The organism is Janthinobacterium sp. BJB304 (assembly GCF_002735765.1).
Classification (GTDB): domain Bacteria; phylum Pseudomonadota; class Gammaproteobacteria; order Burkholderiales; family Burkholderiaceae_D; genus Janthinobacterium.
Window position 1 is genome coordinate 115343 of the sequence record NZ_PDZN01000013.1, and the last position, 93272, is coordinate 208614.

Sequence of the window (93272 nt, forward strand, 5' to 3'; positions counted from 1 at the left end):
ACGATGATGGGCGGCCCGATCGACCCGCGCCGCTCGCCCACGCAAGTGAACAACCTGGCGACGGAAAAGAAGTTCTCGTGGTTTGAAAACACCGTGATCTACGCGGTGCCGCCGAACTACCCAGGCTTTGGCCGCAAGGTGTATCCGGGCTTCCTGCAGCACGCCGGCTTCATCGCCATGAACCCGGGCCGCCACGCGCAAAGCCACCGCGAGTTCTACATGCACCTGGTGACGGGCGATGACGAGCCGGCGGAAGGCCACCGCCAGTTCTACAACGAGTACAACGCCGTACTGGACATGCCGGCCGAGTACTACCTGGAAACCATTAAAACGGTTTTCCAGGAATTCAGCCTGCCGAAGGGTACGTGGAAAGTGGGTGGCCAGCTGGTGCGTCCGCAAGACATCACGAACGTGGCGCTGTTTACCGTGGAAGGCGAGCTGGACGACATTTCCGGTGCCGGCCAGACGCAAGCGGCGCATGATCTGTGTTCGGGCATCCCTGCCGACATGCAGCAAGACTTCGTGGCGCCGAAATGCGGCCACTACGGTATCTTCTCGGGCCGCCGCTGGCGCGAGATCATTTGCCCGAAAATCGGCGAATTCATCCAGAAACACGGCTGATACACGGCATACCCATCGAAACGCCACGCCAGTTCATACTGGCGTGGCGTTTTCTTTTATGCCTCGCTCATGCCCGTTCGATTTTCACCGTCGGGCGCGTATTGACAAAGATTTGCTCGACCCTTGGCTCGCCCGGTCCCGGCTTCTTCATCGCATAGCCGTTCACGGGCTGCGAACGGTTCACCCACAGCGCGTAATACAGGTGGTCGGCGCGCGGATCTTCCGTATTCGGGTGGATCAATATCGTCAGGCCCAGGCTGTTGAGCTGCAGCCACGGCACGATCACCGGTAACAGGTCATTCGTAAAGCCAAAGTAAAACGACGGCGTCACGTGGGGGCCGCGCGGCTCCAGATTCCAGTCGCCCAGCTCGATCTGGAAGCGCTCGGCCGCCCACTTGCGTATCAGCGCCGCCTTCTGGTAACTGTCTTCGTCAAAATAGATATGCGCGTGATAACTCTCGATATCCGTGTAGGCGCGCGGCTTGCTCGGCAAGGTTTCCTCGCCGGGGCGCACGCTGACGGGGCGCGGCGTGGGCGCCGTATCCGTATGCTCGCCCCATGGGCTTTTAGCGGGTGGCGGCTTGACTCGTTTTACCGCGCCATCCTGCGCCAGCGCCGTTCCCGCCAGCCCCGAGGCGGCCAGCGCCGCCACCAGGCCGCCGCCGCGCAAGACCGTGCGGCGCTGCGGCGAAAGGAGATTCGCCCATTCCAGATCGATGGTGGCGTGTTGATTGTGTTCAGACATAGGATTTCCTGTTCTTGATGATCGGTAGAGGGATGGGAAAATCAGAACGAGACAGTGGCGCGGGCGTAGTAATAGCCGCCCAGCACGCCCAGCGGTCCCGAGTTGTCATACGCGCCCGTGTACTGCGCCAGGCTGGCGGCGCTGCGCGCTTCGCGCGGCACCTGACCCGGCTTCTGGTCGAAGACATTGTTGGCGCCCACCGTCACGTTGATGCGCTTGCTGATGTCGTAGCCGATGCTGACATCCGTCACGAAGGCCGCTTTCAGCTGGTAGTCGCCGCCCGTGATGGCGTTCAGGCGCTTGAGCTTGCCGTAGCGCGTCTCGCGTACATTGAATGTCCAGCCGGCTTTTTCATACGCCAGCGTGATGATTTCCTTGTCGCGCGGCGCGCGGTACAGCAAGTCGTACTCGGCCGATTTGCTCAGGGTGCCGATGTTCGGCAAGCCTTGCAGCACGGCGGGAAGGTCCGCCTTGCCCACCAGGCTCGTATGGTTGATGTTCGCGGCCGCCGTCCAGCGCAGCTTGCCGTCGGCCACGCGCAGCACATCCTCGGCCGTGAAGTCGACGCCGCGCGTGCGCGTGTCGCCCACGTTGGCAAAGTAATGCGCGACGAGGCCATTGCCCACCGCCAAGCCAGCCGAGCGCAGCAGGTTTTCAATGACGCCCGCTTGCGCCGCCGTCAGTTGCCGGCCGCTGCCATCGAGCGCCGCGCCCGAGCTGCGGTCGATGCCGATGTTCGACGACACGCCCAGGCGGTCGCTGACCTTGATTTGATACGCGTCAACGGCCAGGCGCAGGGTCGGCGTGGGGTTAAAGGTCAGCCCGGCCGACAGATTCGTCGATTTTTCCGGTTTTAACGCTTGCGCGCCCAAGGCCCGCGCGGCAACGGAATTGGGCTGTGCCAGGGTGTAGGGCACGCCCGCATGGTCGGACGTGTTCGAATATGACTGCGTCACCAGGCTAGGTGCATGGAAACCGTTGCTGACAGTGCCGCGCAAGGCCACGGCGGGCGTGATGTCATAACGGGCGGACAAACGGCCCGTCGTCTTGCTGCCGAAATCGGAATATTTTTCGGCGCGCAAGGCCGTGTCGAGCAGCCATTGCGGCGTCAGCTTCGCGCCCAGGCCAACATACGCCGCATAGCTGTGGCGCGCCGTGTCGGACGCATCGACGGGCAGGTAGCCGGCCAGCGCCGACGAACCGCTGCCCTGCCAGGAAGCGGGTTCGCCCGGGCTGCGCTGCTGGGTTTCATGCGAGTACTCGAGACCGATGCTGAGATCGGCCGGCTCGCTCAAGCCCAGCTGCACGGGACGGCGTGCGTCCGCATTCGTCGTCGAGCGGCTGTAGCGCTGATTGCCGATGTCAAAATCCGTCTTACCTCCCGGATAGGTCAGCGAGTAGTTGGCCGAGTTTTCCACGCCCACGTCGATATCGTCGCGGCCATAGGTGCTGCTGATATCCCAGCTCCAACCGGCCGTCTCGCCCTTGATGCCGCCCGTCAAGGAAAAGTCGTTTTCGCTCGTCGTTTCATACGGCGTGAAGCCGTCGGGATACACGGCCAGCAAGCCCTTGTTGTTATTGAAAATGGTATTGGGCAGGCGGAAATTCTGCGCCGAGCGGGCATTGCGGTGCGCGTAGGTACCGAAACCGTACAGTTGTACCTCGTTCGACACGTCATAGCCAAGATTGGCGCTGAGCGAGGCGGTCGTGCTTTGCGGCACACCCGTATTGCGCCACGGATTGCTGTTGCGCGTCGCTTCAGCCGGGTTCGGCGAGGCGCCGGCCGGCAAGCTGTTGTTCGGCCCCAATTTGACCAGCTGGCCATCGCTGTTGCGCACGGCCGGATACGACAGGTAGGCGGGATTCAGTCCGAAATTGCGCACGGCAATGCCCTGGCGCTGGACTTCGGCGCCGAAGTGGGCAAAGCCGTGCTCGCCCAGGCGCGTGCCGCCATCGATGCGCGCGGAACCGTTGGTGCCGTCGCCGTCGTAGGTGGAACCGAGCTGCGTGCTGAAGCTGCCCTTGTCATCCGCTTTCAGGATGATGTTGATGACGCCGGCGATGGCGTCGGAACCGTAGATGGCGGAGGCGCCGTCGCGCAGGATTTCCACGCGGGCAATGGCACCCGTGGGGATCAGGGCCAGGTCGGTGGCGACGGAACCGGGAAAACCATCCTCATTGACGATGGCCGTCGTATGCCGGCGCTTGCCGTTGACCAGCACCAAGGTATGCGAGGGGTCGAGGTTGCGCAGCTGGCCCGCGCGCACGATGCTGCCCAGGTCGGGCTGCACGCGGGCCGGCAAGTTAAACGATGGCAAGGCCGTATCGAGCGCGTCGAGCAGGTTCAACTTGCCCGTGGCCTGCAATTGCTGCGCGCTGATCACGTCGATCGGCGCGGCGCTGTTGGCTACTGTGCGGCCCGTGCCGCGCGCACCCGTGACGATGACGGTGTCCAGCGGCGCTTGCGCATGGGCCGCGCCATGCGCTCCCAGCACGAGCACGGCCAACGAGACGGCGTGCGCCAATTGCCGCCGGCGCGGGGCGATATCTTGCTTGTGCATCAATTCCGGCATACGAAAACATCCTTTCAAAGTCGTCAACACAGTGGCTGCAGACTAAAGGATGGACAAACAAACAAGAACGAATGGTTTCGTATTTAGATATTTCGTTTTGGCAACGAACAACAGCGGCGCGCAGTCCTAGGGGGAGAATGGGGCCGTCGCCAGGCTCTGATCGAGCCGCTTCCAGTAATCGCGTTCCAGGCGGGCCGTGTCGATATCGCGCGCCGCCTCATTGAAGCGCTTTTGCCGGGCCGCCCCCTCGGCATCGCGCTGGAAGCACACGTGCACGGGGCGCTCCTTGAAGACGGTATCGATGATGGCGATGCGCTCGCGCTCGGCCTTGCTGAAGTTGCGTCCCATCAGCAAGTGCTGCAGCACATGGCGCTCGATGACGATCACGCGATAACGCTTGATTAACAGCTTCTTCAGATTCGTCGCATCGTTCAAGCCCTCTTCCGTCTTCAGCTCGCCGCGCGCCACCATGCCATCGAACTGCTCCCCATTCGAATAACCGGCCACGGTGCCGATGCGCAGCTTGCCCAGATCAGTCAGGGCGGCGCCGGGCACGCCATCCTCCTTCAGGTAGGCCAGCACACCTTGCGTGTTACCAACCGGAACAGAAAAATGACAGAGTTTTTCCCGTTCGGGCGTGCGCCAGACGGCCAGGAAACCTGCGTAGCGGGGACTGGCCAGGCCAAACTGCATGGCGCGCTTCCAGGGAAAATACTCATATTTGACGACATAGCCCATGCGTTCGAAGACGGCGCTGACCATGGCGCCCGACATGCCGTCGGCAGGCAGGCTGCGGGAAATAAAGGGAGGCCAGTCTTCCGCCGCGAAGCGGACGATGCGCGAGCTGGCAGCGCCCGGCGCCGCCATGGGAGAGCCAGCCTGCCCGTATGCAAGGGCAAGTGTGGAGTGCATGAATAAACAGAAGGGCAAACCAACTGTCCGGAGGAAACGCATGTTTTGCTCCTATGACCTGGTACGCCTCACAGGGGGCGACAACAGGACTGGCGGTCGGCTTTTTGATTACTAGCTTGATGAAAATCATGCTCCCACAAAAAAAAGGAATTGCAAAGTTGTTTATTTGCACTTTGACATTCCCAAGGGAAATAAAATACGATTGCGGCGCGCCTGCAACAGCCGGCCCTGGCACCCGCTATCCCCTCCTACAAAACAGGTTTTTACTTGTGCGCGGCCCAGATGGCCGATAATGACGTTTTACCGTGGAAGATGACCGTGCCGCACCCTGCCCCTGCCTCACTTGCCGACCAGATCGAAGACTTGCTGCCGCAAACGCAATGCACCAAATGCGGCTACAACGGCTGCCGCCCGTATGCGGAAGCGATAGCCGCAGGCAGCGCCGACATCAATCAGTGCCCACCGGGCGGCGCGCAGGGCATCGTGCGCCTGGCCGGCTTGCTGGGCAAAAAAGTCATTCCGCTCAATCCCGTCAACGGCCTCGAACGTCCGCGATCTGTCGCCTACATCGACGAATCGCTGTGTATCGGCTGTACCCTGTGCATCCAGGCCTGTCCCGTGGACGCCATCGTCGGCGCCGCCAAGCAGATGCATACGGTCGTGACCAGCCTGTGCACGGGCTGCGACCTGTGCGTGGCACCCTGCCCCGTCGACTGCATCGTCATGTACCCCGTCAGCGGCGACGCCACGGGCTGGGATGCCTGGAGCCAGATGGATGCGGACGATGCGCGCGCGCGCCACGATTTCCGCACGCAGCGGCTGCGCCGCGAAGCCGAGGCCAACGATGCGCGCCTGGCCGCCAAGGCCGTCGCCAAGATGCAGGAAGTGACGCAGGAAGTGCCCGTCACGCCAGATGAACTGGCGGAAAAGGAGCGCAAGCGCGCCATCATCGCCGCCGCCATGGAGCGCGCGCGCGCCAAGGCCGCCGCCGCCAGCACGGATACCGCCCCGCCCGCCCCCACGACACCGAAAAAAGACGCATGAACGCTGCCAAACGCCTGGAAATCTTTACGCGCTTCCGCGCCGCCAATCCTTCCCCGAAAACGGAACTCGAATACACGACGCCGTTCGAGCTGCTGATCGCCGTGCTGCTGTCGGCGCAGGCAACGGACGTGTCCGTCAACAAGGCCACGCGCCTGCTGTATCCGGTCGCCAATACGCCGGCCAAGATACTGGCCCTGGGCGTCGACGAGCTGGCCAGCTACATCCGCACCATCGGCCTGTTCCGCACCAAGGCGAAGAACGTCATCGCCACCTGCCAGATCCTGCTCGATCAGCACGGCGGCGAAGTGCCGCGCGACCGCGCTTCGCTGGAAGCCTTGCCCGGCGTGGGCCGCAAGACGGCCAATGTGGTCATGAACACGGCATTTGGCGAACCGACGATGGCCGTCGACACGCATATCTTCCGCGTCTCGAACCGCACCGGCATTGCGCCAGGCAAGAATGTCGATATCGTCGAGCAAAAGCTGCTCAAATTCGTGCCCAAGGAATTCCTGCACGACGCCCACCACTGGCTGATCTTGCACGGCCGCTACACCTGCACGGCGCGCAAGCCGCAATGCTGGAACTGCATGATCGCCGACCTGTGCGATTACAAGGACAAATCACCGATGCCGGCCGTGGTGTAAGCAACGGCCCGAATAGGGCCGATGTCGTTGCTGCGTAGGTCGGATTAGGCGCAAGGCGCCGTAATCCGACGACCTTGTTGGCCGGTGGTGGCGTCGGATTACGCGGCGTTCGCCGCTAATCCAACCTACAACAACACCATATTGTCGCGATGGATCAGCTCATGGCCTTCCATGTAGCCGAGTATCGCTTCGATCTCGGTGGACGGCTTGCGCATGATGCGGCGCGCTTCGCCGCTCGTGTAGTTCGACAGGCCGCGCGCCACGGGCACGCCGTGCGCGTCGACGCAGGTGATGACGGCGCCGCGGCCAAATTCGCCGTTCACGCCCGTCACGCCGATCGGCAGCAAGGATTTGCCTTCCTGGCGCAGCTTTTGTACGGCGCCCGCATCGAGCACGACGGCGCCGGCCGTATGCAGATGATCGGCCATCCACTGCTTGCGCGCCGTCAATTGGCCCGTTTGCGCCAGCAACTGCGTGCCGATCGCTTCGCCCTGTGCCAGGCGGCTGAGCACGTCGCTGTCGCGCCCCCAGGCGATGATGGTATGGGCGCCGGACTTGGCGGCGCGCTTGGCGGCGAGGATTTTCGTCAGCATGCCGCCACGCCCCAGGCTGCTGCCGGCGCCGCCCGCCATCGCTTCCAGGGCCGGATCGCCGGCGATGCCTTGCGTGATCAGGTAGGCGTTCGGGTCCTTGCGCGGGTCGGCCGAAAACAGGCCGTGCTGGTCCGTCAGAATGACCAGCGCATCGGCCTCGATCAGGTTGGCGACCAGGGCGCCCAGGGTATCGTTGTCGCCGAACTTGATTTCATCGGTGACGACGGTATCGTTTTCATTGATGATCGGCACCACGCCCAGGCGCAGCAGGGTCGTCAGGGTGGAGCGGGCGTTCAGGTAGCGTTCGCGGTCGGCCAGGTCGGCGTGCGTGAGCAGCACTTGCGCCGTGCCGAGGCTGTGGGCGCGGAAGCTGCTTTCATAGATTTGCGCCAGGCCCATCTGGCCGACGGCGGCGCACGCCTGCAATTCGTGGATATCGGTGGGGCGCTGCTCGAAACCGAGGCGCAGCATGCCTTCGGCGATGGCGCCGGAACTCACCAGCACGACTTCCTTGCCGAGGGCGCGCAAGCCGGAAATCTGCGCGGCCCAGCGCGCGATGGCAGCATGGTCGAGTCCGCGGCCATCGTTGGTGACCAGCGAGGAGCCGACTTTGATGATGATGCGGGTAGCTTTTTGAATCACGGAATCCATGGGGCGGCGCTCTTCACTTAATAGACGTCAGCGCGCAGGACGCAGCAGCAGCAAGGCCAGCCCCGCCGTCAACTCCATTGCGCACATGAACAACACAAAACCCTGGGGCAAGCCGAAGCTGATGGCCGCGAACAGACGGCCGGCGGGCTGCGCCAGGACCAACATTGCAGTGATATCGCCGAGGACGGGCAGTTCGCCCTGCCGTGCCGCGAACAGCGCCAGGAGCGCGGTAGCGCCCCAGACACCGACATGGGAAGCGTAGAACTGGCTGTAGCCATCGACGCCGTTGAGGAAGATGCCCATGCCGGCCGCCATTTCATCGGCGAACAGCAGACAGGCGACCGCGCTCAGCCCGTAAGCATACGCGATCAGATGCAATACACGGCGCTGCCACGCTTGCTTGCGTGCGAACGCGGCAGCGACCGTCTGTACCGACATCAGGGTAAGGTGCTTAGTCGAGGATCTTGAAACGCGGATCATCCGGGTCGATCGACGAGATACCGCGTGCTTCTTCGGTCATCTGCGTTTCTTCGGCACGGCTTTCGCTGTGTTTCTTCTCTTCCAGGTGCTGGTAGATGGCATTGACCAGTTCCGGGCAACCCTGGTGGTTCAGCGCGGAAATCTCGAAGACGGGACCTTTCCAGGCGAAACGCTTGAGGAAGTCCTTGACGATCTTCTTGCGCTCTTCTTCCGGCACCATGTCGAGCTTGTTCAACACCAGCCAGCGCGGCTTGTCGACCAGCGACTCGTCGTACTTCTTCAATTCCTTGACCAGCGCCTTGGCTTCCTTGACAGGATCGACGTTGGTTTCAAACGGCGCCAGGTCGACGATGTGCAACAGCAGACCCGTGCGCTGCAAGTGGCGCAGGAATTGATGGCCCAGGCCCGCGCCCTCGGAAGCGCCTTCGATCAAGCCAGGAATATCGGCGATCACAAAGCTCTTCTCGTGCGACACGCGCACCACACCCAGGTTCGGGTGCAGGGTGGTAAATGGATAATCGGCAATTTTCGGACGCGCGTTCGAGACGGCCGAAATGAACGTCGATTTGCCGGCGTTCGGCATGCCCAGCAGGCCTACGTCCGCCAGGACTTTCAGTTCCAGGCGCAATTCGCGGCGTTCGCCTTCCTTGCCCTCGCCTTTTTGGCGCGGTGCGCGGTTGGTCGAGGACTTGAAGTGGATATTGCCCCAGCCGCCTTCGCCGCCCTTGGCCAGCATTTCGGTCTGGCCGTGTTCGGTCAGATCGGCCAGGATTTCGCCGCTCGCGTTGTCGATGATCAAGGTGCCAACCGGCATGCGCAGGTGGATGTCATCGGCGCCCTTGCCATAGCAATCTGCGCCACGGCCAGGCTCGCCATTGCGAGCCTTGTGCATTTTGGAGAAGCGGAAATCGACGAGCGTGTTGATATTGCGGTCGGCGACTGCCCAAATGGTGCCGCCCTTGCCGCCATCGCCGCCATCGGGACCGCCGAAAGGCCGGAATTTTTCACGGCAGAAAGAGGCGCAGCCGTTGCCGCCATCGCCCGCGATGACTTCGATTTTTGCTTCGTCGATAAACTTCATAATTTTGCCGCCATAAAACTAAAAAGGCTCTACCTTGGGCAGAGCCTTTCGATTGAAGGCTTGCGCCTTACATCATGCGATCATTGCGGAGCGAACTGGCGCTCCGCCAATGAATTACGCTGGTACTGCTTCGTTTGGTACAACGGTCACGAATTGCTTCGAGCCGGCACCTTTGACAACGAACTTCACTTTGCCCGCGATCAGCGCGAACAACGTGTGGTCCTTGCCCATGCCTACGCCTTCGCCGGCGCGCACTGGGGTGCCGCGTTGACGAATGATGATGCCGCCAGCATTGATAGCTTGGCCGCCGTAGACTTTAACGCCCAGACGCTTTGATTCTGAATCACGGCCGTTTCGCGTTGTGCCGCCGCCTTTTTTATGTGCCATTTAAGACTCCTTGATAGCTGATTAATTCAAACAGCGGCGATTAGCCGTTGATCGAAACGATTTGGATTTCGGTAAAATTCTGGCGATGGCCTTGATGCTTTTGGTAGTGCTTACGACGACGCATCTTGAAAATTTTGACCTTATCATGGCGACCATGCGCCACAACCGTAACCAGTACCGTTGCACCTTCGACCAATGGAGCACCAAACTTGATGCTGTCGCCCGCGCCTACTGCGAGAACTTGATCGATGGTGATTTCGGAACCAATGTCTGCCGGTATCTGTTCTACTTTAAGTTTTTCGCCAGCGACAACTTTGTATTGTTTGCCACCGGTTTTTATGACCGCGTACATGATTTGAAACCTCATCAAATGTTGAAAGAATTTGTCCCACTGTCACGCAAAGCAAGCCGTACACAACAGGGGGAACCAGCGATTATACACGGACTGAGAAATTGCGTCAAAAAGTATTCACAAAGCTTGACGATCGTGGTATGTCGACAACCTGACCATCATGTCAGGCTCGCGCCAGGCAGACAGGAAAACGCGCGGCAGTGCCAACAAGATCAAACAATTGCCTTGCAGCCATAGGCAAACATCACGCGTGCGCAAGCCTTGTCGTATAATCGCGGCACCCACAATCTAATGCAGGTTCGCCTTGTCTGACGCTAACAAACACGTTAACCAAAACACCATCGTGCAAACGATTGCCGCCGATATGGATGCAGTCAATACGGTGATCCGCCAAAAGTTGCACTCCGATGTCATTCTGATCAACCAGATCGCTGAATACATCATCAGCGCAGGGGGCAAACGCATCCGCCCCGTGCTGATTTTGCTGGTGGCCAATGCCCACGCCTATCGCGGCACGGCGCACCATGAACTGGCCGCCGTGGTCGAATTCATCCACACGGCCACCCTGCTGCACGACGACGTCGTCGACGAATCGTCGATGCGCCGCGGACGCCAGACGGCCAATGCCCTGTTCGGCAATGCCGCTTCGGTGCTGGTGGGCGACTTCCTGCACTCGCGCTCGTTCCAGCTGATGGTGTCGCTCAATAATATGCGCGTCATGCAAATCCTCTCTGACGCCACCAACGTGATCGCCGAAGGCGAAGTGCTGCAATTGCTGAACATGCACGATCCGGACGTGACGCAAGAGAGCTATTTGAACGTCATCCGCTCGAAGACGGCCAAGCTGTTTGAAGCGTCGGCGCAACTGGGCGCCCTGATCGCCGGCGCCAGCGAAGACGATATCGAAGCGGCTGCCGAATACGGCCGCTCGCTGGGCACGGCTTTCCAGCTGATCGACGACGTGCTCGACTATGCAGGCGACGCCGCCGAAATCGGCAAGAACGTGGGCGACGACTTGCGCGAAGGCAAACCCACCATGCCGCTGATCTGGCTGATGGAAAACGGTACGCCGGAACAACGCGAACTGGTGCGCAGCTGCATCGAGCAAGGCGACGAACAGCATTTCGATACCGTCCTGACGGCCATCACCAGCAGCGGCGCCCTCGACTACACGCGCAAGCAGGCGGAAATCGCCGGCCAACGCGCCGCCGATGCCATCGCCGGCTGGCCCGACAGCGTCTACAAGCAATCGATGCTGCAACTGTGCTCGTTTGCCGTGGACCGCAATCACTGATCGCGTTGTACTTATATGCAATACAAAACGGCGCCACTGGCGCCGTTTTTTTATACCCCGCTCATTTCACCGGCTTGCCGTCGGCGCCGACCACGGCCTGGCCATCTTCCTTGGCAAATGCCCCTTGCTGCGGCAGCGGCAGGATCTCCAGCACTTTTTCCGACGGCCGGCACAGGCGCACGCCCAGTGCCGTGACGACGATGGGGCGGTTGATCAAAATAGGATGGGCTTGCATGGCGTCCAGCAGGGCCGCATCGCTCAGCTCAGGATTGGCCAGGCCCAGCTCGTCGTACAGGGCGCCCTTGTCGCGCATGACGGCGCGCACGGACAGCCCCGCACGCTCGATCAGGTCGACCAGTTCCTCGCGCGAAGGCGGATGCTTGACGTAATCGATGATGACGGGCTCGACGCCCGTATTGCGGATCAGGGCCAGGGTGTTGCGCGACGTGCCGCATGCCGTGTTGTGATAAATCGTGATCGTCATGGTGTGATGTCCTTTACATTGGGTTCGCTGACGCAGCAAGGTGCGCCGGCGCAGCAATTCTCGGTCAGGAAGGCGAGCAAGCCGTTCATGCCCGCATAATTGGCGGCATAGATGATGGAGCGCCCTGCCTTGTTCGCCGTCACCAGATTGGCGTGCGCCAGTTCTTTCAGGTGAAATGACAGCGACGATGGCGCAATCGCCAGTGCTTCGGCGATTTTCGTCGCGGCCATGCCTTCCGGCCCCGCTTGCACCAGCAGGCGGAATACGGCCAGCCGCGATTCCTGCGCCAGCGCAGCCAGGGCCACGATGGCGGAAGCGCTCGTCAGCGGCGTCGCCTGGTTCGCTATTGACTTTTCATTTTCCATATTTCAATAATAGTCGAATTATTGAATCATTTCAAGCACGGTGTCTTACGTAACCCAGCGCACCGACTGTCCAGGACTATCGGTCTACCTTGATGAAAAATCACTGCGATCGGCATTCCCATGACACGCTCGACACCCCTGAAAATGCTTGGCTGGAGCCTGGCCGCCTTGCTTACCCTCATCGCCATCGTGGCCATCTTCGTGCTGACCTTCGACTGGAACCGCGCCCGTCCCTACATCAACGAGAAGGTGTCGGAAAGCACGGGCCGCAGTTTCGTCATCGGCGGCGACCTGCAGGTGACATGGAAGCAAGGCCTCAAAACGGAACCGGGCTGGCGCCGCTACGTGCCGCGGCCTGTCATCAGCGCCCACGATGTGCGCATGAGCAACCCGGACTGGGCGACAGCCGGCCCGCAACTGGCCAGCGCGAAACGCATCGACCTGGCCATCCATCCCTTGCCCCTGTTGCAGCACCGCGTGGTGCTGACGGACCTGGCGCTCGACGCACCCAATATCGCCTTGCAGCGGCGCGCCGACGGCAGCAACAGCTGGACCTTGAAGGATAACGGTCCTTCGGCATGGGACGTGGAAATCCAGCGCATGGCCTTCGGCGACGGCGCCATCCGCTACCTGGACGAAGGCATCGCGCTCGACGTGCAAGCCAAGGTCAGCTCGACGGCGCCCGCCGCCACGCCGGGCGATGCGTCAGGCAACGCTCCCGTGCAGAAATACGGCATCGCCTTCACCCTGGGCGGCAGCTACCGCAAGGCGCCCGTGACGGGCGGCGGCAAGGCGGGCGCCGTGCTGTCATTGACCGACAATAACACCGTGTATCCCGTGCAAGCGCATGCCGTGCTGGGCAAGAACAAGGCCAGCATCGATGGCACCCTGACCGACCCGCGCTCGCTGTCCGGCATCGATTTGCAGCTGAGCCTGGCCGGCGCCAGCATGGCTGACCTGTACCCGCTGACGGGCCTGCTGCTGCCGGAAACGCCGGACTACGCCACCAAAGGCCGCCTGCTGGGCAAGAAGGACGGCGCCAGCTGGAACTGGACTTATCAGAATTTTAAGGGCACGGTGGGCCAGAGCGACCTGGCCGGCACCCTGCAGTATTTGTCGCGCCAGCCCCGCCCCTTGCTGCGCGGCGAGGTGACGTCGCAGCAATTGCGCCTGGAAGACCTGGGCCCCACCATCGGCGCCGACAGCAATGCGCGGAAACAGGCGCGCGGCAAGGCGCCCGTGCAGCCCGACAATAAAGCCTTGCCGGTGGAACAGTTCAATACGACGAAATGGGATGCGCTCGACGCCGACGTGAAATTTACGGGCAAGAAACTGGTGCGCACGCACGATATCCCGCTCAACGACATCGTCGCCAACATCCACATGAAAGACAAGGTGCTGAGTTTGACGCCGCTCAATTTCGGCATGGCCGGCGGCGACATCACCTCGAACATCACGCTCGACGGCCGTCAAAAAACCATCGCCGCGCAAGCCAAGGTGGCGGCGCGCCACCTCAAGATTCGCGAACTGTTTCCCAAGCTGCAATCGATGCAGGCGAGCTTCGGTGAAGTATATGGCGATGCGGCGCTGACGGGCCACGGCAATTCCATTTCCGCCATGCTGGCCAGCGCGAATGGCGAACTGGCGGCCACCGTCAGCGAAGGCTCCGTCAGCCAGTTCATGCTGGAACTGGCCGGCCTGAACCTGGCCAACGCCGTCTTCGTGAAAATCTTCGGCGACAAGCAGGTGCACCTGAACTGCCTGGCCAGCGATTTCGCCGTCACGAATGGCCAGGCCGACGTGCGCCGCTTCGTGCTCGATACGGACACGGCCGTGGTGAATATCACGGGCAACGTCAACCTGGCAACAGAAACTCTGGACCTCGACGTGCGCCCCCGTACCAAGGGCGCCCGCATCATCACCCTGCGCACGCCGCTGTATGCGAAAGGCACGTTCAAGAACCCGGACGTGGGTCCGCAAAAAGGCCCGCTGGCGTTGAAAGCCGGCGCCGCCGTGGCCCTGGCCACCGTCGTCACCCCGCTGGCCGCCCTGCTGCCGCTGGTCAACGTCGACAAAGCCCCCGACACGGATTGCGCCGCCGTCATGGCCCAAGCCAACGCCACGCGCAAGGCGCCAAGCTCGCCGGCGACGAATGCGCCGGTGAAAAAGGTCAGCGAAGCGGACATCAACAAGGCACAGCAGGAAAAGAAATAGCCCTTGACGCAGCCGCTTGAAACCCGCCCCGCCATCTGCTGTAATAACAGTAAGCGGGGTGTGGCTCAGCCTGGTAGAGCGCTGCGTTCGGGACGCAGAGGCCGGAGGTTCGAATCCTCTCACCCCGACCAGCCGTTTCCCCTTGCTGTGCCGGCTTAAGCTGCCAGTACCTTGACCTGCGCGTTGGTGTGTTGCCGAGAAATATGATATTAATTACATCATTAATGTCCTGATCACTTCTCGCGCAAGGGCCTGACCGATGTCTTTCCTGATAGTTCTGGCCGCACTGGCCTTCCTGATGCTGGCCGCCTACCGCGGCTACAGCGTGATCCTGTTTGCGCCTGTCGCCGCGCTCGGTGCCGTATTGCTCACCGATCCGTCCGCCGTGCCGGCCGTCTTCAGCGGCATCTTCATGGAAAAGATGGTGGGCTTCATCAAGCTGTATTTCCCCGTCTTTTTGCTCGGTGCCGTGTTCGGTAAACTAATCGAGCTGTCCGGTTTTTCCCAGTCCATCGTCATGGCGGCCATCCGCTACATCGGCAGCGCACGCGCGAATGCCGTGATCGTTGCCGTGTGCGCCGCCTTGACTTATGGCGGCGTGTCGCTGTTCGTGGTGGTGTTTGCCGTCTATCCATTTGCGGCGGAACTGTACCGCCAGAGCAATATCCCCAAGCGGCTGATGCCGGGCGCCATCGCCCTGGGCGCGTTTTCGTTCACCATGGATACTTTACCGGGCACGCCGCAAATCCAGAACATCATCCCCACCACTTTTTTCAACACGACCGGCTGGGCCGCGCCATGGCTGGGCACCATCGGCGCCGTGCTGACGGTGATCATGGGGCTGGCCTTCCTGGAATGGCGCCGCCGTTCCGTCATGGCGACGGGCGAAGGGTATGGGGCCGAGGCCGAAAAGGCCACGGCCGACGCGGGCGACTTGCCCCATCCGCTGCTGTCGGTGGCGCCTCTGGTACTGGTGGGCGTGGCCAACTTTGCGCTGACCAAGCTGATTCCCCACTGGTATGGCGCCAGCTACGTACTCACCGCCGAGGCCCTGCCGGGCCTGCATGCGCCCGTATCCACGGCGATCGCTTCCGTGACCGGTATCTGGGCCGTGGAAGGCGCCTTGTTGCTGGGGATTTTGCTCGTGTGCGTGACGGCCTTCGGGCGTATCCGCGCCGCTTTTGCCGAAGGCACCAAGGCGGCCGTGGGCGGCGCCCTGCTGGCGGCCATGAATACGGCGTCCGAATACGGTTTTGGCGGCGTCATCGCCGCCCTGCCCGGCTTTCTTGCCGTCAGCAACACCTTGCGCAGCGTGCCCGATCCCCTCGTCAACGCGGCCGTCTCCGTCACGACCCTTGCCGGCATCACGGGCTCGGCCTCGGGCGGCATGAGCATTGCGCTGGCGGCCATGTCGGACAGTTTTATCCAGGCCGCGCAACAGGCGCATATCCCGCTCGAAGTCATGCACCGCGTGGTGGCCATGGCCAGCGGCGGCATGGATACCTTGCCGCACAATGGTGCCGTGATCACCCTGCTGGCCGTCACGGGCCTCACCCACCGCCAGTCCTACCGCGATATTTTCGGCATCACCGTCATCAAGACGGTGGCCGTGTTCCTCGTCATTGCCCTCTATTACATGACGGGACTGGTCTGACCTAGAGGCGCGACGACGATGCCGGCTTCGCCACAGCGTGCGCCGGCTTGAACAGGTGGCTGATGCCCATGGTCAGCAGCGGGCCGGCCAGCGCCAGGTAGGAACTGTCGACGCCATACGGATTGCCCGCCAGGAACCAGCCGATGGTGGCGATCACGGAAACGATCACGCCGACGAAGGCGCCGCGCGGCGTGCCGAATTTCGGCGCATAGAAGGCCATCAGCACCAGCACGGCCAGGGTGGCGCGCAGGGCCTTGCCGAGGAAGGCGATCATCAGCAGTTTTTCCGCATACAGCGCCAGCACCAGCGGCAGCAGGCCGGCCACGACGATGGCGATGCGCAGGAACATCAGCGATTTCGCGTCATTCTTTGCCTTGTTGTACCAGGGATCATAAAAATCCTTCATGGCCAGGGTGGCCGATGCGAGGGTGGTGGCGGAAATGCCGCCGAACAGGGCGCCGGCCAGGCCGACGATCATGATGCTGGCGGAAAACGCGGGCATGTGCGCGATCAATGTCGGAAAGGCGTCGATCGACTTCATGCCAGGATACAGCACGGCGCTGCACATGCCGATCAGGGCCGCCATCAGGCCGAACGGGATCATCAGCGAGGACACGTAATAGCAGGCGCGCTTGGCCACGGCCGGGTTGTCCGTGCTGACCAGGGCCTGGATCACGTATTGCGTGGCGAAGATGGAACCGATGCCGCCGATCATCCAGGCGATGATCTGGCCCCAGCCGATCTCGACCCAGTTGAACATCTTGGCGGGCAGCTGCGCCTGCAGCGCGCCGATGCCGCCGGAGGCTTCCAGCGCATACGCGAGCGCCAGGATCACACCCAGATACTTGACGATGGAGTGGGCAAAATTCGTGTACACGACCGAGCGCATGCCGCCCAGGCTGACATAGATCACGGTGATGGCGCCCACCAGCAAGATGGCCACCGTCTTGTTGATGTGCAGCACGGCCGCCAGCACGGCGCCGCCGCTTGCGTACAGGGCCACGGCGACGATGCTCAGCGCGACGATGGTAAGGATGGACGCTGCATAGCGCACGGGCTCGCCATACGTTTGCGCCAGGATGCCGGAAATCGTCGACTGCCCGCTTTCCTTGTATTTCTTGACCAGCACGATGGCCAGCAGCAAGAAGCCCAGCGACAGCGCCACCAGATTCCAGGCGGCGGAAATGCCCAGTTCATAGCCCTTCTGGGCCGTGCCGATGCTGACCGAACTGCCGATGAATTCCGACAATAACAGCGCGCCGATCAGGTAAGCGGGATAATTGCGCCCGCCCGCCGTCATGCCCTCGGCGCTGTTGGCATGCTTGCGCACGCTGTAGGTAATGTACGACATGAGGGCGAAATAGCCCACCGTGATCGCAGCGATGATGATCAATCTGTTTTCCATCCGTCTACTCCAAGTCTGCTTTTCTTATTATTATTTTTCAAGAAAGCTTCCCCTGCCGCATGCCGGACGAGCCGGTGGCGGTGCTCAGGGGAAAGTCAAATTCCTGCCATACCTATACGGTACAGCAAGCCTCACAACAAAAAGGTCCGCAACTGCGCCGTGAACAAGTCCGCCGCTTCGACGTTCGAGATATGCGAGGCGGGCACGCTTGCCAGGCGGGCACCCGCGATCTGCCGCTGCAGCCAGCGCCCGTCGTCGAGTGTGGTCACGGGATCGTGCTCGCCCGCGATGATCAGGGTGGGCACGCTGATCGTGCCGACGCCGGCGTGCAAGTCCGTCTGGGCCAGCACGTCGCAGCAGGCCGCGTAGCCGCCGGCATCCTGGCTGCGCAAAATGCCGACCAGGCGCGCCACCGTGTCCGCTTCACGCGCGATAAACTGGGGCGTGAACCAGCGCGCGGCGGCGCCATCGGCCACCGCGGCCATGCCGTCGCGGCGCACCTGTTCCGCCCGCAGCTGCCACGGCGCGGCGCCGCCGATGCGCGCCGCCGTATTTGCCAGCACCAGCCGCGTCAAGCGCCGCGGCTCGTGTATGCCCAGCCACTGGCCAATCAAGCCGCCCATGGAAATGCCGCAGAAGGCGGCGCGCGCGATATCGAGGTGATCGAGCAGCGCCACCACGTCCAGGCCCAGGCGCCCGATGTCGAACGGCGCGCCGCCGCTGGCGGACTGGCCATGGCCGCGCGTATCGTAACGCACGAAAAAAAAGTCGCCCGCCAGCGCGGCCGCCTGCGCATCCCACATGGACAGGTCCGTGCCGAGGGAATTCGACAGGACGAGGCAGGGCTTGCCGCGCTCGCCATCCGTGCGGTAATGCAGGCCGATACCGTCCGCTTCGCACGTTTTCCCGGCAGTGTCGTTGCCTATCTGCGTCATTGCATGTCTCCTCAGGAATCGTCGCCGCGCACCGACGAAGGATGGCGGCACAACGGCATCACGTCGATCTGCATGTAGGGGAACAGCGGCAGCGAGGTGAGCAAATTATGCAGCTCGTCCACGCTGTCCACGTCGAAGACGCTGACGTTGGCGTACTGGCCGGCGATGCGCCACAGGTGGCGCCATTTGCCCTCGTGCTGCAGGCGCTGCGCCAGTTCCTTTTCCGTTTGCTTGAGCTGCGCCGCCTGCTCGGCGGGCATGCTCAACGGCATGTTCACGTTCATGCGTACATGGAATAACATGGTTTCTCCTTATTGGCGTTGCATGGAACGCAGCTTGTCCAGGTCGATCTCGACGCCCAAACCCGGGCCCGTCGGCACCTGCAGCATGAAGTCGCGGTACACGAGCGGTTCGCGCAAGACTTCCTGCGTCAGCAGCAAAGGCCCGAACAATTCCGTGCCCCAGGCCAGTTCGGCAAACGTCGAGCAGACATGGGCCGTGGCGGCCGTGCCGACGCCGCCTTCGAGCATGGTGCCGCCGTACAAGCCGACGCCGGCCAGGCGCGCCACGGTCGCCACTTCCAGCGCGGGCAGCAAGCCGCCCGACTGGGTGATTTTTACGGCAAACACGTCGGCCGCGTCGGCCTGGGCCAGCGCCAGCGCATCGGCGGGGCCGTGCAAGGCTTCGTCGGCCATGATGGCCACGTCGAAGCGCTGCTTCAGGCGCGCCAGCGCGGCGCGGTTGCCCGCCTTCACCGGTTGTTCGATCAGGTCGATGCCGCCCGCTTCCAGCGCAGCGATGCCGCGCACGGCGTCCGTCTCGCTCCAGGCCTGGTTGACGTCGACCCGCACGCTGGCCCGTTCGCCCAGCGCCCGCTTGATCTCCAGCACGTGGGCCACATCGTCCATCACGTCGCGCAGGCCGATCTTCAGCTTGAAGATGCGGTGGCGGCGCAGGTCCAGCATCTTTTCCCCTTCGGCGATATCACGCGCCGTGTCGCCGCTGGCCAGCACCCAGGCCACGGGCAGCGCATCGCGCACGCGGCCGCCCAGCAATTCCGACAGCGGTACGTTCAGGCGGCGCGCCTGCGCATCGAGCAGCGCCGTCTCGATCGCGCATTTGGCGAAGCGGTTGCCCTGGATGACCTTGCGCACACGGGCCATGGCCTTGGCCACTTCGCTCGCTTCCATGCCGACCAGCAGCGGTGCGATATAGGTATCGATATTCGTCTTGATGCTTTCCGGGCTTTCGCCGCCGTAGCTCAAGCCGCCGATGGTGGTCGCCTCGCCCCAGCCCGTGATGCCGTCGGCGCAGCGCAGCCGCACCAGCACCAGGGTTTGCGTATTCATGGTGGCGACGGACATCCGGTGCGGGCGAATGGTTGGCACATCGACCAGGTAGGTCTCGATATTTTGAATCATATTTATTCCGTATAATTCTGTGGAGTGGTGACACGATATTCCCCGAATGCCCCCCGCGTCCAACACCGAGTTGGTATCAAACCTATACCTGAAAGGTATGAAGATGGAATTACGGCATTTGCGCTACTTCGTTGCGGTCGCAGAGGAAAGGAACTTCACGCGGGCCGCCGCGCGCCTGCATATCGCGCAGCCGCCGCTGAGCCGGCAGATGCAGCAGCTGGAAGAAACGCTGGGTGTGGCGCTGATCGAAAAAGGTTCGCGGCCCTTGCGGCTGACGGAAGCGGGCGAGTTTTTCCTCGCCCATGCACGGCCCCTGCTCGACCAGGTGCGCGACCTGCAGGCGATGACGCAGCGCGTGGGCAAGCTGGAACGCACCCTGTCGATCGGCTTCGTCGCCTCGACGCTGTATGGGGAATTGCCCGACATCGTGCACCGCTTTTGCGAACGCCATCCCGAGGTCGACGTGACCCTGCATGAAATGACGACGGTGCAGCAGTTGAAGGCCCTGAAGGAAGGCCGCATCGACGTGGGTTTCGGACGCTTGAAAAGCGAAGACCCCAGCATCCGCCGCATCCTGCTGCGCGAAGAGAGGCTCGTAGTGGCCCTGCCGCCCGGCCACCGGCTGGCCAAGGGGGAAGGCGGCTTGCGCCTGACAGACCTGATCCACGAGACCCTGCTCGTGTATCCGAAAGCGCCGCGCCCCAGCTTTGCCGACCAGGTGCTGGCCATGTTCAGCGAAGGCAATGTCACACCCGGTCCCGTCACGGAAGTGCGCGAGCTGCAGATTTCCATGGGACTGGTGGCGGCCGGCCAGGGCATTTCCATCGTGCCGGAAAGCGTGCAGGCCATGCATCACCGGAACGTCGTGTACCGCAAGCTGGACGACAAGCATGCGTTCTCGCCCATTTTATTCAGCATGCGGCATATGGACCGCTCGCCGGAACTGGAAAACCTTCTCGCTGCCGTGTACTCGATCTACGATGAACACGGCATCGCGCACGTCAAGGAAAGCCTGTAGCCCTCACTTTGACAGCGGTGCGTCGGCCAGCAATTCTGGGCGCAGCGCGCGGATGCGCAGCTCCGTGAAATAGCCGCCCGCCTCGTTGTAGCGCAGGTAGTGGCGGCCGCAGTTCAGGCAGCGGGCCACCTGGCTCAAGTTCGCGGGATAAAAGCGCGGCGCGATGGGCGCGTCGACGCTGTCGTAGCGCGTGCCGTGCGGGTGGTACTCGTCAAACGTCGGTTCCTCGTACGGATCTGCGCGCAGGGTGCCGACCTCCTCGAAACGGTCAAGTTCCAGCGACGTGGGCAGCCGCTGCCAGGCATCGAGCGGAACGGTGCAGCAGCTGCATTTTTGCGTGACACCGGCCGACGCGGCGGCCAGTGCGGACAAGGCGGAAAAATCGATGAATACCATGGTTCAGCCATTACAAAGGCGCGGCCCTTGGCAACGAGCCTGGCCGCGTCCTTTCATTCTAGCGCAACGATCGCCGGGCCGTGTGCCATGTCAACGTGCAGCCATGCGTCGGCGTCTGGCACGCTCCAACCCCAGCTCCAGCAGCATCAGCATGCAGCCGGAAACGAGCAGCAGCGGCATCAGCGCGCACATGCCGGCCGCCACCAGCCAGGCCAGCGGCGAAGGCGACGTCCAGGCGCCCGGCAGCAGCTTGGGCAAGCCCAGCGAGCCCGGCAGGCGCCGCTTGAAGAACATCACCCAGCCCGACACCAGCGAAAACAGCACGCTGGCGCAGAACAGCAGCAGCAAGGCCTGGTTCCACCAGCCGAATTCGCCGCGGTGAAACGGGATGCCGATGGCGGTGGCCTTGCCGAACGCCGTCTGCGCGTCCCACCCCGCGTAATACAGGGGCTTGCCGCTGTAGGCGTCGAATTGCAGGTCGAAGCGCAAGGTGGGCTGGCTGCGGTCGGCCATGGTGGCGCGCCACACATCGTCCTGACTGGCCGGCGCCGTCAGTTGCACGGCGATGGCGGGCGCGTGACTGCGCGCCACTTGCCACGCATCCTGCCAGTCGAGCGGAGCGCCCTCTTCGCTTGAGTGCAGGCCGCGCGGCACGGGCGGCGGCGCCTGGCCGCTGACGTCGCGCAGCGTGCGGATGCGCCCGCCCGCCTGCTGGCTCCACGTCAATCCTGTCGTCAGGATCACGACACTGACGATGCCGAGCGCCACGCCGAGAAAAGCATGCCACTGGCGCCAGCCGTTGCGGCCCTGCGCGCCCCGCTTCGGCAAGCCCGATTGCGCGCCGCGCGGCCACCACAGCACCACGCCCGTCACCAGCATCACCATCAGCCAGCTGGCGGCCAGCTCGATCATCCAGCGCCAGCCATCGTTTTGCAGCAGGCGCGAATGCAGCTTTTTCGCCCAGTTGCCGAAACGTTCGCTGCTGGCCAGGCTGCCCAGCACGCGCGCGTCATACGGATTCACGTAGACGATCACGGCTTGCGCGGGCAGGCCGAACTTCGGCTTGACCGGTGCGGCATGTCCGCCATGGCCCGCATGTTCATCGGGCGCGCCGCCGGGCGGCGCGAACGCCACCTGCACCGCATCGTCCTGCTGAAACGGCGGTACCACGTGCTGCACCGTCCAGCCATGCGGGGCCGCCCGTTCCGCTGCCGCCACGGCGGCGTCCAGCGGCAGCATGGACGATTGCGGCGCCACATGGTCGAGGTGCTGGTACAGCCTTGCCTCGATCTGCGGCGTGAATACATACAAAATCCCCGTCAGGGTGGCCACCAGCGCGAATGGCGAGGCGATCAGCGCGGCCCAGAAATGGATGCGCCAGTACAGGCTTTTGCGCCGTGCGACAAGAAAAGTTGCGTCGTCCATGGCCATCCTCACAGTCCGCCATAGGTATAGGCCAGGCCCAGCATCACGCTGCGCGGCGCACCGGGCGTGTACTGGTTCTGGCTGTTCGGCGCATAGCTGCCCGTGCCCGCATAGCTGCTGCTGGCCGAATCGGCATAGCGTTTATCGGCCACATTGCGCACCTGTGCCCACGCTTCCAGGCCCCGCGCGAGCCGATAGCTGGCACGCAGGTTCAGCAAGGCGTGGCCGCCATACTCCACCGTGTTGGCGTTGTTCATCCAGTAGCGGCCCTGATGCACGGCTTCGAGTGCGATACGCGCGCCCGTCACGGGCTTGTAGCCGATCTCGAACGAGGTGATGTCGCGCGGCGCCTGCGGCATGGTGCGGCCGCTGTAATCGAGGGTACTGGAGACCTGGTAGCGCAGGTAGCGGTGGCGCGCGATGGCCGTGGCGAAGCGCGCGTCGAATGGGCCGCTGTCGTAGTTCAGGCCCAGCTCCAGGCCTTCGCTGCGCGTGCGTCCCGCATTGCGGTTTTCGCTGTTGCCCGGCGAAAGCGTGTAGCTGACGATGGTATCGCGCCCGTCGAGCCGGTACAGGGCCGTGTCGAGTTTCAAGCGGCCTTGCAAAAAGGCCCAGCGCAAGCCCAGTTCATAGTTGTTGTAGACGGACGGCTGCAAGTCGGCGATGCCCGTCTTGCCATACAGCTGGCTGACCTCGGGCGGGGTAAAGCCCTGGCTGACGTTCGCATATACGCTGCCCGCATGGCCGATGGCGTAGGTGGCGCCCAGCTTCGGGCTCATGTGCGAAAAGCTGCGCGACTCGTCGGGCGCGCCGTAATTGACGCTGCCGCCGGGCGCCAGATTGTTATGATAGTCGTAGCGGATGGCGTCCGAGCGTCCGCCCAGCACCACGCGCGTGCCCGCCAGCGGAGAAAATTCCCACTGCGCGAAGACGGCCGTGTTCAAGATGTCCGTCTGGTAGTCGCGTACGCCCTGCGGGTTGCTGGCATTGGCCAGGGAGTAGCGCAAGTAGCGGCCCGTGGCCGCATCGCGCACGATGGACAGGTTATCGCTGACAAAGGGATTGTCGCTCTTGTCCACGTAAACGCCGGCGACCAGGCGCGAACGCAGCCACGCGAATTCCTGCTGGTGTTTCACGTCCAGCCCCAGCGAATCGACATGGTTGTTGTTGATGACGCCCTTGCACAGCATGCCCGCGCAGCTGCCGATGGAATACGCGGGAAGCTGCCCGTGGTCGTTCTTGCGTGTAAACACGGTGACGGTGCTCGTGCCATTGGCTGTCGTCGCGCCCTCCCATGCCAGGTTCATGCGCGTCGTCTTGTCCTTGCGGTAGGTAAACGTATTCAGGCTCTTGCCGGGATTGCTGCGGTAATCGTTCTCGAACAGGCTGCCCGTCATGGCCGCATCGAGATCCGTGTGCACGAGGGTGGCGCGCAGCTGCGACGCGGGGCCGAGCACATAGTCGGCGCGCAGCGAGAACGAATCCTTGTCGCCATAGCTGTACTCTTGCCAGTTGTCGCGCGAACGGCGCGAACTGTAATGGGAAAAGCGCAGTCCCAGCGGCCCCCAGGTATCGCTGGCGGCCGTGTCGTAGCGGGTGAAGCCGCCTACGTTGTCGCGCCGCACGCCCGCGCTTGCCGTCGGCGTCGCGCTGGCGCCGGCCGTGAGGAAATTCACGGCGCCGCCCACGGCATTGCTGCCGTACAGCGACGAGGCGGCGCCCTTCACCACTTCCACGCCGCTGGCGCCCGCCATGTTCATCTCGTTGAGCGAGTTGTGGTTGAAGACGCCCAGCGGGCGGATGGGTATGCCGTCTTCCAGGTACTGGTAGACGGCATTCGTGCCGATGGGCTGGCGGATGCTCATGCTGTGCTGCTCGTTGCCCAGGTCATTCCAGTACACGCCGGCGATGCGGTTGAGGATATCGCCCATGGTCCTGGGCTTGTCGCGCTCCAGGGTTTTGGCGTTGACGACGCCGATCGCCTGCGGCGTCTCGGACAGCCACGATTGCGCGCGCGAGCCGGAAACGACGACCGTGTCGATGGCGTGGTCAAGTTGCTGCGCCTGCGCGCAGGGATAGGCCAGGGCGATGGCTGCCGCCAGCATCAATAATTTCTTGTTCATGTGATTCTCGTTTAAGTGTGCGGATGCGGGGCGTCACACCGCAAGGTGGACAGCGCCAGCATTGAAAATGCAAAAACTTAAATGAGACCGGGCGGCGCGCGCGACTGCGCGGTGGACCAGATGAACAGCGGAGACGGGGACTGGTAGTACAGGGCCGGGAAGATGGCCGCGCCGCTGGCCACAAGCAGCGGCAGCACGGGACTGGCCGGCGGCAAGCCGACGGAACCCGCATGCGTGGAACAGAAGGCACAATGCTCCATCTGCATGGCCTTGCCGCCGGACTTGCCATCGGCGGCGCCGTCATCGGCCTGATCAAGCTGCACAAAACGGATGCCGGCCACCGAGCAGATTTCCGCCCAGCCGGAGCCGGATTCCTGCTTGGCGTTGGCGACGGCCTGGGAAATCGATGGCGCGAGCGCCGCCAGCAGGATCGCGAAACAGGCGATCCAGGCGGCAAAGCGGCGCGTGAACAAGGTCATTCCCATGGCCGCATTTTACCAGCGGCCGCCGGGACTGGGTAGCGGAAAGCGGCTCAGGCGGCCGGGCAGGCGGCGCTGCCGTTGTCAAAAGCACGCACGACGCTGGCCGCATCGGCGGCGATGCGGTTCACGGCGCGGCGGTGACCGAGCACCAGTTCATCATAGCCCGCGCCCACCTTTTCATTGGCGATTGTGCGGCAAGTGACCACCTTGCTGCTGGCCAGCTGGCGCACGCTCCACACGGCATCGATCAGCGCATACTGGCCCATCACGGACTCGAAACGCTGCACATTGGTGCTGATGCGGTACACGGGCAGCTTGTCCGGGTATGGCGTGCGGAACACATCGATGGCGCCCAGGTCGTTCGTCACGGCCGTGGACAGGGCCTGGCCGATCTCGCCGGCCAGCGGCCCCGCCCAGCGCTGCTGCTCCAGCAATTCGATGCGGCCCGACGGCGCCGTCACGACAAACTGGTTGCGGCTCACCTGCTGCGGCACGCTGACGGCCAGCACCTCGACATAGTATTTGACGGGCTTGGCCGGCTGCGCGTCGGCGCCGCCGCTCAGCGTATAGAAATGCTCGGGCTGGGGCGTGGAGCAGGCACCCAGCAGGCTGGCCGCCAGCAGCGCGGAAAACATCGGCTTCATCATTTTTTTTCATCTCCTTTTTTACCGCGGATCAGGGACTCGGGGTGGCGTTCCAGGTAATCGGACAGCGCGTTCAGCGATTGCAGGGTTTGCGTCAGCTGCTGCAAGGCCTGGCGCACGTCCGACTGCAGCGGCGAATCCTTTTGCAGCACCTGTTCGGCCGTGCCGAACGTCTGCTTCGCCGCCGTCAGGGTATCGCGCATTTCCGGCACCACCTGGCCATCGAGCTGCTTGAACAGCACATTGGCCTGCCTGATCGTGGCGTTCAGGTTATTGCCGATCTCCGCATACGGTACCTGGTCGAGCTTGCGGGCGATGCTGGCGATCTGCGTCTGCAATTCATCGAGGGTATTCGGCACGGTCGGCACCTCCAGCGGATACCTGTTCGGATCGAGCGCCACCTTCGGCGCTTTCGGGAAGAAGTCCAGCGCGATATACAACTGGCTGGTCAGCAGGTTGCCCGTGCGTAGCTGCGCGCGCAAGCCGCGGCTGACCATGCGTTCGAGCAGCTGGTGGCCGGCCGAGCCTTCCTCATCGTCGACGGCGGCCTTGAAGCGCATGCCCAGGCGGGCCGGGTACAGGTTGACGGTGACGGGCATGCGGAAGTTCTTCTTCACGGGGTCGAACTCGATGCCGACCGAACGCACCTCGCCCAGCACGATGCCGCGGAAATCGACCGTGGCGCCGGGCTGCAAGCCGCGCAGCGATTGGTCGAAATAGAACACGGTAGTGATCGCCTCGCCATCGGGCTCGCGCATGGCGCTCGCCTCGTCGGCCGCCAGGCGGTAATTGGTGCCGGCCGGCGCCGGTTCGACGGGCTTGCGGCCGTTTTCCGCCTCGAAGGCGATGCCGCCCACCAGCATGGCCGCCAGCGATTGCGTATTCAATTTGAAGCCGTTGGAATCGAGGCGCACGTCAACGCCGCTGGCATGCCACCAGCGCGCATCCTTGCCGACGAACTGGTCGTACGGCGCATTCACGAAGACCGACATGGTGATGCCGTTGCCATCCTTGTCCAGCGCGAAGCTGACCACCTTGCCCACCCTCAGGCGGTGGAAGAACAGGGGCGAGCCCACGTCGACGGAGCCGAGGCTGTCCGCATGCAGGGTGTACAGCTTGCCCTTCTGGTCCCCTGCCACGGCGGGCGGACTCTCCATGCCGATGAAGCTCTCCTTCTTCTGCTCCGACTTGCCCGTGTCGACGCCGATGTAGGCGCCCGACAGCAAGGTGCCCAGGCCCGTCACGCCGCTGGCGCCGATCTGCGGGCGCACCACCCAGAAGCGCGAATCGGCGGTGGCGAAGCGGCGCGCCTCCTTGCTCATGTCGATCGTCACGAGTACCTTGCTCAAGTCGTCGCCCAGAGTGATGGCGCGCACCTGGCCGATGTCGACATCCTTGTACTTGACCTTGGTCTTGCCCGGCTCCAGGCCTTCGGCGCTCTTGAAGCTGACCGTCACCGTGGGTCCCTGGTCGAGGATGGACTTGGCGGCCAGGCCGGCGCCGATCAGCGCTGCCAGCAGCGGAATGAGCCATACCAGCGACGGCAGCCAGCGGCTGCCCTGTTCCACATCGGGTTCCGGCAATGGATGGCCACCCGTTTCGGCAAGGCCGCCCGCTTCTTTGTCAGACATGCTGTTCTCCAATCACTGTATTGTTTCCGGTATTTGCCACCACCACGGGTTCTTCCTCGCCAGGCACCTGCCCGTCGACGGGGTCCCAGATCAGGCGCGGGTCGAACTGCATCGCCGCCAGCATGGTCAGCACCACCACGGCGCCAAAGGCCAGCGCGCCCGGTCCCGCCGTGATCACGGCCAGCGACTTGAAGCGCACCAGCGCCACCGTCAGGGTGACGACAAAGATGTCGAGCATGGACCAGCGGCCGATGAATTCGACCATGCGGTACAAGATGGTGCGCTGGCGCGGCCGCCAGCGCGAACGCCGCTGCGCCGTGAACGCCAGCAGCGCCAGCACGCCCAGCTTGAGCATGGGCACGACTACGCTGGCGATAAAGATGATGATGGCCAGGCCCTTTGAGCCGCTGGTCCAGAACAGCACGACGCCGCTCATGATGGTGTCGTCCTGCGCGCCGAACAGCGATTGCGTCACCATCACGGGCAGCAGGTTGGCGGGAATGTAGAGGATCATGGCGGCGATCAGCAAGGCCCAGGTGCGGTTGATGCTGTCCGGCTTGCGCACGTGCAGGGCCGTGCCGCAGCGCACGCACGCCAGGTGCCTGCCCTTGCCCGCAGGCGGCGCCACCAGGCCGCAGGCATGGCAGGGCACCACCTTTTCACCGGGCGCGAAAGCCTTGTAGCGGATGCCGGGCAGCGCTTGCCGGGTCAGGTCGTCGCCCAGATTCCACAGGGCCTTGGGGTCGAACGAGACGACGATGGCCAGCAGCACGGTGAGCGCGCCAAACGCGAACAAGCCCGGTTGCGGCAGCACCGTGGCCAGGCTGGTCATCTTGACAACGGTGATCAGGATGCCGATCATCAGCACCTCCGTCATGCCCCATTCGCGCGCCGTCTGCACGGCGCGCAGCACGCGGTTAAAGCCCGGCACCTTGACGCCGCCGCGCAAGCCTAGCGCCACATACAGCAGGGAACTGAGTTCGATGGCGGGAAAGAGGATGGTAAACAGGAAGACCATCGTCGCCACGATGTGCATCTGCTCGTACCACAGCACGCGGATGGAGCCGAGCAAGGTGGCGCTCGAGGTGAGGCCATTGACGTCGAGTTCGACGATGGGGAAAAACTGGGCGATCAGGAAGACAAAGGCGGCGCCCAGGGTGAGCGCCACCACCTTGCTCAATTCGGCCGAGGCGCCCCGCGCGTGAGCGCCGCGGTACAGTACCGAGCGGCAACGGATGCAGCGCGCCTTTTCGCGGGGGCGCAGCGGACGTTTGCGGTACAGCACGCCGCAGTCATGACAGCTAATCAGGTCGTATCGGTGCACAGTGTGAAGTTTGCCGGCGCCCGCAGCGCGACTATCCCATGTCAATGCCAGCCATCATGACAGAATTGGCATTTTCCTGCACTACGGCACTATTCTTTTCCACTCCCCCGCAACAACGCCTCCACGGCGCGGCCGATTTGCAGCACCGTATCGTCGGCGCCGGCCAGGCCGCAAATGCCCAGCCCCACGGGCAGCTCGCCTTCCGCATGGCACGGCAAGGACAGCGCGCAGCCGTCGAGGAAGTTGATGACGCTGGCGTTGCGCAGCACCAGGCCGTTCGTGGCAAAGAAGGTGGCGTCATCCGATTCCAATGGCGCGACCTGCGGCGCGACGATGGCTACGCTGGGCATCAGCCAGGCGTCGTATGGCGCCAGGCGCTGCTTCGCGATGGCGATCAGGCGCGCACGCGCATCGAGCAAATCGATGTAGTCCGCTGCACCCTGCTGCTGGCCGCGGCGGATGCGCGCCGCCACGCGCTGGTCGTACTGCGCGCCCTTCTCTTCCAGCAGCTCCCTGTGCCAGTGCCAGGCTTCCGCCGCCACCAGCCCGCCGCCGCCATTGATACCCGGCAGTTCCAGCAATTCAGGGAAATCGAACTGCTCCACCAGGGCGCCCGCTTGCCGCAGCTTGTCCAGCGCCGCATCGAAAGCCTGCTGCACCTGCGGCTCCACGTGCGTACCGACGTAGTCCAGGGTAAAGCCGAAGCGCAAGCCTTTCAATGCCGATGCCTGCGCACCGATGTCATGGCCCGACAGCGCCGCATACAAAATGGCGCAGCAGTCGACGCTGTGGGCGATCGGGCCGGCCGAATCGAGGGAGCGCGACAAGGGCACCGTGCCGGCCAGCGGCACCGAAGCGGCCGTCGGCTTGAAGCCCGTCAGGCCGCAAAAGGCGGAGGGAATGCGGATCGAGCCGCCCGTGTCCGTGCCCAGCGCGCCGGCCGCCATGTCCAGCGCCACCGTCACGGCGCCGCCCGAGGTGGAGCCGCCCGCCACTCTTTCGCCGTCCAGCGGATTGCGCGGCGTGCCGTAATGGGGATTCAAGCCCAGGCCGGAAAACGCGAATTCGCTCATGTTGGTGCGCCCAAGCAGAACGGCGCCGGCCGCGCGCAGGCGCGCCACGGCGCCCGCATCGGCCACGGCGGGCGGTGCATCGGCCAGCGCCAGCGAGGCGGCGCTGCTGGTTTGCCCCCTGACGTCGAACAGGTCCTTGATCGAAATGGGCACGCCGGCCAGCGGCGAGGCAATGATGCCGGCGGCGCGCGCCGCATCGCTGGCACGGGCCTCGGCCAAGGCCTGTTCGCCATCAAGGCTGACATAGGCATGGCCGCCCTGCGCCCGGTGCGCCTCGGCGCGCGCCAGCATCCGCTCGGTCAGTGCCACGCTGGTGATGCGGCCGGCGGCCAGGTCGGCCGCCAGTTCGCGGATGGTCTTGGTCAGTTCGGTCATTCTCTTATCCTTCCACGGGCAGGGTTTGCACGGCATAGCGGTGCTGCAGGCGGCGCTGCAAGGCTGGATCATACAGCTCCAGCTCAAACGCGTCGCCATGGCCCATCTCGCCGATGATCGGTTGCGTGCCGCAGAACATGGCGCTGCCCACGGGCAGGCTGGCCTGCCCCGTGTAGCGCTGAATCAGGTCTTCCGGCGACAGCATGCGCGTCACGGGGCCATCCTGGTACAGGGCCGGCACGCCGGCACGCTCGCGCCAGGAGCGCATCTGCAGCTGGTCCCAGTGGCCGGCTACGTCGGCATAGCGCCACAGAGTGTCGCCCACGGGCTTGCCGCACATCTGCTTCGATACCGTCACGCCATAGCTTTCCACCTTGCGGTCCGTATGATCGGAGCCGATGCCCACCAGCAGGCCGTATTCCGTGGAAAACAGCACGAATTCCGCTTCGCCGGACGAATCGCCGCCCGGCACTTCGATGGCGGCGTCGCTCGATAGCAATGCCGCCGAGACCCTGTAAAACGTGGGCACGCTTTTCGGGCGCGCCACGCCGATGGCTTCCAGTTCGGCGATATGGTGTTCCACCATCGCCATGTCGCGGCCCGTCCAGCCGGCGATGATCAAGTGATCGATGTCGAAGGTGACGGGGCCGTGGCCGGCCAGTTGAAAATGCAATGTCGTCATGATTTTCCCTTATTCTTCCAATGGGCCGCGGCCCGTTTCGCGCGCCGCAAAAACGGCGGCGCCGGTGATCAGCAAGGCCGCCGCCACGTACAGCGAGACGGCCACGGTGCTGTTGTACGAACGGTACAGGCTGGCGATGACGAGCGGTGCGAAGCCGCCGCCGATGACGCCGGCCAGGGTATAGGCCAGCGAGGAACCCGCATAGCGCACCTTGGTGGGGAACTGCTCGATGACGAAGGCCGCTTGCGGGCCGTACATGATGGCGTGGATCACCAGGCCCACGACGACGGCCGTGACGATGGCGGCCGGACTGGCCGTGTCTAACAAGGTGAAGAAGGCAAACGCCCACACGAGGCCCAGCACGGCGCCCAGCGCATACACGGGACGGCGGCCGATCTTGTCCGACAGCGCGCCAAACAGCGGCACCGACAGCGCATTGCAGGCCGTACCGATCATGATGGCGGTGAGCGCCAGGGTCGACGACAGATGCAGCACCGTCGTCACATACGTCAAGGTGAACACCACCACGAGCGCATACAGCACGTCCGAGCCGATGCGCACGCCGCCGGCGATCAGCAGACGGCGCCAGTACACGCGCAGCACGTCGCCGACCGGCGCTTCCGCCTTGGCATCCTGCTGGTCGAGTTCCTTGAACAGCGGGGTTTCCTCGATGCCGCTGCGTATCCACATGCCGAAGGCCACCAGCAGCAGGCTGGCGATGAACGGCATGCGCCAGCCCCAGTCCATGAACGCTTCATGCGGCAGCAGATAGGTGATCAGGCCGATGCAGCCCGTCGCCAGCAAGGTGCCGAACGATGGTCCCACCTGCGTCCATGAAGCGTTGCGGCCCCGCTTGTCCGGCGCCCCGTGTTCGACGGAGATCAGCACGGCGCCGGCCCATTCGCCACCGAGCGCGATGCCCTGCACGAAGCGCAGCGCCACCAGCAGGACGGGACTCCAGATGCCGGCCGTCGCGTACGTGGGCAAGAGGCCCATCAGGCCCGTCGTCACGCCCATCAGCATCAGGGTTACCACGAGCACCCAGCGCCGTCCCAGCTTGTCGCCCAAATGGCCGAAGATCACGCCGCCGATGGGGCGCGAAATATAGCCGACCGCATATGTGGAAAAGGCCAGGATGGTGCCCGTCAGCGGATCGAAGGAAGGGAAGAACAGGTGGTTGAAAATCAGCGCGGCCATGGTGTTGTAGACGGTGAAGTCATACCATTCCAGGGTCGTGCCGACCATGCTGGCCGTGGCCAGGCGGCCCGTCTTGGCCGTCGTGGCCTTCTCGCCCGGTGCCTGGGCTGCCGGATGCGCGGCGTTCGTATATGTGGTCATAGCCTACCTCTCTCGTCAGTTTTATTGCAGGCCCGGCGCAGGATGCTTTGCCCTGCGCCGTGGCCCGTGTCTCGTGTTATCGGTGCCGGCAAGATGCGCGCGGCCGTGTCAGACAGCGCGCAGGTCCACCTCGCGCAATTGCCAGGACAGTTGCAGGATGGCAGCCTGTTCCGCATCGAGTCCCAGCGCCGCGCTGGCGGCATCGGCGGCCGCCACGGCGGCACTTTCGGACGATGCGTCGATCAGGAAGATCGGATCGAGCACGCGGCCCTCCGTCCGTTCCTCCGGCAGGGGGCCGGACAGATTGGCGTCGGGCGTGAGCAAGCGCGTGGAAATGACGCCGTCGATCTGCAGCAGCGTCGTTCCCAGCGTGGCCAAGCCGGCCACGGCTTGCGCGTCCTGGCCGATGGCTGGCGCGCCCAGACGCAGCACGGCCAGCCAGGCGCCCGTGCCCATGCCCGTTTCCGCCTCGATGGCACATACACGGCGCATCGGGTCGACCATGCGCTGCAAGTTCGTCAGCGACCATGGCGTCTGCTGGCCGAAGGCCTTGAAGTAGTCGGGCGTCTGGAAGGCGCCCAGCGACACGGTGCGGTACAGGCCCAGGTATTTGCGCGGACCGCGCACGCTCTGGTAGCGCGTGCCGCTGACGAAGCCGGGAATGCGCACGCGCTCTTCCACGTGTTCGCGATCGTACCAGCGGTTGAAATCGCGTTCGTGCTCCGGGTCGGCGCTGGTCCAGACAAACAGGATGCCTGGCAAGGTGGGGGACGTCGTCATGATGGTTCCGTTCTGCGTTATGGGTGGTATGCCAACCCAGAATAGGTGGCACGCCATCACTTGGCAAACGGGTTATTCTGAACGCGACTGATAAGTTTTTCTTGTGGGTGAGGTCAACAATGTTGTCGGATTACGCGCTTGGGCGCTCATCCGACCTACACGGTTCACCCCGACCACGGCATCGTAGGCCGGCTTAGCGTCAGCGTAAGCCGACATCACCCGGCACCATATTCCTCGCCCAGCGCCAGCGTGAACCTGGCCGCCTCCTCGCACGCCAGCATGGCGACCAGTTGAATCGCTTCCGTCGTGATGTCTTCGCTGTAACTGATGACGATGCGCTGCGGCGCCAGGCTACTGGTGCAGGGAATCAGGGCGATGTGGCCCTGCTCGATTTCCTCGCGCAGGGGCGCCAGCGGCAGCACGGCGATGCCGAAGCCCGCTTTGACCAGGCGCACGATGGCGGAGATCGAGCTGACGCAATGGACGCGCCCCAGCTGCACGCCCTCGTCCTGGCACAGCGCTTTCAATGCTGAATGCGGCTGCGAGCCGCGGTTCATGGTGATGATCGGATGCTGCGCCAGTTGCGCCACCGTGAACGGCACGCCCGTATCGGGCCAGTCGGCGGCCCTGCCGGCCCAGCCCATGGCGATGGCGCCGCTGCCCGTGCTGCGGATATGGTCGCCCGTCAGCATGTCCGTCTGTAGCGCGATATCGAGCTCGCCCTGCTGCAGCTGTTCGTGCAGGCGGCGCGTCGATTCCGACGTCAGCTGAATCTCGATACCCGGATAGCGCTCCTGCACGCGCTGCAGGAACGGGATCAACCAGGTATGCACAATGGTTTCGATGACGCCGATGCGCACTTCACCCGTGATCTGCGCAGGCGAGGAATTGGCCGCATACATGTCGCGGCACAGTTCCAGCATGCGCTCGGCGTACACGAGCAGATTGCGCCCGGCAAAAGTCAGGCGGATTTCACGCGCGTCGCGGTCGAACAGACGCGTGCCGAAGTCCTGCTCCAGCGAGGCGATGCGGTTCGAGATGGCCGCCTGCGTGATGTGCAGCTTGTCGGCCGCCGTGCGAAAGCTGCCCAGCCGCGCAGCCCAGACAAACGCTTCGAGAAAACGGGTATTCAATGGGGCTCTTCTTCACAGGTTGAGTGTCCGCCCCATTGTAAGCCAAAGCGCCCGGTCTATTTCTCGCCCAGGAAGTCGAGCAAGGTCAAGGCGACGATCTTGCTAGCCTTGCGCAAATCGTCGAGCGCCAGACGCTCGTCGGCCTTCTTCGCGTTCGACTCGGGCACCGTGCGCGGGCCGGCGCCATACAGCACGGCAGGAACGCCCCGCTCGCCATACAGGCGCGCATCCGCATACAGCGGCGTGCCGACGGCGGGAATGGTCTCGCCCAGAATCGCTTGCGCGTTTTTCTGCAGGCTGCCGACCAGCTGTTCGGAACCGGGCAAGGGCCGCAGCGCGTGCGACAGCAGCAGGCGGCGGATCTCGATACGGATGCCCGGCTCGTCGCGCACGGCGTCCTCGATCAGCGCGCGCACCTGCGCCTCCACCGCCACCGGGTCTTCTTCGGGAATCATGCGGCGGTCCATCTTCATGACGACCTTGCCCGGCACCACATTGGTATTCGTGCCGCCGTCAATGCGGCCCACCAGCATGGTGGGCGAGTCGATGCCGGCCACTTTCGATTTGATCTTTTTCAGTTCCGGCAGCTGGCCGTAAATGGCGTTGAGGATCTTGTTGGCCGCCTGCAGCGCATCGTGGCCCGTTTCCGGCATGGAGCCGTGGCCCGACTTGCCGTGCACGGTGATTTCCAACTGCAGGCAGGCGTTGTGCGCCGTGACGATGCCGTAGCTGAAACCGGCGGCGATGACGAAATCGGGCTTCGTCAGCTGCTGTTCCAGCAGCCAGCCCGGCCCCAGCAAGCCGCCGAATTCCTCGTCATACGTGAAATGCAGTTCCAGCTGGCCTTTGAGCGGAATGCCCAGCGCTTCGAGCGCGCGCGCGGCAAACACATAGGTGGCGAAATCGCCTTTCGACACGGCCGTCGCGCGGCCGTAGATATAGCCGCCGTCGATCTGCCCGCCGTACGGCGGATACGTCCAGTTGTCGCCGGGCGGCACCACGTCGCCATGCGCATTCAGGGCCACCGTCGGCCCGCCTGCCGCATACGGACGGCGCACGATCAGGTTGGTGATGCTCTGCATGCCATACGCCTCGACCTGGTCCGCCGGCACAGCGTGCTTTTCCGCGTTCCAGCCATACGCCTGCAGCAGTTGCGCCACCAGATCCGCATGGGGCGCGTTATTACCGGGCGGCGTATCCGTCGGCTGCTGCACCACCTTCTGTAAAAATGCGACCTCCTCGTCGAAGTGTTCGTCGATCCAGGCCGTGATTTTTTCTGCGTGCGTAGTCATTTTGTTCCTTGCATGGTCTGTTGCAGCCAGGCGCCAAGCTCGCTGCGCTCGGCCTCCGTCATATTGGTCAGGTTCCCGATTGGCATGGCCTTCAGCTCGATGGCCTGCTTGTAGATTTGCGCCGCGTGCTGGCGGATTTGCGTCTCATTATCCAGCATCATGCCGGCCGGCGCCGTGGCGAAGCCCGGCTGCGTGGGCTGGGCCGAATGGCAGGTGGCGCAGCGCTGGGCGATGATGGCGTGCACGCTCTTGAACTGCGCCGCCGGGTCCACCGCCGGTGCGGCCGCCAAGGCCACGGGCGCTTTCGGCGCGATGGCCACGGCCACGGCCACCAGCAGGGCCACGCCGAGGGCAGGATAACGCCACTCGACGCGGCCCTTGTGGCGCAGGTTGAAGAAGTGGCGGATGAAGACGCCGGCCGCCATGATCAGCGCCAGCACCAGCCACGCGTGATCGTTGCGGTAAGTCATCGCGTAGTGGTTGCTGATCATGATGAACAGCACGGGTAACGTAAAATAATTGTTATGCACGCTGCGCTGCTTGGCCTTCATGCCATGTTTGGGATCGGGCAGCTTGCCGGCAGCCATGGCCTCGACCATCTTGCGCTGGCCGGGAATGATCAGCATCAGCACATTGGCCACCATGATGGTGCCGATCATGGCGCCCACGTGGATGTAGGCGGCGCGCCCGCTGAGCAAATGCGTGAGCACATAGGCGGCGCCGACGATCAGCGCGAACACCGTCACGCCGAACCACAGTTCATATTGCGCCAGCTTCGAGCGGCACAGCAGGTCGTACACGGTCCAGCCGATGACCAGGGTGGCGATACCGATGCCGACGGCCTGGCCGCTGGAGATGTCCGCCACGGCCTTGTCGATCATCATGGCCTGAGCATTGAAGTAATACGCGATGGTGAGCAGCGCGAAACCGGACAGCCAGGTGGAATACGCTTCCCACTTGAACCAGTGCAGCTCCTTCGGCAGTTCGGCGGGCGCCACCAGGTATTTTTGCGGGTTATAAAAGCCGCCGCCATGCACGGCCCACAATTCTCCCGACACGCCCTTCTTCGCCAGCTCGGAGCCGGGCGCGGGCGGACGTATTGAATTGTCGAGCCAGACGAAATAAAAGGAAGCACCGATCCAGGCGATGCCCGTGATGACGTGCAGCCAGCGGACGATCAGATTCAGCCACTCAAGGCCGTACGAGATCAGGTAGGCAAATACTTCCATAAATTTCCTCTAGTCAGACTGAACCAATATTCGTGCCAATCTACACAAGATAAACGGATTTACCGCCCATCACATGAAAAATATCGTATATTTGACATATTCAAATCGATATACAACAGAGCCGCCGCCACATGTCCAGCCTGCCGCAACACCTCGACCTGCACCTGATCCGCATCCTCTACCTGCTGCTGGTGGAAAAGAATGTCTCGCGCGTGGCGCTCAAGCTCAATCAGCCGCAGCCTTCGATTTCCGCCTCCCTGCGCAAGCTGCGCGAACTCACGGGCGACCCGCTGCTGGTGCGCGGCGCGCGCGGCATGGTGCCGACCCAGCATGGCGAAAGCCTGCTCAATCCGGCCAAGCGCATCCTCGACCAGACGGAAAGCCTGTTCGTCAAGAAGACGCCGTTCGTGGCGCAGGAAGAGGCGCGCACCTTCCATATCGCCGCGCCCGACTACCTGGACAGCCAGTTCCTGCCCAACGTGGTGGCCCTGCTGCGCCGCGGCTCGCCGAAAAGCCGCGTCGTGCTGCACAGCCTGGGGCCGGGCATCGACCATATCCGCCAGCTGTCCGATGGTGGCCTGGACCTGGTCATCGCCAACTGGGACGAGCCGCCCGCGCACCTGCACATCTCGAAGCTGTTCGAGGACCCCATCATCTGCGCCATGCATGCGGAAAACGCTTATGCGCGGCGCACGGCCAGCGACGCGATGACCCTCGACGACTACCTGAGCCTGCCCCACGTGGCGCCGTCGCAGATGATGCCCGGCTACCACGGCGTGATCGATTCCTTCCTCGAACGGCAAAACCTGCAGCGCAACGTGGTGGTGGAGTCGGCGTATTTCGGCCTGATCCCCTACATGCTGACGCAGACGGACCTGGTGCTCACCACGGGCCGGCAATTCATGCGCTTCTATGAAAAGACCCTGCCGCTGAAAACGTACACCGTGCCCTTGAAATTCCCGCCGATGCGCTTTTACCAGCTGTGGCACCAGCGCGTGCACCAGGCGCCCGAACACAAATGGCTGCGCGACCAGGTCAGCGCGGCCGCCAAGGCGCTGGTGCAGCGATAGCCGCTATCAACGCGCGCATATAATGGAGTCAGGAACGGGGCGCTATCATCACCGCTTGCATGATCGGAAAACCATGACCACCCTTTCAGACCTGAACGCCGGCAGCCAGGCCGATTTTATCGCGCACCTGCATGGCATCTACGAACACTCGCCCTGGATCGCCCAGCGCGCGGCCGCCGCCCGGCCGTTTGCCAGCCTGACGGCCCTCAAGACGGAGCTGCAGCGCGTGCTGGCGCAAGCCTCGCCCGAAGAGCAGCTGGGACTGATACGCGCCCACCCGGAACTGGCCGGCAAGGCCGCCATCGCCGGGCAGCTGACGGCGGAATCGACGCGCGAACAGGCCAAGTCGGGCCTGAACCTGTGCAGCGCCGACGAATTCGCCACCCTGCAGCGCCTCAACAGCGAATACAACGCCAAGTTCGGCTTTCCCTTCATCCTGGCCGTCAAGGGTCCGACGGGCGAGGGCCTGACGCGCCAGGACATCATCGCCACGTTTGCGCGGCGCCTGAAAAACCGGCGCGCCGATGAACTGGCCGAATCGCTGCGGCAGATCAAGCGCATTGCCGAACTGCGCCTGAACGACCTGCTCGACGTGCGCCTGGACTTCGGCCCCGCCATCATGCAGCAGGCGGAAACGCTGGCCGGCTGGAGCGACAGCGATTACAACCTGACCTGCGCTTACCTGACGCCGGCGCACCGCAAAACGGCCGCGCAGCTGGCCGACTGGATGCGGGACGCGGGCATGCAGGTGCACATCGACGCCGTCGGCAATGTCGTCGGCCGCTATCTGTCCGACGCACCGGGCGCGAAGACCCTGATGACGGGATCGCACTACGACACCGTGCGCAACGGCGGCAAGTACGATGGCCGGCTGGGCATCGTGCTGCCGATCGCCGTCGTGCGCCACCTGCACGAACGGGGCGAAAAACTGCCGTTTCATTTCGAGGTCGTCGGTTTCGCCGAAGAGGAAGGCGTGCGCTTCAAGAGCACGTTTTTGGGCAGCACGGCCGTGACGGGCAAGTTCGACGTGTCGCTGCTGGAGCAGCTGGATGCGGATGGCGTGAGCATGCGCGACGCACTGGCCGCCGCCGGCCACGAGGCGAGCGCCATCGGCGCCATCGCGCGCGACCCGGCCAACTTGCTCGGCTATGTGGAAGTGCACATCGAGCAGGGTCCCGTGCTGCTCGAGCGCGACCTGCCGCTGGGCATCGTCACGGCGATCGCAGGCAGCTCGCGCTACCTGGTCAGTCTTGGGGGCGTGGCCAGCCATGCGGGCACTACGCCCATGACCATGCGCAAGGATGCGGCCAGCGCGGCTGCGGAAATCATCCTGCTGGTGGAACGGCGCTGCAGCCAGGGCGAAGCGCTGGTGGGCACCGTGGGCCAGCTGCAGGTGCCCAACGGCTCCGTCAACGTGATCGCCGGCGCCTGCACCCTGTCGCTCGATATCCGCGCGGCCGTTGATGCCGTGCGCCAGGCTGCCGTCGACGATATTCTGGATGGCATCGCCGCCATCTGCGCGCGGCGCCAGATCGACTACCAGCTGGAACTGCTGCTGTCGGCGCGCGCGGCGCCGTGCGCGCCGTGGCTGATGGCACAGCTGGCGCAGGCCGTGGAATCCGTCGGCATCGCACCGTATGCGCTGCTGTCGGGCGCCGGCCACGACGCCATGGCCATGGCCGCCATCACCGACGTGGCCATGCTGTTTACCCGCTGCGGCAATGGCGGCATCAGCCACAACCCGCTGGAAACCATGACGGCCGACGACGCCGACATCGCGGCGCGCGCGCTGCTGGCGTTTTTGCGCAACTTCCAGCCCAAGCAGCAGGGATAGCGGTCGTGGCTACACGGCCACGGCCCGCTCCAGCATCGCGTGCAGCAGCACGTTGCAGCCCGCTTCCAGGTGCTCGGGCTTGGCGTCCTCGATTTCATTGTGGCTGATGCCGTCCTTGCACGGCACGAAGATCATGCCGGCCGGGGCCAGCCGGGCCGCGTAGATGGCGTCGTGGCCGGCACCGGACACCACGTCCATCACGGAGTAGCCGAGTTTGGCCGTGGCGTTGCGCACGGCGCCCACGCAGTCGGGGTGGAACGGACATGGCGGATAGTAGGACACCCTTTCCAGTGAAATGCCCAAGCCTGTTTTTTCGCGCGTGGCGTCGATGAAGGCCGTGATCTCGCCATGCATGGTGTTGAGCAGTTCGTCGTTCACGTTGCGCAGGTCGATGCTGAATTTGACTTCGCCAGGGATCACGTTGCGGCTGTTCGGGAATACCTGCACCATGCCCACCGTGCCGCGCCCGTACGGCGGGTAGCGGTTGGCAATCGCCACCACTTCCTGCATGATGGTGGTGGCTACCTGCAGCGCATCCTTGCGCAAGCCCATGGGCGTGGGGCCCGCATGCGCTTCCATGCCCGTCACCACGCAGTCATACCAGGACAGACCCATCACGGCCGGCACGACGCCGATAACCTTGTCCGCGTCTTCCAGCACGGGGCCCTGTTCGATATGCGTTTCAAAATAGGCACCGATCGGATGGTCGCCCGGCACCTGCTCACCTTTATATCCGATGCGCGCCAGCTCCTCACCCACGGTCTTGCCTTCCGTATCCTTGGCCGCATACGCGGTTTCCAGCGAGAAGGCGCCGCAAAATACGCCCGAGCCCATCATCACGGGCACGAAGCGCGAGCCTTCCTCGTTGGTCCAGAAGGCCACTTCGATAGGCGATCGCGTCTTGATCTTCAGATCGTTCAGGGTGCGCACCACTTCCAGGCCCGCCAGCACGCCGTAATTGCCATCGAACTTGCCGCCCGTGGGTTGCGTGTCGATATGGCTGCCCGTCATCACGGGCGGCAAGGTATTGTCCATGCCGTCGCGGCGCATGAAGACATTGCCGATCTGATCGATCGTGATGCTCATGCCCGCCTCGCGGCCCCAGCCTACCACCAGGTCGCGGCCTTCCTTGTCGAGGTCCGTCAGGGCCAGGCGCTTGACGCCGCCCTTCGCTGTCGCGCCGATACGCGCCAGTTCCATCAGGGCCGCCCACAGGCGCTCACCATTGATACGCAATCTATCCATCGTCAACTCCTTATGCGGTCGTGGCGGCAAACGCGGGACGCTCGATATAGCGCCCGGCCCCTTCGACGGCCATCAGTTCGCCCTTGTGGAACACCACCTTGCCGGCGGCAATCGTGGTGCTGGGGATGCCGCGCACGGTGCGCCCTTCGAAGACATTGAAGCCTCCCTTGGCGAACTGGGTGGCGGCGGAAATGGTGCGCGTGCCTTGCGGATCCCACAGCACGATATCGGCATCGCTGCCTGCGGCGATGACGCCCTTGCGTGGATATATATTGAAGATCTGCGCCGCATTGGTGGACGACACCTTGACGAATTCGGAGGGAGTGAGCATGCCCGAATTGACGCCAGCATCCCACACCACGGCCATGCGTTCCTCGACGCCGCCGCAGCCGTTCGGGATGCGCGTGAAGTCCTGTTTGCCAGCCGCCTTCTGCTCGGCGCAGAAGGTGCAGTGGTCGGTGGCCGTCGTGTGCAGGTTGCCGCTTTGCAGGCCGTGCCACAGTGCCGATTGATGGTGCTTGCCGCGGAACGGCGGGCTCATGACGTGGCCCGCCACGTAGTCGAAATCGTCGCTCTGGTAGACGCTGTCGTCGATCACCAGGTGGCCCGCCAGCGCTTCGCCATACACGCGCTGGCCGTTGGCGCGCGCGCGCGTGATGGCGTCGAGCGACTCCGCGCACGAGACGTGCACGATGTACACGGGGGTGTTCAAGACGTTGGCGATCGCGATGGCGCGGTTGGCCGCCTCCGCCTCCACGGCGGGAGGGCGCGACAGCGGGTGCGCCTGCGGCCCGGTAATCCCCTTCTTCAGCAAGGCTTGCTGCAACTGGAAAACCAGCTCGCCGTTTTCCGCATGCACGGTGGGCAGCGCACCCAGTTCCAGCGAGCGGGTAAAGCTTTTCACCAAGGTTTCATCGTCGGCCATGATGGCGTTTTTATAGGCCATGAAATGCTTGAAGCTGTTCACGCCATGCTCGCGCACGAGGGTGCCCATCTCTTCATGTACCTGTTCGCTCCACCAGGTGATCGCCACGTGGAAGGTGTAGTCGCCAGCCGCCTTGGCCGACCACTCGCGCCACTGGTGATAGGCCTCGATCAGCGACTGCTTCGGCGCGGGGATGACGAAGTCCATAATGGTGGTGGTGCCGCCCGCCAGTCCCGCCGCCGTGCCCGTGAAAAAATCGTCGGCCGTCACGGTGCCCATGAAAGGGAGGTTCATGTGCGTGTGCGTATCTATCCCGCCCGGCATCACGTACAGGCCGCCCGCGTCGATCACGGCGGCGCCAGCCGGCACGGGCAGGTTCTCGCCGACGGCGGCGATCACGTCGCCCTCGATCAGCACATCGGCGCGAAACGCGCGGTCGGCGTTGACGACGTTACCGCCACGTATCAGTGTAGCCATCTTCTCTCCTTGAGTGATTACGACTGCGGCGCCTGCTGCACGTGCGCCGCCACCTTGCCCTTCATCATGACGCCGTAGACGACGGCGGCGATGGCCACGCCCACGAACCAGGCGTAGGTATAGATGGTTTTGAAGCCTTCGCCCACGCCGGGAAACGCCGTGGGAAAGGCCGCATTCAGAAAGCCCGGGATATTCGGCAGCACGGCGATGACAAAGGCGATCAGCGCCGCCATGTTCCAGCCATTGCCATACGAGTAGACGCCGTCGTCGCGGTACAACTGCCTGACGTCGAGCTGCGTCTTGCGCACAAAGTAATAGTCGACGATGAGGATGCCGGCGATGGGGCCCAGCAGGGCCGAGTAGCCGATCAGCCACGTGAAGATATAGCCTTGAGTCGACTCGAGCACCTTCCACGGCATCATGACGATGGCGATGAAGGCCGTGATGTAGCCGCCCATCTTGTACGATATCTGCTTGGGCGCCAGCGAGGAAAAGTCATAGGCCGGCCCCACCAGGTTGGCCGCCAGGTTGACACTGACCGTGTCGATCAGGAGGATGATCAGGGCGATCAGCACAGCGGCACCCGTCATGCGGCTGGCCAGGTCGACGGGGTCCCAGATGGCCTTGCCGTACATGACGACCGAACCGGCAGTGACGATCACGGCCAGCATGGCCAGCAAACCCATGGGCACGGGCAAGCCGACCGACTGGCCCACGATCTGGTCGCGCTGCGTCTTGGCAAAGCGCGTAAAGTCGGGAATGTTCAATGCCAGCGTGGCCCAGAAACCCACCATGGCGGTGAGCGACGGCCAGAAGACGCTCCAGAACTGGCCCGCCTTTTTACCGCCGGGGATGAATTGCGATGGCTGGTCCAGCAGGCTGGCCACGCCGCCGGCCTTGCTGTGCACCCAGTACAGCAGCACGAAGCAGATCAGGATTTTCAAAGGTGCCGTGTAGGTTTCGAGCTTGCGGATCGATTCCATGCCATGCAGGATGTAATAGAACTGGATGGCCCAGAAGGCCAGGAAGCACAACAGCTGGCTGCCGTTGATGCCCAGGCCCGCGATCTTTTCGCCGCCCAGCTCATGCCCGATCAGCACGCCCATCAGCGTGTAGATCATCTGCCCGCCGAACCAGGTCTGGATGCCGTACCAGCCGCAGGCGACGATGGCGCGCATCAATGCCGGCAGGCGCGCGCCCATGGTGCCGAACGAGGCTCGCGCCAGCACGGCATACGGGATGCCGTATTTGGTGCCCGCATGGCCGATCAGCAGCATCGGCAGGAGCACGATGGCGTTGGCGAGAAATACCGTGAGCACGGCCTGGTAACCGGACATGCCGCTGTCGATCAGGCTGGCCGACAGCGTGTAGGCGGGAATGCACATCACCATGCCCACCCACAGCGCGGCAAAGTGATACCAGCGCCAGGTGCGCTGCGCCGCCGTGGTGGGCGCCAGGTCTTCATTCCAGAGTTGCGTGTTGCCTGAATAGTCGTGGTTCACAGGTATGCTCCATCGGTTGGGAGGTTGGGCGTTTTAAAAACGGCTGCGGCCTAGCTTACTGCAAAGTTGGGCAACTGTTTATAAAATATACGTACGCAAAAAACGTGCCCTATACCGACTCCGCCAATGCCCTGGGGTTACGCGGATCCTGCGTCCAGTTCATGTACGGCTTGCCCGTGGCTTGCGGCACCATCGTGATGCAGCCCTGCACCGGACAGGTGATTTCGCACAGGTTGCAGCCCACGCATTCCTCCTTGATCACTTCATATGTGCGCGTGCCGGCGGCGTCGATCAACTGCGCAATCGACTGGTGCGAGGTGTCTTCGCAAGCCACGTAGCACTTGCCGCATTTGATGCAGTCATCCTGGTTGATCTCCGCGATCACCTGGTAATTCATGTCCAGGTATTTCCAGTCCGTCGTGTTGGCCACGGCCTTGCCGGAAAAATCGCTGATGCGCGCATAGCCTTTCTCGTCCATCCAGCGCGACAAGCCATCCTTCATCTCGTCGACGATGCGAAAGCCATGCAGCATGGCGGCCGTGCACACCTGCACGCAGCCGGCGCCCAGGGCGAGGAATTCTGCCGCGTCGCGCCAGTTGCCGATGCCGCCGATGCCGGAAATGGGCAAGCCGCGCGTCTGCGGATCGCGGGCGATTTCCGCCACCATGTTCAGCGCGATCGGTTTGACGGCAGACCCGCAATAGCCGCCGTGCGTGCTGGCGCCGCCCACGATGGGCAAGGCCACCATGCGGTCCAGGTCCAGCGAGGTGATGGAATTGATGGTGTTGATCAGCGAGACGGCGTCCGCGCCGCCCGCCTTGGCCGCGCGCGCCGGCATGCGCACGTCCGTGATGTTGGGCGTGAGCTTGACGATGACGGGCAGTCGGCTATGTTTCTTGCACCAGGCGGTCACCATCTGCACGTACTCGGGCACCTGGCCCACGGCCGCGCCCATGCCGCGCTCCGGCATGCCGTGCGGGCAGCCGAAATTGAGCTCGATGCCGTCCGCTCCCGTCGCCTCGACCTTGGGCAGGATGTCGGCCCAGTAGTGCTCTTCGCAAGGCAGCATCAGGGAGACGATCATGGCGCGGTCCGGCCAGTCCTTTTTTACCTGCGTGATTTCGCGCAGGTTGATCTCCAGAGAGCGGTCGGTAATCAGCTCGATGTTATTGAAACCGACCACTTCGCGGTTCTTGCCGTACAAGGCGGAATAGCGCGACGAGACGTTGACGGCGGCAGGGTCTTCACCGAGCGTTTTCCACACGACGCCGCCCCACCCCGCCTCGAAGGCGCGCACCACGTTATACGCCTTGTCGGTCGGCGGTGCGGACGCCAGCCAGAAGGGGTTCGGCGCCTTGATGCCGCAAAATTCGATGCTGAGATCAGCCATTATGCAGCCTCCACTTTATTCAACAAATCGGAATGGATGGCCAGTGCGGCCAGCTTGCCATGCTGGACGGCCTGCACCGTCAGGTCCTGCCCCGGCGCCACGCAGTCGCCGCCCGCATAGATCCCCGGCAGCACCGTGCGAAAACCCGCATCGACGGCGATCTTGTCGCCTTCGCGCTGCAACAGGGATGCCATCGGGTCAACCAGCACCTGCGTATCGAGGCTCTGGCCGATAGCCTTGAAGATGGCGTCGGCTGCCACGTCGAACGTTTCACCCGTGCCAGCCAGGCGCGTGCCCCGCATGGCGGTTTTTTCGAAGCGCATGCCGGCCACCTTGCCCCCGCTATCGAGCAGCACCTGCAGCGGCTGGGCCCACGTCAACATGCGCACCTGGTTCGCCTTGGCGATCTCCTGTTCATGATGGGTGGCCGTCATGGCGTCGAAACCGCGCCGGTAGATCAAAGTGACTTCCTCGGCGCCCAGCCTTTGAATCTGCACGGCCATGTCGATGGCCGTATTGCCGGCGCCAATGACGATGGCGCGTTTCGGCAAGGGCAGTGCGGCCAGGTCGTCCGCCTGGCGCAGCGCGGCGATGTAATCGACGGCGGCCAGCAAGCCCGGTGCGTCCTCGCCCGTCAAGCCCAGTTTGCGGCTGGCGCCCAGGCCCAGGCCGAGGAAGACGGCGTCGTACTGCGCGTGCAGGTCGCGCAGCTGCACGTTTTCGCCCAGCGCCTGGCGACATCGGATGGCGATGCCGCCGATGCCCAGCAAAAATTCAACCTCCTTCTGCGCGAAATCGTCCGTCAGCTTGTACTTGGCGATGCCGTATTCATTCAGGCCGCCCGCCTTGCCCTCTTTTTCAAAGATCACCACGTCGTGGCCCAGCATGGCCAGGCGGTGCGCGCACGACAGGCCGGCTGGTCCCGCGCCGACGATGGCGATGGTCTTGCCCGTGCTTGCCGCCCGTTTGAACGGGTGACTCGCAAAGTGCATATGGTCGACGGCATAGCGCTGCAAGAGACCGATCCTGACGGGCTGGCCTTCGGCGTCGTGGTTGCGCACGCAGACGTCTTCGCACAGGATTTCCGTCGGGCAGACGCGCGCGCAGCTGCCGCCCAGGATGTTCTGTTTCAGGATGCCGGCGGCGGCGCCGTTGATGTTCTTGTCGTGGATATTGCGGATGAAGCTGGCCACGTCGATTTCCGACGGACAGATGCGGCTGCACGGCGCGTCGTAGCAGTACAGGCAGCGGGCGCTTTCGATGGCGGCCTGGCGCGCCGTCAGGGGCGGCGCCAGGTCCGTGAAATGGCCAGCCAATTCCTCGTTGGGCAGGGCGGGATGCGGTAAATAACTCAAGGACTCGATCATCGCGTATTCCTCTTTTTATGTGCGGCCAATTTGTCGTCTGAAACCCTTACTTCATCTGGGGAAAAGCAAATTCCACACCAGCGCTTGCCGTGTTCGGCCAGCGCTGCATCACGGCCTTGTGGCGCGTGTAGAAACGCACGCCTTCGGGGCCATACGCGTGGTGGTCGCCGAACATGCTGCGCTTCCAGCCACCGAAACTGTTGAAGGCCATCGGCACGGGCAAGGGGATGTTGACGCCCACCATGCCGACCTGGATCTGGCGCACGAATTCGCGCGCCACGCCGCCGTCGCGCGTGTAGATGGCCACGCCGTTGCCATACTCGTTGGCGTTGATCAGCTCCACCGCCTGCACCACGTCAGGACACCGCAGCACGCATAGCACGGGGCCGAAAATTTCTTCCTTGTAGATGCTCATGTCGCGCGTCACATGGTCGAACAAGGTGCCTCCGACAAAGAAACCGTTCTCGCGGCCCGGCACCACGTGGTTGCGGCCATCGACCACCAAAGTCGCGCCCTGCTCCACGCCGGAGGCGATCAGTTTTTCGATGCGCTGCTTGGCCGCCAGCGACACGACCGGTCCCATTTCCGCACCATCTTCCATACCGTCGCGCACTTTCAGTGCGGCCGTGCGCGTTGCCAGTGCATCGATCAACTTGTCGCCCGCGTCGCCCACGGCCACGACGACGGAGATGGCCATGCAGCGCTCGCCCGCAGATCCGTAAGCCGCGCCGATCAGCGCGTCGACCGTCATCTCCATGTCCGCGTCGGGCATCACCACCATGTGGTTTTTCGCGCCGCCCAAGGCTTGCACACGCTTGCCGCTGGCGCTGCCGCGCGCATAGATGTATTCCGCGATCGGCGTGGAGCCGACAAAGCTGATCGCCTGCACCACGGGGTGGTCGAGCAAGGCGTCAACGGTCACTTTATCTCCCTGTACTACGTTGAAGACGCCGTCGGGTAAACCCGCATCCTTGAGCAATTTCGCGTGCAGCAGCGACGCGGACGGATCGCGCTCGGACGGTTTCAAGACGAAGGTATTGCCGCAGGCAATCGCCACCGGGAACATCCACATCGGCACCATCACGGGAAAATTGAATGGCGTGATGCCGGCCACTACGCCGAGCGCCTGGCGCATGGACCAGGCGTCGATGCCGCGCGAAATCTGGTCCGTGAATTCGCCCTTCAGCAATTGCGGTATGCCGACGGCAAATTCCACCATCTCGATGCCGCGCGCCACTTCACCCTGCGCATCGGCAAAGGTCTTGCCATGCTCGCGCGTGAGCATGGCGGCAAATTCATCCGTGTGCTGCTGGCACAGCTGCAGATAGCGGAACAGGACCCTGGCGCGCGTCAGCGGCGGCGTGGCCGACCACGAGGGAAAGGCGGCGGCCGCCGCCTGCACGGCCGCGTCCACGTCTTCCACGGTGCCCAGCGCGACACGGGCGACGGGTACGCCCAGGGCGGGGTTGTAGACGTCGCCGTAGCGGCCGCTTTGGGTGTCGACCTTGGCGCCGTTGATGTAGTGGGTGATGGTGTCGAGCTGTGTGTTAATTTGGTTCACGTTATTTCCTCTCTTTACCCCAAGGGCAAATTCTGGGGTCAGACCCGGCGGGTCTGACCCCGGGGCTTAATCAAGGTTCTTCAGCACCGTGGCCAGCTTGCCGAACAGCTCGTCGACATGCTGTTTTTCCAGCACCAGCGGTGGCGACAGCGCGATGATGTCGCCCGTCGTGCGTATCAGCACGCCGTCGGCGAAGGCTTGCTTGAAGGCGTTGAAGGCGCGCGCACCGGGCTTGCCGGCGATGGGATCGAGCTCGATGCCGGCGATCAGGCCGATGCTGCGCAGGTCGATCACGTGCGGCAAGCCTTTCAAGGAATGCACGGCGTCGCTCCAATACGCTTGCATCGCTTTCGCGTGGCCCAGGATGTCCTGCTCCTCGAACACCTGCAAGGTCGCCAGCGAGGCGGCGCAGGCCAGCGGGTGACCGGAATACGTATACCCGTGGAACAGTTCGATGCCCGGCGGCGCATCCATGAAGGCGTCGTGGATGTATTTTTTGCTGAACACGGCCCCCATCGGCACCATGCCGTTGGTCAGGCCCTTCGCCGTCGTCATCAGGTCCGGCTCGACGTCGAAATAATCGGCGGCGAACGGCGTCGTCATGCGGCCGAAACCCGTGATCACTTCATCGAAAATCAACAGGATGCCGTGCTTGGTGCACAGTTCGCGCAAGCGTTTCAGATAGCCTTTCGGCGGGATCAGCACGCCCGTGGAACCGGCCACCGGTTCGACGATGACGGCGGCGATCGTCGAGGCGTCGTGCAGGGCGACGATGCGCTCGAGCTCGTCGGCCAGGTGGGTGCCATATTCGGGCTCGCCCACCGTGTAGGCGTTCTGGTCCAGGTTGTGCGTGTGCGGCAAGTGGTCCACGCCCGGCAGCAGGGGGCCGAAGGTCTTGCGGTTGCCGCCGATGCCGCCCACGGAAATGCCGCCGAAGCCCACGCCGTGGTAACCGCGTTCGCGGCCGATCAGGCGCGTGCGTGCACCTTCGCCGCGCGCCCGGTGATAGGCCAGCGCGATCTTCAACGCCGTGTCGACGGCTTCGGAGCCGGAGTTCGTATAAAACACGTGGCCGAACTTGTGGCCTGTGTAGTCCATCAGTTTTTCTGCCAGGTCGAAGGCGGCCGGATGGCCCATCTGGAAGGTGGGGGCGAAGTCGAGCTGGCCCACCATCTCGCGGATGGCGCCGACGATTTTCGGCTGCGCATGGCCGCACGGCACGCACCACAGGCCCGCCGTGCCATCGAGGATGGCGTTGCCATCGACGTCCTTGTAGTACATGCCTTCGGCCGATACCAGCAGGCGCGGGTTGACCTTGAAATCACGGTTATTCGTAAACGGCATCCAGAATGCCGACATCGATTCCGGCCTTGTTTCGTTCATGACCTTCTCCTTGGGATGGGCTGGCGCGGGGCCAGGATCGTTTTTGACGAAGCGTAAAATAATTTACCAGTTGGCAAAAAGCTGATGTAATAATAGACAGGCCATCCCCAATGGCACAGATACACAAACGGCAAAGTATCCCAACCGTACAGGTCGAAAAACCACTACAGTTTTTTTGTGCAAGGCAGCATAAGGAGCCACCGTGAAGCACAGCGACAGCACAGACGATGCTCCCGAGCAAGCCAGCGGCTGGCCCGTGCTCGACATCGACCGCCAGAAGAAGGGCGGCCTCGTCGAGCAGATCGTCATCGCCATCAGCGTCATGGTGGGCAGCCGTGCCCTGCGCATCGGCACGCGCATGCCGTCCGTGCGCCAGTTCGCCCGCTGCAATGGCGTGTCGACCTTTACCGTCGTCGAATCGTACGACCGCCTGGTCAACCTCGGTTTGCTGTCGTCGCGGCGCGGCTCCGGCTATTTCGTCGCGCGCCACGATATCGCCGCCTCGCCGCAATTGGCTGTGCACGCCAGCCCCACGGCCATCGACGCCCTCACGCCAGACCTGTATTCGGGCGTGTCCGACGCCCTGCCTGTGGGGGCCGGCTGGCTGCCGCCCGAGATGTATGGCGAAGCGACCGTGCTCGACGCCGTGCGTCAGGCCATGCGCATTCCCGCCAGCCGCCTGCGCGGCTATGGCCACCCTCTCGGCTTTCCCTCGCTGCGCCAGCACCTGGCAAGCAGCCTGTCGGAAGAGCTGTTCCAGGTGGAGCAGGACCAGGTCCTGCTGACGCACGGCGCCACGCATGCTTTTGACTTGATCCTGCGCAGCCTGACCAAGCCGGGCGACACGGTGCTGGTGGAAGACCCCGGCTACAGCAATCTGCAGTCGCTGATACGCCACCATGGCTGCATCCCCGTGGGCGTCCACCGCGGCGAAGCGGGCCTCGATCTCGATGCGCTGGCCGTTGAAGCCGCGCGCACGCAGCCGAAACTGATGTTCGTCAACACGGTGCTGCAAAATCCGCTCGGTACCTCGCTCACCCAGGCGCAGGCGCACCGCCTGCTGGCCTTGGCGGAGCAATTCGATTTCTGGCTGGTGGAAGACGATATCTACCGCGAACTGGCGGCGCGCGGCGAAGCGTCGCTGGCGGCCATGGACGGCTTGCGCCGCGTGATCCGCGTGGGCAGTTTTTCCAAGACCCTCTCGCCCGTGCTGCGCGTGGGATCGATTTGCGCCTCGCCGCCGCTGGTGGCCGAACTGGTGCGCGTCAAAATGCTGGCGGGACTGACGACGTCGGAAATCAACGAGCGCGCCGTCTACCACGCCATCTCCGCGCGGCCCTACAAGCGCATGGTCGAACGGCTCGTGGCGCAGCTCGATGCGGCCCGCGAGCGCAGCATCGACTGCCTGGCGCAGGCGGGCATGGCGCCCGTGGCGCGGCCCCGCGGCGGCATGTTCGTCAGCGCCGGCTGGCCCGACGTGCAAACGCCGGAATGGAACGGCAAGGTCATCGCCGACATGGCCTTGAAGGCGGGCATCCTGCTGTCGCCGAACGAATTTTTCATGCTGCGCGCGCCCGAGACGGTGTGGTTCCGCTTCAACGTGGCTTACACCGATACCCCCGTGCTGCAGGCATTCCTGCAATCGATCCGCCCACGCTAAAGAACCCGTCATGGCCAGCGACAAATCCCCTGCCCTTTCCGTGAAAAATGCCGGCGGCCGGCGTTTGCAAAACCGCGACCGCCTGGAAGCGGACATTCTGGAGCAAGCCGTGCGCGCGTTCGCGGAATGCGGCTATGAGGGCGCCTCGATCGCCACCATCGCCGAGCGAGCCGGCCTGTCGAAGCAAAACCTGATGTATTACTTCCCGTCCAAGCAGCTGCTGTACCAGCGCGTGCTCGACGACGTGCTCGACGACTGGCTGGCGCGCATGGACATGCTGGCCAATGAAGACGACGAGCCGCGCGACGTGCTGCGCGCGTACATCGGGGCCAAGCTGCGTTTTTCGCGCGAACAGCCGTGGGCCTCGCGCGTGTATGCGCTGGAAGTAATCAATGGCGCGCCCCTGTACGGCACGCAGATACGCGACCGGGTCGTGCCCCTGCTGCGCAAGGATATCGCAGTCTTCGAAGCGTGGATCGCGGCCGGCCGGATCGCGCCCGTCAACGCCACGCACCTGATGTTCGCCATCTGGGCCATGACCCAATCGTATGCGGATTTTTCGGCGCAGATGGCCCTGGTGCTGGAACGCAAGCAGCTCACGCGCAAGGATTACGAGGATGCGGAAGCCCTGATCGCGCACATGGTACTGGCGGCGGTGGCCATGCCGCCAGCAGGCGAAAAAAAACCGCCTCGACAGGCGGTTTTCTGAACGGCGCGAACGCTTACGCAGCCGTCCTGTTCTTGCGGCGGCGCGCCATGAAGCCGATCATGCCCAGGCCTGCCAGCAGCATCGCATAGGTTTCCGGTTCCGGCACGGCCGACACATAACCGGACACGTTGGTGGCGTTGAAATAATGGTTCGCATTGACCTGGATGTTCGAGGCCCAGTTCCCCACCACCACGCTGCCGTTGATCTGGCCATTGCCGCCGGCCAGGGTCGCCAGCGGCGCCAGGACGCTGCCGTACAGGCCCACGCCGTTCAAGGTGATGGTTTGCGCTTCATAGAAGTTGTACAGCACATTGTATTTGCTGAAATCGCCGTAGCCGCCGGACAGGTTCACATTCGTGCCGCTGATATTGAGGATCAGGGTATCGTTCGTGTGCAGATTGCTGAACTTGAAGTTGTTCACCGAGCCCAGCGCCGCGGAAGTCAGGTCGAACACTTGCACATTGCCCGTGCCGCCCTTCAGGGTCATGCCGCCATAGGCCACCGAGCTGCTGCCCGTCGCGGCCACGTTGGCCAGCGAGGTCGAGGTGTTTTTCAGCTGCGCCGACGTCGTGGCGAACGACACGGGCGACACCGTGGTCTTGCTAGCCGTGTTCAGGCCCACGCTGCTCGTCGTCGTGCTGCCGCCCACATAGTAATTGCCGTTCTTGATCGAGCCGGAGCTGTAGTTCAGATTGCCGCCAACCACCAGCGCATAGCCGGTGTTGCCATGCGTGACGTAGGCATCCTTGTTCTTGTCATTGACCGAATAGTTCGATGCCGTCAAGTTACCGGCGACCAGCACGCCGCCTTCGACATCGCTGCCGGACGCGCTGAAGTTACTGAGGGAATACAAATTGGCGCCACCGATGCCCAAATCGACAACACCGGCTTGCGCGGCGCCGGCGGCAAACACGGTCGACAGAACGAGAACGAATGATGATTTAGGCATGATTGACATTTTATTTCCAAAAAGAAAATTAACTTGACGTCAGAATATCATATCCATTCGCTTTAATATGTCGCAAACCAACAACTTTTGTAACAATAATGAAAACATAGTTGCTCGACGGGAATCATTCTCCTGGCGCTGCCCGGAGAACGCCCCAGCCATCCGGCTGACGCTGAAAACAGACGGGCAAACAGCCGTCTGTTCTGCACTTTCAATATTGCTTAGAAGCGCAGCCAACTTGGTGATACGATCGCGGCAGCGCCAGACCAGGCGAGCCCACAAAGTATGAAATCATAAGGATGAAGCACGCATGAAACGATTGTCCCTAGGCGCACTGATGCTGGCATATGCCTGCGGCGCGCACGCCGATGTGTTTAACATGATCGACAACCAGCCGCTCAGCGAAACCTGGCTCAACGCGGGCTTTTATTCGTATCACTTTCAGCGCGACAAGAACCTGAACGACAGCAATCCGGGCCTGGGCGCCGAATACCGCTTCTCCACGGTCGCGTCGGTCACGGCCGGCCGCTTCTACAATAGCGACCGCGCCTACTCGAATTACCTGGGCGTGTACTACCAGCCGATCAAGGTGGGCCCGCTGCGCATCGGCGCCGTCGTTGGCGGCTTCAGCGGCTATCCGAAGATGCGCGATGGCGGCTGGTTCCCGGCCCTGGTCCCCACCATCAGCTATGAATACCAGCGCGTGGGCGTGAATATCGCCATCGTACCCTCCTACAAGGACCGCCTGTATGGCGCGCTCAGTTTCCAGCTGAAACTGAAGGTATTCGAGTAACCGTTTGTCGTTGCCTGTCGCCGTTCGGTCCGCCATTCCTGCCATTCGTCGCATACGCCATACCCGGCAGCAAGGATTTGCCTATAGTGGTTTCATTGCCAGCATGCATACGGCAGCGGCACCCACACGACAGGAGAACGGCATGAAAGACATCAATTCGGCACCGGGCAGCACTTCCTTCAGCGCTTTCTGGAACGAACTGTGCGCTTACGCGCGCCAGGGGATGGCTGCCTTGCGCGCCATGTCGTGGCCCATGCTGCTGGTCTGCTGCCTGGGCCTGGCGTTCCTGATCACCATCTTGCCGCTAGCCATCATGCTGTTTGCCCTCGTCATGCTGCTGAGATGGGCAAGCAACAACGACGATGCCGGCGCAGATCAGAAAGCGTCGGGTTCGCAGCATTCGCCGCAATAAAAATTTGCGGCGTGGCAAGAGTGCAATGATGGTTCTATGGCACTATGGATGGGCGCGGCACTGACGGGCATCAAAACCATCCAAATGGAGGGATTTGATACGGAACGCTACGCAGTATCCATGATCGAAGCTACTCCCCCTCAGCCATAGGAGTTTTCTGATGACCACGACAGCAAAAGCTACAGCAGCTACGACTATTCCCTGCCTGCGCTACCGCGACGCGCCCGCCGCCATCGAATGGCTGTGCAAGGCGCTCGGTTTTGAAAAGCAATTGATCGTGCCCGATGGCGAAGGCGGTGTCGCCCATGCGCAACTGAGCTTTGGCAACGGCATGGTCATGGTGGCGCCCGCCCTCGACAGCGACTACGGCCGCCTGATGAAACTGCCAAGCGACGTCGGCGGCGCCAACACGCAAAACTGCTACCTGGTCGTCAGCGACGCCGATGCCGTCTACCGCAGCGCGCGCGAAGCCGGAGCCGAGATCGTGCTCGACATCAAGGATGAAGATTACGGCGGACGGGGCTTTACCTGCCGCGACCCGGAAGGCCACATCTGGAGCCTGGGCACCTACGATCCATGGTAAAACGGAGAACAATGATTGTCGCTACCCTCACCGCCGCCAGCCTTGCGCTGATCGGCGGTTTCCTGTCCGCTCCCGTCCTCGTCGACGAACATCTCAACCGCATTCATCCCCCGTCCGGCAAGGCGCCGTCGGCAGCCACTGTGGCCCTGCACCAGAGCCTGTGGATCGCCGACCTGCACGCCGACAGCCTGCTATGGCAACGCGACCTGAACCGCGACAGCCAGCGCGGCCACGTCGACTTTCCCCGCCTGCAGCGGGCCAACGTGGCGCTGCAAGCCTTTTCCGTCGTCACCAAGACGCCGCGCAAGATGAATATCGAGCGCAATGGCAGCGACACGGACAACATCACGGCCCTGGTGGTGGCGCAAGGCTTGCCGCCCGCCACGTGGAACAGCCTGCTGGCGCGCGCCACCTGGCAGGCCGACGAGCTGCGCCAGCAAGCGGCCAAGAGCCATGGCAAGGTGCGCGTCATCGGCAGCCGCGCCCAGTTGCGCAGCTTCATCGCCGCGCGCGAAAAGGATCCCGCCCTGCTGGCCGGCTGGCTGACACTGGAAGGCGCGCATGCGCTCGAAGGCAAGCTGGACAATCTCGACACCCTGTACCGGTCCGGCTACCGCATGGCCGCACCCACGCATTTCTTCGACACGGAACTGTCCGGCTCCCAGCACGGCTTGAAAAAAGGCGGCCTGACGCCGCTGGGCCGGCAATGGCTGCGCGCCATGGAGCAGCGCAAGATGATCGTCGACCTGGCGCACGCCTCGCCGGCCACCATCGACGACGTACTGACGTTGGCGAAACGCCCCGTGATGGTATCGCACACGGGCGTGCGCGGCACCTGCGCCAACGGGCGCAACCTGAGCGACGCCCAGCTGAAACGCATCGCCGCCCAGGGCGGCCTGGTGGGCATCGGCTTCTGGAATACGGCCGTCTGCGGCAAGGACGTGGCCTCCATCGCGCGCGCCATCAAGTACACGGTCAAACTGATCGGCGCCGAACACGTGGCCTATGGCTCGGACTTCGACGGCGCCGTCACCACGGCCATCGACGCGGCGGGCTTGCCGCGCTTGACGCAGGCGCTGCTGGATGCTGGGCTGTCGGAAGCGCAGATCCGCCGCGTGGCAGGCGAAAACGTGCGCGACTTCCTGCTGAAGAACCTGCCCGACGATGACGCCTAGACTAACCTAGCGCCTGGACCAGGGCCTGGTCCGCCACCTGGCGCGGCCGGATGCGTATCAACTTGCGGTACAGCGGCGGCATCGACTCGCACAGCGCCAGCAGCGCGTCTTGCGCCATCGCCGGGCGCACGTACTGGAATTGCGCGGGATTATTCTCCGGCAGTGCCCCTTCCATGGTGGAGCCGTAGGCGCCCAGGGTCATGAAACTGGCGGCGCTGTCGTCCGGGCCGATGGCCAGCACGAAGGTGCCGTGCTTGGGGTGGCCCAGGTAGCTTTTGATTTCCTCCTGCAGCGCCGGCGCCGCATTCGCCATCAATTCAAAACGCAGCTGCGCGTACTGGCGCGTGCATTCCATGAACGGCGTGCGTATGGCCGACTGGCTCAACTGACCCGGCATACATAGCAGCAGGTTGCCGAAGGAATCGAGCAAGGCGGCCGCATCGCCCTGGCCGCCATCACGCGCGTCCTGCTCCATGGCCGCCTGCAGGAATGGCGCCAGGCCCGCGTCGGGCGCGTGCGGGTCGCAGCGGTAAGTCAGGGCGTCGGGATAGCGGCGGCGCAAGGCGCGCACCACCGCATGCTCGGGCGGCAAGGCGGCCGGATCGCGCAGGGGCACGTCGTCGCCGGCGTTCAGCAGCTGCATCACCTGCGCCGATGTCGCTTCGAACACGAGCGAGCACAGTGCCTGCGTCGCCTCGTGGATGCTCTTGCCGATGAAAAAAGATTTGGGCGCGGCGCCGGACGGCAGGCGCGCATACTCGGTGGCGCCGCGCACGGCCGGATAGCAAAAACTGCGGCCGGCCTGCGCCTGCAGCGGCGCCGGCAAGGCCGCAAACGTGGCGCTGCCATCGTAATTGATGCCCGCCTTGACGTCGGGCGCGGCCACCACCACGTTGAAGCCTGCCGCCAGAATCGCCCCCGTGCACATGCAGCAGGGGTCGAGCGAAGTAACGATGGTCAGTTCGCCCGGCGGCGGCAAGAGCGCGCCCTTGGCCAGCTCGGCGAAATACCAGTCCACCAGCTGGCGCTCGCCATGCGCCGTGGGGTCGAACACCAGCCCCTGGCGCACGACGTTGTTATGCATCGATTGCAGCACGTTGCCGGCGCCGTCGAGCAGCACGCCGCCCACGCCAAAGGTACCCTGCGTCTTCGCCGCCATGGCTTCGGCCGCGGCTATCGCCACGGCGGCCTGGATGTCGATCGTCTTGTTCAAGCGGATCCTGTTACTTCATGTCCAGGTCGGAATTGCCGAAGCCGTGCGGCAGCAGCCAGCCCGCCGTCACTTCCATGACATCGTTTTTCAGGTTCGTCAGGATCACGGGCAGGTCGGCGCCGCCCATCTCGAAGATCACCTGGCGGCAGGCGCCGCATGGGGAAATCGGTTCAGCCGTGTCGCCCGTGACGGCCAGCCTGGCGAAGTCGCCCGGTTTGCAGCCATGCGCGATGGCGCTGAAAAACGCCGTGCGCTCGGCGCAGTTGCACAGCCCATAGGCGGCGTTTTCCACGTTGCAGCCGCGGAAGACGCGACCATCCTTGCACAGCAGCGCCGCGCCCACCTTGAAACGCGAGTATGGCGCGTAGGCCAGTTCACGGCCGGCGTTGGCTTCGGCGATCAGTTCTTGGTTGTTCATTTTTTCTGTTATACCTTTGAAATCATTAAGGCCGGGGTCAGACCCTCAACACCGCTGACACATAGCTCAGCGCCATCGCAAACGGGGGTCTGCCCCCAGTTTTCAACTACGGTCGAATGGTACGATAAATCACCGGATTGCCCGCCAGCGCCACCGTGCTGATGTCATACGCTTGCTGGATTTCCCTGACGGCTTGCTGCGCCGCCGCTTCCGTGCGCGCGTGCACCATGGCCAGCGGCTGGCCGACAGCCACTTGCTCGCCCAGGCCCACGAGGTCCGTCAGGCCGACGGCAAAATCGATGCTGTCGCTCGGACGGCGGCGGCCACCGCCCAATGCCACGACTGCCAGGCCGATGGCGCGGCAATCGCGCACGTTGGCAAAGCCGGCCGACGGCGCTGGCGCCGGCACGACGAACGGCGCCTGCTCCAGGTGTTTATCAGGATGCTCGACCAGATCGGCCGGGCCGCCCAGGGCCGACACCATGCGCGCAAAGCGCTCTGCCGCTTCGCCCGAATCGAGGGCCGCGATCAATTTCACGCGCGCTTCCTCTTCGGTGGCGGCCAGGCCGCCCAGCACCAGCATCTCGGCGCACAGCGCCAGGGTGACTTCGTGCAGGCGAGCGGGACGCGAACGGCCCGTCAGGTAATCCATGGCGCCGCGCACTTCCAGCGCATTGCCGGCGTACGGCGCCAGCGACTCGTTCATGTCCGTCAGAATCGCCGACGTCTGCATGCCCGCGCCATTGCCCACGGCGACGATGCTCTCGGCCAGTTCCACCGACTTGTCGTAGCTCGGCATGAAGGCGCCCGTGCCCACTTTCACGTCCATCACCAGCGCGTCCAGCCCGGCCGACAGTTTCTTCGACAGGATGGAGCCGGTGATCATCGCTACCGATTCCACCGTGGCGGTGACGTCGCGGATGCTGTAGAAGCGCTTGTCGGCCGGCGCCAGCTGCGCCGTCTGGCCGATGATGGCCACGCCGATCTCCTGCACCACCTTGCGGAACAGTGCATTGTCCGGCACCGTGCAATAGCCTGGAATGGCGTCGAACTTGTCGAGGGTGCCGCCCGTGTGGCCCAGGCCGCGGCCCGAGATCATCGGCACGTAACCGCCGCACGCGGCGACCATGGGGCCCAGCAGCAGGGACACGACGTCGCCCACGCCGCCCGTCGAATGCTTGTCGACGATGGGGCCCGGCAGGTTCAGCGAACGCCAGTCCAGCACCTGGCCGGAATCGCGCATGGCCAGGGTGAACGCCACGCGCTCGTCCATGTTCATGTCGTTGAAATAGACGGCCATGCCCAGTGCTGCGATCTGCCCTTCGCTGACGCTGCCGTCAGTGATGCCGCGTACGAAAAACTGGATTTCCTCGGCGCTCAAGACGCCCTTGTCGCGCTTCTTGCGGATGATTTCCTGGGTCAAAAACATGGAATAACTCCAATAAAAATAGGTTTGGGGTCAGTCCCTGCGGGATCGGGATACGGCCATTGGCGTATCCCCCCCGACGGGTCTGACCCCAGCTTTGCGATACCAATGATCAGTCAGTTAAACGCCGTAAGGAATCCACACGTTTTTCACTTGCGACGCATGCGCCAGCACGGCACGGCCGCCGCTTTGGGCGGCACTGTACCAGTCGCGGCCCTTGGCGCCGCCGACCCAGGTGCGCTTCAGCGTGCCGGCCGACAGGCGCTCGACTTCCGCGCAACCGTCGGCGGAGCCGTCATGGCGCCAGACGGCGTCGATGTCGGCGTGCGTGGCCAGGGTGCGCGCCAGTTCATCGGCGTTGCCGCTGATGATGTTGACGACGCCGCCCGGCAGGTCGGACGTGTCGAACACCTGGTACAGGTCCAGCGCGGACAGCGGATGCGCTTCCGACGGCACCACCACCACGCGGTTGCCCAGCGCGATGGCCGGCGCCACCAGCGAGATGAAGCCGAGCAAAGGCGCTTCATTCGGGCAGACGATGCCGATTACGCCGACCGCTTCATTGAGCGCCACGGTGATGCCCTTGGTCGGCGGCTGGTGCGCCAGGCCGTCGTACTTATCGGCCCAGGCGGCGTAATAGAACAGGCGCTCGATCGAAGCCTGCACTTCCTTCTCCGGATTTTTACTGCCCGTCATGGCGGCGATGCGGGCGGCGAATTCGTCGGCGCGCGCAGCCAGGTTTTCGGCGATGTAGTACAGCACTTGTGCGCGGTTGTGCGCCGTGGCGCTGGTCCAGCCGGACGCTTTATGGGCCGCTTCGACGGCGTTGCGGATGTCCTTGCGGCTGCCCACGCCCACTTCGGCCAGCAAGGCGCCATTCGCGCCGAACACGGGCGCGCTGTAGGCGCTGTCAGGGCGCGCCTGCTTGCCGCCGATGTACATCTTGGCCGTGCGGTCGATGGCGAAGGGGTCCGCTGCCGCCGGTTTCACGTTGGCCTTGGCTTTCGCTTCCACCACCGGCAAGGCCGGACGTGCATCTTCGGCCAGGGCCGTCATGTATTCCAGCATGCCTTCGCGGCCGCCTTCACGGCCGAAGCCCGATTCGCGGTAGCCGCCGAAGCCGCAGGCCGCATCGAACTGGTTGGCGCTGTTGATCCACACCACGCCGGCCTTGATGGCGGGCGCGATATCGAGGGCCAGGCTGATCGACTCAGTCCACACGCTGGCGGCCAGGCCGTACACCGTGTTGTTCGCCAGCTGCACCGCTTCGGGCGGCGTACGGAAGCTCATGGCCACCAGCACGGGGCCGAAGATTTCAGCCTGCGCCACGGCAGCCGATGTCGACGCGCCCGTGATCAGGGTCGGCGGGAACCACGAGCCGTCAGCCGGCAGTTCGCACGCGGGCTGCCACACGTCGCAGCCTTCGGCGCGGGCCGAATCGACGAGCGCGGCGATGCGCTGGCGCTGCACGGGGTCGACCAGCGCGCCCACGTCCATCGATTTGTCCAGGGGCGAGCCGAGGCGCAGGTTTTCCATGCGGGCGCGTACCTTGTTCAGGAAGCGCTCCTGGACCGATTCCTGCACCAGCAGGCGCGAGCCGGCGCAGCACACTTGTCCCTGGTTGAACCAGATCGAATCGACCAGGCCTTCCACGGCGCCGTCCAGGTCCGCGTCTTCGAAGACGATGAACGGCGACTTGCCGCCCAATTCGAGGGACAGCTTCTTGCCGCTGCCGGCCGTCGCCTCGCGGATCAAACGGCCTACTTCGGTGGAACCCGTAAACGCGATCTTGTCGACGCCGGGGTGGTTGACGATGGCCGAGCCCACTCTGCCGTCGCCCGTGACGATGTTGACCACGCCGGCCGGCACGCCCGCCTGCACGCACAATTCGGCGAACAGCATGGCGGTCAGCGACGTGAATTCGGCCGGCTTGAAGACGACCGTGTTACCGGCCGCCAGGGCCGGGGCGATTTTCCACGACAGCATCAGCAGGGGGAAATTCCACGGCACGATCTGGCCCACCACGCCCACGGCGCGGTAGTCGGCGAATTCTTCGGACTGCAGCTGCGCCCAGCCGGCATGATGGTAGAAATGACGCGCGGCCAGCGGCAGGTCGATATCGCGCGTTTCACGGATGGTCTTGCCGTTGTCCAGGGTTTCCAGCACGGCGAACAGGCGCGAATGCCTTTGCAGCAGACGGGCCAGCGCGTACATGACCTTGGCGCGGCCATGGCCTCCCATGCCTTGCCATACGGGCAGAGCGCGGCGCGCCGCTTCCACGGCCCGTTCCACGTCCGCATCGGTGGCTTGCGTCAGTTCGGCCAGCTGCGTGCCGTCGGCCGGATTGGTCGAGGCGAACAGTTCGGCCGGCTCGCTCCAGGCGTTGTCGATGAACAGGCCGAATGTGCGCTGATGGCCGTCGAGCCACGCTTGCGCTTCTTTTTGACTTTCGGGAGCAGGGCCGTAGTCCATAGTAGTGAGAATCTCGTTAATTGTTGGCATGACGATTGTTCTTTAAGGTTGTGCGTGACGATGATTGGCCGAGTAGCTGCCGGTGACGTAGTGCTCGAGCTGGCGCTCAATGTCGGTCAGCAGGCTGGAAGCGCCGATGCGGAACAGGTGCGGCTGCAGCCATTCGTTGCCCAGCTCTTCCTTCATCAGGGTCAGGTATTGCAGCGCGCTCTTGGCCGAACTGACGCCGCCGGCCGGCTTGAAGCCCACCTTGAAACCCGTCTGTTCATAGTATTCGCGCACCGTGCGCACCATCGTCAAAGCCACGGGAATGGTGGCGTTGACGCTTTCCTTGCCGGTGGATGTCTTGATGAAATCGGCGCCGGCCATCATGCAGACCCACGACGCCTTGGCCACGTTTTCCATGGTCAGCAAGTCGCCCGTGGCGAGAATCGCCTTCACGTGCGCTTCGCCGCACGCCTTGCGGTAAGCCAGCATTTCGTCGTACAGCACTTGCCAGTTGCCGTTCAGGACATGCTGGCGCGTGATGACGATATCGATTTCCGAAGCGCCCGCGGCGACCGACAGTTCGATCTCGCGCAGCTTCGTTTCCATGTTCGTCAGGCCGGCCGGAAAGGCGGTCGACACGGCGGCGATGGGCAAGCGGCCCTGGATGACTTTCACCGCCGGTTGAATCATCTCGTGGTACACGCACACGGCGCCGGTGCTCAGCTGCGTCAGGCCCAGCGCCTCCATCAGGTCGGCGCGCAACGGGCGCATGGCCTTCATGCACAGACGCTCCACGCGGCCCGGCGTATCGTCGCCGCCCAGGGTGGTCAGGTCGATCATCTGGATGGCTTTCACCAGCCAGGCGGCCTGGTATTCCTTTTTCACGGTACGGCGGTTCGCCAGGCTGGCCGCGCGGCGGTCCGTCGCGGCGCGGTTGACGCGGATCTGGTTGATCCAGCCCAGGTCGAGGCCAACGGCCTCGTTACGCTTGAATTCGGGGTGCATGAGTGTCATAACAAGCTGGTTCCATTAGCAAGTGGTGGTACGCCAAGGTGCTTGGCGAGGGTTTGGCCAATATCGGAGAACGTCTCGGAAATACCTAGCGCGCGCGGGGCGACGCCGGGACCGAAGAAGATCATCGGAATGTGTTCGCGGGTGTGGTCGGAGCCGTGCCAGGTGGGGTCGCAGCCATGGTCGGCGGTGATCACGACCAGGTCGCCTTCCTTCAGCTTGGCCATGAATTCCGGCAGGCGCGCATCCATTTCGCGCAGCGCGTCGGCATAGCCTTCGACGTTGCGGCGGTGGCCGAATGCCTGGTCGAAATCGACGAAGTTGACAAAAGTGAGCGACTTGTCCTGCACTTCATCGGCCGTCTTCAACAGCGCTTCAAACAGCGCCATGTTGTCGACACCCTTCACGACTCTGGAAATACCCTGGGTGGCGAAAATGTCGCTGATCTTGCCCAGGCCGACGACTTCGCCGCCCGCATCCTTGACGTGGTCGAGCAGGGTCTTGCTTGGCGGCGCCACCGCATAGTCGTGGCGGTTGGAAGTGCGCGTGTAGTTGCCGTTGCTGCCCGTGAACGGACGGGCGATGACGCGGCCGATGTTGTACGGCTCGACCAGCTTGAAGGCCATTTCGCACACTTCGTACAGGCGCTCGAGGCCGAACGATTCTTCGTGCGCGGCGATCTGCATCACCGAGTCGCCCGAGGTGTAGATAATCAGCTTGCCGGTGGCGACGTGCTCGTCGCCATGCTTGTTGATGATATCCGTGCCCGAGGCATGGCAGTCGCCGAGGAAGCCGGGCACGCCGGACAGAGCTTTCAGTTTATCGGTCAGGTCGGCGGGGAACGACGGCGTGGTGCGTGGGAAGTAGCCCCAGTCGAATTCGACGGGCACGCCGGCGATTTCCCAGTGGCCGCTCTGCGTGTCCTTGCCGGTGGAGCGCTCGCGCGCCGCGCCGTAGGCGCCGGTGAAACCGTCGCGCTGGTCGAAGCCCGTGGCCCATTCGCCGCTGGCCAGGTGCGCTGCGGCGCCCAGTCCCAGGCGTTCCATGTTCGGGAGTTTCAAGGTCTTGCCGCTTTTGGCGACAGTGCTGGCAATGTGACCAAAGGTATTGGCACCTGCGTCGCCATACTTGGCGGCGTCTGGCGTCGCGCCAAGGCCGAAGGAATCAAGCAGGAGGATAAATGCGCGTGACATGATAAGGCTCGCTTTATGGAGTGATGCAAAGATGATGCGGTCAGTGTAGGCCGGATTTTCCCGGCCTGCCGCGCGGCAGCGCCGGTGGCCGGCGCGCCGCTACTGCGTAAAAAGTGCTTAGGCTTGCGGCTTTTCAGCTACTTTGGAGAGGAAAGCCAGAATCAGCTTGACCAGGTCTTTCGCGCCGATGGCCGCGTATTTCAGGGTTTGTTCGTGCGACAGGGCGAATGGCGACATGCCTTCGGCCAGGTTGGTGATGACGGACACGCCCACCACTTTCAGGTCGCAATGGCGGGCCGAGACCACTTCCGGCACCACGGACATGCCGACCGTGTCGGCGCCCAGGCGCGCCATCATGCGGATTTCGGCGGCCGTCTCGAAGTTCGGGCCAGGGTAGGCGACGAACACGCCTTCGTGCAGGGTGATGCCGCTGGCGGCTGCCGTGTCCTTGACCAGCTTGCGCAGGTCCGCATCGTAGGCGTTGGCCATGCTGAAGAAGCGCGGGCCGAAGCGGTCGTCGTTCGGGCCGACCATCGGCGTGCCTGGCAACAGGTTGATATGGTCGCTGATGGCGACCAGACTGCCGGCGTCCACTTCAGGGCGCAGGGAACCGGCGGCGTTGGTAACGAACAGCATTTCGCAGCCCAGCAGTTTCAGGGTGCGGATGGCGCTCGTCATCACGCCCATGCCATAGCCTTCATAGAAATGGCCACGGCCCTTCATGCAGACGACGGCGACGCCCGACAGGGTGCCGACCACCAGTTCGCCCGCATGGCCGTGCACGGTGCTGATCGGAAAACCTGGCAATTCGTCGAAGCTGATGCTGACGGCGTCCGTCATCTGCTCGGCCAACACGCCCAGGCCGGAGCCGAGGATCATCGCCACGCGCGGCTTGAAATTTTCAGGGGCGCGGGCACGGATGATTTCGGCGGCGTGGAAAGGGGCGTTGTTCGACATGGTTATCCTCTGATTGACTAATGATGATTGGTTGCTGCCTGCACGGCCGTGCCCGGTATGGACTGCGGCCCAGGTAGCGGGTATCTATGGTGTTACTGGTATATCGAAATGCGTATGCCTGTATTTGCCGCCACTATGCATCAAACGGAATATGTATGGCAAATACCATTTTTCTTGCCCATTTATACAATTCAAATATAAATGGCCGATATTATAGTCGAGGCTAGCCCAGGCCCGCCATGCCCGGGAAATGCATGCATACAAGCTCCATACGAAGGTTTTTTATGCACGCTTGACACATGCTTGACATTAAACAGACAAATGTTTACAGTCGCAGACAAATGTTTAAACCTTCAGCGAAAACCTGTGACCGATACCAATAAAAAAGACCAGCTGTATACGCTGATCCGCAACAACCCCTTCATCTCGCAGCAAGACCTGGCGAGCGAACTGGGCTTGTCGCGCTCGGCCGTCGCCGGCCATATCGCCGGGCTGATCCGCGAGCGACGCCTGCTGGGACGCGCCTACGTGCTGCCCGACAGCCGTCCCGTGCTGTGCATAGGCGCCGCCAACCTCGACCGCAAGATGCGCACCCTGGCGACCCTGCAGATGGGCACCTCGAATCCCGTGCGCTCGGAAGAAGTGTTTGGCGGCGTGGGCCGCAACATCGCGGAAAACCTGGCCCGATTGTCGATTCCCGTCGCCCTGCTGACGGCGCTGGGCGACGACGCGGCCGGCCATGCGCTGCAGACGCACGCGGAAGACGCGGGCATCGACATGCGCGGCAGCCTGCATTTAAGCAACACCAGCAGCGGCACTTACACGGCCGTGCTCGACGAACATGGCGAAATGCTGCTGGCGATGGCCAACATGCAGCTGTACGAACAACTGACACCGGCCTTTTTGCACAGCCGCCAGCCGCAGCGCGCCGCCGCCGCCCTCACCGTCTGCGACCTGAACCTGGGCCACGACAGCGTGCAGGCACTGCTGGCTGATGCGCGCCAGGATGCTGCCCGCGCGACGCCGCTGGTCATCGTCGCCGTCTCGCAGCCGAAGATGGCGCACCTGCCGCAAGACCTGATGGGCTTGCATCTGCTGATCCTGAACCGGGGCGAACTGGAAACGCGCGTGGCGCGGGCCTTGCCCACGGCATTCGAGGTGCGCGCCGCCTGCCGCGAAGTGCAGCGCCAGGGCGCGCGCCAGGTGATCGTCACCTGCGGCGGCGAAGGCGTGTACTTCACCGATGGCGACAGCCTGGACGCGCCCATCGTGCACCTGGCCGCGCGCGAAGTGGACGCCGTCGATGTGACGGGCGCCGGCGACGCGTTTTCCGCCGCCGTCTGCTGGTCGCTGTACCACGACATCAGCGACTTGAAACTGGCTTGTCGGCGCGGCCTGAAGCTGGCGGCCATGACCCTGGAATCGGCTGCCACCGTCTCGCCCCTGATTTCGGCCGGCGCCCTCGACGACATCGACGACGCCGACCTGGCGCCGCCTCCCCCTACCCTCTTTCAACAGGATTGACATATGATGCAACTGAATAACTTCCTCTCGTTCTCGCAAGAAGTGCTCGATGCGCGCGCCGCCGGCAAGGCCATCGTGGCGCTGGAATCGACCATCATTTCGCACGGCATGCCGTATCCGCAAAACGTGGAAATGGCGCGCGAAGTGGAACAGATCATCCGTGACGGCGGCGCCGTGCCGGCCACCATCGCCATCATCGGCGGCAAGATCTGCGTGGGTCTGTCGCCCGAGCAGCTGGAATTGCTGGGCACCTCGCCCGACGCCATGAAGGTCAGCCGCCGCGACCTGCCGTTCGTCCTGTCGCAGGGCAAACTGGGCGCCACCACCGTGGCCGCCACCATGATTTGCGCGGAACTGGCCGGCATTGCCGTGTTCGTCACGGGCGGCATCGGCGGCGTGCACCGCGGCGCGGAAACGAGCTTCGACATTTCGGCCGACTTGCAGGAATTGGCGCACACGTCCGTGGCCGTCGTCTGCGCGGGCGTCAAATCCATCCTCGACATCGGCCTGACCCTGGAATACCTGGAAACCCACGGCGTGCCCGTCATCAGCGTGGGCCAGGAAGGTTTCCCCGCCTTCTTTACGCGCGAAAGCGGCTTCAAGGCTGATTTCCGCCTCGACACGGCCGCCGAGCAGGCCGCCTTCATCGGCACCAAGTGGCAGCTGGGCTTGAAAGGCGGCGTGATCGTCAGCAACCCCGTGCCGGCCGCGCAAGCGATGCCGAAGGAAGAAATCGATGCGATCACCTCGCAAGCCTTGCAGGAAGCGGACGCGGGCGGCGTGAAGGGCAAGCAAGTCACGCCGTTCCTGCTCTCGCGCATCAAACAGCTGACGGACGGGCGCAGCCTGGCGACGAATATCGCCCTGGTCAAGCACAATGCCCAAGTCGGCACCGCGCTGGCCATTGCCATGCAGGCGGTCGTGGCACGATAATAGGACCGCTGTAAAGAAAGCGCGCGCGCCGTTACCGGTCCGCGCGCCGTTCCATCGCCAGGCACCACGCAACGCCAAGGAAAGCATGTCCATCGATCTGAAACAGTTAAAGTATTTTCTTGCCGTTGCCGAGGAGAAAAGCTTCAGCCGCGCGGCCGAGCGCCTGCATATCTCGCAGCCGCCCCTGAGCCAGCAGATCATGAAACTGGAAAGCGAACTGGGCGTGCGCCTGTTTGCGCGCACCACGCGCACCTTCGAGCTGACCGTGGCGGGCAAGGCGTTGATGAACGAGGCGGCCGAGCTGCTGGCCAAGATGCGCATGACCATCGATACCATCCGCCAGATCGACCGCGGCGAAGTGGGCCGCTTGCGCGTGGGCATCGTCGGCTCGGCCATGTGGGGCCCCATCCCCAGCCTGCTGGAAGAATTCCAGACCAAATTTCCCCGCGTCACCTGGACCATTCATGAATTCGGTCCCACGGTGCAATACGAAGCCTTGCGCGCCAAACAGATCGACGTGGGCTTCTGGCGCGAACCCAAGCTCAACGACGACGACTTGCGGCACGACAATCTGCGCCAGGAACTGTGCTTCCGCGAAAACGTCTGCGTGGCCGTCAATGAACACCATCCGCTGGCGAAAAACACGGCCATCGAGCTGATCGACATCGCCCACGAGCCGATGCTGACCCTCAACCTGGACAAATCCGCGTTTCCCCGCTACCTGGTGCAATGCTGCGTCAACGCCGGTTTCGAACCCGTGATTTTCCAGGAAGCGAGCGAACCGCAAACCCTGCTGGCCATGGTGGGCGCGGGCCTGGGCGTGACACTGGTGCCGGAAACGACGAGCCGCATCGGCTGGCCCGGCGTCGTGTTCCTGCCGATCAAGACCAATCCGCCGTCGGCCAACTTGTATATCAGCTACACGACGCTCGACGACGCCCCCGTCGTGCGGGCTTTCCTGAATATTATCAATCCCCCATCAGCCTGACAGGCCATTTATATGCGTTGCATATAAATACATAAACAAAAACGTATTTGTCATACATATCTGGCATGATGCATAGTGATTCGGACGCCCATCGCGGCGCCGGTTCCGTGCCTGCCCTGCCCGTCCACTGACGGCGCATCCCAGCCCGCTCCGGCAGCCCCATTCGATGTTGTACCTATAAAAGAGACGGGGCGCGACTGTTGCATGAGCATCACACTGTCGACATGAAAGCACGCGAGGTCAGCAATGATCTTGTGCGATACAGTGCAATGTTGATAAGGAATTATCACCTCGTGCATCAAAAACAGGCTAAATCGGCCCCAAATTATATGTTTCACCTATAAAAAATATACAATATCGATCTTCCAGGAGCCAATTCATGAAACTTACACAATTTAGTTTGACGATCGCAGCCGTATTTCTGACTGCTCAAGCGTCCGCGGCTACCCCAAAACTGGGTGTCGTGTATGACGCGGGCGGCAAGTTCGACAAGTCGTTCAACCAATCCGCTTTCGAAGGCGCATCGCGCTTCAAAAAAGACACGGGCATTTCCTTCATCGAAGTGCAGGCATCGAGCGATACGCAGGCTGAACAAGTCATGCGTGGCTTGGCCCGCAAGAAACTCGACATGATCGCCGCCATCGGCTTTGCGCAAACGCAAGCCGTGCAAAAGGTCGCCAAAGAATTTCCGAACGTAAAATTCGTGCTGATCGACGGCCAGGCCGCCGGCAGCAACGTTAATTCCGTCGTCTTCAAGGAAGAAGAAGGCTCCTACCTGGTCGGTGTGGCTGCAGCCATGGCCAGCAAAAGCAAGAAGGTCGGCTTCATCGGCGGCATCGATATTCCCCTGATCCGCAACTTCGCCTGCGGCTACGCGCAAGGCGTCAAGGCAGTCAATCCGAAGACGGAAATCACGCAAAACATGGTCGGCACCACGTCCGGCGCCTGGAATGACCCGGCCAAGGGCGGCGAACTGGCCCGCTCGCAATTCGAGCGCGGCGTCGATGTCGTGTTCGCCGTCGCCGGCGGCAGCGGCATGGGCACCCTGCAAATGGCCAAGGAAAAAGGCAAGCTGGCGATCGGCGTCGATTCGAACCAGAACCATTTGTATCCAGGCAGCATCCTGACCTCGATGGTCAAGCGCGTCGACAACACGGTCTACGACAGCTTCATGCAAGTCAAGAACGGCACCTGGAAGGGCGGCGTCAGCTATAAAGGCTTGAAAGAGGGCGGCGTGGATTGGGCCCTTGATGAGAATAACCGCAAGCTGATTACGCCGGAAATCGAAAAACGCGTGTTGGGTGCGCGTAAGGACATTATCGATGGCAAGATCAAAGTGATCGATTACCGCGTCGGCAGCAGCTGCCCGGTTTAATTTTTCTCCGTATCTTTTAGCGCGCCGCCGGGGCCTGTCTCCGCGCGGCGCGTTTCCATGAAACTATCCAGTTATGAACCTATGCAGCCAGCAGTAGAATTTCGCAGCATTTCCAAGCAGTTTGGACATGTGAAGGCGAACGCCGACGTCAGCTTCTCCATCGCCAAGGGCAGTATCCACGGCCTGGTGGGAGAGAACGGCGCCGGAAAATCGACCTTGATGAGCATCCTGTACGGGTACTACCGTGCCGACGGCGGAGAAATCCTGCTCGACGGGAAAGTACAGCCTATCCGCAACAGCCAGGAAGCGATCAACCTCGGCATCGGCATGGTGCACCAGCACTTCATGCTGGTCGAGAACTTCACCGTCCTCGACAATATCATGCTGGGCACGGAAGGCGGTTTTCGCCTGGCCAGCCACCGCACGGAAGCGGAAGCGAAACTGCGCGAGATTTGCGCGCGCTACCGCCTCGACGTCGACCCGCTGGCGAAGATCGAAGACTTGTCCGTCGGCGCGCAGCAGCGCGTGGAAATCCTCAAGCAGATTTACCGCAGCGCCAATATTCTGATCCTCGACGAGCCGACGGCCGTGCTGACGGCCCAGGAAACGGCCTCGCTGTTTGAAATCCTGCGCCTGTTCAAGGAACAGGGCAAGACCATCATCCTGATCACGCACAAGCTGCAAGAGATCCTGGAAATCACCGACAACGTCACCGTCATGCGCGGCGGCACGGTGGTGGGCGCCGTGGCAACGGCCGGCACCTCGAAAGAGGAGCTGGCCAACATGATGGTGGGCCGCCCCATCCAGAGCCACTTGCCCCGTGCACCGTACAATCCGGGCGCCACGGTGCTGGAAGTGGCTGATCTGCAATTGGCCGACGAGCAGCAAGTCAAATTGCTGGCCGACATAGGCTTCAATTTGCGCGCCGGCGAAATCGTCGCCATTGCGGGGGTTTCCGGCAATGGCCAGAGCGAGCTGCTGGAAATCCTGTCGGGCATGCGCTTGCCCACGTCCGGCAAGCTGCGTTTTCTCGACAAGGACTTGCCGTTTGCCAAGCGCCACGATGCTGACGGCTTGCCGCTGGCCTTCCGCGAGCTGGGCATCGCCCACATTCCGGAAGACCGCTTGCGCGATGGCGTGGTGAAGAATTTCTCCGTCATGCAGAACACCATCCTCGGTTACCAGGATCACCTGAAAAACCGCTGGGGCCTGTTCAACTTCAAGGCCATCGGCGCGCGCTGCGCGGAACTGCTGAAAACGTTTGATGTGCGCCCGGCCAATCCGGACCTGCGCATCGGCTTGTTGTCGGGCGGCAACCAGCAAAAGGTGGTGATCGCGCGCGAAGTGCTGGCCAAGCCGAAACTGATGCTGGTGGGGCAACCCACGCGCGGCGTCGACATCGGCACCATCGAAAGCATCCATACGCAATTGCTGGCCCTGCGCGACGCGGGCGTGGCGATCCTGCTGGTGTCCGTCGAACTGGAAGAAGTGCGGGCGCTGGCCGACCGCATTCTCGTCATGTGCGGCGGACGCATCACCGGCGAACTGAAAATTGAAGAATTCGATACCACCCGCATCGGTCTGTTGATGGGGGGAATGCATAAATCATGAATAACGACTTGCCACGCTGGGCGACAGCCTTTGTCATGCCCATGTTAAACCTGCTGTCGGCCTTGCTGGTCGCAGCCCTGGTGATTTATATGCTGGGCGAAGACCCGGCCGAATCGCTGTCCATCCTCGTCCACAGCGCCATCCTCAATCCGGAAGGCTTGAGCTACACCCTGTTCTACGCCAGCACCTTCATTTTCACGGGCCTGTCGGTTTCCGTGGCGATGCAGGCCGGCCTGTTCAATATCGGTTCCGAAGGCCAGATGTATATCGGCGGCCTGGGCTTGACGGTGGCCATGCTGGCCTTCGACCAGACCCTGCCTGCCTGGCTCTTGATTCCTGCCGCCATGATCGGCGCGGCCCTGTTCGGCGCCTTGTGGGGCTTTTTGCCCGGCTATCTGCAAGCCAAGCGCGGCAGCCACATCGTGGTGACCACCATCATGTTCAACTTCATCGCCGCCAGCCTGATGAATTTTATTATCGTAAAGTACTTGATTCCGCCGGGCGAGCAGAACACGGCCAGCCGCGTGTTTGCGGAAAGCGGCGAAATGCCACGCCTCTCCACCTGGTTCCCGTCGCTGGGCGACACGCCGCTGAACATCAGCTTTATCCTGGCGATCGCCGCGCTGGTGATCTACGGCGTGATGGTCTGGCGTTCGTCGTGGGGATTCAAGCTGCGCGCCACGGGCCTGAACAAGCATGCGGCACACTATGCGGGCGTGTCGATCAGCAAGATGGTCATCGTCGTCATGCTGATCTCGGGCGCGCTGGCGGGCTTGGGTTCCGTCAATTCCATCATGGGTTCGACCCATTACCTGTCGCTCAATTTTGTCGGCGGCGCCGGTTTCATCGGCATCGCCATCGCCCTGATGGGCCGCCAGCATCCGGTCGGCATCTTCCTGTCCGCCGTGCTGTTCGGCGCGCTGATCCAGGGCGGCTTCGACCTGTCGCTGGAAAAACCGAATATCCCGACGGAAACGTTCATTTTCATCCAGGGCTTGATCATCCTGTTCTGCGGCGCCATGGAAAACTTCTACGCACCGGCCATTTCCGCCCTGCTCAAGCGCACCAAAGGCTAACACCATGACACTCGACGACTTTCAATTCGCCAGCATCCTGGTATCGACCGTGCGCAATGCGCCCGTCCTGATCTTTGCCGCCATGGCCGGCCTGTTTGCCGAACGCAGCGGCATGATCGACATCGGCCTGGAAGGCAAGATCCTGGCCAGCGCGTTTGCTTCCGCAGCCGTCGCCTACACGACGCAAAACCCGTATTACGGCATGGCTGCCGGCATGCTCGTCTGCGTCGCCCTGGCCCTGCTGCAGGCGTACGTCAGCATCACGCAAAAGGGCAACCAGCTGGTGGCCGGCATGGCGATCAACATCGCCATGAGCGGACTGACCTTCGTGCTGGCGCAATTTTTCTTCCAGCAAGGCGGCCGCACGCCCGACCTCGGCTCGGCGCGACTGTTCGACGTCGTCTTGCCGGGCACGCAGTACGTGGAGCATATTCCCTTCATCGGCTGGGTGTATGCCCATCTGATCGGCGGCCATTCCATCCTCGTCTACGTGGCCTTCCTCTTGATCCCGCTCGTGCACTGGCTGCTGTACCACACGCGTTTCGGCCTGCGCCTGCGCGCCTGCGGCGAAAACCCGCATGCGGCCGACTCGGCCGGCGTGAGCGTGGAAGCGACGCGCTACCTGGCCATGCTGGTGGCCGGCATCCTGTGCTCGTTCTCGGGCGCGTATCTGGCCATCGTGCAAAGCGGCTTCTTCCTGCGCGACATGTCGGCCGGCGCCGGCTATCTGGCCCTGACGGCCATGGTGTTCGGCAACTGGCGCCCCGTCTACACCTTCCTCGGCTGCCTGATGTTCGGCTTCTTCGCCGCCATCCAGATTCAAATTGAAGGCGTGGACTTGCCCGTCGTGGGCCGCATCCCCGGCTCGCTGATCCAGATGGTGCCGTACGTCGTCACCGTGATCGTGCTGGCGGGCTTGATGGCGAAATCCATCGCGCCGAAGGCTATCGGCATCCCCTTCGTGAAATCGCGTTAAGAGCACCTGAGAAAATACCCATGGCGTCGTTGCCTTGCCTCGTCGTACATTCGTACTGCCTTCGGCAAGACGCCTAGCCCTGGGCATTTTTCAGGCGCTCCCTAAAATGACAAAAAGCGAAGCCTTTGGGCTTCGCTTTTTTTACGCCTGGGTAATCTCGTCCAGCGAGAAATACACGGGTAAACCGAGATCCTGCGCCACGGCCACCATCTGGTCCGCTCCGCCAGACGCACCGCCGATACGCAGCACGGCATCGCAGTGGCTCAATAAACGCGTCGCATGCGCGTGGAACAGTTCCTCGTACACGGCGTCACCCACCCGGGTGGAACCGGCCAGCGCCAGCATGGGCAAGGCCAGCCATTCACCGAGCACGGGCATGTGGCCCTTTTCATACAGGGGCAGGCAGACGGCTTCCATGGCTGCCACATTCGCCGCCATCAGGGCCGGGGCGTCGCCCGTGCCCGAACGGTAAGGGCCGGCTACGAGAATCTGCTGCCCCCGTTTGCCTGGCATCAAATGCAGCTGCGCATGCTGCAGCAGCATGATGGTCTTGCCGTCGCAGATGCGCCCGTCCGCCACCATCCGCAGCGCTTGCGCCAGCGGCAACTCCAGCACCTCGATGTCTTCGCCCTCGTGCGCCAGGCCGCCGCCGTCGCCGATGCGGCTGGCGGGGTCGTATTCGGCGACAAAAAAATGCAGGCGCTCCGTCACGGAGCCGGGGCTCATGAAGGCCTGGAACACCTTGTGCACCTGCCCCACCCGGTAACCGGTTTCCTCTTCCACCTCGGCGCGGATGCGCTGCTCGGCGCTGGCCTCTTCCAGCAAGCCGGCGGCAGATTCGATGAGGAAACCATCGTGGCCTTCGCGGTAGGTAGGAAAGCGGAACTGGCGGATCAGGATCACCGTGCGTTTGGCCTTGTTGTAGAGCAGGATGGTGGCTCCGTCGCCACGGTCATAGGTTTCCCGCGTCTGCGTCTGCCATTCGCCATCGTGGCGCAGATAGTCGAACGTGGTCTTTTGCAGCAGATACCAGTCATGCGACAGGGTCTGCACCTGCTGGATGCGGACCCGTTCCTGCTTGCTATTTTCTTCGCGCATAGTGTCTCCTTGTATTTACATGTGCTTGCCTTCGCCGACTTTATCATGCAAACTCGTGCAATATCAAGAAAATACAAGAACACTCAAGAAAAACCATGCTGACACATCAACGCAAACAATACCTGCTGGACATGCTCCAGCGCGAAGGGCAGATCGTCGCCAAGGCCGTCAGCGATAGTCTGGGCTTGTCGGAAGACACGATACGGCGCGACCTGCGCGAATTGGCGAAAGAAGGGTTATTGGAACGCGTGCACGGCGGCGCCCTCCCCTTGCTGCCAAGTTCGCCCGCGCTGGCGCCGTTTGCGGCCCGCGAACAGATTTCGCCCGAAGCCAAGCCCGCCATCGGACGCGCGGCAGGCGCCATGATACAAACGGGGCAAGTGGTGTTTCTCGATGGCGGCACGACCGCCGTGCAGCTGGCGCGCCAGCTGCCGCGCGATTTGCGCGCCACCGTCGTCACGCACAGCCCCTCGGTTGCCGTCGAGCTGGTGCATCACCCGTTCATCGAGGTGCTGATGCTGGGCGGGCGCCTGTACAAGCACTCGATCGTGGGCGTCGGCGCGGCCACCGTGGAAGCCATCGGCCGCATCCGCGCCGACCTGTATTTCATGGGTGTATCCAGTCTGCATCCGCAAGCGGGCATCACCACCGGTGATTACGAGGAAGCGTGCGTGAAACGCGCACTGAGCGAGGCGTCAAACCGCACCGTCGTGCTTGCCTCGTCGGAAAAGTTCAACACGGCGTCACCGTTTCAAATCGCACCCATGAGCCAGGTCAACGATATCATCGTGCACCGCGACATGGAAGACGCCCTGGTCGCGCCCTTCCGCGAGATGGGCATCGGCATCACCGTGGCATGAAAAAAGCGGCCCGCAGGCCGCTTTCACATGACATCTTTACTGTGGCCAGATCGCCTGCAGCACGGCGGCCAGGCGATAGCCCGCCTCGGTCAGCTGCTGCTTCGCCAGCGCAGAACTCGGTACCGGATAGTTGTCCGGCACCGTCAGGGTCCAGACGTTGTAGACCTCGCCCTTGCGGCTGGTCTGCTGCGTGGCGGGACCAGCCACCACATCCGTGAAAGCAAGCTTTGACGCCGCCAGCGCGGCATCGGCCCACTGATACGGCCAGGTGGCGGGGTCGCCGCTGTTGGCGCTCACCACGGGAACGCTGGCGATCACGGTGCGGGCGAACTGCTGCGGCGTGCGCGTGCTCAGGCGGCGCATGGCGTAATCGACCACGGTCGTGTCCCAGTAGGAATGCAGGGGCCTGGTGGGCGACTTCGGATAGCTGCTGGCAGGCTTGGCATCGCCCGCTTCCGCCGGCAGCGGCGCGGGAATCACGGCATCCGACAAGGCCGTCATCTTCGCATCGTCGAGCAGCAAGTCGTTGCCGCCGCGCGCATTGAAAACGGCGACGTCGTCGATCTGCGCCTGCGTGGCGGGCACGAAGAACTGGCCATCCTTGCCGAGAAACGCATTGCCCACATGCAATGGCTGGTGGATATCGCCCACCAGGTGCGTGATCAGGATCAGCGCTTCGCGCTGGCTGAAACCGTGCGGATTGCTGGCCGCATCGGCCTTGCCCTGCAACACCAGGATCGCCCGCTTGAGCGTCTGCACGATATCGTCATCGGCCGTGCCCACGCCATGGTCGTGGTAATGCGCATGTTGAAAAGGCACGTTCGTGTAGTGATATTCGCCATGCTTGGGATTCGCCGCGACATAGCTCAACATCTCCGGCGATTGCGGGCCGCAATACGTGCCCTTCACGCAATCGGGCCAGTTGGCGATCTTTTCCAGGCTTTCGCCGGGCAACAGCAACCTAGCCACCTGCGCCTGGGCCACGCTGCCCTTGAGCAATTGATCGGCGATGGCACCCACGGCGCGGTGGCCGTCATTGCCCCAGGCCAGCACATTGCCGGAAGCGAAAGCGGCACCCAGCGCCAGCACGCAGAGTAATTTTTTCATGTTCACCATTATTCCTTGCCTTGCGGCGCGGCCTTGGCCGGCTTCGGATACTGCTTGTTGATGTCGATCGGTTGCGCATACGCCGAGCTCCACGTCTGCTCATGCAGCGCGGCAATGCGCTGCGCCATGGCATCGTTACGCAGCACCACTTCCAGGTTGCGCGACAAATCGAAATAGCCGCCCGCCCAGTTGCTCGTGCCGACCCAGGCCAGCTTGCCATCAATGCTCATGGTCTTGCTGTGGATCACGCGCGCAAACGGGATGAAACCCGTCGAGGCCGTGGGAATCGTCACGATGCGGATTTCCACGTTCGGCACCAGGGCCAGGCTTTTCAGGTAGGCGATGGCGGGCGCTTCCGTATTCCAGGCGGACACCATCAGCTTGATTTTGACGCCACGCTGGGCGGCGGCGCGCACGGCGTTGTCGATCACGGCGTAGTACGGCCGCGTGCGGTTCGGGCCATACGACAGCGGCGCATAGTCGAGCAACTGGATGCGCACTTCGTTTTTCGCTTCCGCCAGCAGGGCGGGCAAGCCCGTTTCCGAGTCGCCCACGCCGGCCGGGTTGTAGGCGTTCGGGCTGGCCAGCAGGAAAGCGTTTTGCGCGTAATTGGCCGGCACGACCTTGCTGTTGAGCACCGTGGCGCGGCTGCCTTGCGACGTCAGCGCCTGGGCTTGCCAATCCTGTTCAAAAATCGCCTGCACCTGGCCCACCATGGCGGGTTCCGTGATCTTCAAGCCCGTTTCATGGATGTGCTCGAACGAGCGCCAGTCGAAGTTCTGGCTGCCGATGTACGCGACTTCACCATCGACGGCCAGGTATTTCGCGTGCACGATGCCGTTGCCCGTGATTTTATTGAAATCGATGAGGCGCAAGTCCAGGTTCGGGATCGCCTTGATCTGCGCGATGGTCGCCGCTTCCGACAGGCCCACGCCCTTCTGGTCCAGCAGGAAGCGGATCTTCACGCCGCGCTGGCCGGCGGCCGTCAAGCTGGCCAGCACCTTTTCAAAGGCCGTGCCCGGTTTGCTGACGGCATAGAACTGGGCGATGACGATTTCTTTTTTTGCACCATCGAACAGCTCGCTCCACACGGCAACGGGCTCGCGCAAGTCGGGGTTCGTCAAGGTGGTTTCCACGGGCGAGGTGTGCACGAGTTCAAAGCCGGGTATCGTGAAATCAGCGTGGGCGCTGCCCGCGAACAGGGTAGTGACGAGCAGGGAAACAGATAAGCGACGCATGGTTATTCCTTGTAGATTATTTGACGCGTACGATGCGGCCCGCCGCCGTGGCACTGCCGGCCGGTTTGCCGGCGCGCGCGCAGGCGATCAGGTAATCGCTGAAGGCGTCGATGTCGCGCACGCCCGTGTCCAGACGGCGCGTGCCGGCCGCCAGCACGGTAAAGCGGTCGCCGCCGCCGGCGAGGAAACTGTTGGCGGCGACACGATATTGTTGATTGTCTTCCAGAGGAATACCATTGAGCATGATGCTGCCTGGCAGCACGCGCTGGCCCTGGGGCTGCGTGCTGTCCCAGCGATAACTGAAACCTTCGGACACTTGCAGCAGATTGTTGTCCTCCGCTTCGGCGCCCGGCCATTGCTGCTCGAGCAAGGTGCGGATTTGCGCGCCGGACAGACTCACGACGATCAGCGTATTGCCAAACGGCACCACTGCCTGGTTCTGGCCCACGTTCGTCATCAGGCCGGCGCCCGCTTCCAGGTCCTTGCGGATGCCGCCATTGTTCATCAGGCCGATTTGCGCGCCGGCAGCGCGCGCGCCGAACAGGGTGCTGTCGGCCACCAGGTCGCCCAGTGCGGAAGCGCCGCTGCCCTTGGTGTTGCGGCCCACGCTCGGCACGGCGATGGCGGCCACGGGGCGCGACAATGCGGCCGCACTGCGCTGCTTGACCGATTCCAGGTAGGCTGCCACGGCCGGCTCCGGCTCATACATGCCTGGCAACATGACGACGTTTTGCGCGCTGGCATCGATCAAGGCATTCTTGACGGGATCGACCTTGAGCTTGATGCGCGTCAGCATGTGTCCGCCCATCTGTGCCTGCGTCACCAGCCGGCCATCGACGCGGCACAGATAGCCCTGGTGCGAATGGCCGCTGATGACCAGCTGGATGGCCGGGTCGAGGCGCTTGACCACGTCGACCACTTCGCCCTTCAGGTGGCTGCAGTCGGGCTGGTCGACGGCTTCCTTCGTCTCGCCGCCCTGGTGCAACAGCACGACGAACACGCCCACGCCCTGCGCGCGCAACTGCGGCAAGGTGGCGTTGATGGCGTCCGCTTCATCGCCGAATTGCAGACCGGCAATGCCGGCGGCCGTCACCACGGACGGCGTATCTTTCAGCACGGCGCCGATCAAGCCCACCTTGACGCCATGCGCCTCTTCGATGCGATAGGCGGGCAGCAGGGACTTGCCCGTCTGCGTGTCGATCACATTGGCCGCCATATAGGTATAGCTGGCGCCCTTGAAGTCGGGCGTGAACTTGCACGCCTTGTCGGCGCGCGACGACTCGCAGCCGCCGCGCTGCTGGCGCAGCAATTCCGCCTTGCCCTGGTCAAATTCATGGTTGCCGACGGAGCTGGCTTTCATGCCCAGCATGTTCATGGCGACGATGCTCGGTTCGTCCGCCCACAGCGCAGACATGGCGGGGCTGGCGCCGACCAGGTCGCCATTGCCGACAAAAATCAGCTGCGCATCTTCGCGCCGCCACGCCTTCAATGCGCCGGACAAGGTGTCGATGCCGCCGGCCTGCACCGTCTTGCTCCCGGCATCGGCGGCGCTCGTGTAGGTGAATTTGCTGCGGTCGAGGTTGCCGTGGAAGTCGTTCAGGGCGACCAGGTTGATATCGATGGGCGTCGCGCTAGGCGCGGGAGGCGTGGCACAGGCGGCCAGCAGCACAGTCAGGGCCGCCGCCGCGGCCAGTGGTGTCGGATGATGTTTCATGGTCCCCACATGGTTATCAGTATTCAAAAAAGCCGTCTCATCCGGGGGGACGCCGTGCGCCGCAAGCCCATCAGAGTATTACCAGAAAGCACAACATAAACGAAAAAACGGCCGGTGTCGCCACCAGCCGTTCGGAACGTCAATCAAGCGTCGAGATTAGAACTCGTACTTGACCGTCGCCTGGATCGCCCATTGGGACTCACCCTTTTGTTGACGCACGGTGTAGTCTTCTACCTTGTCACGCACTTGGTAGATGTAGCGACCTTGAGCATCGAGACCGGCAAAATCAACAAAGTTACGCGTTTGACCGCCAGCCGAGCGGAAAGCCATTTCATTGATACGGCCCCACTTGCGGTTGATCATGTTGCCCACGTTGAAGAAGTCCATCGTGAACACGCCTTTGTTGCCTTTGAAGAAGCCTGGGACTTCCTGGCTGACACGCATATCGAAGCTGTTGGTCCAAGGCGAGAAGCTGTCGTTACGCTTCACCACGCCGCCTTTCGAACTGCGCAGGTCGCCGTTTGCGTTAACAAATGCCCAGAAACGATCTTCGTTGGCATGGTTGTTTGCCGTATCGCCACGGAATACCACTTCGCCCGAACCTGGTTTCGATGGGATATACATCAAGTCATTGCCGCTGACGCCGTCACCGTTCAAGTCATTGCTGTAGGTCCAGCTGTATGGTTTGCCCTTGCGGCCTTCATAGAACAGGCCGAAGCTGGTCTTGTAGTTGTCGAAGAAGCGTTTCTGGAAGTTCAACACAGCATTGAAGCGGTCTTTCACCAGGTAGCCGGAATTGGCGGCGACGTTTTCATTCGGATTGAAGATCGAACGGGCGTTGAAGTTCGATGTCGATACCGACGAGGTCAGCGGCGACACTTCCGTTGCATCCGTATAGGTGTAGGCAACCGACCAGCCAAAGCCCTTGGTCATCGGCTGGCTGACCGACAGCGTCACCAGATTACCCGCGCCCTTGTCCGTTTTCTGCGCAACCATGACGTTGTTGAACGCAGGGTTCTTGAGTGCCTTGGCGAAGGAACCCGCGCAACCCGCATTGGTCGACGACAAGCCACCGGTGGAAGTCCAGCAGTTCGTATTGTAGGCAGTGTTCGAGTAGTACAACGCACGGCCATCGGTACCGGTACGCGTCGCCGTGCCCAGATTCAAATGCTCATAGTAAATGGCATCCTTGTTTTGCGTGCGCAGGTATTCCGCGCCGAAAACCAGGCCCATCCATGGCAACTCATGTTCGAATGCCAGGTTGCCCTTCCAGATCGATGGCTGGCGCAGGTTAGGCGACAGGAAGTCGACGTTGGCTGCAGGGGCGGCATCAGGGAAGTTCGTCGGCTGGGTGTTCGGATCAGGATTGAACAAGCCACCTACCGATGGGCAAGCCTTGAAGCCGCTGGTGCCGCAACCGACGATACGGGTTGCCACGCCAGGATTGGCGAACGGGTTCGACATCCAGACCGTGGCTGCCGCGCCCTGGAACAGGCCGACGCCGCCGCGCAACTGGGTAGGACGGGCGCTGTCAAACTTGTAGTTGAAGCCCACACGTGGCTGCCACAGTGTCTGACCATCGATGGTTTGCGTATTGTTCAGGCCAAAACCACCGCTTTGTGCCTTGCCCGTCTGCGCGTTGGCAGCCACCATAGGTGCAGCCGCAGCAGCGTTATAAAGCGGACGGTCGCTGATGCCGGCCTTGTCGACACGCACGCCATACTGCACGGTCAACTGTTTGTTGACGGTCCATACGTCCTGAGCGAAGAAGCCATAGTTTTTCAGGCTGAAATCAGCAATGGCGTTTTCCAGCGAGCCACCTGGCAACGGTACTTGCACCTGGTAAGAGCTCGGGCGTCCGGTACGGAAATTTTCCAGTACGGCTTGTTCCTGAAGAGCGGCCGAGCTGTTGCAGTTGAAAGTAGTGCTGCCGTCAGGGTTCGGTTTGACAAACGAGTATCCGACATTATTGATACAGCCGAAGGTGTAGTTGCCGTTGATGTTCTGCAGGAACGCATTGTAGACATCGTTCTTGCTGAAGTCGGTGCCGAACTTGACTTCATGATCGCCCAAGGCCCAGTTGGCGCCCAGGTAGGCATCCTTGGTCTTGGTGCGCAAGACGTTGAATTGGTACGACTGGTCAGTACCAAAGTTCAGGTAGCGGTCTTTGGTCGACACGCCTGCAGGCGATCCTGCCGGCACATCACCCGTAAACTTGAGGGACATGGTTGGCAGGGTGGAATTGTTCTTCGGCAGACTTTCATAGTCGCGCGACGATACTTTGAATTCCGTCGAGAAATTTGGCGTCCAGTCGGCAAACCACTGGCCGACGATGGTTTCGATCGACTTTTCCTGCGAGCGCCAGGCCGAGTTCAATGCGATGCCGCTATCCGATACACCGGTAAACATCGGCTCGGATTGATCGGTTTTGGAGTAGCGAACCATGGCGCGATGGTTGTCGTTGATGTTCCAGTCCAGTTTCAGCAAGACATCATCTACCGTCAACTTCGTGCCTGCGGGGACGGCCGTGGTACCGACTGGCAAGTTGTACTTATCCTTGGCAATCGTCTGTAAAGCGGCAATAGCGGACTCGGTAATACCGACGTTCGTCATCGCGCTGCCAATTGGACCAAAGTTTGGCGCCGTGCGGGTGCTTTCCAGCTTTTCCTTGTTGGCAAAGAAGAACAGCTTGTCCTTGATCAGCGGGCCGCCGACGGAAATGCCCTTGGTCGTTTCGCGGAACGGCGCAGGTGCGTAATAGCTGTCTTTGACGTTGTCGTAACGGTCACCGGCCATCCGGTCATTACGGAACACATAATAGACGCTGCCCTTGACATCATTGGTACCGGACTTGGTCACGGCATTGATGTTGGCGCCCGTATAGCCTTTTTGCGTCACGTCGTAGTTGGCGACGTTCACTTGCACCGACTGGATCGCATCGATCGAGATCGGCTGCTTGGCCGTCGGGCTGCCGTTCGATTCCAGGCCGAACGTATCGTTCACGGCCACGCCATCGATGGTCATCGAGTTGTAGCGCGAGTTTTGACCGGCAACGGACAATTCGCCGCGCTCTTTGTCCGTTTGCGAAACACGCGGATCGGAACGGGCGTAATCTTGCAGATTGCGCTGGATCGACGCTTGCATGGCCAATTCGTTCGCGCCAATGTTGGTGCCCGCACCCATGTTGCTGCGGTTAAAAATCTGTGCGCGTGCGCCCGTGCCCGTGACGTTCACGGTTTGCATCTGGGCGCCCAGGGTCGCGTCCACATTGGCTGTTTCCGCCAGCTGCACGTACACGCCTTCGCGTTTTTCCACTTCACCATTCTTGGTGATGGTGATGGTGTATGGACCGCCGGCGCGCAAGCCGCGGGCGACGTAGCGGCCTTCCGCATCGGTCGTCACATTGCTGACGGAACCCGATTCGGTATGCACGATGGTAACGGTGGCACCAGCTGCCGGCTTGCCGTCGGTGGCCGAGATACGGCCGCCGATGGAAGACGTAGTGTTCTGTGCGAACGATGGTGCCGCCGCCAGTGCAATAGACAGGCTGAACGCGATTTGCGTTAGCCGAAGTCGCTTGTGATTGATCATCTTTAACCCCAGAAAAGACTATTATTTTTGAACATCCTGGATTGCCCACCGTCCGGCTGCGCCGCACAGCAACACAAACACAAGATCTCCTCTTTACGATGCTGCAACTGTTACGCCGGCGGGACTGGCTGCGGTCCTGACAAGACCATCACAAAACGCCGCTCCACACATCACAACTATTTATATCCAGACAATAACGGTGGAAAAAACTGCTACCGATCCGTATGACCCAGGGCGCTAGCACCTGTGTCATTCATCCCACATGCTTAGCCGGCCAACATGGCAAGCCGCGAGTGTAATTGTTAAATATTTCAAGACTGTGACACGGCGGCAAAATGCAGAAGAATGTCGTCATTTAGCTGCGCGACTGTTTGTTTCACTCTGCATCTCACCTTTATTTACTGCAAATACCCATCTTCTTACGATATCGCCCAGATGAATTGTGACTTTTTAATATCATCTTCATCTCACTATGCATCATCAAAAAATGGATGACAAATACGATTTTTTTTACATATTTATATATTTAAAATATAAATAGCATGGGGTAACTAGCTGGATTGATATCGTGCTGACAGCGTTCGGGCTTATGGCGCGAGATTATAAATGAGCAATATGTACTTGAAATTGATTCATCCAGGAAATTGGATAAAGTCGTGTATCTGCTGTTAATTGTGTCGCATGGCCGCCACAACATTAACAAAAACACATTATAAGAAAGGGAGGGGAGAAATGGAAAACGGCCGGAAGATCCGGCCGCCCTGAGAGTGTCAGTTGTGAACGTCGCGTAACTTACGGTTTGCCGCTCTTGCCTGCCTTGTCGGCCGCCGCAATTTGCGCTTCAAACCGGGTGAAACGGGCATCGAGCGCTTTCAGCAAACGCTGCTTGTCCGCTTCCGCCAGGAAGGAATAGCGCAGGCTGTTATACGACAGCTTTTTGATTTCCGCATAATCGGTCTTGTACCGGCTGGCAAACAGCACGTATTCATTCGACAAGGTGTTGCGCGACACGCCCGCGTCATCGGTGGAAATGACAAAGGGCACGCCATACTTGCGGTACAGGGTGACCGGATGCGCCTGGCCCTTGATGCCGAGGATGTAATCATTGCTGGTCAGGTTCACTTCCACGGGAATGCCCCGCTCGCGCATCTTTTGCATGGTCGCCAGCGCATTGTGCTCGTAGGCGATATCCATGCCGTGGCCGATACGGTCGGCGCCCGCCACATCGACGGCTTCGGCGATATGGAAAGCCATGCCTTCCGGCGGCACCATGCCCAGCGCCAGCTCGCCCGCGTGCAGGGCGATCTTGACGTTCGGATATTTTGTCTTGAGGAACTTGAACATTTCCATGTGCAAGCTGTAATCGCGCATGGACACGTTCACGCTTTCCTGGCCCACGATGTTCACGCCCACCAGCAGCGGATTGAGGCTGGCCGCCTTGAACGCGGCCACCATGGACGAGAACACTTGCGATGGCGACAGGAAACGCAGCACATACGCCTGGTAGCGCATGGTGAAGTTCGCATCGTCGATGCCGGCGCTGCTGGCGTTCACATTGTCGTTGTAGGCGGTGATGCTTTTCTGGAAGCTGGCATCCTGGTCCAGGCTGGCGGTCCACTTGGCCAGCAGCGCTTGCAACGCAGCCGGCGGCAAGCCCGGCGCCAGCACCTGCTGGTCGAACTGCGCGTTTTGCACGAAGGGCGACAGCTCGAAAATCGTCTCGATATAGCTGAGGTTTTCCGCGATGGCGCGCTGCTTCAGCGTTTTCAGGCCGTCGGCCGTATTCGTCGATGCCACGGGACCGAAGTAGCCGAAGGTGTCAAAAAAGGTACGGTCCGGCGGCGTCTGGACGGCACCGTGGTTATAGAAATCCTTGGTCGACCAGCGCTGCAGCAATTCCGCATACAGGCCCGCATCGGCAAACACTTCCGTGGACGACAGGCAGCTGCGCTGTGCGGCCGGCTTGGCGCGCTCGGCCGCCACGACGTCCTTGTTGCTTTCGATGCGGTAGGTCGTCTTGTTGACGCAATAGTTTTCCTTGTCGACCCAGTCGAGAAATTGCTCGGCATAAATGGCGCCCGAGTAATGGTGATGCAAGTCGCCGCCCTTGGGCATCATGGAAAAGAACAGGCTCAACTCGGCTGTCTTTGGCTGTGCACCGGACACCAGGGCGGCAAAATGGCGCGCCGTGGCCGCTTCGTTGGAAGACGGAGTGGCCACGGCCTTGGCGGCTTGCGCCGTTCCGGTCAATGCCAGCGCGGCGCCAAGCGCCAGGCCAGTGAGTTTCTTGTGCATTCGCGTTCTCGCTCAGGATAATTCGTGTTGAACAACGGGTAGGTCAGCCCTGCCCCCGCACATGCACGCATTGCCCGCCTGAATAGGTGGCGGCCACGGCGCGGTCATCGCCCAGCAGCGCGAAGGCAAACAGCAATTCCTCCAGGCTTTGACAGCCAGCCGTGCGGCGCTCGAGCAGCGGCGTCGCTTGCTTGTCGAGCACGATGAAGTCCGCTTCCGTGCCTGCCGTGAAATTGCCCAGGGTGCCTTCCAGCTGCATGGCGCGCGCGGCGCCCAGGGTCGCCAGGTAAAACATGCGCAAGGCAGGCAGATAGCTGCCTTTCAAGCGTGCTACTTTATAGGCTTCGTTCATGGTTTGCAACATCGAGAACGAGGTGCCGCCGCCCACGTCCGTCGCCAGCGACAACAGCACTTTCGCCGCATCGGCCCGCTCGAAATCGAACAGGCCGCTACCGAGGAACAGGTTTGACGTAGGACAAATGGCGGCCGCCGAGGACGTTTCCGCCATGCGCGCGCGGTCGCGCTCATCGAGCCAGATGCAGTGACCGAACATGGCGCGCGGGCGCAGCATGCCGTAGTGGTCATACACATCGAGGTAGCTGCGCGCCTGCGGATGCAGTTCGCGCACCCAGCGGCATTCATCCTCGTTCTCCGACACGTGGGTTTGCAGATAGGTATCCGGATAGGCGCGCGCCAGCTCGCCCGCCAGGTGCATCTGTTCATTTGTCGACGTCGGCACGAAGCGGGGCGTGATCGCATACAGCGAGCGGCCGTGCTTGTGCCAGCGGCGTATCAATTCCTCGCTTTCACGCGCGCCGGACTCGGCCGTGTCGCGCAGGAACTCGGGGCAGTTGCGGTCCATCATGACCTTGCCCGCCACCATGCGCAAGCCGCGCGCCTCGCTGGCGCCAAAGAAGGCATCGACCGATTGCGGATGCACGCTGCCATACACCATGGCCGTCGTGGTGCCGCAGCGCAGCAGTTCATCGAGAAAGAACTCGGCGACATCGCGCCCATGCTCGGGATTCTCAAACGCGCGCTCTGTAGGGAAGGTGTACGTTTCCAGCCATGGCAGCAAACCCGGCGCGGGCGAGGCAATCATTTCCGTCTGCGGGAAATGCAGATGGGTATCAATGAAACCCGGCACGATCAGCTTGCCCCGGTAATCGACGATCTCGGTGCCAGGCGGCAAAGTGGCTTGCAGCTGCGCGTAATCGCCGGCCGCGACGATCTTGCCGTCGGCCACGATCAGCAAGCCATCCGCATGCCAGGCGTGCGCATCCTCATTAAAAGCGGGATCGGCGTGGAAGTGCAGCAAGCTGGCTCGGTAGGCTTGCAATGTGGCAGGAACAATCGGCATGACTTCTTTCTATAACGGGTGAATGGCGGCGCGTGTCGGGCGGCGCGGTGGCGCGCTGGCAGAAGCCAGCCGCAGCGGTGCGGCCAGGGCTGCAGCGGCGGCTTCCTCCCACACCATCAGTAATTGACAGGCAACGGAGGCGGCGATCACGGCCGGCGCCTTGTTGCGGATGCCGGGCATGCCGATCGGACACACCATGGCGGCAATGCGCTCGTCCGGCACGCCACGCGCCTGCAGCCGGTGCTCGAACTGCTTGCGCTTGGTGTGCGAACCGATCAGCCCGAACCAGCCCGCATCCTCGCGCTCCATGATGGCTTGCGTCAAGCGTTGATCCAGCGCATGACTATGCGTCATGACCAGATAGCTGCCGCCCGGCGGCGCCATGGCAACGAATTCCTCGGGCGCGTCGGTGGCGGCGATGCGCACGTTAGCTGGCACCCCCGCCGGCAATGCTGCGAGAAACATGTCTTCGCGTTCATCGACCCAGGTGATATTGCAGGGCAAGTGGGCCAGCGCGCGCACGATGGCCGCGCCCACGTGGCCGGCGCCAAACAGGGTCAGATGGGCGCGCGGCGCCAGGCAGGGGTCGACCAGCCAGCGCCGCCCTTCACTCCCCTGCGCGACATGGGTTGCGCGCTCGCGTGAAAACGTATCGGGTGCCTGGCCTGGCGTGCCGGCGATCAAGCTGCCGTCGGCATCGAACAGCGCAGAGGCGGGTTCGCCATCGAGCGCCGTCAGGCGCCAACTATCCTGCTGGCGGCGTTCGCGCAAAGCAGCCAGCAATTCTTTCAGGCCGGCATCGACATATTCAAAGGCCAGGTGGACGACGCCGCCGCAGCATTGGCCCAGGCTGGGGCCCAGCGCAAAACGCTCGAGCCGCGCATGCGTGTCTTTTGTCGCCAGCATGGTCTTGGCAATTTCGACGGCACGCAATTCCAGGTGACCGCCGCCGATGGTGTCGACTTGGCCATCGAGGGTGACGCGCATCTTCGCGCCCGCCTCGCGCGGCCCGGAACCTTCGACCAGGGCCACCGTCACCAGCACGGATGCCTGCGTGTCGTTGTCCATCGCTGTCAGCCAGTCGCTCATCTTCTGCTCCTAGGCGCCGACATGCGCCGCTTGGACGGCCATGACCGCCTTGAGGATTTCCTCGCTGGTGGCCGGTGCATTCAGCGGCGGCTGCACGGCGTGATGGCCCACGCTGGAAATGGCGTCGCGGATGGCGAAGAACACGGAAAACGGCAACAGCAGCGGCGGCTCACCCACGGCCTTGGAACGGTGGATACTGTCTTCCACATTGCGGTTCTGGAACAGTTTCACACGGAAATCTTCCGGGCAATCGGAAATGCCGGGAATTTTATAGGTCGATGGCGCGTGCGTCATCAGCTTGCCTGCCGCATTCCACCACAGCTGCTCCGTCGTCAGCCAGCCCATGCCTTGGATAAATGCGCCTTCCACTTGCCCCAGATCAATCGCGGGATTGAGCGACTGGCCCGCATCGTACAAGGCATCGGCGCGCAGCAGTTTCCACTCGCCCGTCAGGGTATCGACCACCACTTCGGCCACAGCCGCGCCATAGGCATAGTAGGAAAACGGATGGCCCGTCATCGTTTTCGCATCCCACGACAGCCCGGGCGTGGCATAAAAACCATCGGACCACAATTGCACTCTAGCCAGATATGCCTTCTGCACCAGCTCGGCAAACGGCACGACGTGACCATTGACGTGGATATGGTTGTCGAAGAAGCGCACAGTGCCAGCGTCGCCACCGTACAGTTTGACCGCATAATCGGCCAGACGTTCGCGGATCTGGCGCGCCGCGTCCTGCGCCGCCTTGCCATTCAGGTCAGCGCCGGTGGACGCCGCCGTGGCCGACGTGTTCGCCACCTTGCTGGTGTCGGTGGCCGTGGCCCGCACGCATTCGAGGTCCAGTCCCAGCTCGTGCGCCACCACCTGCATCACCTTGGTATTGATGCCCTGCCCCATTTCCGTGCCGCCATGATTGACCAGCACGGAGCCATCCACGTACACGTGCACGAGGGCGCCGGCCTGGTTCAGATGCGTGACGTTGAAGGCGATGCCGAATTTCAAGGGCGTGAATGCCAGGCCCTTCTTCAAGACAGGGCTGGCTTCGTTGAACGCATCGATGGCCCGGCGGCGCGCGCGGTAGTCGCTGCTCTCTTCCAGTTCCGCGACGAGCTCATGGATGACATTGTCGACGATTTTTTGCCCATACGGCGTGACGTTGCGCCCTTCCGCATCGTTGCGGCCATAGAAATTGAGCAGGCGGATATCGAGCGCGTCGCGTTGCAAATGGCGGGCGATTTCATCGATCACATACTCGATGGCGATGGCGCCCTGCGGCCCGCCAAAGCCCCGGAAAGCCGTGTTCGACTGCGTATTCGTCTTGCCGCAGGCGGCGCGGATATCCACGTCGGACAGGTAATATGTGTTGTCGAAATGGCAGACGGCGCGCGTGGCGACGGGACCGGACAAGTCGGCCGAATAGCCGGCGCGCGTGGTCATGTCGACCCTGGCGGCAAGGATGCGGCCATCGTCGTCGTAACCCACTTCGTATTCATAGTAGAAACAGTGGCGCTTGCCCGTCACCAGCATGTCGTCGTCGCGGTCGGCACGCAATTTGACGGGACGCTTCAGTTTGGCCGCCGCGACCGATGCGGCCGCCGCCCACAGGGCCGATTGCGATTCCTTGCCGCCGAAACCGCCGCCCATGCGCCGGCATTCGACGGTGATGTTGTGCGAATGTACACCCAGCGCATGCGCCACCACGTGCTGCATCTCGCTCGGATGCTGGGTCGAACACAGCAGCAGCATGCCCTGCGCCTCCTTCGGGATGGCGTAGGAAATCTGTCCTTCCAGATAAAACTGTTCCTGACCGCCCACATACAGCTGGCCCTTGACCACGTGCGGCGCCATCTCGAACGCGGCCTGGTAGTTGCCGCGTGTCAGCTGCATCGGCGGCAGCACATACGATTGCGCCGCCTTCGCCGCCTGCGGCGTCATGATCGCGGGCAATTCCTCGTATGACACTTGCGCCAGGCGCGCGGCGCGGCGCGCATGATCGTGCGTATCGGCTACCACGATGAAGATCGGTTGGCCCACATATTGCACCAGATCAAAAGCCAGGATGGGATCGTCGTGGATGATGGGGCCGCAATCATTGGTGCCGGGGATGTCCTGCGCCGTGTAGACGGCGACAACACCGGCAGCGGCGCGCACGGCCGATAAATCCATGGCAGTGATGCGCGCGTGCGGCTTTTGCGACAGGCCCAGCGCCGCGTGCAAGGTGCCTTGCAATTCGGCGATATCGTCCGTGTAGGTGGCTTGCCCCAGCACATGCAGTTGCGCCGATTCATGGGGGCTGGGCTTGCCCACGGCGGCCCAGGCGGCCGCTTGCAGTTCGGGCGTGGCAGGATAATTCATGCTGGTCCTTTCAGGCGCGGCAAGCGTAGGCGTTGAGGGACGTCGGGGGCAACGGCGCACCGGGACGGGTTTCCAGCCAGAAGCGGCGCAACAGGTTTTGCGCCGTCGTCATGCGGTAGCTGTTCGACGCGCGCATGTCGGACAGGGGCGCGTAATCGTCGGCCAGCAAGCGCATGGCGATGAGCAAATTGTCTTCCGTCCACGCCTGTCCACGCAAAAACGCTTCCGTTTGCGCGGCGCGCTGCGGCGTGGCCGCCATGCCGCCAAAGGCGATGCGCGCATCGACGATGCGCTCGCCATCGAGTTCAAACGCGAACGCGGCGCACACGGCCGAGATATCCTGGTCGAAGCGCTTGGCCAGTTTATACGTGCGAAAATGCACGTCGGCACGGGGCAAGGGCACGCGCACGGCTTCGACGAATTCGCCGGGCTGCAAGTCTTTCTTTTGATAGCCAAGATAAAAATTTTCCAGCGGCATGATCCGCTGGCCGGCGGAACCGCGCAGCACGATCTCGCTGCCCAGCGCAATCAGCCACGGCATCGAGTCGCCGATGGGTGAACCGTTGGCCACATTACCGCCCAAAGTACCCGCGTTACGGATCGGCAAGGAAGCAAAACGCTGCCACAGTTCCGACAGTTCGTCCGGATAATGCCGGCACAGCGCCGCATACGCATCGTTGAGGCGGGCGCCTGCGCCAATCTGCAGCTTGCCGTCAACGATGCCGATGGTTTTCAGCGCGGCAACATTGCCCATATAAATGATGTCGCCCAGGTCGCGCAGTTGCTTGGTCACCCACAGGCCTACGTCGGTGGAGCCGGCCAGCAGGCAGGCCTGCGGCTTTTCCGCACGCATCGCCACCAATTCATCGATGCTGCGCGGCGCATGGAAGTGCTGGCCGCCATGTTCATATGTGCTCGTGTTGGCGCGCTGCAGAGCTTGCAATTGCTGCGCCAGGGCCTCACGGTCAAAGCTGACACGCGGCAATTCGCCCATGCGCCTGGCCGCATCGATGATGGGTCGGTAACCTGTGCAGCGGCACAGATTGCCCGACAGCGTATCGTCGATTTCGCAGCGCGTGGGCGTGGCGCCGTTTTTCTCCAGATACATGCCCCACAAAGACATGACGAAGCCGGGCGTGCAAAAACCGCACTGGGAACCGTGGCACTCGACCATCGCCTGCTGCACCGGGTGCAGGGCGCCGTTAGGCTGCTGCAAGTCTTCCACGGAAAACAGGGCCTTGCCATCGAGCGTGGGCGTCAGCTGAATGCAGGCGTTAACGGCCTTCATCTCGACCTGGCCATCCACCAGGCTGCCGATGACGACGGTGCAAGCGCCGCAATCGCCCTCGGCGCAGCCCTCCTTGGTACCCATGCAATGCAAATCCTCGCGCAGGTGCTGCAACACAGTCTGCGTAGGGGCGGCGTTGCGTACTTCCTGTACGGCACCACGGTAGTAAAAGCGGATCGGTTCTGACATGCTGGCCTCGGTATAGTCCCAGTATAGGAGATTAACACCGGCATATGGGACAACTATATGCAAAGACTGATTTTACTTATCATTCAATATCAATACTTATCAGGCCCCCTCAGACGATGCAGGGATGCGTCGCATGCCAGTGTTCGGCAATATCGATGCGGCGCGTGATCCACACCTGCTCATGGCGCTGCACATAGTCGAGAAAGCGGGCCAGCGCCGCGGCCCGTCCCGGACGCCCCACCAGGCGGCAATGCAGGCCGATGGACAGCATCTTCGGCTGATTCAGACCGTTCGGATCGCCTTCCGCGTACAGCACGTCGAAGGCATCCTTCAGGTAATCAAAAAACTGTGTGCCCGAATTAAAACCCTGCATGGCGGCAAAGCGCATGTCGTTCGTGTCCAGGGTATAAGGTACGATCAGCTGGGGCTGCATGGCCGGCATGCCGGCCGCATCCGTGTACGCCACTTTTTCCCAGAATGGCAGGTCATCGCCGTAATAATCGGCGTCGTAGCGGAAGCCCCCATGCTCGACCACCAGTTTGCGCGTATTGGGTGAATCTCGCCCCGTGTACCAGCCTTGCGGGGCGGAACCCGTCAATTCGCGGATGATCTGCACGGCTACACGCATGTGTTCGCGCTCTGTCGCTTCATCCATGTTTTGGTAGGAAATCCAGCGCAAGCCATGACAGGCGATTTCATGGCCCAGTTCCTGGAAGGCGGCCACCGCCTCGGGATTGCGCTTCAGGGCCATCGAGACGCCAAACACGGTCAACGGCAGGCGCCGCTCCTCGAACATGCGCAGCAAGCGCCATAATCCGGCGCGCGAACCGTATTCATAAATCGACTCCATGCTCAGGTGGCGCGCAGGAAAAGCCGCTGCACCGATCATTTCCGATAAAAACGTTTCCGAGGCAGCATCGCCATGCAGCACGCTGCTTTCCGCCCCTTCCTCGTAATTGAGGACGAATTGCAGGGCGATACGGGCTTTTCCCGGCCATTGAGGGTGAGGTGGCGTGCGGCCATAGCCGATCAAATCGCGCGGATAATTTTCATAAGTGCTCATGCGGTGGCTCGCCTATAGGAGACAATGTTGGTTATATGCCCAATCATATAGCCAGCCGCTGATGCAGGTATATGATTTGCAAGATAAGCACATTCACTCACCCTATATACAGGATAGCAAATGGGAAAACTCAGCACGCATGTACTCGATATCGCCCACGGCAGGCCGGGAGCCGGTGTCAAGGTGGCCCTGTTTTCAGTCGCGCCGGAAGGCAAAGTGTTATTGAAGATGGATATGACCAATAGCGACGGCCGTTGTAGTTCGCCCTTGCTGGAAGGCGACAGCATGAAGGCTGGCCAGTATGAGCTGGTGTTCAACGCAGGGGACTACTTCGCCGCCCAAGGCGTGGAATTGCCCTCGCCCCGCTTTATAGATCTGGTGACCCTGTCCTTCGGCATTGCGCATACGGATGAGAACTACCATGTGCCGCTGGTGGTATCGCCGTGGTCATACTCGACCTATCGCGGTAGCTGATCCCACCATACCAACAATGTTGTCGGATTACGCGCTGCGCGCTAATCCGACCTACCCGACCTACCCGGTTTGGTCGATGTCGGCCGGTGTTGGCCGGGGTAGGTCGGATCAGGCGTAGGTCGGCGTAGGTCGGCTTAGCGCAGCGTAAGCCGACAGCACCAGCGGCGTATCCAAGCGCCAGACGTAAAAAAACCCCAACCGGATCACCGGAAGGGGTTTTTTCGAATAACAAGCCTGACGATAACCTACTTTCACACTGGTTGCAGCACTATCATCGGCGCAAAGTTGTTTCACGGTCCTGTTCGGGATGGGAAGGGGTGGGACCAACTTGCTATGGTCATCAGGCATAACTTGTACTGACGCTTGTTCTCTATGGAGCAACAAGGCCATGAATCTGGAAGAAGCAAAGATTGGGGTAATGAATTGGTGTATCAACACACACGCAACGTTGTACCGTCTTATCCTCTGTACCTGCTAAGGTTATAGGGACAAGCCGTACGGGCAATTAGTACTGGTTAGCTTAATGCATTACTGCACTTCCACACCCAGCCTATC

The 93272-nt window shown here is 62.6% G+C and carries 77 protein-coding genes, 1 tRNA gene, 2 rRNA genes and 1 pseudogene (1 of these 81 cut by a window edge); 25 read left to right on the forward strand and 56 right to left on the reverse strand.

From position 1 onward, the window contains the following. Positions 1-621, forward strand: partial view of a polyhydroxyalkanoate depolymerase gene (locus CSQ95_RS16650; protein ID WP_099410298.1) — the 3' portion only. It extends 600 nt beyond the left edge of the window; only the last 621 of its 1221 coding nucleotides appear in the window; the start codon falls outside the window, past its left edge; it ends in the stop codon at positions 619-621. A gap of 67 nt (positions 622-688) precedes the next feature. On the opposite strand, the gene CSQ95_RS16655 is transcribed toward CSQ95_RS16650, so the two are convergent. The 3 genes from CSQ95_RS16655 to CSQ95_RS16665 form a co-directional block, all read right to left on the reverse strand. After that, positions 689-1366, reverse strand: coding sequence for a DOPA 4,5-dioxygenase family protein (locus CSQ95_RS16655; protein ID WP_099410299.1), 678 nt, complete (start codon positions 1364-1366; stop codon positions 689-691). Positions 1367-1407: 41 nt separating this feature from the next. After that, positions 1408-3939, reverse strand: coding sequence for a TonB-dependent siderophore receptor (locus CSQ95_RS16660; protein WP_099410300.1), 2532 nt, complete (start codon positions 3937-3939; stop codon positions 1408-1410). Between the two features lie 126 nt (positions 3940-4065). Next, positions 4066-4806 (reverse strand): ABC transporter substrate-binding protein, encoded by a 741-nt coding sequence (locus tag CSQ95_RS16665; RefSeq protein WP_099410301.1) that lies wholly within the window; start codon positions 4804-4806, stop codon positions 4066-4068. A gap of 327 nt (positions 4807-5133) precedes the next feature. Here CSQ95_RS16665 and rsxB point away from each other — a divergent pair, with 327 nt between their 5' ends. Both rsxB and nth read left to right on the forward strand, forming a co-directional pair. Continuing rightward, positions 5134-5895: an electron transport complex subunit RsxB gene (gene rsxB, locus CSQ95_RS16670; protein ID WP_257218081.1), complete on the forward strand. Its 762-nt coding sequence runs from the start codon at positions 5134-5136 to the stop codon at positions 5893-5895. Continuing rightward, positions 5892-6539, forward strand: a complete 648-nt coding sequence (gene nth / locus CSQ95_RS16675) for an endonuclease III (protein ID WP_099410302.1) — start codon at positions 5892-5894, stop codon at positions 6537-6539. Before rsxB ends, nth begins: the two co-directional genes overlap by 4 nt. A 125-nt stretch (positions 6540-6664) precedes the next feature. On the opposite strand, the gene proB is transcribed toward nth, so the two are convergent. The 5 genes from proB to rplU all read right to left on the reverse strand — a co-directional run bounded on the left by proB (position 6665) and on the right by rplU (position 10083). Further along, on the reverse strand, positions 6665-7783 hold the full coding sequence (proB, locus tag CSQ95_RS16680) for a glutamate 5-kinase (protein WP_099410303.1): 1119 nt from the start codon (positions 7781-7783) through the stop codon (positions 6665-6667). Between the two features lie 27 nt (positions 7784-7810). After that, on the reverse strand, positions 7811-8221 hold the full coding sequence (locus CSQ95_RS16685) for a hypothetical protein (protein WP_070219280.1): 411 nt from the start codon (positions 8219-8221) through the stop codon (positions 7811-7813). A 13-nt stretch (positions 8222-8234) separates the two neighbouring features. Continuing rightward, positions 8235-9344, reverse strand: coding sequence for a GTPase ObgE (gene obgE / locus CSQ95_RS16690; RefSeq protein ID WP_034754647.1), 1110 nt, complete (start codon positions 9342-9344; stop codon positions 8235-8237). Between the two features lie 114 nt (positions 9345-9458). After that, on the reverse strand, positions 9459-9731 hold the full coding sequence (gene rpmA / locus CSQ95_RS16695; RefSeq protein WP_070219281.1) for a 50S ribosomal protein L27: 273 nt from the start codon (positions 9729-9731) through the stop codon (positions 9459-9461). Positions 9732-9771: 40 nt separating this feature from the next. Beyond that, positions 9772-10083 (reverse strand): 50S ribosomal protein L21, encoded by a 312-nt coding sequence (gene rplU / locus CSQ95_RS16700; RefSeq protein ID WP_034754730.1) that lies wholly within the window; start codon positions 10081-10083, stop codon positions 9772-9774. Between the two features lie 304 nt (positions 10084-10387). On the opposite strand from rplU, the gene ispB reads away from it, so the two are divergent. Continuing rightward, positions 10388-11377: an octaprenyl diphosphate synthase gene (gene ispB, locus CSQ95_RS16705; protein ID WP_034754644.1), complete on the forward strand. Its 990-nt coding sequence runs from the start codon at positions 10388-10390 to the stop codon at positions 11375-11377. 61 nt (positions 11378-11438) lie between these two features. Here ispB and arsC read toward each other — a convergent pair whose 3' ends face one another. Further along, complete coding sequence (gene arsC / locus CSQ95_RS16710; protein WP_099410304.1) at positions 11439-11861, reverse strand: arsenate reductase (glutaredoxin); 423 nt, start codon at positions 11859-11861, stop codon at positions 11439-11441. Beyond that, positions 11858-12226 carry a helix-turn-helix transcriptional regulator gene (locus CSQ95_RS16715; protein WP_257218082.1) on the reverse strand — a complete coding sequence of 123 codons (369 nt, stop codon included), beginning with the start codon at positions 12224-12226 and terminating at the stop codon, positions 11858-11860. Before CSQ95_RS16715 ends, arsC begins: the two co-directional genes overlap by 4 nt. Before the next feature lie 120 nt (positions 12227-12346). Here CSQ95_RS16715 and CSQ95_RS16720 point away from each other — a divergent pair, with 120 nt between their 5' ends. The 3 genes from CSQ95_RS16720 (at position 12347) to CSQ95_RS16730 (ending at position 16094) form a co-directional block, all read left to right on the forward strand. Further along, positions 12347-14440, forward strand: coding sequence for an AsmA family protein (locus CSQ95_RS16720; RefSeq protein WP_099410305.1), 2094 nt, complete (start codon positions 12347-12349; stop codon positions 14438-14440). Positions 14441-14494: 54 nt separating this feature from the next. Beyond that, positions 14495-14571, forward strand: a tRNA-Pro gene (locus CSQ95_RS16725). Between the two features lie 128 nt (positions 14572-14699). Next, positions 14700-16094, forward strand: coding sequence for a GntP family permease (locus tag CSQ95_RS16730; RefSeq protein ID WP_099410306.1), 1395 nt, complete (start codon positions 14700-14702; stop codon positions 16092-16094). Position 16095: 1 nt separating this feature from the next. Here CSQ95_RS16730 and CSQ95_RS16735 read toward each other — a convergent pair whose 3' ends face one another. The 4 genes from CSQ95_RS16735 to CSQ95_RS16750 form a co-directional block, all read right to left on the reverse strand. Further along, on the reverse strand, positions 16096-17499 hold the full coding sequence (locus tag CSQ95_RS16735; RefSeq protein ID WP_070219286.1) for a sodium:solute symporter family protein: 1404 nt from the start codon (positions 17497-17499) through the stop codon (positions 16096-16098). A 131-nt stretch (positions 17500-17630) separates the two neighbouring features. Next, entirely contained in the window at positions 17631-18434 is an 804-nt protein-coding gene (pcaD, locus tag CSQ95_RS16740; protein WP_099410307.1) for a 3-oxoadipate enol-lactonase, read from the reverse strand. A gap of 11 nt (positions 18435-18445) precedes the next feature. After that, entirely contained in the window at positions 18446-18736 is a 291-nt protein-coding gene (catC, locus tag CSQ95_RS16745) for a muconolactone Delta-isomerase (RefSeq protein WP_099410308.1), read from the reverse strand. Between the two features lie 9 nt (positions 18737-18745). Further along, positions 18746-19855, reverse strand: coding sequence for a muconate/chloromuconate family cycloisomerase (locus CSQ95_RS16750; RefSeq protein WP_070291118.1), 1110 nt, complete (start codon positions 19853-19855; stop codon positions 18746-18748). Between the two features lie 103 nt (positions 19856-19958). Here CSQ95_RS16750 and CSQ95_RS16755 point away from each other — a divergent pair, with 103 nt between their 5' ends. Continuing rightward, a complete protein-coding gene (locus CSQ95_RS16755) occupies positions 19959-20873 on the forward strand; it encodes a LysR family transcriptional regulator (RefSeq protein WP_070291203.1) in 915 nt (304 codons plus the stop codon). 3 nt (positions 20874-20876) lie between these two features. Here CSQ95_RS16755 and CSQ95_RS16760 read toward each other — a convergent pair whose 3' ends face one another. The 14 genes from CSQ95_RS16760 to CSQ95_RS16825 form a co-directional block, all read right to left on the reverse strand. Next, a complete protein-coding gene (locus CSQ95_RS16760) occupies positions 20877-21269 on the reverse strand; it encodes a hypothetical protein (RefSeq protein ID WP_099410309.1) in 393 nt (130 codons plus the stop codon). Positions 21270-21359: 90 nt separating this feature from the next. Further along, the gene (locus CSQ95_RS16765; RefSeq protein ID WP_099410358.1) at positions 21360-22694 is read right to left on the reverse strand and encodes a PepSY domain-containing protein; all 1335 of its coding nucleotides are present in this window, start codon (positions 22692-22694) and stop codon (positions 21360-21362) included. Positions 22695-22702: 8 nt separating this feature from the next. Continuing rightward, positions 22703-24817 (reverse strand): TonB-dependent receptor domain-containing protein, encoded by a 2115-nt coding sequence (locus tag CSQ95_RS16770; RefSeq protein WP_257218083.1) that lies wholly within the window; start codon positions 24815-24817, stop codon positions 22703-22705. 77 nt (positions 24818-24894) lie between these two features. After that, a complete protein-coding gene (locus tag CSQ95_RS16775; protein ID WP_257218084.1) occupies positions 24895-25302 on the reverse strand; it encodes a DUF2946 domain-containing protein in 408 nt (135 codons plus the stop codon). A gap of 47 nt (positions 25303-25349) precedes the next feature. Next, entirely contained in the window at positions 25350-25946 is a 597-nt protein-coding gene (locus tag CSQ95_RS16780) for a membrane integrity-associated transporter subunit PqiC (RefSeq protein WP_257218085.1), read from the reverse strand. Continuing rightward, positions 25943-27574, reverse strand: a complete 1632-nt coding sequence (locus tag CSQ95_RS16785; protein WP_099410311.1) for an intermembrane transport protein PqiB — start codon at positions 27572-27574, stop codon at positions 25943-25945. The genes CSQ95_RS16780 and CSQ95_RS16785 overlap by 4 nt, the downstream gene beginning before the upstream one ends. Beyond that, entirely contained in the window at positions 27567-28859 is a 1293-nt protein-coding gene (locus tag CSQ95_RS16790; RefSeq protein WP_373632210.1) for a paraquat-inducible protein A, read from the reverse strand. The genes CSQ95_RS16785 and CSQ95_RS16790 overlap by 8 nt, the downstream gene beginning before the upstream one ends. A 128-nt stretch (positions 28860-28987) precedes the next feature. Next, on the reverse strand, positions 28988-30346 hold the full coding sequence (locus tag CSQ95_RS16795) for an amidase (RefSeq protein WP_099410313.1): 1359 nt from the start codon (positions 30344-30346) through the stop codon (positions 28988-28990). A gap of 4 nt (positions 30347-30350) precedes the next feature. Next, positions 30351-31028 (reverse strand): DUF2848 domain-containing protein, encoded by a 678-nt coding sequence (locus tag CSQ95_RS16800; protein WP_099410314.1) that lies wholly within the window; start codon positions 31026-31028, stop codon positions 30351-30353. Positions 31029-31037: 9 nt separating this feature from the next. Continuing rightward, the gene (locus CSQ95_RS16805; protein ID WP_099410315.1) at positions 31038-32366 is read right to left on the reverse strand and encodes an MFS transporter; all 1329 of its coding nucleotides are present in this window, start codon (positions 32364-32366) and stop codon (positions 31038-31040) included. Positions 32367-32474: 108 nt separating this feature from the next. Further along, positions 32475-33146: a DUF4286 family protein gene (locus tag CSQ95_RS16810; protein ID WP_099410316.1), complete on the reverse strand. Its 672-nt coding sequence runs from the start codon at positions 33144-33146 to the stop codon at positions 32475-32477. A gap of 215 nt (positions 33147-33361) precedes the next feature. Next, positions 33362-34279: a LysR family transcriptional regulator gene (locus CSQ95_RS16815; protein WP_099410317.1), complete on the reverse strand. Its 918-nt coding sequence runs from the start codon at positions 34277-34279 to the stop codon at positions 33362-33364. A gap of 56 nt (positions 34280-34335) precedes the next feature. Beyond that, positions 34336-35571 (reverse strand): M20/M25/M40 family metallo-hydrolase, encoded by a 1236-nt coding sequence (locus CSQ95_RS16820; RefSeq protein ID WP_099410318.1) that lies wholly within the window; start codon positions 35569-35571, stop codon positions 34336-34338. Then, a complete protein-coding gene (locus CSQ95_RS16825) occupies positions 35568-36800 on the reverse strand; it encodes a urate hydroxylase PuuD (protein ID WP_099410319.1) in 1233 nt (410 codons plus the stop codon). The genes CSQ95_RS16820 and CSQ95_RS16825 overlap by 4 nt, the downstream gene beginning before the upstream one ends. 131 nt (positions 36801-36931) lie before the next feature. Here CSQ95_RS16825 and CSQ95_RS16830 point away from each other — a divergent pair, with 131 nt between their 5' ends. Then, positions 36932-37870: a LysR family transcriptional regulator gene (locus CSQ95_RS16830; RefSeq protein WP_034754583.1), complete on the forward strand. Its 939-nt coding sequence runs from the start codon at positions 36932-36934 to the stop codon at positions 37868-37870. A 73-nt stretch (positions 37871-37943) separates the two neighbouring features. Continuing rightward, the gene (locus tag CSQ95_RS16835) at positions 37944-39704 is read left to right on the forward strand and encodes an allantoate amidohydrolase (protein WP_099410320.1); all 1761 of its coding nucleotides are present in this window, start codon (positions 37944-37946) and stop codon (positions 39702-39704) included. 9 nt (positions 39705-39713) lie between these two features. Here CSQ95_RS16835 and CSQ95_RS16840 read toward each other — a convergent pair whose 3' ends face one another. The 7 genes from CSQ95_RS16840 to CSQ95_RS16870 all read right to left on the reverse strand — a co-directional run bounded on the left by CSQ95_RS16840 (position 39714) and on the right by CSQ95_RS16870 (position 49554). Next, positions 39714-40949: a Zn-dependent hydrolase gene (locus CSQ95_RS16840; RefSeq protein ID WP_099410321.1), complete on the reverse strand. Its 1236-nt coding sequence runs from the start codon at positions 40947-40949 to the stop codon at positions 39714-39716. Between the two features lie 10 nt (positions 40950-40959). Then, the gene (gene hydA / locus CSQ95_RS16845) at positions 40960-42351 is read right to left on the reverse strand and encodes a dihydropyrimidinase (protein ID WP_099410322.1); all 1392 of its coding nucleotides are present in this window, start codon (positions 42349-42351) and stop codon (positions 40960-40962) included. 17 nt (positions 42352-42368) lie between these two features. Further along, positions 42369-43853, reverse strand: coding sequence for an NCS1 family nucleobase:cation symporter-1 (locus CSQ95_RS16850; RefSeq protein ID WP_099410323.1), 1485 nt, complete (start codon positions 43851-43853; stop codon positions 42369-42371). A gap of 109 nt (positions 43854-43962) precedes the next feature. Continuing rightward, positions 43963-45243 carry an NAD-dependent dihydropyrimidine dehydrogenase subunit PreA gene (preA, locus tag CSQ95_RS16855; protein WP_218963615.1) on the reverse strand — a complete coding sequence of 427 codons (1281 nt, stop codon included), beginning with the start codon at positions 45241-45243 and terminating at the stop codon, positions 43963-43965. After that, on the reverse strand, positions 45243-46610 hold the full coding sequence (locus CSQ95_RS16860) for an NAD(P)-dependent oxidoreductase (protein WP_099410325.1): 1368 nt from the start codon (positions 46608-46610) through the stop codon (positions 45243-45245). Before CSQ95_RS16860 ends, preA begins: the two co-directional genes overlap by 1 nt. A gap of 46 nt (positions 46611-46656) precedes the next feature. Then, positions 46657-48162 carry a CoA-acylating methylmalonate-semialdehyde dehydrogenase gene (locus tag CSQ95_RS16865; protein ID WP_099410361.1) on the reverse strand — a complete coding sequence of 502 codons (1506 nt, stop codon included), beginning with the start codon at positions 48160-48162 and terminating at the stop codon, positions 46657-46659. A gap of 75 nt (positions 48163-48237) precedes the next feature. Next, positions 48238-49554 carry an aspartate aminotransferase family protein gene (locus CSQ95_RS16870; RefSeq protein WP_099410326.1) on the reverse strand — a complete coding sequence of 439 codons (1317 nt, stop codon included), beginning with the start codon at positions 49552-49554 and terminating at the stop codon, positions 48238-48240. Positions 49555-49756: 202 nt separating this feature from the next. Between CSQ95_RS16870 and CSQ95_RS16875 the strand changes: the two genes are divergently transcribed. Next, entirely contained in the window at positions 49757-51214 is a 1458-nt protein-coding gene (locus CSQ95_RS16875) for a PLP-dependent aminotransferase family protein (RefSeq protein WP_099410327.1), read from the forward strand. A 10-nt stretch (positions 51215-51224) separates the two neighbouring features. Then, the gene (locus CSQ95_RS16880; protein WP_099410328.1) at positions 51225-51923 is read left to right on the forward strand and encodes a TetR/AcrR family transcriptional regulator; all 699 of its coding nucleotides are present in this window, start codon (positions 51225-51227) and stop codon (positions 51921-51923) included. A gap of 13 nt (positions 51924-51936) precedes the next feature. Here CSQ95_RS16880 and CSQ95_RS16885 read toward each other — a convergent pair whose 3' ends face one another. Further along, positions 51937-52872, reverse strand: a complete 936-nt coding sequence (locus CSQ95_RS16885; protein ID WP_180279079.1) for a choice-of-anchor A family protein — start codon at positions 52870-52872, stop codon at positions 51937-51939. Between the two features lie 310 nt (positions 52873-53182). On the opposite strand from CSQ95_RS16885, the gene CSQ95_RS16890 reads away from it, so the two are divergent. From CSQ95_RS16890 to CSQ95_RS16905, 4 genes are all read left to right on the forward strand, one after another. After that, positions 53183-53665, forward strand: coding sequence for a hypothetical protein (locus CSQ95_RS16890; RefSeq protein ID WP_034754565.1), 483 nt, complete (start codon positions 53183-53185; stop codon positions 53663-53665). A 142-nt stretch (positions 53666-53807) separates the two neighbouring features. Further along, positions 53808-54077: a hypothetical protein gene (locus CSQ95_RS16895; protein ID WP_086140176.1), complete on the forward strand. Its 270-nt coding sequence runs from the start codon at positions 53808-53810 to the stop codon at positions 54075-54077. A gap of 160 nt (positions 54078-54237) precedes the next feature. Then, complete coding sequence (locus tag CSQ95_RS16900) at positions 54238-54660, forward strand: VOC family protein (protein ID WP_099410329.1); 423 nt, start codon at positions 54238-54240, stop codon at positions 54658-54660. An 11-nt stretch (positions 54661-54671) separates the two neighbouring features. Continuing rightward, a complete protein-coding gene (locus CSQ95_RS16905; RefSeq protein WP_099410330.1) occupies positions 54672-55835 on the forward strand; it encodes a dipeptidase in 1164 nt (387 codons plus the stop codon). Between the two features lies 1 nt (position 55836). Here the strand turns inward: CSQ95_RS16905 and CSQ95_RS16910 are convergent, their stop codons facing one another. The 7 genes from CSQ95_RS16910 to xapA form a co-directional block, all read right to left on the reverse strand. Further along, the gene (locus tag CSQ95_RS16910) at positions 55837-57054 is read right to left on the reverse strand and encodes a nucleoside deaminase (protein ID WP_180279081.1); all 1218 of its coding nucleotides are present in this window, start codon (positions 57052-57054) and stop codon (positions 55837-55839) included. Between the two features lie 4 nt (positions 57055-57058). Further along, on the reverse strand, positions 57059-57466 hold the full coding sequence (locus CSQ95_RS16915; RefSeq protein ID WP_034785574.1) for a cytidine deaminase: 408 nt from the start codon (positions 57464-57466) through the stop codon (positions 57059-57061). 106 nt (positions 57467-57572) lie between these two features. Further along, a complete protein-coding gene (deoA, locus tag CSQ95_RS16920) occupies positions 57573-58895 on the reverse strand; it encodes a thymidine phosphorylase (RefSeq protein WP_099410332.1) in 1323 nt (440 codons plus the stop codon). Positions 58896-59012: 117 nt separating this feature from the next. Next, complete coding sequence (locus tag CSQ95_RS16925) at positions 59013-61394, reverse strand: aldehyde dehydrogenase family protein (RefSeq protein WP_373632225.1); 2382 nt, start codon at positions 61392-61394, stop codon at positions 59013-59015. Between the two features lie 12 nt (positions 61395-61406). Next, positions 61407-62366, reverse strand: coding sequence for a deoxyribose-phosphate aldolase (gene deoC / locus CSQ95_RS16930; protein ID WP_099410334.1), 960 nt, complete (start codon positions 62364-62366; stop codon positions 61407-61409). Then, positions 62363-63556 carry a phosphopentomutase gene (locus tag CSQ95_RS16935; protein ID WP_070219353.1) on the reverse strand — a complete coding sequence of 398 codons (1194 nt, stop codon included), beginning with the start codon at positions 63554-63556 and terminating at the stop codon, positions 62363-62365. The genes deoC and CSQ95_RS16935 overlap by 4 nt, the downstream gene beginning before the upstream one ends. 117 nt (positions 63557-63673) lie before the next feature. Continuing rightward, positions 63674-64513, reverse strand: coding sequence for a xanthosine phosphorylase (xapA, locus tag CSQ95_RS16940; protein WP_099410335.1), 840 nt, complete (start codon positions 64511-64513; stop codon positions 63674-63676). Positions 64514-64879: 366 nt separating this feature from the next. Between xapA and CSQ95_RS16945 the strand changes: the two genes are divergently transcribed. The 7 genes from CSQ95_RS16945 to CSQ95_RS16975 all read left to right on the forward strand — a co-directional run bounded on the left by CSQ95_RS16945 (position 64880) and on the right by CSQ95_RS16975 (position 72996). Continuing rightward, complete coding sequence (locus CSQ95_RS16945; protein ID WP_099410336.1) at positions 64880-66037, forward strand: carbohydrate kinase; 1158 nt, start codon at positions 64880-64882, stop codon at positions 66035-66037. Positions 66038-66040: 3 nt separating this feature from the next. Continuing rightward, positions 66041-66970 carry a pseudouridine-5'-phosphate glycosidase gene (locus tag CSQ95_RS16950; RefSeq protein WP_373632229.1) on the forward strand — a complete coding sequence of 310 codons (930 nt, stop codon included), beginning with the start codon at positions 66041-66043 and terminating at the stop codon, positions 66968-66970. An 85-nt stretch (positions 66971-67055) separates the two neighbouring features. After that, on the forward strand, positions 67056-67958 hold the full coding sequence (locus CSQ95_RS16955; protein WP_099410337.1) for a LysR family transcriptional regulator: 903 nt from the start codon (positions 67056-67058) through the stop codon (positions 67956-67958). Between the two features lie 379 nt (positions 67959-68337). Further along, positions 68338-69333: a BMP family protein gene (locus CSQ95_RS16960; RefSeq protein WP_070219322.1), complete on the forward strand. Its 996-nt coding sequence runs from the start codon at positions 68338-68340 to the stop codon at positions 69331-69333. A gap of 81 nt (positions 69334-69414) precedes the next feature. Beyond that, positions 69415-70944, forward strand: coding sequence for an ABC transporter ATP-binding protein (locus CSQ95_RS16965; RefSeq protein ID WP_070219323.1), 1530 nt, complete (start codon positions 69415-69417; stop codon positions 70942-70944). Beyond that, the gene (locus tag CSQ95_RS16970) at positions 70941-72020 is read left to right on the forward strand and encodes an ABC transporter permease (RefSeq protein WP_099410338.1); all 1080 of its coding nucleotides are present in this window, start codon (positions 70941-70943) and stop codon (positions 72018-72020) included. The genes CSQ95_RS16965 and CSQ95_RS16970 overlap by 4 nt, the downstream gene beginning before the upstream one ends. A 4-nt stretch (positions 72021-72024) precedes the next feature. Further along, the gene (locus tag CSQ95_RS16975) at positions 72025-72996 is read left to right on the forward strand and encodes an ABC transporter permease (RefSeq protein WP_034754516.1); all 972 of its coding nucleotides are present in this window, start codon (positions 72025-72027) and stop codon (positions 72994-72996) included. A gap of 513 nt (positions 72997-73509) precedes the next feature. Here CSQ95_RS16975 and CSQ95_RS30090 read toward each other — a convergent pair. Then, positions 73510-74094, reverse strand: a pseudogene (locus CSQ95_RS30090) (NUDIX domain-containing protein); the annotation flags it as partial. A gap of 95 nt (positions 74095-74189) precedes the next feature. Here CSQ95_RS30090 and CSQ95_RS16985 point away from each other — a divergent pair. Further along, positions 74190-74954 (forward strand): DeoR/GlpR family DNA-binding transcription regulator, encoded by a 765-nt coding sequence (locus CSQ95_RS16985; protein ID WP_099410340.1) that lies wholly within the window; start codon positions 74190-74192, stop codon positions 74952-74954. Positions 74955-74990: 36 nt separating this feature from the next. Here the strand turns inward: CSQ95_RS16985 and CSQ95_RS16990 are convergent, their stop codons facing one another. The 10 genes from CSQ95_RS16990 to puuE all read right to left on the reverse strand — a co-directional run bounded on the left by CSQ95_RS16990 (position 74991) and on the right by puuE (position 92243). After that, entirely contained in the window at positions 74991-76061 is a 1071-nt protein-coding gene (locus tag CSQ95_RS16990) for a S1/P1 nuclease (RefSeq protein ID WP_099410364.1), read from the reverse strand. 8 nt (positions 76062-76069) lie between these two features. Then, a complete protein-coding gene (locus CSQ95_RS16995; RefSeq protein WP_099410341.1) occupies positions 76070-77299 on the reverse strand; it encodes a phospholipase D-like domain-containing protein in 1230 nt (409 codons plus the stop codon). A gap of 16 nt (positions 77300-77315) precedes the next feature. Beyond that, the gene (locus CSQ95_RS17000; protein WP_257218086.1) at positions 77316-79013 is read right to left on the reverse strand and encodes a bifunctional UDP-sugar hydrolase/5'-nucleotidase; all 1698 of its coding nucleotides are present in this window, start codon (positions 79011-79013) and stop codon (positions 77316-77318) included. 156 nt (positions 79014-79169) lie between these two features. Continuing rightward, positions 79170-82604, reverse strand: coding sequence for a TonB-dependent receptor (locus CSQ95_RS17005; RefSeq protein ID WP_099410342.1), 3435 nt, complete (start codon positions 82602-82604; stop codon positions 79170-79172). 792 nt (positions 82605-83396) lie between these two features. Beyond that, positions 83397-84899 (reverse strand): adenosine deaminase, encoded by a 1503-nt coding sequence (locus tag CSQ95_RS17010; protein WP_099410343.1) that lies wholly within the window; start codon positions 84897-84899, stop codon positions 83397-83399. Between the two features lie 43 nt (positions 84900-84942). After that, positions 84943-86259, reverse strand: a complete 1317-nt coding sequence (guaD, locus tag CSQ95_RS17015) for a guanine deaminase (protein WP_099410344.1) — start codon at positions 86257-86259, stop codon at positions 84943-84945. A 9-nt stretch (positions 86260-86268) separates the two neighbouring features. Then, a complete protein-coding gene (gene xdhC, locus CSQ95_RS17020) occupies positions 86269-87348 on the reverse strand; it encodes a xanthine dehydrogenase accessory protein XdhC (RefSeq protein ID WP_099410345.1) in 1080 nt (359 codons plus the stop codon). 9 nt (positions 87349-87357) lie between these two features. After that, entirely contained in the window at positions 87358-89703 is a 2346-nt protein-coding gene (xdhB, locus tag CSQ95_RS17025) for a xanthine dehydrogenase molybdopterin binding subunit (protein ID WP_099410346.1), read from the reverse strand. 10 nt (positions 89704-89713) lie between these two features. Next, positions 89714-91180, reverse strand: a complete 1467-nt coding sequence (gene xdhA / locus CSQ95_RS17030) for a xanthine dehydrogenase small subunit (RefSeq protein WP_099410347.1) — start codon at positions 91178-91180, stop codon at positions 89714-89716. A gap of 109 nt (positions 91181-91289) precedes the next feature. Beyond that, a complete protein-coding gene (gene puuE, locus CSQ95_RS17035) occupies positions 91290-92243 on the reverse strand; it encodes an allantoinase PuuE (protein WP_099410348.1) in 954 nt (317 codons plus the stop codon). Positions 92244-92363: 120 nt separating this feature from the next. Between puuE and uraH the strand changes: the two genes are divergently transcribed. Beyond that, the gene (uraH, locus tag CSQ95_RS17040; RefSeq protein WP_034785620.1) at positions 92364-92717 is read left to right on the forward strand and encodes a hydroxyisourate hydrolase; all 354 of its coding nucleotides are present in this window, start codon (positions 92364-92366) and stop codon (positions 92715-92717) included. Between the two features lie 232 nt (positions 92718-92949). Here uraH and rrf read toward each other — a convergent pair. Both rrf and CSQ95_RS17050 read right to left on the reverse strand, forming a co-directional pair. Next, positions 92950-93062 (reverse strand): 5S ribosomal RNA (gene rrf / locus CSQ95_RS17045). A gap of 139 nt (positions 93063-93201) precedes the next feature. Further along, positions 93202-93272: ribosomal RNA gene (locus tag CSQ95_RS17050) — 23S ribosomal RNA — on the reverse strand; the annotation flags it as partial.

Coding starts and splice junctions, on each gene's coding strand:
- CSQ95_RS16655 (WP_099410299.1), bottom strand. CDS start 1,366: ATGTCTGAACACAATCAACACGCCACCATCGATCTGGAATGGGCGAAT.
- CSQ95_RS16660 (WP_099410300.1), bottom strand. CDS start 3,939: ATGCCGGAATTGATGCACAAGCAAGATATCGCCCCGCGCCGGCGGCAA.
- CSQ95_RS16665 (WP_099410301.1), bottom strand. CDS start 4,806: ATGGCGGCGCCGGGCGCTGCCAGCTCGCGCATCGTCCGCTTCGCGGCG.
- rsxB (WP_257218081.1), top strand. CDS start 5,134: ATGGCCGATAATGACGTTTTACCGTGGAAGATGACCGTGCCGCACCCT.
- nth (WP_099410302.1), top strand. CDS start 5,892: ATGAACGCTGCCAAACGCCTGGAAATCTTTACGCGCTTCCGCGCCGCC.
- proB (WP_099410303.1), bottom strand. CDS start 7,783: ATGGATTCCGTGATTCAAAAAGCTACCCGCATCATCATCAAAGTCGGC.
- CSQ95_RS16685 (WP_070219280.1), bottom strand. CDS start 8,221: ATGTCGGTACAGACGGTCGCTGCCGCGTTCGCACGCAAGCAAGCGTGG.
- obgE (WP_034754647.1), bottom strand. CDS start 9,344: ATGAAGTTTATCGACGAAGCAAAAATCGAAGTCATCGCGGGCGATGGC.
- rpmA (WP_070219281.1), bottom strand. CDS start 9,731: ATGGCACATAAAAAAGGCGGCGGCACAACGCGAAACGGCCGTGATTCA.
- rplU (WP_034754730.1), bottom strand. CDS start 10,083: ATGTACGCGGTCATAAAAACCGGTGGCAAACAATACAAAGTTGTCGCT.
- arsC (WP_099410304.1), bottom strand. CDS start 11,861: ATGACGATCACGATTTATCACAACACGGCATGCGGCACGTCGCGCAAC.
- CSQ95_RS16715 (WP_257218082.1), bottom strand. CDS start 12,226: ATGGAAAATGAAAAGTCAATAGCGAACCAGGCGACGCCGCTGACGAGC.
- CSQ95_RS16720 (WP_099410305.1), top strand. CDS start 12,347: ATGACACGCTCGACACCCCTGAAAATGCTTGGCTGGAGCCTGGCCGCC.
- CSQ95_RS16730 (WP_099410306.1), top strand. CDS start 14,700: ATGTCTTTCCTGATAGTTCTGGCCGCACTGGCCTTCCTGATGCTGGCC.
- CSQ95_RS16735 (WP_070219286.1), bottom strand. CDS start 17,499: ATGGAAAACAGATTGATCATCATCGCTGCGATCACGGTGGGCTATTTC.
- pcaD (WP_099410307.1), bottom strand. CDS start 18,434: ATGACGCAGATAGGCAACGACACTGCCGGGAAAACGTGCGAAGCGGAC.
- catC (WP_099410308.1), bottom strand. CDS start 18,736: ATGTTATTCCATGTACGCATGAACGTGAACATGCCGTTGAGCATGCCC.
- CSQ95_RS16750 (WP_070291118.1), bottom strand. CDS start 19,855: ATGATTCAAAATATCGAGACCTACCTGGTCGATGTGCCAACCATTCGC.
- CSQ95_RS16755 (WP_070291203.1), top strand. CDS start 19,959: ATGGAATTACGGCATTTGCGCTACTTCGTTGCGGTCGCAGAGGAAAGG.
- CSQ95_RS16760 (WP_099410309.1), bottom strand. CDS start 21,269: ATGGTATTCATCGATTTTTCCGCCTTGTCCGCACTGGCCGCCGCGTCG.
- CSQ95_RS16765 (WP_099410358.1), bottom strand. CDS start 22,694: ATGGACGACGCAACTTTTCTTGTCGCACGGCGCAAAAGCCTGTACTGG.
- CSQ95_RS16770 (WP_257218083.1), bottom strand. CDS start 24,817: ATGAACAAGAAATTATTGATGCTGGCGGCAGCCATCGCCCTGGCCTAT.
- CSQ95_RS16775 (WP_257218084.1), bottom strand. CDS start 25,302: ATGGGAATGACCTTGTTCACGCGCCGCTTTGCCGCCTGGATCGCCTGT.
- CSQ95_RS16780 (WP_257218085.1), bottom strand. CDS start 25,946: ATGATGAAGCCGATGTTTTCCGCGCTGCTGGCGGCCAGCCTGCTGGGT.
- CSQ95_RS16785 (WP_099410311.1), bottom strand. CDS start 27,574: ATGTCTGACAAAGAAGCGGGCGGCCTTGCCGAAACGGGTGGCCATCCA.
- CSQ95_RS16795 (WP_099410313.1), bottom strand. CDS start 30,346: ATGACCGAACTGACCAAGACCATCCGCGAACTGGCGGCCGACCTGGCC.
- CSQ95_RS16800 (WP_099410314.1), bottom strand. CDS start 31,028: ATGACGACATTGCATTTTCAACTGGCCGGCCACGGCCCCGTCACCTTC.
- CSQ95_RS16805 (WP_099410315.1), bottom strand. CDS start 32,366: ATGACCACATATACGAACGCCGCGCATCCGGCAGCCCAGGCACCGGGC.
- CSQ95_RS16810 (WP_099410316.1), bottom strand. CDS start 33,146: ATGACGACGTCCCCCACCTTGCCAGGCATCCTGTTTGTCTGGACCAGC.
- CSQ95_RS16820 (WP_099410318.1), bottom strand. CDS start 35,571: ATGACTACGCACGCAGAAAAAATCACGGCCTGGATCGACGAACACTTC.
- CSQ95_RS16825 (WP_099410319.1), bottom strand. CDS start 36,800: ATGGAAGTATTTGCCTACCTGATCTCGTACGGCCTTGAGTGGCTGAAT.
- CSQ95_RS16830 (WP_034754583.1), top strand. CDS start 36,932: ATGTCCAGCCTGCCGCAACACCTCGACCTGCACCTGATCCGCATCCTC.
- CSQ95_RS16835 (WP_099410320.1), top strand. CDS start 37,944: ATGACCACCCTTTCAGACCTGAACGCCGGCAGCCAGGCCGATTTTATC.
- CSQ95_RS16840 (WP_099410321.1), bottom strand. CDS start 40,949: ATGGATAGATTGCGTATCAATGGTGAGCGCCTGTGGGCGGCCCTGATG.
- hydA (WP_099410322.1), bottom strand. CDS start 42,351: ATGGCTACACTGATACGTGGCGGTAACGTCGTCAACGCCGACCGCGCG.
- preA (WP_218963615.1), bottom strand. CDS start 45,243: ATGGCTGATCTCAGCATCGAATTTTGCGGCATCAAGGCGCCGAACCCC.
- CSQ95_RS16860 (WP_099410325.1), bottom strand. CDS start 46,610: ATGATCGAGTCCTTGAGTTATTTACCGCATCCCGCCCTGCCCAACGAG.
- CSQ95_RS16870 (WP_099410326.1), bottom strand. CDS start 49,554: ATGAACGAAACAAGGCCGGAATCGATGTCGGCATTCTGGATGCCGTTT.
- CSQ95_RS16880 (WP_099410328.1), top strand. CDS start 51,225: ATGGCCAGCGACAAATCCCCTGCCCTTTCCGTGAAAAATGCCGGCGGC.
- CSQ95_RS16885 (WP_180279079.1), bottom strand. CDS start 52,872: ATGCCTAAATCATCATTCGTTCTCGTTCTGTCGACCGTGTTTGCCGCC.
- CSQ95_RS16890 (WP_034754565.1), top strand. CDS start 53,183: ATGAAACGATTGTCCCTAGGCGCACTGATGCTGGCATATGCCTGCGGC.
- CSQ95_RS16895 (WP_086140176.1), top strand. CDS start 53,808: ATGAAAGACATCAATTCGGCACCGGGCAGCACTTCCTTCAGCGCTTTC.
- CSQ95_RS16900 (WP_099410329.1), top strand. CDS start 54,238: ATGACCACGACAGCAAAAGCTACAGCAGCTACGACTATTCCCTGCCTG.
- CSQ95_RS16905 (WP_099410330.1), top strand. CDS start 54,672: ATGATTGTCGCTACCCTCACCGCCGCCAGCCTTGCGCTGATCGGCGGT.
- CSQ95_RS16915 (WP_034785574.1), bottom strand. CDS start 57,466: ATGAACAACCAAGAACTGATCGCCGAAGCCAACGCCGGCCGTGAACTG.
- deoA (WP_099410332.1), bottom strand. CDS start 58,895: ATGTTTTTGACCCAGGAAATCATCCGCAAGAAGCGCGACAAGGGCGTC.
- CSQ95_RS16925 (WP_373632225.1), bottom strand. CDS start 61,394: ATGCCAACAATTAACGAGATTCTCACTACTATGGACTACGGCCCTGCT.
- deoC (WP_099410334.1), bottom strand. CDS start 62,366: ATGACACTCATGCACCCCGAATTCAAGCGTAACGAGGCCGTTGGCCTC.
- CSQ95_RS16935 (WP_070219353.1), bottom strand. CDS start 63,556: ATGTCACGCGCATTTATCCTCCTGCTTGATTCCTTCGGCCTTGGCGCG.
- xapA (WP_099410335.1), bottom strand. CDS start 64,513: ATGTCGAACAACGCCCCTTTCCACGCCGCCGAAATCATCCGTGCCCGC.
- CSQ95_RS16950 (WP_373632229.1), top strand. CDS start 66,041: ATGATGCAACTGAATAACTTCCTCTCGTTCTCGCAAGAAGTGCTCGAT.
- CSQ95_RS16955 (WP_099410337.1), top strand. CDS start 67,056: ATGTCCATCGATCTGAAACAGTTAAAGTATTTTCTTGCCGTTGCCGAG.
- CSQ95_RS16960 (WP_070219322.1), top strand. CDS start 68,338: ATGAAACTTACACAATTTAGTTTGACGATCGCAGCCGTATTTCTGACT.
- CSQ95_RS16965 (WP_070219323.1), top strand. CDS start 69,415: ATGCAGCCAGCAGTAGAATTTCGCAGCATTTCCAAGCAGTTTGGACAT.
- CSQ95_RS16970 (WP_099410338.1), top strand. CDS start 70,941: ATGAATAACGACTTGCCACGCTGGGCGACAGCCTTTGTCATGCCCATG.
- CSQ95_RS16975 (WP_034754516.1), top strand. CDS start 72,025: ATGACACTCGACGACTTTCAATTCGCCAGCATCCTGGTATCGACCGTG.
- CSQ95_RS16985 (WP_099410340.1), top strand. CDS start 74,190: ATGCTGACACATCAACGCAAACAATACCTGCTGGACATGCTCCAGCGC.
- CSQ95_RS16990 (WP_099410364.1), bottom strand. CDS start 76,061: ATGAAAAAATTACTCTGCGTGCTGGCGCTGGGTGCCGCTTTCGCTTCC.
- CSQ95_RS16995 (WP_099410341.1), bottom strand. CDS start 77,299: ATGCGTCGCTTATCTGTTTCCCTGCTCGTCACTACCCTGTTCGCGGGC.
- CSQ95_RS17000 (WP_257218086.1), bottom strand. CDS start 79,013: ATGAAACATCATCCGACACCACTGGCCGCGGCGGCGGCCCTGACTGTG.
- CSQ95_RS17005 (WP_099410342.1), bottom strand. CDS start 82,604: ATGATCAATCACAAGCGACTTCGGCTAACGCAAATCGCGTTCAGCCTG.
- CSQ95_RS17010 (WP_099410343.1), bottom strand. CDS start 84,899: ATGCACAAGAAACTCACTGGCCTGGCGCTTGGCGCCGCGCTGGCATTG.
- guaD (WP_099410344.1), bottom strand. CDS start 86,259: ATGCCGATTGTTCCTGCCACATTGCAAGCCTACCGAGCCAGCTTGCTG.
- xdhC (WP_099410345.1), bottom strand. CDS start 87,348: ATGAGCGACTGGCTGACAGCGATGGACAACGACACGCAGGCATCCGTG.
- xdhB (WP_099410346.1), bottom strand. CDS start 89,703: ATGAATTATCCTGCCACGCCCGAACTGCAAGCGGCCGCCTGGGCCGCC.
- xdhA (WP_099410347.1), bottom strand. CDS start 91,180: ATGTCAGAACCGATCCGCTTTTACTACCGTGGTGCCGTACAGGAAGTA.
- puuE (WP_099410348.1), bottom strand. CDS start 92,243: ATGAGCACTTATGAAAATTATCCGCGCGATTTGATCGGCTATGGCCGC.
- uraH (WP_034785620.1), top strand. CDS start 92,364: ATGGGAAAACTCAGCACGCATGTACTCGATATCGCCCACGGCAGGCCG.